Here is a 115,343-nt window from a genome sequence, read left to right on the forward strand (position 1 = left end):
AGAAACTGCTGACCATGGCTTTCACCCACATCATAAATCGACACGATATTAGGGTGCACCAATTCGCTGGTCGCCATAGCTTCACGTTGAAACCGCCGAACCGTGTCAGGATCGTTTTGTAAATCAAGTCGCAAAACCTTGACCGCAACGTCACGATCGAGGATAAGATCGTGCGCTAAATAGACGTTGGCCATGCCGCCTTCGCCTAATGTTTTGATGAGCTTATAGCGTTCATTTAAAATCGTCCCCGGCTCGATCATGACGGTTCCCTCCGATCCTGATGAATGATCAAGGCGCTAATATTATCCGGTCCACCAGCGGCATTGGCTTGAAGAATCAATTCCTGGGCCTTGCTGCCAATCGGCATATCCTCGCGTAAAACCGTCGCAATGCTTTCGTTGTCAACCATATTGGTTAGGCCGTCTGAACAAAGCAACAGGTAATCATCATACTCCATGTCATAGATCGTTACGTCAGCGTCAACATCGCTGCTGACCCCTAAAGAACGGGTGATCACATTCCGTTGCGGAAAGCGTTTGGCCTCTTCAGGCGTCAGTTCGCCATGTTTCACCAGCTCGTTGACCAAACTATGATCCTCAGTAATCTGAATCAGATGTCCGTTACGATAAAGGTACCCGCGCGAATCACCGATATTGGCCACGACAAACCGTGAGCCACTGATAATGACCGACACCACGGTTGTTCCCATGCCAGACAGATCAGTGTATTGCTTGGCTTTTTGTAAAATCATGTCATTTTCTTGTTGCAACTCAAAAATAAGCCAACGCACGATTGACTCGATTTCCGCCGTATCGGTCTTTTCAAACGCATAGCCAAGATGCGAGACCGCCATTTCACTGGCAACATCGCCGCCGCGGTGGCCACCCATCCCATCAGCCACTAAGGCAAACGTTGCGTCGGATTTGTTCTTGAAAATGCCGACATAATCCTGATTATTTGGTCGCCGCCGACCGATGTCCGTGCGATAAGCAAACTCCATACATACCCCTCATTTACGGCGAATCATACTGGCAATGAAAAAGCCGTCGGTATCATAATCGTCTGGAAATAGTTGCAGTGCCGGTGCCCCATGCGCCTTGGTTAATGGCTTGAGCGTCAAAACCGGCACCTGTTCAAATTCAGGATGAGCAGCCAAAAATTGCGTGACAACATCCTGATTCTCCTCTTTCACCATTGTACATGTACTATACGTCAGGCGGCCATCGATTTTTAATGTGGGCGCCACGCTATTAAGAATCGCCAACTGAATCTGTTGTAAATGGCGCGGATCATCAGCCTGTTTGGTGTACTTGATTTCCGGTTTACGGCGAATCAGTCCCAATCCGGAGCAAGGCGCATCAACTAAAATCTTGTCAAATGATTCAGGAGCAAAAGTTGTATCAACTTGCCGTGCATCCAACATTTGGGCAGAAACCCGATCGGCTAATCCCAAACGATTGGCATTTTGTTGAACTAGCCGAATCTTGTTGGCATGGAGGTCCAATGCCGTAACACGTCCGCCTTGATCAGGATCAAGATACTGGGCAATGTGGGTCGTTTTGCCACCAGGAGCCGCACATGCATCCAACACTGCATCACCTGGCTGAATATCCAGACTCGGCGCCACCAACATCGAACTTTCATCCTGCATGGTGTAATCCCCTGCAGCAAATTCCGGCGTGCCCGCCAAATGTCCGCCGGGAGCAATCAAGCCGATCGGCGTCAGCGGGCTTTCCCGTAGTTCAGGAAAGCTCGGCTGTAAGATTTTCAGCAAAGCATCCGGCGTTATTTTGGTGGTATTGACGCGAATTGACGCATGCGCAGGCTGATTGATGGCCGCCAGTACGCTGGCTGTTTTGGCGACACCCAACTGTCCCTGCAGTTTCTTGACAAGCCAAAGCGGCGTGCTGCTGGTGATAGCAAGTCGCTCGATGGGATCGCTAATGCTTGCAGGATCCGGGAAACCGGTACGCTGTGCTTGCCGCAGCACCCCGGTCACAAACTTGGCAATGCCTTGATGGCCCAGTTGTTTGGCGATTTCGGTGCTGTCAAAAAAGACTGCCCGCGCCGGCACTTTATCTAAATACTGTAGTTGATAGACCGCAGTTTGCAGCAAACACCGAACCCAGGGATCCAGCTGGCGATTTTTGACGAACGGCTTCAACAAGTAGTCTAAGGTTAATTGATGCTGAATCACCCCATAGACAATGTTGGTCAGCAAACCAGCATCCCGACTGTCAAGCCGATACTTAGTGATGATGTGGTCAAGGGTCAGATTGGAATAACCGCCTTTGCCCACAACGCGGGTCAACGTCTGGACTGCCAGCAATCGCGGATTATTTGGCTTCATCGGTGATCACCTGCTGTCCGACTGTCAAATCACGGCCAGGACCGTTCAAATAATCGGCAATATGTTGTTTGCCTTTACCGGCCGGCTGCAATTCGTCAATTTGAAAAGTGGTCTGATCTCCAGCCGCCACCACCAATTGATGCTTGCTGCGTTCTACGACACTGCCAGCAGGCAAATCCGTTTTTTCGGCCAATGGCGTCACTGCCCACAGTTTCGTTCGCTGGCCATTCATGTAAACATAGCCGCCCACATCAGGCCGAAGCGCACGCACCCACTGATCCAAGGCCTGCGCCGGTAAGTGAATGTTGAGATGTTCCTGTTCTTTGGTAATCGTTGGCGCAAACGTCACTTTTTCCGGATTCTGCGGGGTGCGGGTTGCTGTGTTGTCAATAATCTTCGGCAGTGTTGCCAACAACAAATCGCAGCCCAACAACGACAGCTTAGCAAAAACGGTGCCGGTATCATCTTGGCGAGTTAACGGTAACTTAGCTTGGGCAAACATGTCGCCGGCATCCATTTTCTTCACCATTTCAATAATCGTCACGCCGGTTTCGGTATCACCGTTGATAATGCTGTATTGAATCGGCGCGCCGCCGCGATATTTTGGCAACAAGGAACCGTGAACATTGACTGCTGCAATTTGAGCCGCCTGCAAAAACTTGGTCGGCAAAAATTGCCCATAAGCTGCCGTCACGATTAAATCAGGCGCCAAAGCAATGGCCTTAGCTAATTCGGGACTGCCGCTAAGTTTTTCCGGCTGTAACACGGGGATGTCATGGGCAACGGCAGTCTGCTTAACCGGACTGGCAGCCACCTTCTGCTTACGGCCGACTTTTCGATCTGGCTGGGTCATGACCGCCACAACATCATAGTTTTGGTCAATCAGACCTTCTAGAATGGGTACCGCAAAATCGGGTGTACCTAAGAAAATTACTGAAGTCATGTTTTCCTCCAAACCTTAAGTTCGTTAACAAGATACTAACGAATCGGTTGTTGTTTTTTACACAAATGAAAGTGGTTCGGGATCAATCGTCACCTGAAAGCCTTGACGACTGCTTTGTTGGGTTTCTTCAAGAATGTGTTGCAATGTTTCAGCCAACGTCGGCTCATGCTTGTATTTTAAAACGATTTGATAAATATAGCGATTTTTCAAACGGGCAATCGGTCCGGGCGTCGGGCCAAGCATGATCACTTGATCGGATAACCGATCGCGTAGCTCCTTTGCCAGCGAAAAAATGGCTTTAGCAGCTTGGGTTTCATCGACATGACTGACACCGATCTTAGTCGAAAAGAAGTACGGCGGATAATTGCCCTGATGACGAACCGCCATTTCCTGCCGAAAGAAGCCTTCGTAATCCTGACGCTTGGCATATTGAATGGCGTAATGATCCGGGTTAAAGGTCTGTACAAATACTTCGCCAGGCTTATCAGCGCGCCCGGCACGGCCACTGACCTGCGTCAACAACTGAAACGTCTTCTCACTTGCCCGAAAATCCGGCAAGCCTAGCGCCGTATCGGCATTAATCACGCCAACCAGTGTTACGTCAGGGAAATCCAATCCTTTGGCAATCATTTGGGTGCCTAACAAAATATCTGCCTGGTGGGCCCCAAAAGTATTCAAGATCCGCGCATGACCACCCTTGCGTCGCGTGGTATCCACATCCATACGCAAAATCCGGGCATCTGGCAGCAACTTTTGCAATTGTGCTTCCACTTTTTGCGTACCGGTGCCGAAGTAACGGATTTTATCCGAACCACACTGCGGGCAGCGGCACGGAATGGCCTCTTCATGGCCGCAATAATGACACTTCAACGTGTGCGTATCCATGTGTAACGTGAGGCTGATGTCACAATTTGGACATTTTGCAACATAACCGCAATCCCGACACATAACAAAACTCGAATAGCCACGGCGATTCAGCAGCAACACACTTTGCTCATGACGCTGCAGCCGTAACTTCAAAGCGTCCAACAGCGGCGCGGAAAAGTCTTCTTGCCCACCTTGCGCAAAGCTTTCACGCATATCCACAATGTGAACCGGTGGTAATGGTTGATCATTGATTCGATGCGGCAACCGTAACAGTGTATAGACGCCTTTTTCCGCTCGGGCACGTGATTCCAGTGAAGGCGTTGCGGAGCCTAAAACGACCGGTGCATGATGAATCTGCGCCCGTTTTAACAAGACGTCACGTGCATGGTAACGTGGCGTGGAGTCTTGCTTATAACTGGTTTCGTGTTCCTCATCCATGATGAAGACGCCAATATGCTTCAACGGCGCAAAAGCAGCAGAGCGGGCGCCGACGACCACTTGGGCTTCGCCGCGGGCAATTCGCCGCCATTCGTCGTACTTTTCCCCATCTGACAAGCCTGAGTGCATCACCGCCACGTGCATGCCAAACCGACCTTTGACGCGATCCACCATCTGTGGCGTGAGCGCAATTTCGGGCACCAGCATCAAGGCTGTCTGCCCAGCCGCTAGCACTTGGGCAATCACCTGAAGATAGACTTCAGTTTTACCGGAACCGGTGACGCCTTCCAACAAGAACGTCTTAGGTTCCTTAGATTTAACGGCCGCGTTAATGGTTTTGACCACTGCCTCCTGCTCGTCTGTGAGCGGCAATGGTTGCGTCAATGGCTGATGCTGAAGTTGCGGATAAGGATCACGGTAGGTTTCATGCGCTTCTAGTTTCAGCCAGCCTTTTGCCACTGCCTGATTAATAACCGATTTTGTCAGGTGATGGCGATGCTCCACTTCCGTTAACAAGGGGCGCTGATGTTCCGCCAACCAGGTTTTGATGAAGGAAAGCAGTTCCAGCTGTTTGACGGCGTTTTTGCGTACCTGATTTTTTTGCTCCTCAGCCTGCTCAGGTGACAACTGCGGCACAAGATAAAAGACCTTCTTGACGCGCGCACGATCTTTTTTGATGTAAGAAATCGCCACTTTGCCGGCCTGTGCCAACTTCATCAGGGCAATCTGTTGCTCATCACTTAATGTATTCATGGCGACGCTATCTGCTTGACCGAAATACCGCGTGCGCTCATCAGCAGACAACCCTAGTGGTTCAGCTACCTTGACGGCATCGATTTTTAGCATCGTTGGCAGCATCGTTTGCATGCAGGCAATCCAAAATGAATAGGTGGTTTCCGCTAGCCATTTGGACAATCCTAGCATTTCGTGATTAAGCACCGGCGCCGGATCGAGTACATCCAGGAGCGGCTTAAGTTCGCCATCATATTGACTTTGATTGGCAATGGCCACAACCATGCCACTGACTTTGCGATCGCCTTTGCCAAATTGCACCCAAACGCGCATGCCTGCTTGAAGTGCACCATCCAAACGTTGTGGCACCAGGTAATCAAACGGCCGATCAGTTTGCATGGTCGGAACATCCACAATCACTTTGGCAATCGTTGCCAAGCGCTCACCCCTTTTGTTTCGGTAACATCGTTGCTAGCTGTTTGACCAGCGCGGTGGCCACTTGTTGCTTGGACATCTCTGGTAATGTCACTGGCGGCTGGTTTGGCCGCAATAAAGTCACCGCATCCGTATCGGCATTGAACCCATGCGTTGCATCAACCGCATTGGCAACGATCATATCTGCTTTTTTCTTCGTTAGTTTGACTTGGGCATTCGCCAACAAGTCATTGGTTTCAGCGGCAAACCCAATCACCAACTGATGGGTTTTCTTTTGGCCTAACGTCGCCAGAATATCCGGATTCTGAACTAAGGTCAACGTTAAGCCGCTATTGGCGTCAACTTTTTTGAGTTTATGGTCACTAATGGTCGGTGCGCGGTAATCCGCCACTCCTGCCGCCATGACAACAGCATCGGCCTCTGCAAACTCATTCATAATGGCATCTGCCATCGACTGAGCGCTTGTCACCGGTTTAACCGTCACGCCAGGAACAACTGGCAATTGCTTCGTTGTGACCAGCGTGACAGTAGCCCCGGCACCAGCCGCTGCATTGGCAATAGCGGTCCCCATTTTGCCAGATGAATCATTGGTTAAAAATCGCACCGGATCCAATCGCTCCTTGGTGCCCCCGGCTGACACGATAATATGCCGGCCTTTTAGCAGCGGTTCATCAAGGCTTTCGATGTAAAGAGCAATCTGATCTGGTTCTGGCATTCGCCCAACGCCGACATAGCCTTCTGCTAACTGGCCGGTTGCCGGTGGCAGTAAAAGATACCCCTGCTGCTCGGTTAGCTTGGTTATATTGTGTTGTGTTTGAGGATTTTGCCACATTTGATCGTTCATAGCCGGCACCATGAGCTTGGGAGCGGCCATTGCTAACAAGGTTGTCGTCACAACGTTATCGGCCATGCCTGCCGCCAGTTTTGCCAGGGTATTCGCCGTGGCTGGCACAATAACGCCTAAGTCGGCCCAACGAGCCAAAGCCACGTGAGCGACATGTTCGGGATGGTCAAATTCATGTCCATCGGTTAAAACGGCGTGCTTGCTGACAATTGCAAGTGTTTCCGGCGTGACAAACTTTTCAGCACTTGTTGTCATCGCAACGCGCACATCATGGCCCGCTTTTACTAACGCCCGGACCAGCAACGGCGTTTTGTAAGCAGCAATGCCGCCAGTGACAAACAGGGCTATCTGTTGCTTCTTCATGAGGCACCCCTTTTACTTCTGTATTCTTAGGTTCATTATAGCAAACAGTGAACGGCATGCTTGCATGGTTGCGAGAACCGAGCGGCAGAGTCTGGATTACCGATTTCCAAACGCTCCTGCTCGCGCTCAATAAAAAGAGGCAGTGGACTTTTTTGCAGTCCCTGCCTCCTTTTCCTATTAGCGCAAACCCAAATGGATGAACATCATGGGTGCTTATGCTTGTTCCTTGTGATCCAGCTTTTCAGCATCGCGTTCGAGTAACTTGGACTTTGGATCGATGACCACGTCACCCGCGGCAATTTCTTCAAGTGCTTTGCCGACACTCTTGTCAGATTTATAATCAGACAACATTTTCAGATCCCCGGATTCGAGTTCATGAGCGCGTTTTGCAGCCAATACCGCTAGCGAATAGCGGGAAGGTACTTTTTCCAGTAACTTGTCAATAGAAGGATAAATAATCATAATGAAGCTCCTTTTTGTCATAATAGCTGCTCTGCCGCGGCGAGCAGTCAGCCTGTCATTATCTGGCTAAGTCGGCGCTTGCCAACATGCCTTTATAACGATCAATCACGCGTGGCACCCGTAAATGTTCGCTTTCAATGATGCGTTCAATCCGTTTTACAGCCAAATCAACCTTGTCATTGACCACTGCATAATCGTAGTTTTCCATCATCGTGATTTCCGAAGCCGCCTTGCGAATGCGTTTATCAATCGTTTCATCGTCATCGGTACCACGGCCTTTTAGCCGATGACGCAACTCACCTAAGTCTGGTGGCGTCAGGAAAATAAAAACGCCATTGGGACATTTCTTGCGCACTTGCATCGCACCATTGACTTCGATTTCAAGTAACACATCACGCCCGGAATCAAGCGTCTCATTCACATATTTCAGCGGCGTACCATAGTAGTTATCCACGTACTTCGCATATTCCAGCATACCACCTGTCGCAATTTCGTGCTCAAACTGCGCCTTGGTTCTGAAATAATAATCAACACCGTCAACCTCACCGGGCCGCATTTGGCGTGTGGTCATTGAAATTGAATATTGAAAATCCCGATAGTTGCCATTCAACATGGCCTGCCGAACTGTTCCTTTGCCGACACCACTAGGGCCAGACAAAACAATCAGCATCCCCCGTTCGTGCATGTGTGAACCTCTTTCGTTAAGTATTACCAAACATTTTGCACTTTTTCGACGCTGATTTCAACTGCTTCATTGATGTGGTAACAAAAACGTCATGCTGGGTAACGCTTTTTTGGCATCCTGACGACCCAATTCCAACATGGCAGCGATGGCACTTGGCCGAAAATCAAAGAGCTGCGGCAACCGGCGACTGGGTTTTAGATAGCAATCGCCGTGATCATGACCGATGCGGCCAATGCCTTCACCACTAATCGCCACGACAAAATCAGCACCGATATCTCTGGCAAGATCAACCGGTAAATCATTGACCACGCCACCATCCACAAAATTAACGTCTTGTCGTTTGATCGGCGTGAACACACCCGGCATGGCACTTGATGCTAATAACCATTCTCTGGCATCCACGGCATCAAGCACGTCTAACCTAGTGACATGAGCTTTAAAATCCGGCAGCGAGGTTGTCACAACCAGCACCGCTCGATCATCGCGTTTAGGCATCTTCAGCATTTGATCAAGCAGTGGAACAAAATTCCGCCGTGCAAACACCGGTCCGGTCATTTTGCGTGCCGTAAAATATTGCCACCAGCGGGCTAATTGGAATGGCGTCATGCGGGCTGTTGCCGCCGCGTTAATGGCTCCGATTGAAGAACCGATCACAAAAGTCGGTGCCAGTTGCGGACCCAAAACAGTCCACACACCTGCCTGATATGCGCCATGCGCCGCGCCACCACCGAAAACAATTGCAAGGGTCAAACTAACGCACCTCCATTTGCACATCATCTTGTGACTGAAGTGATCGTAAGTTAAAAAAGTAGTTGCAAGTTTGAACACATGTTCGTATAATGAAGTTACAAACAAACGTTCGGAGGCTTGATCATGGAAAACAAATCATCAGCATTGCAAAGCGTCACCCAGCATCTTGTGGCTTCATATCGCGAAATATTCGATCTAACAGCGCCCACTGCCCGCATGCCAATGCATCAGGTGGATCTTTTCATTGATCAGGCCATGCAGCGTCACTATAAAGTGGCACTCTTCTTTAATCACGAATCGGCACCGTTTGTTGGTCACATTATTCGGACGCTCGGCAACAACCGCTTTCTAGTCAAAGCATACCACAGCAACGTTTTTCGCGTCATGACCAGCACAAGTGTCAACTTTATCAAGCGCTTTGATTAGCAGGCCCTTTCCAATTCCAATCATGTTGAACATTAAAGCTGTGCATTAGAAGCCATCACTACGTTTCTAAGTCGCATCATTAGGCTAACATCACATGTTTGCCGCACTGAAGCCGGTGATACATTTAAATTAAAATCGCTCGCAAAGACAAAGATTATGTCTTGCGAGCGATTTTTTGCTATTCAGTTCCGTAAATGTACATCACTTAATGGCTAAGCCTGGACGCCAAACGAGATCATGTCCGACCGTGTTTGAACTCATCGGCCATTTTCAACAACTCTTCGGCGTGTTCGACCGTTAGTTTAGTGATCTTTTCACCAGCCAGCATACGGGCAATTTCATCGACCCGTGCTTTAGCCGTTAGTTTGTTAACTTGCGTGGTGGTTCGCCCGTCATGGACGTTTTTATTGATCACATACTCGTGATCCGCCATGGCAGCGACTTGCGGTAGGTGCGTGATGCAAAGAACCTGCGAAGATTTGGCAATGAGGCTGATTTTATTGGCAATTGCCTGGGCAACTCGACCGGATACCCCGGTGTCAACTTCATCAAAGATAATGGCTGTCACACCTTCGGATCGGGCAAAAATCGTTTTCATTGCCAGCATCAAGCGCGACAGTTCGCCACCTGAGGCAATTTTAGCCAGCGGTTTTGCTTCTTCACCTGGGTTTGTCTGGATATAGAAAACCGCTTCGTCCAAACCATCTGGCCGAAAATCTTTGGCCTTCGTGAAATGAACCGAGAAGACTGTTTTATCCATGTATAGCGATGCTAGCTGTTCATGAATCGCTTTGGTCAGTTGTTTGGCCGCCGCATGCCGCCGCTTGGACAAAGCTGACCCCAGCTTTTGCAACTGCGCGCGGGATTCCTTTAAGGTACTGTCCAGATCTTCGACCGAAGTTTCGGCTTGCTCCATCTGACTTAATTCTGCGGCCGCGCGCTTACCATAGGCAATCACTTCGTCAAGCGTTTCACCATATTTACGTTTGAGCTGATTAAATAAATCTAGACGCTTTTCAACTTCATCAAGCCGACCCTCATCAAATTCCTGATCATCAAGCTCGTTAGATAAGTCATTTTGGACATCCTGCAAACTGTAATAGGCACTTTGCAGATTATCGGCGATGGCCGCAAAATCAGGATCCAAATCCGCAATGCTTTGCATACTCGACATGGCCTGGCCGATTTGGTCAAGCGCATTAACCTCTTCGTCGCTTAGCAATGCATAACTCTCCTGTAACGCTGAATTAATTTTTTGAAAATTGGCCAAGCGTTCTCGCTCGGTACTTAAATCCGTATCTTCATGCGGATGCAGATCTGCACTTTGAATTTCATTAACCTGGAATTTCAGCATATCCAGCCGTTGTGCCCATTCCTGTTCGTTTGCCTGTTTTTGCTTAACGGCCTGTAAGGTGTGTTGGTAATTGTGATAAACCTCAGCATACTGTTGCCGAATTTTCAGCAAATCATCACCGGCAAAGGCATCCAACAAACCTAAGTGCGTTTCGGAATGCATTAACTGCTGATGTTCGTTTTGACCATGAATGTCGACCAGCGTCTCGCCGATAGCTTTTAACGTGGCAGTATTCACCAAATGTCCATTGACGCGGCAAACATTACGCCCACTGCGGAATAATTCCCGCTGTAATAAGACCGTGTCTTTTTGATCCGGATCCATGACCCCGTATGCCTGCAATTTGGCTTCAGTAGCCGGATTAGCTTGTGCATCAAACAAGCCCTCCAAGCTGGCTTTGGCGGTACCGGTCCGAATGAAGTCCACTGATCCGCGCCCACCGGCTAGCAGACCGACTGCATCAATAATGATTGACTTCCCGGCACCGGTTTCTCCTGTGAGCGCCGTCATCCCCGGCTGAAAGCTCAGCGCCAGGTTGTCAATGATGGCAAAATCATGAATTGCTAACTCTTGTAACATCGCTTCACCCCACCATTGCCTCAAGTTCAGACAACACTGCTGACGCATATTGCGCCGACCGACAAATAATCAAAATCGATGCATCACCACTAATCGTTGCAAAAATCCGCTGATCATCCAACTGCTCAATTAACGTTTCAACTGCCGCCGCCGTTCCCGGTAACAACGCTAAATGGACAAAGTTATCCATGGCCTCGCCCCACTTCATCGCTGTAACAAGCGTCCGCTTCAATTTGTCAGTTGCCGGAAGCTGCTTTTCAACTGGCATACTGTAGCGATAGTGGCCTTCCCCTGCCGGCACTTTAATCAACTGCATTTCTTTGATGTCGCGTGAAATGGTTGCTTGGGTTACCGGAATGTTCAGGTCGTTCAGGCGCGCCACCAAGTCTTCTTGCCGCTCAATGGGTTCATCCCGAATTAACCGCTGAATGATTGCTTGTCGTTCACGCTTGCGCATATGCTCACCTCTATCAAAAATGGCATCCCAGTAGCTCGAATGCTTTAGCTCTAGCATAGCGCATGCATTGCAGGGTTGCCACGGTTTTGCATAAATATACATTAAGGGCGTTTTAACTCGGCATAAGCAGCCTTCAATGTTGCCTCAATATCCACAGTGGGCGCGACCTTGCCCGGCGTTTGCTCGGCATTTTGTAAATGAATTAAAAATTCAATATTGCCTTCGCCGCCTTTAATCGGGCTATAGTCTAATCCCAAAACGTTGTAACCAGTCGCACTGGCAAAATCGACAATCATTTTTAAAACATCGCGATGGACCTGGGGATCACGGACAATACCGTGCTTGCCAACATGGGCTGGACCTGCTTCAAACTGCGGCTTAATTAACGCAACCGCATGGCCATTGGGGATCAGAATTGCTTTTAGTGGCGGTAAAATCAATTTCAATGAGATAAAGCTAACATCCGTCATCGCAAATTCAACCGAGCCGTCAGTAAAATCTTCTGGTTTGCTGTAGCGAAAATTCACGCGTTCCATCACTTTGACCCGCGGATCTTCGCGTAATTTCCACGCCAACTGATTATAGCCGACATCCAAGGCATAGCTCATCTTGGCACCGTTTTGTAACGCAACGTCAGTGAAACCGCCCGTTGATGCACCGATATCCAAAACCGTTTTGCCGGTTAAATCAAGGTGAAACGATTTCAAGGCTTTTGCCAGTTTAAGTCCGCCGCGGCTGACATACGGCATTTTTTTACCTTTCACGTGCAAAATCGCATCGCCTGGGATCTTAACGCCTGGCTTATCTAAGCGTTGGTTGTTCTGATCATACACTTCACCGGCCATGACTGAACGTTTGGCCTGTTCACGCGATTCGAACAGCCCTTGCTCAACCAGCAGGACATCGACCCGTTCTTTTTTGACTTTTTCCATTATTTCAACACCGCCAAAATCGATTGTAGCGTCGCCGCATCGACGGTTAAGCTCTTTAACGCTGCATCAGCTTGCTGAATTTGAGTTACCAACGCCTGCTCGGCACCTTTTAGTCCAAGTAGCTCGGGGAAGGTGTTTTTATGTTCGGCAACGTCCTTATCCGCTGTTTTGCCTAACTCGGCAGTTGTTTTGGTGACATCGTTAATATCATCCTTGATCTGAAAACCGAGACCAAAAGCAGCCGCAAAATCTGCCAAGGCCGCCTGATCAGCTTCGGGGATCGTTACGAATACGGTGCCCATCGCCACTGCGGCTTGAATCAAGGCACCGGTTTTAGCTTGGTGCATGTGCTTCAGTGTCGCCAGATCATAGTGGACCCGCTCACCATCCATATCCAGTACCTGGCCTTCAACCATCCCAGAACTACCAGCCGCTTCAGCAAGAATCTGAATCAACGCAGCGCCTTTATCCGGATAATGTTGACTCAATAAGGCAAAGGCATCGGTTAAAAGTGCGTCACCCGCCAAGATCGCCAACGCTTCGCCAAACTGCTTGTGATTCGTCGGTTTGCCGCGGCGCAGATCATCATTATCCATCGCGGGTAAATCGTCATGAATCAGTGAATAAGTATGCACAAATTCAAGCGAGGCGGCAGCAGGCAGTGCTTCAGCAACCACACCATCATACATAGCAACCACGCTCAATAACAGTAGCGGGCGCAATCGTTTCCCACCTGCATCGACGGAGTAAGCCATCGCTGCACGCAAATGCGGGTTAGGCACCTTTGCCAATGTTTCATCTAATGTATGTTCAACGGCTGTCCGCCATTGACTTAAGATCGGATTCATTGTTGGCCTTCTTTAGGTTGAAAAGGTTGGGTAGTGCCATCGTCACTCACCATTTCTGTCACCGTCTTTTCGGCTGACTTCAATGTTTTTTCGAGTTCCTGACTCAATTTCACGCCAGCTTTAAATTGATCCAAAGCTTTTTCAAGTGGTACATCGCCTTGCTCCAGTTGATTGACAATTGCTTCAAGTTGGGCAAGTTTTTCTTCAAACGTAGGTTCAGCCATGATTCTTCTCCTTTGTTGTCACATGAGCGCCAATTTGACCATCCGCAACATGAATGTGAATGTCGGCACCGACCGCATAGTCATCTGTCTTTTTGAGCATCTGCCCGGTGTCATCCGTTACATAGGCAAATCCTCGGCCCAGTATCTTCAATGGGCTCAAATGGTCCAGTCCAAGCGCCGCATTGGCCACCGCTTGACGCTTAGCCTTTACAACACTGATGACTGCCCGATCTAGACGGTGTTGATCATCGAGCAGTCGCCGTTTGAGGTTCACGACTTTTATCAGTAATTGCCGCCCATCAAGTTGCTGCGTCGCCATGGCCAGACGATGGTCATTTTCGCGCAATTGATTGACCATGCTTTGATTAAGCCGCTGCCGCAATTGATCGACGCGTTGCACGTATTGGTCGTACAAACGATCAGGCTGGGTTAAGACGACGCTTTCTGCAGAGCGCTGTAGTCGGCTGGCAGCATTTTTGAGTCGGTTGTGCATCGCATTGACCAGACGCACACGATCTTCCGAGATGCGATTAAGTGCGTCTACCAGCGTCACCGGCGTTACGATTTCCGCAGCAGCCGTTGGCGTCGCCGCCCGCCGATCGGCAATGAAATCCGTAATGGTTGTATCGGTTTCATGTCCGACCGAACTCACAATCGGGATGGGCATGTCGACTAAAGCCCGCGCCACTTTCTCTTCGTTAAACGGCCACAGGTCTTCAATCGAACCGCCGCCGCGGCCGATAATGACGGCATCAAAGTCTGACATGGCCTTAATGCGGTTCAACTGTTTGACAATCGAATCCGCCGCCTGATCCCCTTGGACAACCGCCGGAAAAAGAGTCAGCTGTAGAATCGGATAACGGCGCACCACAGTGGTCATGATATCCTGAATCACCGCACCGCTGGGACTGGTCACAACCGCCACGCGTTTAGGAAACAACGGCAACGGACGTTTATTGCGATCAAATAACCCTTCGCTAGCCAGCTTTTTCTTTAACTGCTCAAAGGCTTGGTAGAGTGCGCCAACGCCGTCCGGTTCCAACCGTTCCACAATCAGCCGGTATTCACCACTTGGTTCATACAGACTAACGCGGCCAACTGCCAGAACCTTCATGCCTTCTTCAAGATTGAATTGCAACTTGCTAAAAGCATTGCGGAACATCAACGCACCGATCTTAGCGTGATCATCCTTGAGGGAAAAATATTGATTGCCTACCCGTTTGCGATAATTAGAAATTTCACCGGTTAAATAAACCTTGGCCAGATAAGGATCGGCATCGAATTTACGTTTTAAATATTGGGTTAGTGCGGTGACACTTAAGTACTGGTCGGTATCAACCATGCAATCGCCTCTTCGCCAGTTCAACTGTTTGGGCCATGAGTGAGGCAATTGTCATCGGACCAACGCCACCCGGTACCGGTGTTAAAGCACCGGCAACAGGCTCAACCGCATCAGCATCGACATCGCCGTGCAGTTTCCCATCAGCTCCGCGCGAAATACCGACATCAATAACCGTTGCCCCGGGTTTAACCGCATCGGCGCCAATAAAATGCGGCACGCCAATCGCAACAACCAAAATATCCGCTTCACGGGTCAACGCTTTAAGGTCACGGGTTTTACTGTGGGCAATGGTCACCGTCGCATCATGGTTCACCATCAAACCAGCGAGCGGCCGACCCACAATGTTCGAGCGGCCAACAATGACCACCCGCTTACCGGTGACATCAATCTGATAGGCATCTAACAGCGCCATAATGCCATAAGGGGTCGAAGCCACAACAGTCGGTTCATTGGTCCACAAGCGGCCCACACTCACCGGGCTAAAGCCATCCACGTCTTTATCGGGATCGATCGCATTAATCACGACCCGTTCATCCAGTTGCTTGGGCAATGGCAGCTGGACCAGAATGCCATCCACATCGGGATCTTGATTCAATTCAGCTACCTTTGCCAATAAGGTTTTCTGAGAGGTTTCTTCTGGCAACTTAAACATTAAGGGACGAACCCCGATTTCCTCCGCGCGCCGTTGTTTGTTACGCACATAAACCTGGCTGGCCGGATCCGATCCCACTAAAATGACTGCAAGTGTTGGCGTCACACCTTGTTGCGCCAAACCAGTCACTGTCTGTTGAAGTTCACTAAGAATGCGTTTTGAAACTACCTTGCCATCCAATCGCGTTGCCACAAAAACCACTCCCCATTTGATTAGCATTGTCTGATATAACAACCAATGTTCGGTTCCTCGATCGCGTCAAGTACCGGTATAAAGCAAAAACCGGCCAAAGTAATTGTCTTTGACCGGTTAACTTACGCTTTCGGCGATGCTTCAATAAAATTAGCCAAAATGCCATTGACAAACTTAGCAGATTGGTCATCGCTGTAACGTTTGGCCAAATTGATGGCTTCATTAATTGCCGCAGCTTCCGGCATCGCTTCTTCATAGCGAATTTCATACAAGCCCAAGCGCAGAATCATTAAATCCGGTTTGGGCAAACGACTCAGCGTCCACCCCTTTTTAAGCTGCGGGGTTAAGGCAGCATCCAACGCCTCCTGATGCGTCAAGACGCCTTCCACCAATTCACTTAAATAAGGCGGCACTTCAGTATCTTTAGGTAAAACTTCTGCGTATACGGCGCTTTTATCTGCTTCCGGATTCGTTGCCAACGCAAAAAGCGCTCGAAAGGCAGCTTCACGGATCGCGTGTCGTGATTCCATGTTAATCGTCATCCTTGCTGCTCGTTGTCGATGGTTCATCAGTGTCGTCATCTTTAAACAGATCATCCGGATTGACTTTTTCCGTCTTTTCAGGGATGACGCCAACGACATGCACATTCACTTCGCTTAACGTCAAATCCGTCATAAAGAGTAACTGTTCACGTAGCTGTTCTTGCATGGCCAAAGCCACTTTCGGAACGGAGACACCATAATCCAGATAAACGTAGACATCAGCCGTAATCTTATCATCGGCAACTGTCACACTAACGCCTTTACCGTGGTTGGCACGGCCAAACCAGGCGTTAATTGAAGAGCCTAATGTACCGCGCATTTGATAGACACCGTCTACCTGACTCGCAGCAATGCCCAAAATGACTTCCAAAACTTCAGGAACAATTTCAATGGTCCCTTGGGCATCCGTCCGATTTGCTAATATGATATTGGTTTCTTCAGCCATCGCGAGAACCCTCCTAAGCCTTAATTATTGGCACGTGAAATGTAAGTACCATCATCCGTGTTAATCGTCAGTACATCGTCAGTGTTGATGAAAAACGGCACTTGAACGACTAGTCCGGTTTCCATGGTGGCTGGTTTTGAACCGCCGCTGCTGGTATTACCGCGAATGCTTGGCTCGGTTTCCTTAACCGTTAAGTCAACGGTTTTCGGCAACTCAATACCCAGGGTTTCATTGCCGTGCATGATAATTTTAACATTCATGTTTTCTTTTAAATAATTCAACTGGTCGCGAATCTCATCGCCAGGAAGTGTCAGTTGATCGTAAGTATCAGTGTCCATGAAGACGTAATTATCGCCATCGGCATAAAGGTACTGCATGTTTTTACTGTCGATCTGCGCTTTTTCAACCTTTTCAGTTGATCGGAACGTTTTTTCCTGTACCGCACCCGTGCGCAGGTTCTTCAAGGTTGAACGAACAAATGCCGAACCCTTGCCTGGCTTAACGTGTTGAAACTCAACGATTCGCCACAGGTCACCGTCGACCTCAATCGTCAAACCATTCTTAAAATCATTAACAGATATCATGAACTTCCTCCATACATTCAGTTGTAAGCTAAATCTATTCTAGCAAGCGGTGAAGATGCTTGCAACAGCCATGCCACGTGGACGGCCTCACAGTACCAGTAACTCAGCTGGTGCGGGTTGACTAAGACTTTGATTACCGTCTGCTGTCACGACCAAATCGTCTTCGATTCGGACACCGCCAAGATCCGGAACATAGATGCCGGGTTCATCGGTCACGACATTGCCTTTTGCGGCTGGCACATCGAGATAAGGACCCCAGGCACCAGGGCCTTCATGAATCGACAAGCCAATGCCGTGTCCGGTACCATGGCCAAAATATTGACCATAGCCAGCGTCATTAATTGCGTTATGCGCCAAGTCATTAATCGTCCGGCCCATGACACCAGGCTTCAAAGCTTGCTGGACTTTCTGATTCGTCACATAAACAATTTGGTAAATCGTCTTAAGCTTGGCATCCGGTTCCCCGACTGCAAATGTCCGCGTCAAATCGGACATGTAGCCGTGATAGATGCATCCCCAATCGAGGGTCACAATATCCCCTTTGGCAATCTTCTTTTCCGTTGCGGAACCATGTGGCATTGCCGAACGCGTACCGGAAGCTACGATTGTTTCAAACGAGACATTGCTGGCACCAAGTTGCCGCATGAAAAAGTCCAAATCATTGGCGATATCAATTTCCCGCATGCCAGGTTTGATCGTATCAAGAACATGCTGGTAACCCTTTTCGGCAATGGCAACCGCCTTTTTGATCAAGGCCAGTTCCTCATCGTCTTTGACTTCGCGTTGGGTTTCAACAAAGTCACGGGTTGGCACCAGTGTTCCTTGTGTTAAAAGATCAAAGGCTTCATAATCGGCATAATTCAGGTGAACGGCTTCAAAACCAATGCGGGTCAACTGCAATTGGTTGGCTAAATCACCTGCCGTTTTAAACAACCCATCCTGATGCAACACCAACTTGGCATTATGTACCTCTTGCTTAAACTGCTCGGTAAACCGGGAATCCGTTATAAAATAAGCTTTCTCCGGCGTCACCAGCAAGGCGCTTTCTTCACCGGTAAAACCTGTCAAATAAGTAACGTTGGTGGCATCGGTAACAAAAAAGCCATCTAATTTCTTGTCCAGAATCCGCGCCTGTAATGCTGTCATTCGATCCATCCAAACCACTCCTTATTGACGTCATTTTAAAATTTTGAAAAAAAGACGCCCCGATTACCGGGACGTCATCAATATTTATTCAGCAGCTGCTGCCGGATAAACTGAAACCTTCTTCTTGTCACGGCCGAAGCGTTCAAACTTGACAACGCCGTCAGCAGTCGCAAACAAGGTATCGTCGCCGCCGCGGCCAACGTTTTCACCAGGATGGATCTTGGTACCGCGCTGGCGATACAAGATGTTGCCTGCCTTAACGAACTGACCATCGGCGCGCTTGCTACCTAAACGCCGGCCTGCAGAATTACGGCCGTTAGATGTTGAACCGCCACCTTTATGGTGAGAGAAGAATTGCAGATTCATCTTTAACATAACGTACACCTCCGAGAATTAATTTTGTTTTAATTGTTTTGTCGTAATCAAAATGCGATCAGGATATTGATCTTGGATGCTTTGTAATTCAAGCAATAAATTTTCCAACAAAATCTGACTAATGTGCAACTGTTCGCCAGTGATTGCCGACTTGAGCGTCATTTGCAGATGGCCGCCATGGACCTCATCCGCATCAACGTCAGGCTTAAAACCCGCCAGCGCTTCAACACCATTGACGGCGCCGATACTCACAGCCGAAACAGCAGCACAGACGATATCCTTGCCGGTTTTACCGGCATCGGCATGGCCACTCAGTTCGAAACTGACGATATCGCCATGCTCATCGCGATGAAAAATTGCCTTGATCATAAACTGACCTCTTATGCGTTAATCGCGTCGATAACGACTTTCGTGTATGGCTGACGATGGCCCTTCTTTTGATGAGAGTGCTTCTTAGGCTTGTACTTGTAAGTAACAACCTTTTTCTCGCGCCCTTGTTTTTCGACCTTGCCAGTCACGGTTGCGCCGGCTACAGTTGGCGTGCCAATCTTGGCATCACCTTCACCAGCAACCATAATCACTTCGTCAAAAGTAACTTGCTTGCCTTCTTCGGCATCAAGTTTTTCAACATAGATGGCTTCACCGACTTCAGCTTTATACTGCTTGCCGCCTGTTTTGATAATTGCGTACACTGTGTGCACCTCCTGTTTTGCCTCTCGGCTTTTCCCCTGAAGACTCGCCAAGTTAGGTGCTTACGCTTAAAACCTAACGATGTGCGGTTGCATAGGAGGGGTGCCAAATACAACGGACTAATATTACCAGACAGCACACCAAGTTGCAAGCACATCGCCGATAATAGCAGCTTTTTGTTGATCGCCGACGATAACAGCTTTTTGATTGTTCCAAACCCGCAATTGTTTTTCAACTCGGCTTGACGCCAATTAAATGGTCAGATTAAGTTGCAGACTTAAGAGCGCAGCATTCTTATTGCGGCAAGTGTTGCTGGCGATACAACCAAACGCCGATGATGACCGCGGGCATATAAAGCGCATAAATCAAGGTAAAGAACGTCAACCAGCCGCCAAACGCTGCATTAATCAGCAGTAAGGCCACATATAAAATGCCATCAACAATCCAATTAATCGGTTTTCTGAGTTGGGTGGTTACCGTTATTAGCAATGCAGCGGTAACCAGTAAAATGAAGATGTTCAGCAAAATGATGATCAGTGCCACCCCCTGGATGGAATTATAGCCAAGCCAAACAGTTTCAACAAGGAAACGTTTTAATCAGCGACTTCGAGACAAAGAAAAAGGCCCAGAAAAAATCTGAGCCTGCCCCTGCCAAGGAACCTAATATAGCATAAAAAGTCTCCATGGCACTAGTCCTTTGGCAAAAAAGAAAGCCGCTGGTAGTAAGTCTACCAGCAGCAAGACATTATTTCTTCAGTTGTTGCAACGCTTTTTCAATTGTCTCGCCCTTACCAATGTGCTTAGCATTGTGCGGATCAATCGCGATAAATTCTTGCGTCTTCATGTTCAATTGGATTCGATATCCCATCAGAATCCCTCCATTCTTAAAAAAATGTGAATGGCCTTCGGTAGCGATTGAGTGTATGTTACTCACTTATTGTTAGGAAGTCAAGAGCGTGAGCAGGAGCGCTTAGAAATCGGAGTGTAAGTGGCCTCAAGCCTAAATGGCTGGGCTTTGGCCATTTAGGCTTGAGGTCCTTACACAGAGATTTCTGCGACTGCGAACGCGTTTCAAAGCCGGATTGCCCTACAACCCTTACTCCTCTATGACCTGGCTTAGGCCATTGCCCCCAAGGTTCTTACACGCAGACTTCTGCGCCAGTGATCGCGTTTCAAAGCCCGATTGCCTAACTACAAGAGCTGTAGCGTCCCTTCCACATCCTTAAAACCTTTTACACACCCTCACAAAGTTCAAGTTCCTCAACATTCCGTTGACGCCTACCCGCGCTTCTCGTATACTTAATAACGATTTGTGCCAGTAGCTCAGCTGGATAGAGCAACGGTTTTCTAAACCGTTTGTCCCGGGTTCAAATCCCGGCTGGCACACTTAAAGTAAGCAGTTTGTCCTCAAAAAGCCCGATGTTTCGGGCTTTTTGTGTTACCAAAGTTTACCTAAATCCTGTCCTTAAATAGCTTCTGTGCCAGTAGCAACTTCCCTGGAGGCCTCATTTTTTAATTGCAACCGGTGATCAACCATTTCGTAAATCTTTACGCCATATGCTTGCGCCAAGGCTTCCTGATAATGATGCGCGACTTCAATGACCGTTGCGGGTAACGTGTAGATGATGCGATGAATTTTATCAGCATTGACCTGATCAAGGCTTGAAGAAATCTCATCAAGTAAAAAGATAGGACTCTTGCGCAACAATCCACGCGCAATCGCAATGCGCTGCGCTTGCCCACCTGATAGATTACTGCCGTTATCAACAATTTTGAAATCAAGCACATGCTCACCCAATTCCTGATCAAGGCCCACCAACCGCAAAACTGCCAAAACCGCGGCATCATCGTAGGCCTGATATAACGTGATATTATCCCGCAATGTACCATTAAACAACCAGACATTTTGTGACACCAAAACAAAATCACCAGCATGCAGCGGCTGACCGGCAAAACGAATCGCACCTTGAGATGTCACTTGACCGGTGATGGCTTTTAGAAGGGTTGTCTTACCTATTCCAGAAGGACCGGTCACAATGACTTTGCTTCCCGGTTCAAGTCGGATATTGACATCACTCAAAATTAAATGCTGATCGCGCACCACGGTTAGATCGCTGATCTCAAGCTGACCTTCCAGCACTTCAGGCTTTGGCTCCCCATCATCAACCTTGGATATTTCAAATTTACCAGCCGCCGGTAACACGCGCAGCTGACTCGTGCTAACAATTTGGCTTTGCCATTTGCTCAAACTGCGAGCGCCGCCTACAACAGAATCTGCCGTCATTGTCAGTGTCAAAACGACGCTGGTCGTCACACCAAACAATCCTTTGGCCATCAAGAGGAGGCCAATAAAAAGTGGTAGCAAAAAAGCCGCAATGGCAAATAGCCAAGACACATATTGGAATAAATATTGGAAGTTATTCATTCGCTCATAGTCGCGTTCTTCTTGGCTCAGGTGCTGCTTAAATCGGGTGAAGAAGACCGGCCAGGCTTTAAAATTAAAGATTTCCATTCGGCCTTGAAAAATGTCTTTCATACTCAAGACCAAACCGGCATTGGTATTAGCCCAAATGTTCGACTTTTTTGCCAGGCTCTTTCTGCCAAAGTGACTCGGAAGCAGTGACAATGCAGAAAATAACACATAGACCAAACTTAACACGACATTGGTTTTCAGGATAAAAGCCACAGCGATGATCAAGCCAATCACTTGTTGCAGCATGTTGATAAGTCCGACAAAGTAGGCTTGTTCAATTTGTTTCGCAACGCCGGTCACATCATTGATCGTGTCAGAAACTTCCGTGACGTCAGTGCCTGCATGCGCGACTGAAGCAGTAAAATACGCGGTTTTGAGTGCCTGATTCAATACCCGGACGGCCCGCTGCTGGGCGCGAAAAAACAGATACAACGATGTATAGGTAACGAGATAGGCAGCTGCAGCTAATGACACATAACGCCCACAGCGTCAAGATTGCTGAAGTCAATATTGACCAGCTGACCGAAAACCACGCCATTTAAAATTGGCTCCAAAGTGCTTGTCAGGCTCAGTAAAAATAGCACCACTATTAAAGTCAGCGGCAACTGTCGAATAACCCAACGTAAATTAATCTGACGTTCTTGATGAACCATCCACTTCACGTCCTTTTCCCGAGACGGCGTAAACTTATGACGATGTTGTCTTCAACCGTGGACGATATTTTTTAAAGTCGGAATGGCAATGTTAGAGTACTTTTCGCCAAGTCAACCTGATAATGCGTGGTTTTTGTCGGGCGAATGGTTTGCGCCATATCGGCACCATGGATGATCAAGGCAAGCTGCCGGCCGGTCGGTGAGTGATAGTGCGTCGGTTGCAGATCCAGACTCACGTGAAAAAACTGTCCCGGTGTGATCTGCTGCACTTCGTAGGCGTTTTTAGGATTTTGCAAATTAATATGCCCTAACGTTATCAGTTTGCTTGGGGTCGTTTTAGCAGCCGGCTTGAATTCGACGATGTCAGTTGTTTTAAAGTCAAAACCTAACTGTAAATCATTGGCCGCAACGGTGGCTGCGGTTTCGCCAAAACGCTTGGCCTCACCGAGATCCACGAGCCGAACACTGAGAATGCCGGTCGGCGCATCAACTGCCAGCGTCAGCTCAAGGTGCGGAATGCCTTCCAGAATCCGATCACGGTCAAGCACTGGCTGAGTCAACCACAACCGGCTGTTAGCGTACGCACTGTTAGGGGTGATAATGGCCTTTTCGAAACTGGCGCTGGTGTCACGTTGCGCCTCAAACGTTGCCGTGGCATGATCAGTAAACTGATCGGTGGCTGCTTCAAAGTCATTCTTCAGGTTGAACTCAGTTGTCACATGCTCAGCTTCCGGGTCAGCAAAATCGGTATAGGCTGACCAGGTTTGCGGGGTCACGTTATCTTGCACAATGACATTCGGCAAAGCTCGCGCAGCATCATTGGCGACCCCTAGCAGTTCATGTGTCAGCCACAAGTTCATCATGTCCAAAAAGTCTAGCGAGCGGACGTTGTGGACATAGACATGTTGCCCTTGATGTAAAATCAGTTTCTTTTGAATCGGCAAATCTGCAATTGCCTGCCAGAAGCGAATCGCATTTTTTGGTTTGACATTCCAGTCATTAAGCCCGTGAATCAACACCACGTCGGCTTTGACGTTGGCGGCATTTTTGCGGTAATTACGCGCATCCCACCACGCCGTATACGCGCCGGTTGTCCGATCCTGATCACGGGTGATCGCAGCAAGATGCCGCTCCCAAGCCGACTTGATGCGAATCATATCGCCGCCGGATTTCTGCCGGGAAAACGTATCAACTGCCAAAACATCAGCGTCTTCACCTTGAAAGCCGCCGGGCGCCACAACCAAACCATTTTCGCGGTAATAATCATACCAGCTAGAAATGCCGGCATCGGCAATGATGGTTTTCAACCCTTCAACGCCGGTCGTCGCCGCAGCAATGGCCAGCGTAGCTAAGTAGGACTTACCGGTCATCGCAACTTTGCCGGTTGACCACCAAGCCTTAATGGCAACGCCAGCAGTACGGTTCGTGAACGCCCGGCGCTTACCGGTCAGCCATTCGATCACTGCCACAGCCCCGGCCGTTTCCTCAGGTCCACCAATGGTCCGAAAGCCGTCTGAATACCGCGTCCCGACTCCCGCTGAGTAAACCACAGCAAATCCGCGCGCAAGAAAATAATCATTGAACGCATACATACTATTTTCTTCGGCATAGGCCTCTGCTTCCGTCGCCTCACCAGTAACGACCCGTTTCGGTAAGTCTTCAGTTTGAATCGGTGTAGCCGTTACTTCCGCCTTCGAGGCCCCATGTGACTTGACTGCCAAAACCGTTTCCGGAACATGCGTCGCAGCCGTCACATCATTGGTCCCATGAAAATAAGGATTGGCGGTAAATAGAACCGGAACCTTCAATCCTTGCTCGGTGGCTTTCGGTCGATAAATGCTTGCTTCTAAAAGATCGCGCTGCCCATCGTGGTCCGAATCGACATCAGACTCGATCCATACTACCTCGCGAATGGCTTGGCGGGCATCGAAAACCTGTTGCACTTTACCATTAAACAATAAAGGTTTCGGTTGGGTTGACGACGACTGAAAATCCTTGAAAAAGCCACGATTGGCTAAATCATCGAGAAAGTTGACTAAATGTTTGGTTCGCGTCGTCAGCAATAAGTAGCTAGCCTTAAGCAGATCCCTAGTATCAAGCAGATCGTGATCAACACTTGGCAGCTCTGTAGCCGCCATAAAAGCCAACGGATCACTCAGGTCAAAGTCGGTAAAGGCTTCGAACCCCAGCAGTTGCAAAGCTACATTATAAAAGTCGCGCCGGGTCATCTGCGTGGGTCCCGATGCCAACCATTCAGCCAGATTCTGTCGCGAATTAACTGCAATCTGAGCAAATTTATCTTGTTTTGCAGCGAGCTGATATGCCTCTGGGAAAAAGGCCGCGTACAAGGCTGCCGCAGTATTGGCAAAATGGCCTTGGGAATCTGCCGGCAAGCCGATGCGAGCAAGTTCCGTTAATTGTTGGCTAAATTCAGGGGTTAATCGAGCGAATTGGTTTAATTTCATGAGCAGTGCCGTCCTTTATGAGAGAAATGTGATAAATTCAGTGTAGCCATCTCATTTAGCGTTTTCAACTATTAACCCGCATAAACGCACCTACGATGGCGGTGAGTTTTTCATAAGCACTGTTAACGCAAAAAGACTTCAGACGCCATCACGCCTGAAGTCTTTTTAAATTACTGAATGCTTGACTGTTTTTACCAGTTAGTCAAGGAAAAGGTTAACAACAGCTTTCGGGTGGCTGGAATTAATACAATTCCAGGTATTGTTGCCGTTCCCATTCGGAAACCTGCTGGCGGTATGCGGACCATTCGAGGTTCTTCGAATCCATAAAGCTTTGATACAAATGTTCACCCAGGGCAGCCTTGACCACGTCATCAGCCGCCAATGCCTTCAACGCATTGTGCAAGGTTGATGGGAGGTCTTGAATATGATTTGCTTTACGTTCGTCGTCTTGCATCCGATAAATGTTACGATCTACCGCTTCTTCCGGCTTCAACTGGTTCTTGACGCCATCAAGGCCGGCCTGAAGGATTGCTGCAATGGCTAAGTAAGGATTGGCAGTCGGATCAACCGAGCGTAACTCCAAGCGGGTTGATAATCCCCGTGACTGCGGTACCCGAATCAGTGGTGAGCGGTTTTTGCCGGACCAAGCCACATAAACCGGGGCTTCAAATCCTGGCACCAGTCGTTTGTAGGAGTTGACGGTTGGGTTGTTAACCGCGGTCAGCGCATAAGCATGGCGCAAAACGCCAGCAAGGAAATGCATCGCCGTTTCACTCAACTGATCGTCGGTATTTGGATCATAGAAAGCATTGCCTTTGTCGTAGAAAAGGCTCATGTTGATGTGCATGCCGCTACCGTTGATGCCGTGAAGTGGTTTAGGCATGAATGTCGCGTATAAGCCATGTTTGCGGGCAATGGTTTTGACCACAAGTTTGAAGGTTTGAATGTTATCGGCAGCGTCTAACGCATCGGCATATTTGAAGTCAATTTCATGCTGGCCCGGTGCCACTTCATGGTGGGAAGCTTCGACTTCAAAGCCCATCTTTTCCAACTCAAGGACAATATCACGCCGGCAATTTTCGCCCATATCAAGCGGTGCAAAATCGAAGTAAGAACCATGATCATTCAGCTTCGTTGTCGGATTGCCGTTTTCGTCAAGTTTAAACAAGAAGAATTCCGGTTCAGGGCCGATATTGAAAGCTGTGAAGCCGGCTTCTTTCATTTCATTCACGACACGGATCAGATTGTTACGCGGATCGCCGCCAAAAGGTGTGCTGTCTGGACGATGAACCGAGCAGATCAGCCGGGCAATCTTACCGTGATCATTCTCCCACGGGAACAATAGCCAAGTGTTAAGATCCGGATAGAGCAGCATATCGCTTTCTTCGATTCGAACAAAACCGTCAATCGACGAACCATCGAAGGTAATCTTATTATTAAGCACCTTTTCCAACTGGGAAATCGGCACCTCGACGTTCTTAATGATCCCGTTAATGTCGGTAAACATCAGGCGCAAGAATAAGACGTTCTCATCCTTAACTGTCTGGCGAATCTCATCAGCGGTAATTGCTTTTCTTGCCATATACGTGAACTCCTATCTTTAGTGTGATTGTCGGAAGCCGATGGTAGGACCCGGATCCGGGCTTTGATTGAGTCGACTCTGATTCAACAGTTCGTCGCGCAACACTTTGCGAACTTCGGCATCGCTATCCTCGCGATGACGTGGATGCTTCAACCGCTTGACGTCAGCCAGCGTGAAACCATCGGCCATCTGACTGCGGATTTCCAGCAGTTCATCAACGTCATTAAGCGAATAAGTTCGGTGATTGCCGGCATTGCGCTCGGGCTTGACCAATCCCTGGGCTTCATAGTAACGAATCTGGCGGGCAGTCAAGTCTGTTAACAACATAACTGTACCAATCGGCAAAACCGATCGCGTTCTCAGATCAGCGATCTCAGCCATAGGCATCCTCCTTTACAACGATGTCAGCTTATCAAACCAGATAAACGGTGTCAACGCAACATGTAAGCTTTTCTAACATTTAACGTAAAAAATGAAAAAATTTTATTTTTACGGTCAACTTGTTATAGACCAATATGTTGAGCCAATTATTCAAAAAGAAGCGCTTTCTACTAAGTCAACTTGCCACGCTTGTCAGTATTATCCAAGCAATCCGAAATCTTACCGCGCCAAATTCTCTCTAGGTATTTTCAACTATGAAACGTGTGATAACAGTAACTAGGTTTCTGAAGGGACGTTGTCGTCATGACCTTACATTTACACGTTGGGTACACCCCGACCATGAAATCTGTCAACTTACCCACCGATTGGCTGCCGTTTAATAATTACCCTTTGGCAGCTTTCAATGCAGTGGTGGTGCATGCGGCCGATCAAAATGTCTTTGACCAACTTGTTGCCAGTGAACTGCCTTTGCCGGTCTTTGTCATTGGCCACCGCCAAAATGATTCAACCGGCCAGCTGGACGTGACTGAAGCACCGCGACTTGATGCTAATTTGCTCACTCAAATCACCGCGGCAGCGACACATTACGAAAAGACCATGATTCCTGCTTTTCTAAATGATCTACTGAATTTTGCGCAGGCAAATCCCACAAGCTTTGCCACCCCCGGTCACCACAGCGGCCATTACGATCGATTAGCGCCCGCTGGTTATTTACTTTATCAAGCCTATGGCGACACTTTTTTTGCCAGTGATACCAGCGATGTCGTCACTGCGCTGGGGGACATGCTGACACATGGCGGCAGTCCGCTGGCAGCTGAACAAGCCACGGCGCGGTTATACCACGCTGATGAAACTTATTTTGTCACCAATGGCACGACTGGCTCCAACAACATTGTGGCTAGTGCGTTGTTGACGCCAGGTAATCTGGTCTTGTTTGACCGCAATAATCACAAATCATTTTATAATGCTGCGCTGGTGCAAAATGGGGCGCGCCCAGTTTACCTTGACACCCTCCGTACCCAACGCGGATTAATCGGTCCACTCGACCTTACTGATATCAGCGCTAACCGGCTACGCCAACTGGTTGCGAGCATTGATCCGCAAAAAGCCCAAGAACGCCATCCGTTTAGACTGGCCATTCTTGAACTCGAAACCTTCGATGGAATTGTTCCTAATGTTCGCCAGTTACTTGATCTTTTTGGCCCATTGACGGATTACATCGCCTTTGACGCTGCTTGGGGCGTCTATGAGCCGTTCATTCCGGCCATGAAGCCGATGGATCCTTTGCAGATGCCATTAGGTCCGGATGATCCGGGCATTATTGTCACCCAAAGCGTTCACAAGCAACAGTCCGGCTTCGGCCAAGCGTCTCAGATTCATAAAAAAGATGCGCACATCAAAGGACAGCCACGCTATGTCACCCATGAGCAATTCAACCATGCTTACCTAAAACACGTCACCACTAGCTATTCTTACCCACTTTATGCATCGTTGGTCGCTAATACTGCGATCAATCAAGGCCGCCGGGGTCAAAAGATCTGGGCCGATGCGCTTCTGGCGGCACTCGCCTTCCACCGCTCGTTAAGTGATTCTCGTTTGTTTTCGGCCTATCAAAACCCGACATTAACCGCAATTGCCCCTGAAAAGGCAACGACTTCTGCGGAAGCCTGGGCAATGGCGCCTAACGCCAAGTGGCATCAGCTTCTGCACTTAAAACCAAACCAAGCCTATCTTGATCCGGGCAAGGTCACGGTGCTGCTACCGGAAACGGCGACATTTGGCGTTAGCGGCTGGTTGGTTGATCGCTACTTGCTTGATCACGGGATTGTCCCGGAAAAAGCCGATTTGAACAGTTTGCTATTTTTAGTGACGCCGGGTTCTGCTAAAGCCGACTGGCAGCACCTGCGTCGGGTCTTGCAACAATTCGAAAAAGATTACTTTGCCAACAAAACTGTTGCCGAGACATTACCAAAATTAGTGGCTGAAACCGGTGAAGCTTATCTGCATATGACCTTACGCGAACTGGGCCAGAACATGTCCGACTTTTTCCGCGAAGCTAAGTTAGTCCAGCAGCAACAATTACTTTTTACAAACACGAACAACATACCGACTGCTATGACGCCGCAAGCAGCCGACCGTTGCTTTGTTCGTGGAGAATTTGAAACCATCCCGTTACAGGCAGCGGAAGGCCGAATCGCGGTTGCCGGGGCATTGCCATATCCTCCTGGCATTTTCGTCGTCGTGCCGGGCGAACGCTGGCGTGCGGTGGCCATTCACTATTTTGAAACCCTATTTGCCGGGATTCGGCGTTTTCCCGGATTCACGCCGGAGATTCAGGGCATCGTAACCGGTATGAACGGCGAACCTTACGTGCAGGTCGTAGCCGAACATTAACATCGATTTGAAAATTTTCCAGCAGCAAAACTAAATCAAAAAAGCGCCAACGCACTGCCTGTTTGCAGTGACGCTGACGCTTTTTGATATACAAATCGTTTATTTAGCTTGATCAAAAAAAGTCGATTGTGCCGCCCCCATGGTTGCCAGTTTGATATGTGCGTAAGTCAAACCGCCTTGCAAATAAAGCGTGTATGGCGGACGCAACGGACCATCCCCGGAAAATTCAACCGTTGATCCGGCCACAAATGTCCCGCCGGCCATGATGACCTCGTCTTCATAACCAGCCATTTTCTCCGGAATCGGGGTCACAAAGCTATCAACGGGCGAATTGGCTTGTATTGCCTTGGCAAACTTAACCATATCAGCTTGGTTGCCGAAATTAACCGTTTGAATCAGGTCTGTCCGCGGCGCATCCCAGGTTGGTGATACATCTAAGCCTAACTTTGCGAATAAGGCCGCTTCAAAGATGGCGCCTTTAATCGCATTACCGGTTGTTTGCGGTGAAATGAAGAAACCTTGATACATATCAGCCAGCGCACCGACAGTCGCCCCCTCGGCACCACCAAGACCAGGAACTGTAAAGCGATAGCTGATGCGCTCAATTAAATCCTTCTTGCCGACAATATACCCACCAGTTTTGGCCATGCCGCCCCCAGCATTTTTAAACAGCGACCCCGCCATGACATCGGCGCCTACTTCAAGTGGTTCGGTTGTTTCGGAAAATTCGCCATAAGCATTGTCGACAAAAATCCAGACATTTGGCAAAACGCTGCGAACAACTTTGATCATTGCGGCAATCTGATCAACCGTAAACGAATCGCGCGTTGCATACCCACGCGAACGCTGAATCGCAACCACTTTGGTTTTAGCGGTCAGCCGTGCCTTAACCGCGTCATTGTCGACTGCCCCATTTGGCAAAAGATCGACATAATCGACGCCAATGCCATATTCTTTAGGACTACCAATGCCGTTGCCAGCAAGTCCCAACACCTCTTGCAACGTATCATACGGCTTTCCGGTGATGTACAAAATCTCATCCCCCGGGCGGACAAGCCCAAGCAATGCAACCCCGATGGCATGGGTGCCGGAGACAAATTGCGGCCGCACAAGCGCGTCTTCACCGCCTAAAACGTCGGCATAAATGGCCTCAAGCACATCGCGGCCTTCATCGTTATGTCCATAACCGGTCGATCCGGTTAAATAGCTTTCGGCAACATGGTGTTTCTGAAAGCTCGTTAAAACTTTATCTTGGTTCTCCAAGATGCGTTCATCAATCGCAGCCAACTGTGGTGCGATTTGGGTATCGACTTCCCTGACCATTTTTAATAAGGCGGGATCAAATTTATCTGTCCAACTCATCTTTTTCTCCTTTAACCGGTTGCTTCAGCCATCGCCGCACTAACGCAACCACTGCCTGCTTTTCTTCCGGATGAGCAACCAAATCAAACCAGTGTGTCGGCATTTGGTTGCGAAAATACGTCAGCTGCCGTTTGGCAAAGTGGCGTGAATGCTGCTTGATGAGTGCCACACAGTCAGCCAAATCAGCTTGACCTTTAAAATATGGAACCAGTTCTTTATAGCCAATGGCCTGCATTGCCTGAGCATCAGGCGGAACGGTTTTTAACAAATTGGCGACTTCTGCTTCCAGTCCCTCAACCATCATGGCATCCACCCGCGCATTGATTCGCTCGTATAAAACCGCGCGGTCCGTGGTCAAGCCGATAACCAATGTTTCATAAAGCGGTTGGGGCTGAGGCTGTTCGGAAAACCGCCTGCCAGTCAATTCAATGACTTCCAGTGCGCGAATCACCCGGCGCGTATTAGCAGGTTCAATCTGCTTGGCCGCGACCGGATCACGCTGTACCAACTGCGTCCATAACCATGACGCACCATGCTCGGCTAATGCCTTTTGCCATCGCTGACGGACACTTTTTGGCGGCGCTTTACCACCCAGCGGCAGATTCAGGCGTAAACTATTCAAATAAAAACCGGTCCCGCCAACTAAAATCGGCAGATGATGCCGTTCACTGACCATCGTGATGGCATTTTCGGCGGCTTCTTTAAACTTAGCAACCGTGTAAGGCATCGTTGGCTCAACGATATCCAGTAAATGATGCGGGACGCCAGCCATCTCGTCAGGCATGACTTTGGCGGTACCGATATTCATATGACGATAAATTTGATACGCATCACCATTGATGACTTCGCCTTGAAGCTGCTGGGTCAAGTAAATGCCAAGATCACTTTTACCCACTGCTGTTGGTCCCACAATCATGACGATGCGGTTTACCGGTTTATCCATTTCATTAAGCTCCATCAATATAGTATAATAAATTCAGTATCACAGATCACCAATCAGGGGGGATTCTCATGAAACATAAATTTGCACGCGGCTTTTTCGTTGGCACGTTGATGACGCTTGGCGCCATTGCCGGCAGTGTTTTCGCCTTCAAGAAAAACTATGTCGAACCTGTTGAAACCAAGGCCGATGAAATCAATGAAAATCGGCGCAAAGCTAATCGCAAACGCTTCTCAGCCCATCAAGGCTAAGCAAATAAGCATCGCTTAACAAAAAAGCAATCGACCAGTGCGATTGCTTTTTTTGCTGCCTATGTACGGCTCAATAATTAGTCGGGCTTTTTTTGATTTTGCCTGACCAGTTATCGTAACCGCCTTTTAACCAGCTGATCTTCTCAAAGCCATTCTTGCGCAAGCGCCGTGCTGCCCGCAACGAAAGGACACCGGTTTTGTCATAGAGATAGACCGGCAAATCTTTACGCATCTCGCCTAACCGCTCACGCAGCTGCGTATACGGAAGGTCACGCGCACCAAGAATATGGCCTGCTTTGAATTCGTTGCGTTCCCGTAAGTCGATAATCTGGGCTTTGCGCATCGTGTGCTCAAATTCTTCAGGTGAAATTTCGCCACCGATGGCCTTGAATTTCGACTTTTGATAATAGCTCCACAACCAGCTGAAGCCCCAGTAAATTAAAAATAATCCAACAAAGATTAACAGATAAGTTAACACTTACACGACTCTCCTTTTTCCCTTACTTCAGCGCCAAGCTTGCGGCCCCAATGACGCCAGCTGTGTTGCCCAACGTTGCCAACCGCAATCGGGTGGTTTCACGAACATTCGGGAACGTATTTTCTTTGAAATACTTATCGACGCGTTTAAGCAAAAAGTCGCCCGCTGCCGACACACCGCCACCGATGACGATGAATTTCGGATTCAATAAATTACCAACGTTCGCTAAGGCCAAACCAAGATAGAAGCAAACCCGGTCCACAATCATCAAAGCCAGGCGATCGCCGTCTTTTGCCAAATCGAAAACGATTTTGCTAGAAATCTCGTCCCCATCGTCCAGCGTTTGCTTCAACTTTGAGTCGCCGGCAAATTCTTCTGCCATGTCACGAGCAACCCGCACCACGCCGGTCGCACTAGCTACTGTTTCGAGGCAGCCGCGCTTGCCACAGGTACATAGATACCCGTTAACCGGATCGACGGTGACATGTCCTAACTCACCGGCAGAACCGGCAACGCCATGTAACAGCTCGCCATCTGCAATAATGCCCCCACCAACGCCCGTACCAAGCGTCACGAAGGTCACATCCGGATCATTTTCACCGGCGCCTTTCCAGCGTTCGCCCAATGCCGCAACATTGGCGTCATTATCAATGTTGAAAGGAATCTTGGTGCCGGATTCGATCACTTTTTTGGCTTGCTGCAATGTTTTCCAGTTCAAATTGTATGCGCCAATAACGGTGCCAGCTTTGATATCAACAGAACCCGGAGACCCCATGCCGATCCCGGCAAAATCGGCTGGCGACATGTTGTAAAGTTTTAGGTGTTCGTTAATGGACGTCACAATATCCGGCAAAATATGGCTGCCTTCATCCAGAATGTTGGTGTCGATACTCCAACGCTGCTGAATATCGCCTGCTTGGGTTAAAATAGCAAATTTAATGGTTGTCCCGCCTAAGTCAACCCCGATTAATTTTTGATTATTCATTTTGATCATTCCTCCGTTGATCCGAATGCAAAGGTAAATCGTGATTCAAGGGATCTTGCTCTTCTTGTTCATGGGCATGCCGCAAAACAACTTTCGCATTCAGATAAACCTTATCGTCAATCAATTTTGCCTGATGCAAACGGTCTAATTCTAGTGCTGCCAGCTCAATATCCCACACCCGTTTACCGACATGGATAAGGGTGCCAAAGCTCTTTAATAATTGCAAAACATCATAATAAGTTTTCATACGATTCCGCGCTGAATTCCAAATAAAATCAAAGCAACCAGTCCAAAGATCAAGGTGACTGCCGAAGCGACGCGCCGGACAGTCCCCATACGACCAAGTGCCGGGGCTCCCAACATGCCGGCCGCTAAGAAACCGCCTAGCACACCGCCAATGTGTCCATAAATATCAACGCCGCTAGAGAAAAGGTTAAATGCCAAGTTCAAGACAACCAACAACAAAAATTGACGCGACAATTGCCGAATGACGGGGTTATCGCGGTAGGTATCCCCCAACATCAAGCAAGCTCCCAACAACCCAAAAATCGCGGTGCTGGCTCCTGCTGCCAACGTGTTGGGACTGAAAGCAAAACTTGCCACGTTGCCGGCAAAACCGGAAATGAAATATAGCAGGAAGAACCGCCAATGACCAAATAAACGTTCCGTCATTTCGCCTAAAAAGTATAACGAAAAACCATTCATCAAGATGTGCGTTAAGCCAATATGAACAAATACCGGGGTGATCAGGCGCCACCATTGTCCGTATAAAATAAGCGGATTAGCTCGGGCACCATAAGCAATCAGTACTTCAGTATTGGTGCTGCCACCGGAAAGTGTCTCTAGAATGAACACCAAAATCGTGACGGCCAGAATGCCGTTGGTCACATAGGCTGAATTTTGAAAACGTGAGCGCCAATTTGCGTAGTTCATTGAAATCCTTTCTAACTTGACTGTCCAAGCAGCAAGTGCGTGTATAACCGTCGCCAAGCGCCAATCTCGCTAAAAAAACAACAGGTGACCCTGTTGTTTTCCCATTGCCACCAGTGCCAATCAATCACTTGACGGCCATGTTCTTGTAGTAGTTTAGCATTTTTTGCACACGCTGCCAACAACGTTAACCATTGATGGACTTTTGATGGATCGAATAGCCCTTATCTTCTTTGATGTCATTCATCTTATAGAAGTCGCTAAACATTTCTTTGGCAATTTGTAACTGATATGGCGTTGTCGTTTCAGCTTTTAAGTTAGGAATAATGACCGCAATCGCAATCTTGGGATTCTTCGCTGGAGCAAAGCCAACAAAACTTTCCGTGATGGTCTCGGTCAACGCCGATCCTTTTGACTCACGGGTAAAGCCTTGCGCCGTCCCGGTTTTCCCAGCGACCCCAGGATTCAAGGAATTCAGCGACGTTGCCGTTGTCCACCCATTCGTACCATGGACAACCTGCCACATCCCCTGCTTCACCAGATCGATTTGTGCTTGGGTATTCTCAATTTTAGACGTTACAGATGGCTGAGTTGTACTTAAAATCGGTCCCTTACTGCCATCTCTCAGTGTCTGACTGATACTGTTGACCAGGTAAGGACGCATGCGGTACCCATTATTGGCAATCGCACTGATGTACTGCAGCATTTGGATCAAGGTGTAGTTATCGTAGTTCCCGTATGCCAAGTCCAACGCCGACCCAACTAGTAAGTTGCCAGAACTGTCATGGGTACTACCTTCCAACCCGGCAATTTCACCAGGCAAATCGATGCCGGTCTTGATTCCTAAGCCGAACTGGTTGAAGTAGCCGCGCATCTTGCTGAAAATGTTGTTGTCTAGTTTTAGATAATTATTCGGCGAGTAAGCGTAATGGCCTTCCTTCATCGCCAGCCACATCATGTAAATGTTACTGGACACTTCCAGCGCTGAAGCAGCATCCAGCGAGCTGAACGTACCGACAGGGTAAACGGATTTTTTAACTGGTGTACCCGGCAAATAAATCGGCGTGTCTGCCTGGGTATTGTGGTCAACCGTAATAACTCCGTCTTGAAGTGCACCGAGAACCGTTGCCCCTTTGACGGCAGACCCGACAACAAAGGCACGATTGATAACCCCAAGCGCATCGTCTTCGACTTTATGGGTCTGCGTATCCTGATGTTGCCCGGCCATGGCCAGAATCCGCCCGGTATTTGGATCCATTGCCACGGCATATGCACCATCCGATAAACTGCCGGCACCGGCCGAGCGAACCGAACTAAAGGTGTCATCCAACGCCTTTTCGACTTTCTTTTGGTATTCCGAATCAATGGTCAGATTCAGATTGGCTCCCTGCTGTCCTTTGAATTTAGAAACCGACTGGACAATTTGGTTATTATTGCCGATTTCAACCTGGGTTTGGCTCTTTGAACCTTTCAAAACGTTCTCATACGCTTTTTCCAAGTAACTGGTGCCGACGCGATCATTACGCGCATACCCATTCGCTAAGTAGGCGTTCAGTTCATCGGCAGGCAGCCCGCTTTTTTCATTGGAAACCCGGCCGATGATCGAGGTCATTGACTCGCCATTAGGGTATGAGCGTTCCCAATCAGTGCCGAGGTTAACGCCTGGCATCTGCGTCAGCCGTTCACCGACAACCGCCACCTCATGAGCAGTGACATTTTGGTTTTTCAAATAAACCGTGGACAACTGCGTGGCACCGTTCATGATTTTATAAAGTCCTGCTGCTTCTTTTTGAATGGGCGTCAACGTCGGCATATGTTTGCGAACATAGGCAACTTGATATTTATACAATTTATCGGAGTCCGCTGAAGGCAATTTTTGAATCTGCTTAGGCAGCTTTTTGGTGATTCGCTTTGACACCTTGGTCTGCGCAAGGTAGTAATCAATATAATCACGCTTGGTTAGATTCTCAGCCGGCTTATCAATCAACTCGGCCAGCTGATTGGCAATATCATACATTTGCTGGGATTTGGTTCCGACACTCTTGGTATAGGTGATGGCATTATTAGCCTTATTAGTCACAAGTGCGCGACCTTTACTGTCATAAATCAACCCACGCGGTACATTGCCGGTGACCGTTGTTTTGTTCGTCCGATCGACTTCGGCAGCCAATCGGGGACCATTTAGAATCTGCAAATAAGCCAGCTGGGCAACCAGTGCCGCTAACAAAAGAAACGCAATGAAAAACAATAAATTTAAGCGAAACGGAATGTGACTTTTATTTCGTTTCGGCTGCGGTGTACGAATGTACTTCACCCTAAATGCTCCTTTGAAATCTCTATCTTTTAAAGTGTAGCAAAGAACCCGGCAAAACGCTATGTGTCTTATGATATGCTTGAAATAGCGATGCCGGACGAAAATAAGCCGGAATTAATTTTAATTTAGAAGTTGGTGGGTACCTGTGCGACGACGATGGTTAAAAAACAATCCGCTGATCCTTAGTTTTTTACTGCCGGGACTGTTAGTCGGTTTTTACTTTGCTATTCGCGGCGTTTTCCCGTTTGGTTCCAGCAGCGTGCTCACGGTTGATCTGGGCCAACAGTATATTGACTTTTTTGCCTATCTTCGTCAAACTCTGCTCGGCCACCCGGGGCAGCTTTTTTATGCCTTTAATAAAGGATTAGGCGGCGACATGTTTGGCGTCTTTGCATATTATTTACTGAGTCCGTTTAATTTGTTGGTAATTCTTTTCCCCGCTGACATGCTGGATGTTGCTGCTTTTTTGATCATGATTCTAAAAATCAGCACGGCCGGATTAACCATGGGATGGTATGCCAAACACCACGGAATTAACGGGCTGATGATTTCCGCTTTTGGATTGGCATATGCGCTTAGCGGTTGGCTGTTGGCAAACAGTTTCAACTTGATATGGCTAGATGCAGCGATTTTGCTGCCGCTGATCGTTCAAAGTACGGAGGCGTTGTTCACCAAAGGCCGGAACATTGCCTATATCGGCTGGCTGGCAGCTGCCCTAATCATTAACTTTTACACAGGCTATATGATCGCTTTGTTTCTGGTATTATACGCCGCTTATTGGCTCGGTGCCCATGCCAAGTCTTGGCGGCACGCCTGGCGCATCGGCCTGCGCTTTATAGGCGCCAGCTTACTGGCAGCTATGTGCAGCGCCGTGGTACTCCTTCCAACCTGGTTTCAACTTGCCCAATCCAAAGCAACTTATACGGTCAAAACGTTCCAGTGGCGCTTTGAGTATGCCCCGGATCGCTTGTTAAGCAAGCTGATCCCGGGCAGTTTCAACTTTGATCAAATGCCTTCAGGGTTCCCGAATATTTACGTCGGCGCCTTAGGATTTGTTCTAGCAGTCCTTTTCTTCTTATCCAGACAGCAGTCATGGCGGCAGAAAATTGCGGCTGCCTTGGTGACTGGTTTCATGCTACTTTCCTGCATGTTCGAACCGCTGGATTTATTGTGGCATGGTTTTCAATTTCCGGTTTGGTATCCGTATCGTTTTACATTTGTCTTGTGCTTCTGGTTCCTGAGTTTAGGTATTAGCAGTTTGGCAAAGATAGAAACAGGATTATCGCTTCAAAAGCTCGTCATTTTACTCATCGTATTCGGGCTGATTTATGGTGATGTCGCACTTAATCTGAAACACTTCAGCTTTTTGACTTTCGGTAATCTCGTGTTTGGTATCGGTTCGCTGTTACTAGTGCTCGTGTGGCTCAGTCTGGACCAGCACCGACCGTTATGGTTTGGGTTTGCCATTGTTTTGGTCGACATGAGCGGCAGCATGATTCTGACACTGAATCAGCTGGCTTACCTCGACCACCGTGATTACCACGATTATACCGCGGCGCTCGTCCAAGGTGCCAACGCCGTTAAGAAAGAAGATCACGGATTCTTTCGCATTGGCAAAACTACAATTCGGACGCGTAACGATCCGATGACTGGCAACTATCGCGGGGCCGACCAATTTAACTCGCTGCTCGAGCCAGCTTTACCGAAGTTCTTGGGGCAAATTGGCCAACCCGAAGACGATGGCTCGGTGGCATACACCAATGGCACGTTAATCACGGATAGTCTGTTGGGGATGAAATACTTTTTAACGCCGACTCATGCGCAGAACTCCCTACCCGATGCCGGACAACGGCCTGATTTAAAATGGTATCGGCAAGTAAACCAAGTTGGGCCCTGGAAAATCCTGCGGTCCCCATTCGCTCAACAAATCGGTTTTGCGGCCAGCACCGATTTACTGAAACAGCAGCTTTATAGTGACACGCCTGTTGCCAATCAATCGTTTATTCTCCAGGCCGCCCTGGGAAAAGACACCGATCCTTATTTTAGCGCCTTGCCACTCCCCGAACCGACGCTTTCGGGCGTTCGCCGCACGACATCAAATGGCACGTCGACATTTACTAAGGTTGGCAAGGGCCGCCATACTGTGACCTATCGTTTTAAACCGCAAGCGGGAAAATGCTACGTTCTGACGCTTGGCAGCCATTTTGCCAATCACCTGGTGAACCTCAAACAAAATGGAAACGCTGTGACGCTCCCTGATAGCTTTAACGACACGATCACTGTAAATGTCACGCCTAAAAAGGGTCTCCAGGAGCAAACATTAACTTTTCAGCTCAATAAAAAAGAGGCGTGGTTTGACAATGTCAGCCTGTATCAAGCTGACGTCGGCACTATTCTACGCGATCTCAAACAATTACAAGCAAGCGGTTGGCGGGTTAAACGCGCTACTGACACCACCATTGCAGCTAATGTCACCATTCGTAAACCAAACCAAATGATGCAAACAACGATCCCAACGGCACCAGGCTGGCACGTCAGCGTTAACGGGAACCCAGTTTCGGTTAAAACCAGTCTCGGCATTTTCATGGCCATTCCGCTTAAGACTGGGCATTATCACATTACCATGCGCTACACGCCGCCATTATTGGGCTGGGGCAGTCTGGTAACGGTTATCGGTTTACTCCTGACGGCAGGCTGGTGGTATCGCCAAACTCGCAAATAATCGTGAAACGAGCAAAAAGAATCCTTGGGCAATAACAACTAACCCAAGGATTCTTTTTGTGCACAGGTTACTGACATGCTAAGTGTGACAGCAAACTAGTCTATTCTTCTTTAAATTCGTACTTAGGTTCATCCAGATGGGCATCGTAATCAACCGTCATTGCAAGGTTTTCAAAGAACCATGCGTCGGTCGGATTGACGAAATAAGTCACGCCGTCTTTTTCGACCGACATGATTGGATGCTCAGGGTGGTCATCCCTTGTCATGCCCACGCTAAAACCATCATGAACCTGGGTCTTCCCATAAGCTTTGCCGAAGAAACGAATGCCGGCACCTTGATCCGGTAAATTTAATTCACGGTGAAACCATTGACTTGCTTTATCAGTGATCGCGAGTTGCAACCCCATCATCTCCTTGATCATTTTTGACCAGACCATGCTTGAGCGCATAGATTGCCGCCTGGGTCCGATCCTCGACATCCAACTTGGCTAATATGTTTGAGACGTGCGTTTTAACCGTTTTCAATGTAATAAATAGCGCTGTGGCAATTTCCTGATTCGACTTGCCTTGCGCAATCAACTGCAAAACTTCGCGTTCGCGGTTGGTCAGTTCGTCATACTGCGGTTGCGGATGATTCATGCGATTCATCATCTTAGTGGTCACTTGCGGCTCAAGTACCCGTTCGCCCTTGGCAGTCTGGCGGATGGCTTTGGCAATTTCTTCCGCTGTGGCGGTTTTCAGAATATAACTCGCCGCCCCTGCCTCCATGGCTGGATACACTTTGGCATCATCGATGAAACTGGTCAAAATGATAATCCGCGCTTGCGGCCATGCTTTCAGAATCTCCTTAGTCGCCGTAATGCCGTCTTTTACCGGCATCACCAGATCCATCAAGATAATATCAGGCCGATCTTTCAACGCCATATCGACGCCTTCCTGGCCGTTCTCGGCTTGATCGACCACCTCTAAGTCAGGCTGAACGCCAATATAAGTCGCCAGTCCCAATCGAACCATTTCGTGATCATCAACGATCAATACTTTAATCATGCGCAACATCCTTTGATAACGGTACTCTGACTTCAACACTGGTTCCTTGACCGACTACGCTCACGACCTTGGCTGTTCCACCCATGGCCGCCGCGCGTTCCTTGATATTGGCAAGACCATAGTTACCGTTGCCACTAGTTTCTTTTGGATCAAACCCAACACCATCATCCACCATACGCAAAATAACCATATCTTGCAACCGCTTCAGATAAACTTCAAGGCTATCGGCTTTAGCATGGCGTAATGTATTACTAAGCAGCTCTTGAACAATCCGGAAAAGATTATCCTCAGTCGCCGCATTTAACTTAATGTCATCCAATTGCCATGTGATTTTGATTGTAATCTTGGTTTGCAATTCTTTCAACAACTGGATAATCCCCTGCTTTAGCGATTTGCCTTCAAGATTAGTCGGACGTAGATGCAATAGCAACGCCCGCATTTCCGCCTGGGCTTCATTGATCACTTTCTGAATCGTATCCAACTGCTTCTGCAAAGCTTCCTGCTTAGGGTCGCGTTCCGCGACACTCCGCAGTGCGGACAACATCATCATCGCCGCAAACAACTGCTGGGAAACGGAATCATGCAGTTCCCGAGCTAACCGATGCCGTTCACCGGTTAGAATGGCCTCACGGGTTTCGCCGGAAAAGCGGACAGGCGTATTACTGTAACGTTCAATCTCACGTTGTAAGCGTATCATTTTTTGCCGTAACGCTTCAAGCAAGTCAGCCGGCTGCTGGCCTAATGCAGCAACTGCTTGCTGAGAGCGATTAAAAATCGGCGCCTGATATTGTCCGGCATTTAATTGCGCCAGACGACTATCCAGTTGATTGCGCATCACCCGTTGGCGCCATAAAACAATCACGGTGGCGCCGGAACTGATCAGTAAGGCTCCAATAAAAAGGTAAACAAATAACGGCGCTGAAAGCACATTTGCTAACAACAGCTGCAAAAAATCATGATGGGTCACTTTTGCCAGCATAAACACCAAACAGGCCTCGACCAAAATCGTCCAGACCAGCAGGATCATAAAAAAACCGACTAACATCCGTCTTCTCATACTGCCAGCACCTCCAAGTCGCCCACCACCACATTCGTGACAATGTGGATTCGGCGCGGTGCATCGTCGTAATCCTGCGAATAAGCGGTCACACTTTGGCTATGCAGCATCGAATCGGAATCTTCAAAATGCAGTCGCCCATAAAACGTCGCATGTTCCACTGCAACGCCAACACCCACGGGAACCAAAATTCTGGTTTTCCCAAAGCCTTTGCGAATCATAATCACGCTGTCGCCTTTGGGTAAAAAAGTGTCACCCAGGTCAATGATGGTATCACCGGCTGGCACCACCATGTTGATGTCATCCCAATCGTAACTGGGTGCAATCGTTTGCCGCCCCGCCCAGGAACGAATGGTTCGCCGTCCGGCTTTTTTACCTGGAGCCTCCGTTACCGGCGCAACGTACTGTTTATGATTCCAAACCGAAAAGCCTGCTTTGGGTTTGGTCAGAACCATCATCAAAAAGATCCCGGCCACCATCAATATGAGCCAAATCGCGGGATTAATAAAAATACCCAGTATCATTAAAACACCGCCAAACGTGACACTGAAAGTCCGCAGCCGGTGCCAGTGCATCCCTAAGAAAAGAAATAGAAAGCCAATCAGGATCGTTGCCAACGCCATGGGATTCGTAATGATCTGGAATCCTAGCCAGAGTAAGAGCGCAAATTCAATCCCCAAAAACAGTTGCCAGCGGCGCATTTGCGATCCCTCCTTTTAATCAAACTCGTGAATTTATCTGGCAGTGAGGCATCACCAAATTCGTACCCGACTACCATATTCTTGATTTATTATAACGAATCAAATGCTCGCTAGCTTAGGGCGTAAGGCTGATATTCACCTGCAAATGACATTCACTCATAATAAAAGCCGGCAACCACGTTCTCTTAATCAGGATGTGACTGCCGACTAGCTTTTTATGAATCAGGACTAGCCTTCAACTTTTGTAATCGTCACGGTCATTTCGCCGCCTGGGGTGTTAATGGTAACTTTGTCGCCAACTTTACGACCAATAAGTCCTTGTGCAATGGGACTTTCATTACTGATCTTGCCATTGAAAGCATCGGCTTCCGCTGCCCCGACAATTTCGTATGTTTCCTCGTCGCCGTCTTCTTCAAAGGTCACTTTTTTACCAATGGAGACTTCGTTTTTAGCAACTGCCTTAGCGTCAATGATCTCAGCGTACCGCAACATTGTCTGAATCGTCACGATCCGATTTTCAAGTGTGGATTGTTCATCCTTGGCTGCTTCATATTCGGAGTTTTCGGACAAATCGCCGAACCCCCGGGCTACCTTGATCCGCTCAATAACTTCTGGGCGTTTCTTGGTTTTTAGTTCCTCAAGTTCGTTTTCAAGTTTCTTTTTACCTTCTGCTGTCATCGGATAGCTTTTGTCTGCCATAAAATACTTACCTCACTTCTTATTTTCCTTAGTCACTTTATTAATCCGGGAGCCATTTGTCAATGGCTACTCTTGTAAACCGCGTTCCGCTAGAATGGCTTTGATCTTGGTCACCAGTAAATCAATGGCGACCTGATTCTGACCGCCTTCCGGAACGATCAGATCCGCATAGCGTTTCGTTGGTTCAACAAATTGATGATACATCGGTTTTACGGTTTTTAAATATTGATTAATAATTGAATCTAGTGTCCGCCCGCGCGAAACCATGTCGCGCCGGATCCGACGAATGACACGAATATCGTCATCTGTATCGACAAATACCTTAATGTCCATCATGTTACGTAACGACTCATCATCAAGAATCAGAATCCCTTCAAGAATGATCACATCTTTAGGCTCAAGATGCACTGTTTTATCCGAGCGATTATGAATCGTGTAATCATAGACCGGTTGATCAACTGCATGACGATGGATCAACTCATCCAGATGATGCTTCAGTAGCGGAGTGTCAAACGCCAACGGATGATCATAATTGATTTTCTTCCGCTCCGAGAACGGTTTGTCGCTTTTCTTATAATACGCATCCTGTGCCAGTAAGAGCAAGGAATGCCCGGAAAAGTGATCGAAAATCGCCCGACTTACGCTGGTCTTGCCACTGGCAGAACCACCAGTCACACCGATCACAATGGGTTTCTTTTGCTGCATCTGCTGGCCTTCTTTCAATTTAAATCGTTGACAGAAAAAACTGCGCACAACAGCCTTGGAAAAGATGTCCAGCATTCAAGCATCATTTCCAAGGCCGTTTTTCTTTCGCGCATTTTAGAATCAAGTTAGCCACTGTCTCAAAATTTTTTGGACAATAAAAAACATCAAGAACAGATATCCTGTATCATTGAAGTTCCTACACAAACAATGGAAGAGGATATTGTCTTGATGCAGAAACAGGATAGCACACACCGCCAAAAAGGTCAGCACTTAACATCACTCGAGCGCGGAAAAGTGGCCGGATTCCGCCAAGCTGGGAAGTCCAATCGTTGGATTGCTGCTGAAATTGGCGTCTGCCCGCAGACCATTAATAATGAAATCAAGCGAGGTACAGTAGATCAGGTCAAGAAGAGTAATGGCAAGCGCGTCTACCATCGACAATACCTGCCAGAGGCTGCTCAGGCACGTTACGAGACTGCACGCTTGAGCTGCCATCGTCCTGACAAGTTCGCCAGCGTACAGGTCTTCTTAGCCTGGTACGTACAGCGAGCTAAGCAGGACAAATGGTCGCCGGATGCTTCAATCGGCTATGCCAAGCGACACAAGCTGTTTACTCCTGAAGAGCTTGTTTGTGCCTCGACTTTGTACCAGTACATTGACGACCAACGCCTAGAGATTCGAAATATCGACCTGTTGGAGAAGACTAAGCGGAAGACCTCTCACCAGCACCACACCAAGGCTAAGCGCCTGGCTGGCCGCAGTATCGAGGAACGGCCTAAGGTCGTTGAACGACGCAGGCAGTTCGGTCACTGGGAGATGGATACCATTGTCGGTAAACGCAATGGCAAGGAGAGCGTCATCTTGACTCTGATTGAGCGCAAGACCCGTTGCCAACTTCTCCGCTTGATCGAAGGACGAGATGCAGACTCTGTGAGCTATGCATTGCGTGGAATCAAGCGCGAATGGGGAGCTTGCATCAAGACCATCACAGCCGACAACGGACCCGAGTTCACCGCCTTAAATACTGCTTTTGCTGGGACGGAAACTGAGATCTTCTACGCCCATCCTTACACGTCCTGCGACCGTGGCACCAACGAGGCACATAACCGGATGATCCGCCAGGACTTCCCTAAGGGCATGTCCCTAGATGACATTAGCCCTAGTCAAGTGCAGGCCACGCAAGACCGCTTGAATCAGTTGCCTCGCAAACAACAGGGCTACTGCACACCCCAGCAAAACTTTGAGGCCGAAGCTCGGCGCGTTCGCCGCATGGCCCAGTAGTCTCTCTAGCGCCACAACTTCTATTTGATAACGGCCTGTTCTGGGATTGTCCTCAACGACTGGCTAACTTGTTCTTGCAATTTACGGCCGTTTTTCTTTAATTGAGTCACTAAACTTTCGCCATTGATTCTAACACGATAAAACTGCTCCGTCTTGCCTGTCAAGATCAACCCACAAGTAAATCATGCTACTAAAGTCGTGGATAAGGGGCGCTAGGGCCAACATGTAAATTACTTATTGACTGATGAATTATCGCTGGCAAACTTAGCCGTGTTCTCGTCGTGTTGTTCACGCGTGGTAGCATACAGCACTTCGCCGGTCTTCAGGTTGGCAACAAAGTACAGATAATGCTTGCTGCGATCATTTGGACTTAGCACCGCGGTGATACTTTGCTCACTTGGCGAATCAAATGGACCCGGCCCGTAACCGGTATGCACATACAGGTTATACGGCGAATCAACACTGGTATCCTTATTGGTCAAATGGGTTTTATGCGTGTTTAAAGCATACATAACCGAAATATCGGATTGCAATGGCATATCCGCATCAATACGGTTCAAGAAGACCCCGGCAATTGTCCGGCGATCTTCCTGGGTCACCCCTTCACGCTCAACCAGCGAAGCCAAGGTCATGACTTCCTGAACCGTATACCCTTGCTTCTTGATACTCTTATAGTAACTTTGCATGACGCTGTCGGTTTTAGCTAACATCGCTTCAACCAGATCCTCTACCGTTTCGCCTGCGCTCACACTATAGGTGGCTGGGAAAAGGTAACCTTCCAGGCGGTAGCGAACGCCTTGGGCCGAAGCAGCAGAACTCAGGAGCTGCGGGTATTTCTTGGCCATTTTATTAAAGAAGGTCTGATTTTTCATGAGCGCCATGAACTTCTTGCTTGTCAGATTCTGATTCGATTTACCCAGCTTGTTCACGGATGTCGCAATTTGCTCGATTGTCGCGCCTTCTTCAACCAGCAACTGTCCCGCCTCGGTGGCTGCTGTGCCGCCAGCCCGTAACTTTTGGATCACCTGATTCATCGAATCACGTTGCGTCAGCTGATAACTGCCGGCCTGAAAGTCGGCAATGTTGTGAAACTTGGCATAATAATTGAACACCATGGCACTTTTGATCACGTGCTTGGCTTCCAATTTGGCGGCAATTTGTTTGGTGGATGAACCTGCAGGCACCGTCACATTGACGGAAGTCTTGCCATTCGGATTCACCGGCTGAAGTGCCGAGTGGACGTACCGATACCCCATCAGGCCAACAATTACCAGCACCGCAAACAAGATGCCCAAAACCCACGCGACAATCTTGTGCGACGCCTTTTTTTCATCGGCGCGCAACCGCCGTTTGTCCTCTACATGTCGGGATCGCCTATCCAAAAAAGATGCCTCCTTTTTACGTACTATTGTTTATCGCGGATTAAACTAAATGTGCCTGTAATCCAAAATGGCAGCATACAGCCGCTTATGTAACAGAACCACCGCCGAACTATCTTCGGCAGCAGCTTAATAACCAGTGACCATCATACCTAATTGCGCGGTAAATTGCGACTGATGATTAGCGAATCTCAGCAGCCAAATCTGATGCTAACGCAGATTTAACGCGATCAAAGGCCTGCGTCACTTCGTCTTCAGTCAGCGTCTGGTCATCCCGCCGATAAGTCAGCGTGTATGCCAAGCTCTTTTGGCCTTCAGCAATGTGTTCACCTGCGTAAACATCAAAAAGTTTAACCTGCTTGAGATAGGCACCGCCGTGTTGCCGGAAAACGTCCATCACTTGTGCATTCGTGACTGTTTCGGCGACCTGAAGTGCAATATCGCGCGTAACGGCCGGGAACTTCGGCGCCGGTTGGGCAATCTTTTCCTGTTTTGGCGCAACGAACAACGCATCAAGATCCAGCTGAAAGACAAACGTCTCTGGTAAATGGTTGTCATGCTCAAATGCGGGATGCAGTCGCCCTAAGAAGCCAATGCGCGTGTCGCCGACAAAAACATCGGCAGCTTGGCCTGGATGCAGTTCGGCCACTGCCTGCGTTGCCGCAAACCGTACCGGCTCTGTCAATGAATAATCTTCAAGCAAGTGGGTGACAATCCCTTTGACGTAAAAGAAATCAACGGGACGGGCATCCTGGTTCCAGGTCTTAGTCGTCACCTGACCAGTCAATGCACCACCTAGGTACTCGATTTCAGTCGGGCGAACCTGATCGCCGGTTTTGGTGAAAATGCGGCCCTGCTCATAAATCGCCACATTGGTTTCCTTACGAGCCTGATTGTATTTAATGACATCCAGTAACCCAGTGACCATGTTCATGCGCAACACGGCATGATCGGTTGTCATCGGCGAATCAACCCGGGTTGGCTTGCCTGGTTGCAGTTTGAATTGCTCGGCTGCTTTGGCAGTGGTTAAGCCATAAGTGATCGCTTGGGTTAAGCCCAGTCCTTCAAGAAGATGCCGTGTCCGCCGAATGCGTTTCTGCTTCGGGGTATATTCCCCGATTGTCATGGTTGTCGTCGGCAAGGTGCTTGGTAAATTGTCGAAGCCATAAATACGCGCAACTTCTTCAACCAGATCCGCTTTAATGTGAATATCCCAACGGCGTGGCGGAACCGCAACCGCAAACAAGCCGTCTGCAACCGTCACGCCAAAACCTAACTGGCGAAAAATGCCGGTTACCTGGTCTTCTTGCAGATCAGTGCCTAAGACGTGATTGATGTGGTCTAGTGAGATATCGACCACCACATCCTTGGCTTCAACAGCAGTCGGACTCAATGTTCCTTTAGCCGATTGACCGCCACCCAGTTCAGCCATCCAGGCGACAGCAGCATCCAACGCATGATTAATATCAGCCAGATTGATGCCTTTTTCGAAGCGGGAAGACGCCTCTGAGCGCAGATTATATTTCAACGCGGTTTTCCGCACATTAACCGGATTAAAACTAGCCGCTTCAACGACAACGGTTGTGGTGGCTTCGGAAATTTCCGAATTCAAGCCGCCCATGACCCCGGCCAAAGCAACCGGCACCTGACCGTTCGTAATGACGATATCGCGATCATCCAGTTCATGTTCCCGACCATCCAAGGTAGTTAATGGCTCACCGTTTTTGGCCCGGCGGACTTCGATATATTGGCTGCCAAGTTTGGCATAATCAAATGCGTGTAGCGGCTGACCGTATGCCAACATAATCAGATTCGTGATATCGACAATATTATTAATTGGTCGAATTCCGGCATTCCAGAGACGCCGCTGCAACCAGAGTGGGCTTTCTTTGACCGTGACATGATCAATAACCCGCAGCTGATAGCTCGGTGCATCGTTGGCATCTTTGACTTCCGCACTTAGATAGTCGGCAATCGGCTTCGTGCCCTCGGTTAACGGTTTTTCGACAAAATGCGGCTTTTCGGCATAGGTGGCACCGACCTCCCACGCAACACCACGCATTCCTAAAGCATCCGCGCGGTTTGGCGTGATTTCAAAATCCAAAATGGCATCATGCATACCTAACGCGGCTAACGCATCACTGCCTGGCTTCAATGGTTCGTTGAAAACATAGATGCCGTTTAAATAGGACTTCGGTACCACATTTTCGTTAAAGCCGATTTCTTGAAGCGCACAAATCATCCCGAGGCTTTCTTCGCCGCGCATTTTGCCTTTTTTAATTTTGACATTGTCCGCAATCCGCGCACCTGGCAGTGCCACAATGACCGTTTGTCCTGCAGTGACATTGGGAGCACCGCAAACAATCTGCCGCGGATCCGCTTCGCCGACATCCACTTCACAAAGTTTGAGATGATCGGAATTTGGATGCGGCTTACTTGTCAGCACTTTCCCGACTACAATTTTTTTCAATCCGGCGTCAGGGTGCTTAACCCCATCGATTTCAATCCCAGTTCGGGAAACCTTGTCAGCCAGTTCTTCTGGTGAAACCGGGACATTGACGAGTTCTTTTAACCAATCATATGAAACGTTCATCTTAACCCTCCTGACTGAACTGCGTTAGGAAGCGCAAGTCGTCTGTGTAAAAGCTGCGAATATCGTCAATGCCGTATTTCAGCATGGCGAACCGATCCGGACCGAGGCCAAATGCAAAGCCACCATAGACATCGGCATCAATCTTGGCTGCCCGCAGAACATTCGGATGCACCATGCCGGCACCGAGGACTTCAATCCACCCGGTATACTTGCAAACCGGGCAGCCCTTGCCGCCGCAACGGAAGCAGGAAACATCGACTTCAACAGACGGTTCCGTGAATGGAAAATAACTCGGACGCAACCGAATTGTTCGATCAGCGCCAAAAACGTGCTGACACATGGCAAGCAGCGTTCCCTTGAGATCAGCCATGGTAATGTGCTTATCAATGACTAAGCCCTCCATTTGATGAAACTGATGGCTGTGCGTGGCATCGTCATCATCGCGACGATACACCACACCCGGGCTGATCATCTTCAGCGGTCCTTTGCTGAAATCATGCTTTTCCATGGTTCGTGCCTGCATCGGGCTCGTCTGTGACCGCATTAGCAATTCATTGTTGATATAAAAAGTTTCCTGCATATCACGCGCCGGATGGTCCTTGGGAATGTTCATCATTTCAAAGTTATAATGATCTTCCTCGACTTCCGGGCCACTCAGCACTTGATACCCCATGCCCATAAAGAAGCTTTCAAGATCGTCCATGATTTGGATAATGATGTGCGGCGTACCAGCAACAAGCGGGTCACCCGGCAATGTCACGTCAATAGTTTCCGACGCCAATTTGGCATCAATAACTGCCTGTTCCAATTGCGCTTTGCGGGCTTCAATCGCGGCACTTAACTCATCACGAATTTTGTTGGCAAATGCACCGACTTTTGGTCGTTCATCAGCCGCGAGATCCTTCATTCCGCGTAGCACGCTGGTGATCGGACCTTTTTTACCTAATAATTGCACGCGAATCTGATTCAAGTCATCCAACGAATCGACTTCTTTGATGCGCTCGTTGTTTTGTTGAAAAAGTTGTTCGAGCTTGGTTTGAAAATCCATATTTTTCCTCCTCAATTACTGACTGCAAGCGGCATTTTTTATGCGTTTGAAGGCATAAAAAAAGTCCCTCTTCAAAAGGGACGAAGCGTCGCGGTACCACCCTTGTTCATGGTCACACTGATCCATGCACTCAACAAGGTAACGGCTAGGCCGGAGCTTTCTAAGTGTTGCCACCTCAAAAGTCAACTCGGAAAGTGAAGACAAACATTTTGGTAACAGACGTCTCGCAGTCTTATGAACGTCACTCCCTGTCTTACCAGCCTGTTTGGGCTTTCGTCATGGTTTTTATGTTTTTAGATAAAACAAGCTTAGCAAATTGAGCGCTGACGTCAAGAGCTGATTTTTTAACTGGCGCCTGTTAAAAAGAAAAAACCGCGCGTTTTAAAATCAAGTTAGCCACTTTTATTACAAATTTGGGACAATAAAAAACATCAAGAACAGATATCCTGTATCATTGAAGTTCCAACACAAACAATGAAAGAGGTATTGTCCTGATGCATGAACAGGATATCACACGTCGTCAACCAGGTCATCATTTGTCTCAAATGGAACGCGGTAGAATTGCAGAACTTTACGCCACCGGCACCTCCAAACGCGAAATTGCTGCCAAAATTGGCGTCTGCCATCAAACCATCAATAATGAGATTGACCGAGGGACTGTCAAGCAGGCTAAGCGCATTAATGGCAAACTGATCTATCATACGGAATATAGTCCTGAAGCTGCTCAGACGCGCTATGAGACCGCACGTCTGAATTGTCATAGGCCGGATAAATTCGCCGCTACAAGCCACTTCCTGGCCTGGTACGTTAATCAGGCCAAGACTGAACACTGGTCGCCTGATGCAGCCGTTGGCGCCGCACGGCGAGCCAAGCTATTCACCCCTGAGGAGATGGTGTGCACAACCACTTTATATCGCTACATCGATGATCAACGCTTAGAAATTCGGAACATCGATCTCGTGGAGAAGGCAAATCGGCGGACCAAGCAACACAAGAGCACTAAGCATAAGCGCCTAGCCGGCCGCAGTATTGAGGAGCGTCCTAAGGCTGTCGAACGCCGCAAGCAGTTCGGACATTGGGAGATGGATACCGTTGTCGGGAAACGCAATGGCCGTGAGAGCGTCATCCTTAGCCTGATTGAGCGGAAGACTCGTTGCCAACTTCTCCGACTGATCGACGGCCGAGACTCGGACTCTGTGGAGTTTGCGTTACGAGAAATCAAGCTTGAGTGGGGTGACTGTCTGCGCACGATTACCGCAGACAATGGCCCGGAGTTCTCGACTCTGGATAAGGCCTTTGAGGACACAGATACAGACATCTTCTACGCGCATTCATACACCTCATGCGATCGCGGCTCCAACGAGGCCCACAATCGCATGATTAGACGTGACTACCCAAAAGGCGAGTCGCTGGATGATGTTAGTCCCAGCCAGGTGCTGGCTACCCAAGACCGTCTTAACGGGCTTCCCCGGAGAAAGCTAGACTACCGTGGCCCCCAGGAGTGTTTTGAGACCGAAGTGCGCCGGACTCGGCGTTCAGCACAACACGTAAGCTAAACAATGAACAACTCATAAGATAACAGGCTGTTCTTGGGAGTGTCTCAACACCCCGGCTAACTTGTTCTTGCAATTTGGGAAAAAGAAAAAACGCGTGAATTACGCGTTTTTCTGAGTCTCATTGGCGTGGCACTCTTCATCCGTAACCCAGGCATCGCCCCAAGCATGCGCCGCTGCCATCACTGAATTCAAAGCACGGCCTTTATCTGTCAGTGCATACTCGATTAACGCCGAATCCTTGTGCGTCAACCGATTAATCAAGCCTTCGCCCTCAAGTTCTTTCAGGCGCTCAACCAAAACCCGGTCTGAACAACGCGGAATCAGCTTCGCAATATCCTTGAACCGCGAATTGCCATTGTTTAATAGCACTTCCAGGATCAAACCGTTCCACTTCTTGCCTAGAATTTCAAACGTATGTTGAAATTTAGGACAAAGAGCGACTTGCTGACTTTGACAATCGGTTGTACTGGTTACTGTTGCATCCACTCTACTCACCTCATTATTCCCACTTACTTACATTTAGATAGTGCTAGCATACCACACTGGCAAAATATTACAACCCGATGTATAAGAAAGTCCAGACAAACCAAGTAAAACTGCTAATAAAGTCACTTAATTATTGGAGTCCCAAAACGATCAAAAAAGTCTTAGGCAATAAGTTCCATGTCGTGCCAAACTACGCAATCTCCGGCCAGCTGGGGCTGGAACGCTGTGACGGCGCTTTGAGCCAGAAAACCACTGTCTCAAAGTCGCCTAACAACATCAGCGACAAAAATCGGTCGCTGTGTTGTTTCCACTGCTGAGCCCCATCTGGCCTGCGATTGCTCCGCTTTGGCACTAATGTCTCAATAACTCTCCCGAATTACTTTGCGAAAACAAAGAGTGAACATGATCCAAGTTTATGAATGTTTGTTTTTATATTGTGAACTTGAATTATGTCAGAACCTTTCAAAACAGAAAGAACCGCAGATAAATATCCGCGGTTCTCGTGTGGACGGTGGCAACTACCACTGTCATATCACGATCCTAATTTAAAGCCTTTAAGTGGGTGTGGATCGGATGCCGGAGCTTGTGCATCCATGGTACGACGACCTCATCCATCGCAGCATAATCATCGACTAGGGAAACAACAAAACTTTCCTTGTATTTAGGCAAGCCAACTGTTGCGCCCCACATGTGCTTGATGATGATGTCTTTTTCCATCGGTGACAATTCGGTCAGCTTCTCAGCGTTCCGTAAAGCAATCCGAGGATGGATAAAGGCATGCGTCCCCAAGTCAAACTTGGTCTTGCGCCAATCATAGTAAAACAGATCGTGCAACAAGCCTGCTCGGGCGATCGCACGAACATTCAGATGCAGCCGTTTCCCGATCAGATAGCTCTGATAGGAAACACTGATCGAGTGCTCCAATCGGTTAGAATAATGATGTTGCGGGTGTTCTGCCAGTCGCTGAACCTCAGGCTTGGCCAATAAATCAGCCACATACCCAACATACTCAGCATCCGATTGCCAATCGCGTTTTTTGCTCAAGGCATCTGCTCCTTTTGTGGTTTGATGAACACACTTATAGTATAACAGCTTCCACACCTAAAAGGCACCTTCATAATAGATTCTTAATCCCCAACTAGATGAAACATCATGATCGCTGCTGCGACCGCAACATTCAACGATTCTGCCTGTCCGCGAATGGGAATATATAAATTTGTATCGGTTTGCTTTAAAAGAACAGGATCCATACCGTTACCTTCGTTGCCGACAATCAACCCGAATTGCGCACTTGGCTGAATCTTGCGATAACTCTTGGCCTTCTCATTGAGTTCCGACCCATAAACCGGAATGCCGGCCCGTTGCAGTGCTTTGATAATCGGCATCAGCTTGGCAGTGACGATGTGGACGTGGAACTGACTTCCCTGCATAGCCCGCAAGACTTTTGGGCCAAAAGCATCTGCCGTTCCCTGCCCGAAAATCACGGTCTTGATGCCGGCAGCATCTGCCGTACGTACTAAAGTTCCGACATTGCCGGGATCCTGAATCGCGTCTAACAACAAAAATTGCCCGCTCAAAGGATCAGGTAATTGTTCAGCCTGCCGCGGCATAACCGCAAAAATGCCTTGCGGTGTCTCGGTGTCACTGAGATGTTCCGCGACTGATTCCGAAATCTGGGTGATTTTGTCATAAAACGGCTTGAGCGCGCGGTCATCCAAATATTTTTCGGTTGCATAAATATCGTAAGGTGTCTGACCACTCGCCAGCGCCTCCTGAACCAAATGACGCCCTTCCAATAAGTAACGTCCGGTATCTTTTTGGTGTTTCTTAACGGTTAATTTTTTAGCGGTCTTGATTCTGTCGTTCTTAGGTGATGAAATATATTCCATAAAATTCTCCTTCTGGCGCCAATGTTCGGCGATGTTTACAGTTGCCAACAAGTTCATTTTTAAAAATCAAACTTTAGTCCATTGTCGCCGCGCTCATAAGCCTTATGCTACACTAGTATGGACTGTGGAGAAAGCGCGGATAAGGACTTTAATGCTTTTTCACAGGCAGTTTTCTCACAACATGAGTGCACCTAGAAGCCTTCTGATACTAGGAGCGCGTGATAGTAAGAAAGGAAGTGTCTTTTTGGTCAAACTCGCAAAACAAATCGTCGTCCGTGGCCGGGTGCAAGGCGTCGGTTTCCGCTGGGCCACGAAGATGATTGCGGATAATCTGAACATTAGCGGCACCATCGAAAACCGCTCTGACGGCTCTGTTTTTATTCAGGCAGCCGGCGAACCGCTTAATCTGGCAAAGTTTGTCGCCCAGGTTAAGGCAGGTCCTAATCCTTATGCTAACGTTTCGACTTATGAAGAGAAGCCCTTGGAAAACATTCCAGACTTCCATGGTTTTCGCGTCACCGGTTGAATCCGTTCAGCCCATACAGTATAGTTAAACCCGATGACATTTTGAAGGGAAATTATTCATGCACAAGTCGAAAAAAGTATTTACACTAGGAATTGTGGGCTTATTGCCCTTACTATTAGCCGCGTGTGCTCCAACCACGAAACAAGGGGCCACGCTTAAACCACCAACGGATCCATTCTTTGGCACTTTTTATAAAGTCATTGGGCTGCCACTTCAGCACTTGATGGAGTGGATTGCCGGGTTTGTCGGCACGACCAGCAGCTACGGGATTGCGATTATCGTGATCACCTTACTGGTCCGCTTGATCGTGTTACCGCTCATGTTACGGCAACAACGGACCATGACGGCTTATCAGGAAAAGCAAAAGATCCTCCAGCCACAACTGAAAATTGTCCAAGAAGCGACCAAAAAAGCCAAAACCCCGGAGCAACAACTAGCTGCCAATAACTACATGCGGAAAATTTATTCCGCCAATGGCACGAGCATGATTCCATCCATGGGCTGTTTGCCGATGCTCATTCAGTTGCCGATTTTCTCAGGTCTTTACCAAGCCATTGCGTACTCACCGGAAATCTCGCGGGCAACCTTCTTTGGTATTCAACTAGGCCACTCCAATTTCATTGTCACGATTTTAGCCACCTTGCCGTATATTGTGGTCAGCTTGATCATGTTGCAGGGCGTGCCGCCGGAACAGCGAAAAGCAATGCAGACAACGGCCTTTTTGAACCCGATCATGACGTTTATTTTTTGTATGATGTACAATGCCGGCTTGGGTCTCTATTTTGGTGCTGGCGGCATTATCCTCATCATCCAGCAAGCGATTGTGACTTACATCGTAACGCCTAACATTCGCAAGCGGCTCGATGAAGAAATGGAAGAAAATCCACCAGTCATCGTCGTTAACGAACATACCTTTGATGACTGGGGTAAAGTCACTGCGACTGCTGGTGCGACAGGCAGCAGTCACCAGCCGGCAGATCCTGATGCCATCGACCATAACAAATTACGTAAGCGCAATGCCGGTAAGCAGCAACGACCACGCAAATAAACCTGTCAATTTCTTAGTCGTCCGTTTTCGCGGGCGGCTTTTTTTGATACGAGGTGATCACGATAGCCGCTTTCATTACGTGTTAACGGAACCCAGACGTGGAAGGTGCTGTCAATCACTAGGGCACCGAAGGCCACTTAAACTTTTTGACCGTAAGACAATAAAATCGGCTGCAAAGACAAATTTTGTCTCTACAGCCGATTTTGCGTGAGAATCGTTAACAGCTTTCAGTTAACTTGGAAGTCACAAATTACTTTTAATCGTGGTATCGCTGTTTGGCGCAGCCGCTTGTTTGGCTTCTTCCTAAGCCTTAAGCGCCTTCGCTTTTGCTTCGGTAATGGTCGGCAAGTCGATTCGGAAAATAGAGCCGTGCCCGAGGGCTGAATCGACTTCAATTTGTCCATGGTAGCTTTCAATTAACTGCTGTGCGATCGACAAACCGAGCCCATTGCCGCCTTTTTCCCGACTACGAGCCTTGTCAACGCGGTAGAAGCGATTGAACACACGGCGTCGATCCTTTTCGGCAATGCCTTCGCCAAAGTCCTGCACGGCCAAAGCAACACCATTGCCACTGTTTTGCGCCATTGACACATGAATCTCTTTCCGGTTAGTCGAATATTTGACCGCATTGTCCATCAAAATAATCATGACCTGCTCCAAATGATTACGATACATGCGAACAAACGTCGTCTTCTCAAGATCATCATCCAAAGTAAATGTGAAGTCGGGATGGATCATCCGAAAATCAGCGACAACCTGCTGAACGGTTTTATGCACATCGACCACGGCATTGGGAAACTGGACATCTACCTGATCAGCACGAGTCAAATCCAACATTTCCTGAATCAGGCTCTTCATACGGGTGATTTCCTGCAACGATGCCTTCAAGGACTCATCTAAGACCTCAGGATCATCCTTGCCCCACCGGTTCAACAGCTGCAGGTGGCCTTCCAAAATAGCAACCGGCGTCCGCAGCTCATGCGAGACATCCTGCACAAATTCACTTTGCTGATCAATGTAACGCTGAATGCGATCTAACATGCCATTAAACTCAAGCACTAGATCACCAAGTTCATCATTACGTTTGAGCGCCGGTATTCGGACGGTACTCTCCGGCTCCTCATTTACGACATCAATAGCATTCGTGATTAATTTAATTGGTTTCAAGAAGCGCGTTGCCAAAATATAACCAATCAAAATCGAAATCAATACCGCCGCAAAACTTAAGCCCACGATGAGTAACGTGATTTCGTGCATCGTCGCATGGAACGCCGTTAGTTTATTCGTCACTTGTACATAACCAATTAGGTCAGACGTCGTGGCCGAATAAATTGGTGCAGTGCCTACCAGACCGTTAAAATCACCAATATGGCTCTCCTGTACCTCGGCGCCATGAACCTTGCCTAACGTGATGGGCGTATCCCGCGACTGAAAAATATTCGTGCGATCGCGCGAGAAAACCGAAACACTCACATCGGCCTGCGCCAACTTTTGAATCACCGAATCAGAAAAAATCCGCTCACGTGATTCACTCGGTGCCGGTAACGAAGGTTGATCCGACGCCGTTGTACCTTCCAACCGCGGAACAACCTGGGCAATGGTCAAATCGCCACTGACTGGGGAAAGTCGTTGGACAACGGTACTAAGCGTGTCCGTGACGGTTCGGCGCTCCTGATTCAACAGAATCTGTCGCATCGCGCCGTATAGGATCATCGAAAAAGTGACAAAAGTGACAAAAATCCCGACACCAACCGTTACGGCCCATTTGACCTTTAACGAGATGCGGGGACTTTTCTTCTTTTGCCCGGTACTTGTCTGTTTAATCGCCATTACGAACGCATGACATAGCCGGTTCCCCGAACCGTCTGAATATAACTTGGTTCACCCGGCCGATCAATTTTATTACGAATATAGCGGACGTATACATCGACAACATTCGTTTCAACATCGGAGTTGTAACCCCAGACTTTGGAAAGCAAGACATCACGAGCCAAGACCACGTTGACGTTCTCCATCAAAGTCAGAAGCAATTCATACTCACGCTTGGTCAGTTCGATAATGTCATCACCGCGGCGAACAACCCGGTTTTCCTTCTCGATCACAAGGTCGCGATATTTGATCATGGTTTGTTTAGCAGTGTTGTTTTCGCCTTCGATACTAATTCGGCGTAACAACGCGCGTAACCGCGCCAACAATTCTTCGATGGCAAACGGCTTGACAATGTAATCATCGGCGCCGTGGTCCAAGCCACTAACGCGATCAATCACAGAATCACGGGCCGTCATCATGATAATCGGCGTATTTTTGACCTGTCGTACCCGCCGGCAGACTTCAAGGCCATTCAACTCTGGCAACATCAAGTCAAGCAGGATGGCATCCCAGTCTTCAGCCAGCGCCGCCTCAAGTCCGGTGCGGCCATTGAAATGGACTTCCGTTTCGTAGCCTTCGTGTTTTAATTCCAGCTCGACAAACCGAGCAAGATTTTTTTCGTCTTCAATAATCAGTATTTTACTCATCAGGGTCTCCTTATGCTTTCTTAGTGGCATCACGCATGCAACGCAACTTTATTCGTGATTTCTCATTAAAAAACGATGCTAAGCTAGTTTAGCACAGTTTTCTCATTTTGGCTATAAGACGCGCAATGATGGGCACAATCGCTGTTGAAAAAAGTTCGTTCGGTGGGTTTCTCATTTTTCAATCCGGATAGATTCTCATAAACAGGTCCACGCTCATACTTAACCGAGTTACCCACTGGCCCAGCACTTCTCTAATTTTATTTTCATAAGTGGTCTATCGCCAATTACCATTAAGTCATCAACGTACATACTTAGCTCCGCCTTTAACCCAAAAAGAGCCAATCCGGCATGTTTACGGATTGACTCGATCAATTGGTCATTAAAATTTTAAGCTTCGTGGTACCAACTATAGTGGAAAATGCCATCGCGATCGGTTCGTTCGTAAGTGTGGGCACCGAAGTAATCACGCTGTGCCTGGGTCAGGTTAGCTGGCAGCACTGGCGAACGATAAGAGTCGTAGTAGCTGATCGCTGCGGAGAAACCAGGAACCGGCACACCGGCTTTAACGGCGAGACCAACCAGATCACGGACACTTTCCTGATAATTCTTGGCGATATTCAGGAAGTAATCGTCTAACAAGAGGTTTTGCAAATCTGGCTTTTTGTTGTAAGCATCCGTGATGTTTTGCAAGAAGCGGGCACGGATGATGCAGCCGGCACGCCAGATCTTTGCCAGTTCGCCATATTGAAGATTCCAGTCGTATTTTTCTGAGGCGAAGCGCATTTGTTCAAAGCCTTGAGCATATGACATCAGCTTGCTGAAGTACAGAGCCTTGCGAATCATTTCGATGGCTTCTTTTTTGTCGACCGAAACGTTAGCAACCGGCTTTGGCAAAACTTTGCTTGCTGCTACCCGTTCCTGCTTCATGGCACTGATGTAACGGGCATACACAGATTCAGTGATCACACTCTGAGGAACGCCTAATTCAAGCGCTGATTGAGATGACCACTTACCTGTGCCTTTGTTGCGGGCACGATCCAGAATCACGTCAACAATCGGCTTGTCGCTGCCGAGATCATCCTTGCGAGTTAAAATGTCGGCTGTAATGTCAATGAGGTAGGAATCCAGCTCACCTTTATTCCAGTCACTGAAAATGTCGGCAATTTCTTTAACATCCAAGTCAAGCAGGTTGCGCATTAAGTTATAGCTTTCGGCGATGAGCTCCATATCGCCGTATTCGATGCCGTTATGCACCATTTTGACATAATGGCCAGCACCATTTGGCCCAATGTAAGTGACACATGGTGCGCCATCGTCAGCTTTTGCGGAAATGGCTTCAAGAATTGGCGCGACCAGATCGTAGGCTTCTTTTTGACCGCCCGGCATGAGGGAAGGACCATGCAGCGCACCCAACTCGCCACCGGAAACGCCCATGCCGATGAAGTTAATGCCGGATTTGTCCAATTCGGCACTCCGGCGCATGGTATCTTCAAAGAAAGTATTCCCGCCATCAATTAAAACGTCACCTTTATCAAGCAACGGTAACAATTCTTTAATGACCGCATCGGTTCCGGCGCCAGCCTTAACCATCATGATAATGCGGCGCGGCTTTTCGAGCGAAGCAGCAAAGTCCTCGATCTTATAACTTGGTACCAACTTCTTATCTGGATGCTCGTCAACAACCGCCTTGGTTTTACTTCCGGTTCGATTGTAGATTGCAACGGTGTTGCCGCGGCTTTCAATGTTCAAGGCAAGATTCTTACCCATCACAGCCATACCGACAACGCCGATTTGTGGTTTATCCATTACGGAAACCTCCTCATTAATTTCAACATTTACTCCATTCATGTTAGCAGAAACAGCCTTGATTTAACAGTCTTCAGAAGCCTTCGCAGGCAGGTAAAATGTATTATTTTCAAGTTCGCCAAGTTCAGACTGAGTGACCAGGCAAATAAAAAAAGCAGTGCCCGACTTATGCCAGTGAGCACTGCTTAATTCATGATTAGAACCTAGTATCTGTTCATATTTTATCATGCAGGTTTGCCTGGCGCTTTTTAGCAACAAGCGTACCCATCACGATTCATCCTGATCCGGGAACATCCCCTTCAACTTTGCAAAGGGATTATCTGCCTTCTTTTTCTCTTCTGTCCGCTTCTTGTATTCATCTTCGGCGAGCACTTCCCATTCATCTCCAGCAGGCATATCACCGGTGGCTGCTTCTTCCGGTGTGAGCACCTGCATTGGGATGCTGAGCAACAGGTGATCTTCGACTGCCGGCAAAAGGTTCAGTTCGGATTCTTCGAGCGGCATCAGGATTTCGCCGTCTTCATACTGATCCGCATGGCCTTCATCGGTTAAATAGATTTCGCTGAAGGTAAAATTCTGCGGCATCGTCACCGGTTTCAGACTGCGGGTGGAAGGTACCACGAGCGTCCCGGTCAGATTGACGCTGACCAGAAAATCGCCGCGATCATACAACACATCCCCACTCACCTGGATGGGACTCACATCAAGAATCTCCGGATCGCGATCCTGCAGATCATCCTTGACATCTAACGTGGTACTGAAGTGTAACGGTTGCTCATCATGTTTCATTAATTCCTGAATGGTCCATTTCAACATGGCGATCTCCTCCTTAAAAATACATTCGAAAGCCCAGGACCTTCGGATAAAAATCGATTCATACGCCTCACATGAGTGGCGGTCGACCATAATTCTGTTCGACGCCGCCAATGGCTGTGATTAATCGATCGGCACGGTGGGTCATGGCTAAGACCCCATCCGGTGCAAGCATATCAGCACTGACACGTGTGAGCAAGGGGTAAGCTAGGTGGTGTTTGACAGTGCGCAGATATTGCCGGCCAGTCGGTGTAAAACCAAGGACATGCAGTTGTGGCAGGCGCCGGGCTTTCGCAACAGCAGCGGTTGTCATATTGAGTGTGATGGCTAAGGCGAGCCGGCGTAATCGGGCATACGTATAGCGCTTTGACTTAACCCGGTGTAAAAATTCGGTCATATCATGAGCATCATCAATCTGCTGGGTGAACCGATATTCCAACCCCTCTGCCATCGTCGCCACTTGCCGCAACTCAGCTAAATCAGCCGTTTGCAGGCGATATTTTAACCACGGGAAAAATTGCGACCAGCCATATTGCGGTTGCTCAGCATAAACCGAAATCAAATCTGCTGGCACAATATCTGTGATGGGCTCCCCTTCCCGCAAGTGTTGTCGCACCGCCGACGCACTGGCAAGATTGGCTTTGATCTTCTGGTCATCATGCCCAACACCCTGTCGGCCGAAAGGGTAAAGCTGCATCGGCACCTGTAATGCCAAAACCGCCTTGGCATAGCTCAAGCCCAACATAAAGTTTGGGTCCGTCTGCGTAATCCCCGCCACCTTCGCATAGGCAGCATTCAGCTGGGTCGCGTAAGTCTGCGTATAATCGGCAAAACCCGGGTCCGTGATATCAGTCGACGCCAATTGCCGGGCAAGATCTAAATAATCTAACTCAGGGTGTTCGGTACCAAATGCCAGTGCCGGTACATGCAATGCTGCTAAGGCTGACACACCGGCTTGCGCGAATTGATCGGCCGCTTGAACGGCACCGGTCACCGGTAATTCAAGCACGATATCGGCGCCATGAGTCAGTGCCGCCTCTGCACGTACCCACTTATCAAAAATCGCCGGTTCCCCACGTTGCACATAATTGCCTGACATGACCACCACGACGACATCTGCGTGCGTTAAATTTCGCGCTTTAGCCAATGCAAAAGCATGGCCTGAGTGAAACGGATTAAATTCCGCAATCATGCCAACAGCTTGCATACGCACCTCCAGAATCGCCTTCGTCAGTCAAATCATAATTCGTTTTTGCCTACCGCTTCTTGGCGTGAAAGAACCAGCGGGTACTCTTGGCCGAAACCGGTTGCGTCCCAAAATCAGCCGTGACTTCAACCTTTTCAAAGCCGGTCGCCTGCAGCGCCGCCAGATAATCTTCCAGCGGATAAGTGCGCTCCTTGTGGGTTTCGGTTAGCGGCTTGTAAGCATCTAAGTCCTCGTCATAAATGAAAAACGTCAGATCGTGTTCGATACTATGCGGTTTTTCACCGACAAAACTGTTCCATAAAAAAGCGAAGTCATCGCTTTGATAATTGTACATATAGCCCGGAAAAACGTGATCCATCTGGTAAAGCGAATGGGCATCAAAAAGAAAATCTCCGCCTGAAGGTAGCAATGCCGCCACCTGGGCGAAGACTTGCTTAACTGCATCAAGATCGGGCATATAGCAAATGGAATCATCAAAGCAGGTGACCACGGGGAACTTCGGCAAGTCATGTAAATCCCGCATGTTACCTTGGATCAGCGTTAAATCAACATCAGCAGCAAGTGCTTTTTCTTCGGCCAGTGTCAACATGTCGTCTGACAGATCGAGATCGGTGACTTGATAGCCTGACTGTGCCAACAACACGGCGAGAAAGCCCGAACCGCCTGCCAACTCCAACAAAGGCTGATTGACTGGCGCTACCCGCCGTTTAACGTAATCCCGCCATCGTAAATACAGTGACTGATCCATCAATTTGTCATAAACTTCGGCAAATGTGGTGTAGATCATGCCTCGACCCACTGATCCACGTTGACAAGCGGGGCGCTTTGCCACAATTTCTCAAGGTTATAGAATTGCCGCTCTTCCGGCATAAAGACATGGACAACCACGTCATTCAAGTCAATGAGCATCCATTTCGAACCTTTTTGGCCTTCGATTCGGCGAATATCGACACCGGCAGCTTCTTCTTTTTCTTCGATTTCATCCACAATCGCCTGTACCTGACGATCCGAAGTGCCGCTCATAATGACAAAATAATCCGCCAATAAGCTCACACCGCGCATATCCAAAGCGACAATATCCTCGGCCCGCTTTGAATCGCCCGCTTTAACAGCAATTTCCAACATTGTTTTTGCGTCGACCATAAACTACTCCTTTGATAAAAATGCGTTATAAGTTAACAGTGTTTTAGGAAAGACCAACTTGCGCGCGCCGATCAGGTACATCAACGTATTTTCCAGTTCGATGCGGCTGGCCTCTTCCAGATTCGTTTCAGCAGCCTTGCGCGCCTTGGCTTCGACAGGCAAAGCCCGTTGCGGCTCAATAAAATCGCCGACAAAGATACATTCATCTAATGGCGTCATTTCCGGATCCCCGGTTGTATGCCGGACAATCGCAGTCAAGACCTGCTTATCCGTAATGCCGACTTCGGTTTGGATAAAATGAACGCCGACAACCCCGTGCCAGACGCCTCGGCCATATTGCAACAAACTGGGATCAAAGCCATCTTCGACAATCACCCGTTTGTAGGTTTCGACCGGGATTTCTTTGCCATAATCGTGCAGCAAACCGGCCAAACCGGCACGATCAACATCTTGATCAAATCGCTTAGCCAGTTCAATGGCCGTTTGTTCCACGCGCAGGCAATGCTCGTAACGCGGTTCGTCCAGGCGATTGCGTAAGCGATTTAAGATTTCTTGGCGGCTTAAGCCGTGTGTCAAGCTGTCAGGGTACTGATGTTCATTCACGATATAATCCCTCTTTTTGAATATAGTCAATAACTGGATCTGGTACCAAATAACGCAGGCTGCGTCCATTTTGCACCCGTTCACGCACCGCGGTCGAACTGATATCGATTAGCGGGGCATCGACCCATAAAATCGGATAGCGACTGGCCGGTGTATAACCGCGGCGTTTAACGCCCACGAAAGTCACAAGTTTGACCAGTTCATCAATATGAGCCCACTTGGGTAAATAATCGACCATGTCAGCGCCGATGATGAAATAATAGTCAGTGTCCGGATGTAGCCGTCGCAACGCCTGCATGGTTTGATAGGTATAACTAATACCGCCTCGGCGTATTTCGATTCCTTCCAATCCAAAAAGCGGATTATCAGCAATGGCCAATTGTACCATGTTCACCCGGTGCCGTGCCGAGATAGCTGTTTTAGTATCAACATGTGGCGGCTGATTATCCGGCATAAAGTAAACTTTTTCCAAGCCGAGTTCGGTGCCCGCTGCCTCCGCCATAATTAAATGGCCGTTGTGAATTGGATTAAAGGTTCCGCCAAACAGGCCCACCTGCTTGCGGCGATGCACGCCCAGAATCTGTTCGCGCATCGCCACTGAGATGACTGGCTGAGTTAAGGTGACACTCTGCGTCTTTTCCATCGCAATCCCTACCGTGCGTTCACTTCAAGACTAATTCGGCGATGCTCGGTTTTGGCTGCTTCTTTGTAGACAATCACCGTGCGGCCGATAATCTGGGCCACTTCCAAGCCGGTAATCGCGGCCTGTAAAGTGTCAGCAACTTCCCGCGGGGTATCATCGGCGGTTGGCAACAAACTGATTTTCACCAGTTCTCGCGTTTCCAACGCATCTTTGACCCCAGCGATAAACGCATCACCAAGCCCATTTTTTCCAACTTGAATCAACGGTTTGGTCGTCATCGCCAGGCTCCGTAAATAGCGTTTCTGTTTACCAGTTAACATATTTTTAAAACAACTCCTCTGATGGCACTTTCGTCAACTTTGACTCAACTGCGGTTAGCCACATCGTTGCGATCGCAATCAAACTTAAATAAATGCTTTTCGCAATAGAACATCCACACCTTTAGGCGCATAGCCTGCGATCGTGACACCGGCCGGTACGGTAATCCAGCCAAGTCCGGCAAAAACGAGATCCGACTTTTCCTTTGGGGTGAACTCAAACCGTACCAGTGGCGGAAACTGAGCCACTTCATCGGCTTGCGGTGGCGCAAGCAGGCCGCCAACATGTCTTTGGTAAAAATCATCAGCGTTAGCTAACTTGGTGCGGTGCAACGGCAATTGATTATCCGTGTAGATTACGAACGACTGACGGCCGCCGCGAAGATAGTCGAATCGCGCCAATCCACCAAGAAAAATCGTCTGTCCTTCATTTAACTGATAGGTGGCCGGCTTGATCACCGATGTCGGGGATACCAGTTTTAAATCCTTAGGTCCCACAAAATGTGCCATCTGATGCCGATGAATAATACCTGGTGTATCAATCAGCGACTGGCCGTCATCTAGCGGAATCATAATCCGATCCAGCGTTGTGCCTGGAAAACGCGAAGTGGTAATCAGGTTCTCAACACCCGTTAATTCCTTGATAATTCGGTTGATTAAAGTCGATTTTCCGGTATTTGTCACGCCAACAACGTAGACATCGCGATGCTCTCGATATTTTTCGATTGCGTTTAATAAGTCGTCAACGCCAAACCCTTTTTTGGCACTGGCCAGCATCGTCGCAACCGGGCGTAACCCCTGTGCTTTGGCTTGCTGCTGCAACCAATTTTTTAACCTGTTCGGATTCAGCGACCTAGGCAGAACATCGGCTTTATTGCCCACCAAAATGACCGGATTATCGCCGACAAACCGGTGTAATCCGGGAATCACGCTGCCATTAAAATCAAAAATATCAATCACATTCACAATTAGCGCGTTGCTCTCACCAATTGCGTTCAACAAACGTAAAAAGTCGTCATCTGTCAATGTGACCGGTGTGATTTCATTATAATGCCGCAACCGAAAACACCGTTGACAATAAATATCGTCTTCAGTGTTAGCTTTAGCTAAAGTAGCAGCAGGCAAGTATCCGGGTTGTTTTGGATCTGTTGTCTGTAAAATAGCGCCACAGCCTATGCAGCGGCGCTCTTCATCATTTTTGATGGTGTCCATGAATATCCTCCTGATAATTCAGCTGCCGTTTTTTCGCAAGTGCTTTAAAAACGAAGCCTTCAAAAAACCGATTGATCCGCGTGTTCCACGCATCACTTTCCACCAGTGGTTGCGTTAGAATCGTGCGCACGCCGGCAAGGTTGCCAGCCCAAATATCAGTCAAGAGCTGATCCCCGACCATCACCACTTCCGAACGTTTCAAGTCTAATTCCTTACGTGCTTTGGTAATCCCCACCGGCAACGGCTTCAATGCTCGCGCCACATACGCGACTTGAAGCTTGGCCATTGCCTTGTGGATACGATTAGCGTTGTTATTTGAGACGACCACCACTTGAATGCCGCCTTTTTTCAGATCTGAAAGCCAGCGAGTCAGTTTAGCCGTACCTTCCGGATGATCCCAAGCCATCAACGTATTATCAAGATCCGTCAACACCGCTTTAATGCCTTGCTGTTTCAGACTGGCAGGCGTCAGACTGAAGATATTCGTTACCAGCCAAGTCGGCTCAAAAACTGCCACAAATCTTTTCCCCTCTCCGGTTGTTCATATCCTTATATTATAGCGGAAAAGATGCCTAAGCGCGAGGGCGTTTGCCTAATACCTACGACGCGTCCGCAATGAAAGCGCTATTTCAAAAAGACGAAATAATCGCCTTATTGTTGCAAACAGGGTACGATTAATTTGAAATCAAACGCTCGCATTCCGTTATTAAGCCTGTTATACTTATTTTTAGTAAGTGTTTCAAAATAGGAGGCAACACCATGACCCGTTTGCATCATGTCTCGCTTTTAACTGGCGACGCAACCGCAACTATTCATTTTTATACAAATGTTTTGGGCTTGCGGTTGGTAAAAAATACGGTTAATCAGGAAAATATTCACGTCCGGCATCTGTTTTTCGGTGATTATCAGGGAACGCCTGGCAGCGTCGTGACTTTTTTCGTCATTGATCGACTTGGCCACCGTTATGACGGGCGCAATCAATTAGGCGGGATCGATTTGGCGATCCCCGGCGATTCTTTGCCTTTTTGGTTTGAACGGCTGCAGCAAGCCGGCTGTGTGATTTCTGAAGCCGCGGACCGCCTGACGTTGGTTGATCCTTCTGATACGCCGGTTCGGCTGATTGCCTTCCAGAAGACTTTGCCAGATCATTTAACGGTTCCTAACGACATCCCCGGCAACCGACAGATCACCGGCCTCATCAATGTTGACATCCCCGTTGCTAACCACGAGGCTGAGGAGGATTTCTTCGAAGCGATGCTAGGCCAAACAGCCGAGCATGGACAGTTTAAGCTGGCAGCGGGCAACACTTTGACACTAAAACCGAGCCTGACTGACGATATTAAACGGTTTGGCCGTGGCAGCATGGATCATTTTGCCTTGACCGTCGATCATGAAGAAGCGTTGCCGCGGCTAGGGACCATTGCCGCACAACATGGTTATGAAGTCGAAGAGTTTGCTGATCGCGGCTGGTTTAAAAGCCTTTATGTTCGTGATCCGGCTGACAACCGCATTGAATTTGCAACCCAGTCGCCGGGCTTTACATTAGACGAGCCGCTTGAGCATTTAGGTGAGAAACTGGGCCTGCCGCCGAAGTTTGAAGCGCGGCGGGCGACCATTGAAAGTTATTTCAAAACCAAAGGAGTGGATTTCCATGATTGAACATCCGTTACTCGGCATGAACCACGTCACCGCCATGGCAAGTGATCCTCAAGCCATTTTTGATTTCATGAGCAAAACTTTAGGTCTGCACCTGATCAAGAAAACGGTGAATCAGGATGCTTTAGACACCTATCATTTCTATTTTACCGATGACCAAGGCACTGCCGGCACCGACATGACCTTCTTCACGTTTCCTAATCAGGAAAAAGGCAAAAAAGGCACGAATATGATTTCACGGGCCAGCTTCCGGGTACCAAGTGATGCTGCCTTAGATTACTGGCTCAAGCGATTTGCGGAAAAAGGGGTCGCAAACGATGGCATCAGCACCCAGTTTGATGCCAAAATCATTAATTTCCACGATCAGGATGATCAGCAATTTACGCAGCAATTTCAGCTTATCTCCGATGAACACAATCATGGAGTCGCAGATGGCACCCCTTGGAAACACAATGATGTTCCGGAAGAATTTGCCATCACCGGTCTTGGGCCGGTCACGGTTACGATTTTCAATCTCGGCCACATGCAATATGTGCTAACAGAAATTATGGGTTATACCAAGATCGCCGAAGACGGTAACTGGTCCCTATACGAAGTTGGCGAAGGCGGTCACGGAGCACAGGTCATTTTGGAACACCGCGAAGATCTGCCAATTGCCGTTGGAGGCTTTGGTAACATTCATCACGCGGCCTTTTCAACTGACACTCGCGAGACAGTAGGCATGTGGATTGATCGTATCAAGCAATATCGCCTGCCGCAATCCGGCTATGTCGACCGCTTCTACTTTAAGTCCGAGTATTTCCGGGCAGCACCGCAAATTCTTTTCGAAATCGCCACAACCGGACCAGGCTTCTTACAAGACGAAACTTATGATGAAGCCGGCATCCACCTTGAGTTGCCGCCATTCCTGGAAAGCAAACGCGATGAAATCGAAAAACAGCTCACACCAGTCAAAACCGATTGGCGCGGTCGTTAATTTATGGAGGTAGTTATGGCAGAAGAAAACGTCAATTATACTTTTGTAAAAGGTGACCCCACCGTCTCCCCTTTGTTATTGCTACACGGCCAAGGCGGCAATGAAAATGATTTGCTGCCGATTGGTAAATACCTGTCGCCTAATAGTCCCATGCTATCGATTCGCGGACGCATTCAGGAACAAGGGATGAATCGTTATTTCCGGCATTCGGAAAACGGCGGCTTTGATTTAGCCAACCTTGAGCAGGAAACCACTTGGCTTTTTTCGGTTTTAAACGAGCTTTGCCAGAAATTCAATATTGACTATAACCGGTTTGTGGTCGTTGGCTATTCAAACGGTGCCAACGTTGCTGCGCGCGCATTATTGACGCGGCGTGATACTTTTCACACCGGCATCTTTTTCCACCCGATGGCACTTTCAACGGTTGATTCCCAGCAAGATCTAAGTGATGTCAAAGTCTGGATGTCTCATGGCGATCAGGATCCAATCGTGCCGGCTCAGAACTTTAAGGTATTGACCACCTATCTCAAAGAGCAAGGGGCAGACGTGACGATTTTCCGACACGGGCAAAGCCACAATTTGAATGAAGCTGAATTGGCAGATGCCAAATCCTGGTTGGCGAATAGTGGTCGACTGCAGGATTGGCAACGGAGGTGAATCCTATGCAACGTTTTGGGTTTGAGGAATATGGCAAACCAAGTGTTTTTAAAAGTATTGAAGCACCGGTTCCGGAGCCAAAAGCCGGACAAGTGCAGTTGCAGGTTCTGGGTTTTGGCTTGAACCCTTATGACGCTTCTCTACGCCGCGGTGAGCAGGCAGCGTTTCGGAAAGTTAAGTTTCCCGTGGTACCGGGAACGGATGTGGTTGGCCGCATTACCAAGCTAGGTGAAGGCGTCACCGACTTTGCGGTAGGCGATGTCGTTTTGAATTATCGTCCAATCGGCGGTTATAGTGAATTTGTGACGGCCTCGACCTCTAAAGTTTACAAAAAGCCGACTGCGCTAAGCTTTTTGGATGCCGCGGCGTTACCGCAAGTCGGCTTGGCGGCTTTTAACATTCTTCACTATATGTTGAATCTCAAACCTGGAGAAACGCTGGGCGTTGTCGGTGCCAGTGGTGGCGTCGGTGCCAACTTGGTGCAAATTGCCAAGTTTGAAAAGTTGCACGTCATCGCCGTGGCTGGTGAGCAGCATCGTGAGTATCTGCGGCAATTAGGCGCCGATCAAATCTTCGGCTACACCGACGATTTGCCGGAAGATGCAGCCGATGCTGTGGTCAATGCCGTGTTTGGTGCTGCCGATCATGGCGCTGCATTAAAACTTGTTAAGCCAAACGGTCAGTATGTCACAACGGCTTATGCCGATGTTGATCTCAGCAGCAAACCAGACGTGACCCATTTGCAGTTAAATCCGTCGAAGGACTACTCGGTGCATGATGGCTTTGCCTATCTCACGGATGTCGCACAAAAATGGGGACTACAGGTTCGCGTCGCCCAGGCTTTTCCATTTAATGTTGACGGTATGATTGCAGGCCATGAAATGCTGGAAACGCATCACGCGTTAGGCAAGTTAGTCGTCATGCAGGGTCGGCATATCATCCACCCGATTCGCAAAGAGGTTAATCACCTGTAACACCATGGAAAATAGCTTGCGACCCGCCTTTTCTCGCCGTATGATAACAACATGCACGGAAAGGCGGAAAGATATGAAAATTGCAATCTATTGCGGTGCCAATCATGGCGTTAATGATGAATTTCTTCAGGCAGCTACACAGGTTGGTGCCTGGATTGCCGAGCGTGGTGATACTTTGGTTTATGGCGGCGGCAAACTGGGCTTAATGGGTGCGGTTGCTGGCAGTACGCTTCAACATGGCGGTCAAGTCATTGGCGTCATACCTCAGGTGTTAGCAGATCGCGGACTGGCCATGCCCGACCTGACGGATTTGGAAGTTGTCGCGGATATGGGCACCCGTAAGGCCCGAATGATCGAATTGGCCGATGTCGATATCGCCTTACCCGGCGGTCCCGGAACGTTAGAAGAAATTACGGAAGCCATTTCTTTTTCCCGGATCGGATTAAACGCCAGTCCTACTGTTTTGTTCACTCAAGACGGTTATTACGAGCCGCTGCATCAGATGTACCAAACGGCCGTAGATCAAGGGTTCTTCGACCAGGATGCATTTGACAACCTGTTGTTTTCATCTGATCTGCAGGAAATCAGCACGTTCATCGCTAATTATCAACCGTTTGGGGTGCGACAATATCATTAACCAAGCAAGCTTGTATATGACTCATATAAAAAACACGCCATTTCATTCAAAGCGAATGGAATGACGTGTCTTTTTATATGTAAGCGTAAACTGACGCAACTAGAACCTACGCCAGTCAACAGGTTACATGCTAATTAAGCCAAAGCTTTTTTAGCGGTATCCGCCAAAGCCTTGAAGCCGTCTGGGTCGCTGACAGCAAGATCAGCGAGCATCTTACGGTTCATGTCAACATTGGCGAGTTTCAGACCGTGCATCAACTTGCTGTATGAAATGTCGTTCATACGTGCAGCTGCGTTAATCCGGGCAATCCAAAGACGCCGAAAATCACGCTTCTTGGCGCGGCGATCGCGGAATGCATAGCGATACGAAACCATGACCTGGGCACTTGCTGCCTTAAACAGTAAATGCTTGGCACCACGATAACCCTTAGCGAGTTTCAGTACCTTCTTACGACGCTTACGAGTAACTGTTCCACCTTTAACACGTGGCATTAGAATTCCTCCTCAAATCAAATCCGATAGCTTATTATTTCATCTGGCTGAGCATCTGGCGGATCCGCTTCATATCTGAGTGGGATACCAATGCTGACTTACGCAATTGACGACGCTGCTTCTTCGTCTTGCCGTGGAAACGGTGTGACGTGTATGCGTGACCGCGCTTAAGGGCACCTGATGCGGTTTTCTTAAAACGCTTTGCGGAAGCGCGGTGGGTCTTGAATTTTGGCATGTCTTTTTCCTCCTCTAAACATCAATGCGCGCACGACTACTTAAAGCCGTGCACGCCTTTGTAACATTAGCCGATGACTATTTATCGGCTCGCGGTGCAAGCATTAAGAACATGCTGCGACCATCCATCTTTGGATGGGTTTCAACACTAGCAATTTCCTTAACGGCATCCGCCATTTGCTCAAGAACCTTACGACCAAGATCCTTATGCGTAATTGCTCGACCACGGAATCGAACGCTCACTTTGACCTTGTCCCCTTTTTTCAGGAACTTCGTCGCGTTCTTAAGCCGGGTATTGAAATCTGCTTCACCAATGGTCGGGCTCAAGCGGATTTCCTTAATGGTGACAGTCTTTTGTTTCTTCCGAGCATCGCGCTCTTTCTTCTGCAGCTCGAATCGGAATTTCCCGTAGTCCATGATGCGGGCAACCGGTGGCTTGGCATTAGGCGATACTAAGACAACATCTAAGTTTGCATCCTCGGCAATGGCCAAGGCGTCACGCGTACTCTTAACGCCGAGCTGTTCACCGGTCTGGGAGATCAATCGAACTTCACGTGCGCGAATACTGTCATTGACTATCAGATCTCTTGCTATGGTTGTTCACCTCCGTGTGAATTTCAGAGAAAAAACAAAAACAGCGTGGCCGCAAAGACCCCCGCTGTTCATTAAATACCGAACTAATGAGCCTAGAGGTCTAAAGACGTGGGCGAGAAGCGGGAACTTCTGCTTTTTCTCAACATCAACTACTATACAGGAGCAACCTGCCTGCGTCAAGAAGTTCGTTGTCGAGGTATGTTTGGATTGTATTGACCGCAGCTGTTTTTTGCGGCCTTTTTAAACTCTTTGCATATAAGTTATCAGTGATCAAGAACTTTGTCAGCAAGTGTCGCGATGTTAGTGCCGACACCATAAACGCTCTCCCAGTCTTTGGTAAAGTCAAGAACGGCATTACTAATAGCAGGGTTTTGTAAGGCAGAGCGCAAAATATCGACACCCATGGTTGCTGCCTGAGCACCAGCTTGGAAAGCGTCATTTACTTGTCCAACGGTGTGAAAGCTGGCAGCCAGGATCTTAGTAGGCGCATGCTGAAGCGCAATTTGATCCGCAAGATGTTTAATGACCTGTTTGGCATCAATACCCATATTGATCATCCGGTTATAATAAGGCGCCAGATAATCTGACCCGGCTTCGATCGCAAGGCGGCCTTGGAATTCACCGTAGATCGCGGTTGCAGTCACATGAATATCATTTTGCTTCAGAATCTTGATCGCAGCAAGTCCTGCCTCATTCGTCGGTACTTTGACAAAAACATCTTCATCAATGTTAGAAACGATTGCAAAGGCATCCTTAACAATCGCATCTGTGGTTTGGCCAACAGCCTGAACATGAAGAGACTGATCGCGACCAATAATGGAACGAATCTGGCGCATATGATCGAAAAAGTTGACCTTGCCTTCTTTCTTCACGATCGTTGGATTGGATGTCACCCCAGCTAAAGAAATGATCTTAGCGTATTTTTCAATATCAGCAATGTGAATCGTGTCTAAAAGAAATTCCATTTTTCTACCTCATATAGTTTCTGTTGTCTTTACGATAATCTAGCTCAAGTTTCATCAAGTGTGATCCGTTAACATAATATATGAACATCTCACACTGACCAGCGCTTGAACGTCTAAATACTGATTATTTCGTGCGTCTGTGTGCCATTCCACGAAAATTACCAACCGTTAATAGTTGCTTTTATCCCCGCTTGTTGCAAGATTTCTTGAAAGCTTTCGAGGTCGCTTGTCTGAAGCTGCTTAACATCCTTCAAGGCATACTCTCGATGCAAGTCTTCGTACTTCTTGAGACCAAATTGGTGAAACGGCAACAACTCCACTTCTGGGACATGAATACGATTGAATAGTTCGCCAAAATGCCTCGCATCATCATCACTATAATTAAAGCCGGGAATAACTGGTATGCGAACACGTACAGTCAGTTTTTGCATCTGCATCGCCGTTTGCAAATTTTTCAAAATAAGTTCATTGCGCGCATTTGTCCCTGCTCGATGCTTGTCAGAATCCCATTGCTTACAGTCGTAATACATCAAGTCAATGTACTGAGCCAGATCCGTGAACACTTTTGGATTAGCATAGCCAGTTGTTTCGCACGCAACATTAATGCTGGCATTGTGGCACGCCTTTGCTAATGCCGTGACAAAAGTAGGCTGAAAAAGAATCTCACCACCGGAAAGCGTGACACCCCCACCGGATTCTTCATAAAAATCCATATCCTGAACAATGATTTTCATCACATCATCAACGGTATACCATCGCCCGACTGTCACATTGCGTTGCTTCGATTCATCGTACATAGGTTCCGGTTTCCCCGATTGTGATTCAGGGTTTGAACACCACTTACAACGCAATGGACAACCTTTAAAGAACACGACCGTTCTAATGCCCGGACCATCATTGAGGCTAAACTTCTGAATATTGAATACTAGTCCTAGTTCATTGGACATAATCAGCACCTCCTCAATTCATACGTTAGCATATTCACTTACGAACGCAACAATTATGAATTGTGGTAAAACACGTTTGTTTAGATTTTATAGAAGTGTTTCATTGTTATTTAGCTAAGGATCGGTCTTTTTGGCTTAGCTCCGGGAAAGGCCAACAAGTTCAAAAATTTTGGCCAAGCACATTTGTGCAATCACGAGCAACATGATGCTTGCTGATTGATTTACGAATGAAGCAATGTTACATTTTGTTTGTAATCAGTTAGACGAAACCGATTATTGCCATGAAATGCTTATTTCAAGGAGGTCGAACCATTATGGATGCTGTCGTACAAAATAAAACTACGAAATTCACGCCCATCACACAAGGTGAATTCGGCAAGTTAACACCACGTATGAACAATTTACGTAACAAGATTATCAATGCAAAACCATATGTCGATCCAGAACGTGCCGTATTGGCGACAGAGGCTTACAAAGCGCACCAAAATGAACAAGTGGATGTTTTACGAGCCAAGTTACTCGCACATATTCTCGACAAGATGACGATTTTTATTGAGCCTGAAACTTTGATCGTCGGCAATCAAGCACAAAAAAATCGTTGGGCTCCAGTCTTCCCTGAATATTCGATGAATTGGGTTATTGACGAACTAGATACCTTCGAAAAACGTCCAGGTGACGTTTTCTACATCACTGAAGACAGTAAAAAGAAACTCCGCGAAATTGCGCCATACTGGCAAAACAATACGTTGGAGGATCGCGGATTAGCCGCCTTCCCTCCTAAAAGCCGTCTTTTCTACGACTTAGGGATTATCGGCGCTGACGGCAACATCACTTCCGGTGACGGTCATATCGCAGTAGACTACACCACATTAATCAACAAAGGCTTGAAGTGGTACGAGTCTCGGGTTCAGACGGCGATGGCTGACCTTGACCTGACTGACTATGACCAACAAAAGAAACTTTATTTCTATCAGGCCAGCCTGATCGTGATTAACGCAGTGCGGCGCTTTGCTCAGCGTTACGTTGACCTCGCAACAAAAATGGCCAGCAAAACGGCTGATCCAAACGAAAAAGCCAACCTCGAAAAGATCGCCACGATTTTACAAAAAGTTCCTTACGAACCGGCAACAACTTTTCGGGAAGCTGTTCAATCGGTTTGGTTAATCCACCTGATCCTCCAAATCGAATCCAATGGTCACTCTGTTTCATACGGCCGCGGCGACCAATACTTGGATCCTTTCTATGAAGCTGACATCAAAGCCGGGCGAATAACGTCAGATCAGGCGGTCGAACTGTTGACAAACCTCGCTTTGAAGACTTTGACGATCAACAAGGTTCGATCATGGGCGCACACAGAGTTTTCAGCCGGCTCACCGCTATACCAAAACATTACAATCGGTGGCCAGACCAAGACGGACAAGATGCTGTTAACCCAATGTCCTATTTGATCCTTCAAGCAATCGCTCAAGCGCATCTCCCTCAGCCAAACCTAACCGTCCGTTATCACAAGAATTTATCTGACGATTTTATGCTGGCCTGCGTGCAAGTCGTGAAGCAAGGCCTTGGAATGCCGGCTTTCAACAACGATGAAATCATTATCCCTTCCTTCATCGCCCGCGGCATTAAAAAAGAAGATGCGTATAACTATTCTGCCATTGGCTGCGTGGAAACTGCCATCCCCGGAAAATGGGGCTATCGTTGCACCGGAATGAGCTTTGTTAATTTCCCTCGGACACTTCTGATTGTCATGCATGGTGGGGTTGATCCTGAATCCGGCAAACAGCTTTTACCTGACTATGGCCACTTTTCGGAAATGACCAGTTACGATCAATTGATGGCCGCATGGGACAAGTCACTGCGAGAGATCACCAGACAGAGTGTCATTATCGAGAATACCTGCGACATGGTCTTGGAGGAGGGATATCCCGATATCTTGTGTTCGACGTTAACAGATGATTGTATTGGTCGCGGCAAAACGATCAAAGAAGGCGGAGCTGTTTACGATTTCATTTCCGGTTTACAAGTCGGAATCGCTAACTTAGCAGACTCACTGGCAGCAATTAAAAAATTAGTCTTCGAAGAAAAAAGCTTACTCCCGAACAGCTGTGGGAAGCCCTCAAAAACGACTTTGCCGGTGCTGACGGTGAACAAATTCGCCAGATGTTGCTCAATGACGCGCCAAAATATGGTAACGATAATGATTATGTCGATCAGTTGATTGCCGATGCATATCAACCTTATATCGCGCATTTTAGAATCAAGTTAGCCACTGTCTCAAAATTTTTTGGACAATAAAAAACATCAAGAACAGATATCCTGTATCATTGAAGTTCCTACCCAAACAATGGAAGAGGATATTGTCTTGATGCAGAAACAGGATAGCACACACCGCCAAAAAGGTCAGCACTTAACATCACTCGAGCGCGGAAAAGTGGCCGGATTCCGCCAAGCTGGGAAGTCCAATCGTTGGATTGCTGCTGAAATTGGCGTCTGCCCGCAGACCATTAATAATGAAATCAAGCGAGGTACAGTAGATCAGGTCAAGAAGAGTAATGGCAAGCGCGTCTACCATCGACAATACCTGCCAGAGGCTGCTCAGGCACGTTACGAGACTGCACGCTTGAGCTGCCATCGTCCTGACAAGTTCGCCAGCGTACAGGTCTTCTTAACCTGGTACGTACAGCGAGCTAAGCAGGACAAATGGTCGCCGGATGCTTCAATCGGCTATGCCAAGCGACACAAGCTGTTTACTCCTGAAGAGCTTGTTTGTGCCTCGACTTTGTACCAGTACATTGACGACCAACGCCTAGAGATTCGAAATATCGACCTGTTGGAGAAGACTAAGCGGAAGACCTCTCACCAGCACCACACCAAGGCTAAGCGCCTGGCTGGCCGCAGTATCGAGGAACGGCCTAAGGTCGTTGAACGACGCAGGCAGTTCGGTCACTGGGAGATGGATACCATTGTCGGTAAACGCAATGGCAAGGAGAGCGTCATCTTGACTCTGATTGAGCGCAAGACCCGTTGCCAACTTCTCCGCTTGATCGAAGGACGAGATGCAGACTCTGTGAGCTATGCATTGCGTGGAATCAAGCGCGAATGGGGAGCTTGCATCAAGACCATCACAGCCGACAACGGACCCGAGTTCACCGCCTTAAATACTGCTTTTGCTGGGACGGAAACTGAGATCTTCTACGCCCATCCTTACACGTCCTGCGACCGTGGCACCAACGAGGCACATAACCGGATGATCCGCCAGGACTTCCCTAAGGGCATGTCCCTAGATGACATTAGCCCTAGTCAAGTGCAGGCCACGCAAGACCGCTTGAATCAGTTGCCTCGCAAACAACAGGGCTACTGCACACCCCAGCAAAACTTTGAGGCCGAAGCTCGGCGCGTTCGCCGCATGGCCCAGTAGTCTCTCTAGCGCCACAACTTCTATTTGATAACGGCCTGTTCTGGGATTGTCCTCAACGACTGGCTAACTTGTTCTTGCAATTTACGATCAACCTTATATCGATGAAATCGCAAAATACAAAAATACGCGCTATGGTCGCGGCCCAATCGGTGGTCTCCGCTATGCTGGGACAAGTTCGATTTCAGCAAACGTTGGTCAAGGTCACAGTACCTTGGCAACCCCAGATGGCCGTCATGCCCGGACGCCGCTTTCCGAAGGTTGTTCACCTGAACACGCCATGGATACCAATGGACCGACCGCTGTTTTCAAAAGTGTCTCTAAGCTTGACACCAAAGCCATTACTGGCGGCGTACTGCTGAACCAAAAGATGTCACCGCAGATCCTGCGAACGACCGAGTCTTGCATGAAACTGGTAGCATTACTGCGCACGTTCTTCAACAGGCTGCATGGCTACCATGTTCAATACAATATTGTTGATCGTGCAACTTTGATTGATGCCCAAATACATCCTGACCAACACCGCGATCTAATCGTTCGCGTTGCCGGATACTCTGCCTTCTTCGTTGGATTGTCCAAGGAAACGCAGGATGATATCATTGCAAGAACCGAACAAAGCTTTTAAAAGCCAGCTTATTTTCAGTCTTCCCGCATTTAACCACTTCAATAAAAAATGACCGCAACATCATTTACGGTCAAACTATGCGAACATGCTTAGGTGTGTTCGCTTTTTGTTGCTCGATGTAAGTGCAAGATTGTGAAGTCCATTTAAAACAGCTTCGATAGCCCTTATTTAAAAGGAACATCGAAGCCGTTGCGTTCAGTCTTTCTAGCGTAAGCAATCCAGTTAAATCTGCGGTAGCCACAGCATTTTGTGACGAATAGAGTAAAGTTAAACTGGAATGTTGTTGAGTCTTGTGGTATTCCACAACAGGTGACTCTGTCATACAATGGTCACCTTGACATCTGCGTCTTCTAAAGCTTGTTGAGCCGCTTGTGGAATCCCTTTATCTGTGATCACTTGATTAATGTCTGCGAAATCTAACTGATGCACAAGACTAACAGAATTGAATTTACTCGAATCAGTCAGGATAGTCACAAACCGGGATTGCCGCGCCATTGCCTGAACGATTTCGGTGCGAAGGATATCATTGCCATAAAAACCTTGCTGAGCACTGAAACCGTCTGTGCCGACAAACAACTGCTGCACCTGAAAATTCGCTAACATTTGCTTTGTCAATGGACCAACAGAAACCTGCGCAGTAGCTTGATAGTTCCCGCCCAGCAAGATCACGCTTAAATTTGGATAATTGCTGACATAATCCGCAATAAAACTTGAAATCGTAATGATGGTTATTTGCTTGCCTTCTTTACCGAGGGTTTCGGCTAGTAAGGCACAAGTCGATCCAGATTCAATCATGATCGTACTATGATCCTTGACCTGCGCTGCTGCTTTAGCTGCGATTTTCTCCTTAGTTTCATAATGTTGTGCCAAGCGAAAACGTAAATTGGCTGGATCGTTTAGAATCGCGACCCCATGCTGCCTTCGTAACAGACCTTTATCCTCGAGAGTCGTTAGATCTTTTCTGATTGTAACCTGCGAAACTGCAAGTTCTTTCGCTAACTGAGAAACTTCAATCTCTCCGACTTGATTAACGCGATCAAGGATACGGTCAATGCGCTTTTCTCCCATGCTGATCCCTCCGATGTATTTAAAGTTTATCACTTAATATCGTAAATATATAGTTTCAAATGAACTCACTTTGTTTACGTTTGACATTTGTTATGCTACGTTTGGTGGGAGGTGATGGTGATGTCTGAACAACCAGATGACTTTGTTGCTTGAGTTGCTTATCTATATTACGTGAAAGATCAAACCCAATCGCAAATTGCGAAAACTATCAATATTGACCGTTCAACTGTCAGTCGCTTACTAAAACGCGCCCGCGCCAAAGGCATTGTGACAGTCCGGGTCAATCACGCCAATACCGAAATCTTTGAGCTTGAGGAAAAGTTGAGGCAGGCTTTTAAACTGCGCCAAGTAGTGATCATTCCCTCTTCAGCAAGTGATTCGGTTGAGGCTAAAAATCAACAACTCGCAACAGCAGCAGCACACTACCTTAAACGTGTGATCAAACCGCACGATCGCGTTGGTTTTGCTTGGGGAACAACGCTAGCTGGCATGATTGGCCAACTCAACCATCCCGTCCACACCAACGCCATTTTCGTTCCATTAGTTGGCGGACCAAGTCCTAAAAATACTAAATACCACGTCAACGCGATCGTTTATGACGCGACTCGTCAGTTCAATGGCAAAGCTCTGTTTATTGATGCTGCTGCAGTGCAAAAAACACAAGCGTTACACGATCAGATTGTGAATTCACAAAAATTCCAACCCGTGCGGGATGCTTGGGCACATCTGGACTTAGCCTTCGTTGGGATTGGCGGGGCGTTGAGACAAGGAACAAGTCGTTGGCGTGACCTGCTGTCAACTCAGGATTTTGACGAGCTGTCTGATCGCGAAGTCATTGGCGATTGCTGTTGTACTTTTTTCGATCGTAACGGTAAAATACTGCGCGGTGATCTATTTTCACGTACGATTGCGATCGATCCCAAGCAATTAAAAACCACGCCCAACACCGTTGCGGTTGCGCGTGGTTTATCAAAAGCGCCAGCAATCAACGCTTGCTTACGGATGGATCTAATCAACACTTTAATCACCGATCAACAAACTGCGGAACGGATCAATACGCTGAGAGACAAATAATGTCATCGCTGATAAAAAGGCGAAAACTCACCACTGACATATCTGCCTAGTTCATTGTCGGTTGGGCTGACATGAAATTGCTGGGTTTCCGGTAAATAGGCTTCCGCAAACCCAACCAGTGTGTGTAAATCGGCGTCTTTGTCAGCATCGACAACCAGTAGCAAACTCTGTGCGTCATCTGCACGCATCATGGTGACGAGATAAGCAGCGTGCACGGTTGGCATTTTTGGCAGGTATTCCTGCAACTGCTCAACAAGATCAGCGCTTTCGCGAGGTGGCTCGCTAATTCGAACCGCCTCGCCGTGCTTAGCTTGATCCGGTTTAGCCACATAAAACAAATTGGCCCGAGACAATACCATGTTTTCGTCGTATGGATTAATAACCACCCCGAAAATATCGCGATCCTCATATAGGAAATTGGCACAATCAGCAATGGTCGCAACCGCAAAATGATCGTGATCCGGACTTTTGGCAAAGTTTGCCTGATCCGTAAAAATCGGTAAATAGTCATGCCCATTGTCATCGGTGAGCATCACCACGGTGGGGTCCCCTGTGCGTGCCGTTCCGACTGGTAACATAAACTTGGCACTTTTCAAGCCAGCATAAAAAGCCGCTTGCGTGTCATCATTTTGATCCGTTCTTAAAAGCCGCATCAAATGAATCAACTGGGGATTTTGAACTTGTGGCTCATTGGTCATCGTCATCTTCTCCTTTATTTTGCTGCTGGTTGAGGTTCATTTTATTGCGAAAATTCCGTAATTTTTTAGGTAAGCCGATTAGCCATGACAATAAAACGATGCCGACACTGCCGAAAACCGCAACGCCTTGAGGTTGAAATTCAATTTTGCCGAACCACCAATTGGCAATGCCATACGCGGCCAATGCCGTTAAAAGCATCACAATCCCCATCAGCACCAGCAAGCCGCGACCGCGATGGGCAATGAGCCAGCGGCCGCGCTGACTGGGGGTCCGCCACGGCAACTTCAAGTAAACCAGTAGAACAACAAAATACAAGCTGGCTGCCAAAACTTTTGTGACGAAAAATAAAACGAGCCAAGAAGCCCATAACGCAATAACCACCTAGTCACCCTTTCTTTGCTGTCTGTCGTAAATGTGTCCAGTGTATCATACATAAGTGAAACCAGTCAGATTCTGTGATAAGTTGAAAGCAAATCTCAAATTGACCGCGTTAACTTGAAGATTGCCAATGATTGAGGGGATATCTATGACAACAATTGATCTGATAAGACATGCTGAATCTGACACGACAGTCCATGATGATTTTTCTCGACCGCTTACACAAAAGGGATATCGTCAAAGTCAGCAATTAGCTCACAATTTACGACTGATACCTTACAGCGCAATTTTTTCAAGCCCATTTAAACGTGCAGTCGATACAGTTGTCCCCATCGCGCACGATCATGGTTTGCCTGTTCAAACTAATGACAGACTTATTGAGCGAAAAATGCCTTCTTGGGTATCCGACTTTCCTGGATACGTTGCTCATCAATGGCGTGACCTGACATTCTTTGAAAGCCCTGGCGAGTCCATTCTTCAGGTTCAAAGACGTTATCTTTCTTTTCTGTTTAGTCTGCCACCCACTTCATTCGTTGCAATAGGCAGCCATGGGACAGCAATAAGCAGTGTCATTGAGTCTGCAATGCCTGGTAAGGGTGGTGATTTTTTCAAAAACTTACCCTACGCAGCCGTGACTCGGCTTGAAGTCTCCGATCATCAAATCGTCCGTCTCGCTTCTTTGTCGGAAAATTTCAGAACATTCATTTCGCTAGAATAGTTTTCGACTTCAATTCAATCTTACCCACCTAACCAATACGCTATTTGTGCAAAACAAAAGGGAGCCTCATCCAAGGGTTCCCTCTTTGTTCACTTCAACAAGCTATTTATCGCCTAAAACTTTCTTCGCCTCGGTAGGCTTGGACTTGCCATCGCGACTGTAGTTCTTGACTTCGGCGACCATCGCGTCAATGAACATGTTACCGGCTTCTTCTTCGGTATGCTCATCACCGTAACGCCGAACCGAAACGGCAGCATCGTTGAGTTCCTTATCACCAACGACAACCGTATACGGGATCTTCTTAGTCTGGGCTTCGCGGATCTTGTAGCCCATCTTTTCATTCCGATCATCGACTTTGACCCGCAAGCCAGCGGCCAACATCTGGCGCTTGATGCGGTTGACATAGTCTAAGTGCAGATCATTGTTAACCGGAATCAAAACAGCCTGTGTCGGGGCTAACCAGGTCGGGAAGGCACCCTTGTAGATTTCGGTCAGATAAGCGATGAAGCGCTCCATCGTGCCGACAATGCCACGATGAATCATGACTGGCCGATGTTCTTCACCATCTTTGCCAACATAGGTCAGGTTGAAGCGTTCTGGCAACATGAAGTCCAACTGGATGGTTGACATCGTTTCGTCATTACCCAAGGCCGTCTTGGTCTGGATATCCAGCTTTGGCCCATAAAAGGCAGCTTCACCTTCAGCTTCGTAGTAATCAAGATGCAGATCATCCATCGCGCCTTTAAGCATGCTCTGGCTGCGGGTCCACATTTCATCGTCATCAAAATACTTTTCGGTATTCTTGGGATCACGATATGAAAGCCGGAAGCTGTAATCGGTAATGTTGAAGTCTTCGTAAACGTCCATGATCAGACGCAGAATCTTTTTGAATTCTTCTTGAACCTGATCCAAGGCAACAAAGGTGTGACCGTCATTTAACGTCATTTCCCGAACACGCTGCAAGCCGGACAGTGCGCCGGACTTTTCATAGCGGTGCATCATGCCCAATTCAGCAATGCGCAGCGGTAATTCGCGATAGGAGCGAATATGATGGTTGTAGATCTGAATGTGGCTCGGGCAGTTCATCGGCCGCAATTCAAGCATTTCACCATCGCCCATGTCCATTGGCGGGAACATGTCTTCGCGGTAGTGATCCCAGTGACCGGATGTCTTGTATAAGTCAAGGTTGGCAAGTACTGGCGTATAAACGTGTTCATAGCCGTCTGCGATTTCCTTGTCGATAATATACCGTTCGATCACCCGCCGGATTGTTGCTCCATTTGGCATCCAGTAAGGTAACCCGGCACCGACTTTAGGATCGACGAAGAAAAGATCCAAGTCGCGGCCGATAACCCGGTGATCATGTTCAGCGGCTTCCTGACGGCGTTTAGCATCATCTTCGAGACCTTTTTCACTCCAATAAGCCGTCCCGTAAATCCGCTGGAGCATCGGATTGCTGCTCTTGCCTTGCCAGTAAGCGCCGGCAACTGACAGCAGTTTGAAATGCTTCAGATCCTTGAGGCTTGGTAGCAGGACCTTTTCTTCAAAATCAACAAAGTCACCGAGCTTGTAACCCTTAATCGGATCGCCAGCAGCTTCGACCAATTGCTTCTTGAAAGGATCGTTCTTGAAGCGGGCAAAAGCATCGGCACGACTGAGAACAACTGGTTCCAAAGCAGCGTTGGCCTTAATGATTTCTTCCATTTTCTTTTGAACCGTTGGCAAATCATCGACACTCACCTGGCCATCTGCCCGATCGGTATCGTAATAGAAGCCATCCTCGGTCGCCTGACCCTGACCAAAATGAATATCAGGATACAAAGCTTTGAGTGCTGCAGCCAAAACAAACGCTGCCGTTTGCCGGAGAACCGTCAGCCCCTCGGCATCATCCTTGGTCATAATCTGCAGTTTGCCAGAATGAGCAATCGGTTCGTCATAAGCGATCAACTCGCCATCCAACTTACCGGCAACCGCCTTTTTCGCCAAACTGTTACTAATGCCTTCTGTAATAGCTTTCACCGTTGTACCATCTGGAAATCGTTTAACATTGCCATCTGGAAACGTAATATCTAATGCCATAAGAAAGACTCTCCTTTGTTGTTTTTTCGAAGAAACCATCCGTTCACCGATGCAGAGACCTGTGCGTAAGGATCTTGGTCGCAATGCCTAAGGGCACAACGCTTCAGTTCCAGACACTGCGGCTTCCGCTTGCGATAACGCGTTCGCAGTCGCAGAAATCTCCGTGTAAGGACCTCAAGCCTAAATGGCCAAAGTCCAGCCATTTAGGCTTGAGGCCACTTACACTCCGGTTTCTAACCGGGCTGGCTCACGCTCACAAAAAAATCGCCCCTAACATCTCCTAAGAGACATCAGGGACGATTTGTGATCGCGGTTCCACCCAGGTTGCCGACAGTCTTGCTGCGGGCCACTTCATTAACGCGTAACCTGCGCAACTGGGCCTTTCGGCAATCTCAAGAAGTGGTTCGGATCAGATCTTGCAAGACTTTCAGCCGCGGCCTTGCTCTCTGTCGGATGATCCTTTATTGCTTCCGTCTTCGATAGCTACATTGAACCACATTGCGCGGCTGGGTGCAAGCGGTTTTCTGAAAATTGAGTTATTCTTTTTGGAGTCGCACTCAATTGGCCAGCGGATTGCGGCGATTTTCTCCGCCTACCGTCACTTCTTTAGCCAGAAAACGGATCCGTTCCATAATGCGTTGGGCTTTTAGCATTTCGGAATTACCGCGGTCAGTCCCGGCCAAAGATTCGGTTAAATCGGCCATGCTTTTGTTGGAACTGAACAGCGTCGGCATTTTTTCCTGCATGCGGTATTGCAAAATGATGCCAAGCACATCATCCCGCACCCAGGGACTGATACTTTCGGCGCCAATATCATCAAGCATCAGCACTTGCGCACGTTTGACACTATCGATTTTTTTCAACACCGTGTTGCTGCCAATGGCACTTTTCATTTCAACAACAAAGGTCGGGACATGAATCAGCGTCGTGGCAATGCCGCCTTTGCTGGCAAGATCATTGGCAATGGCACCTAGCAAATAAGTTTTACCGACGCCAAATGGACCGCTTAGATACAAGCCTTGATGAAATGTTTTGGGATCGGCGACCACTGCCAAGACAAACCGATTTGCAGCCAAAAGCGCATCCACTCGCTCATCAGTCGGATCATAACTCGTTAGACTTGCATCGTGAATATCTTTAGGCATATTAACTGAAGTCACTAGCGACGCCTGCTTGGCCTCTTCGTCAGCCGCAAGCTTTGCATCTGTCGGCTCATAAGCGACATCGATCAGCCCGTTGGCAACGACTAACGTGGGTTGATAGCCGGGTGCCAATGGTAATTCACCGCGCGCAATCTTGTTACGTTCACTGACGAATTCATAGATTTTGGCCGTGCCGCGATCAATCGCATCATCGGCTAATTCAGCTTCGTGTTGCTTAAGGAAGGTCTGGACATCAGGATGCTGCAAGGCTGCCTTGACCATTTTGAAATACCGCTCCCGCCACTGTCGAGAGTCCATTAACATTGCCAAGCGTTTGCGCATATCTTCCATTAGTTTGTCCCTCCCTTATCACCGAGTTGCCGTAACTTTTCCAGTTGAGCAGCCAACGTCTGGCGATCTGCCTCGCTGACTTTTTTCTTCTTGGGTTGATAGCCTTCCTTAGCCCAATCTGGCAGCTTTTCCTGCCGCACGCCTTTGGTTTGGGCTTGATAACGTTTCTTCCCAGTGGCTTTTTGCTCTTCAAACGTATGAATCTGCTGCAACGCTGCTTCCGGGCTCGTCACATTGGCCTTCAACCAGCTGTTGGCAATGGCATCCATCAAGGCTTGATTGATACTGTCATTCGTTCGGAGAATATAATCAATCAAAATATTAATGGTAGGGGCATCAAAAACGTTGCGTTCACTGAGGCTCTGCACCGCGCGCAATTCATTATTGGCCGGATACATCCGGTCATTCTTAGCCTGTTTGGCCGCGGTTAAAAACTGACGCGGTGGCATGCTTTTGGCCCGTTTCAGCAGCGCTTCGTCAGCACTAGCCACTTTTGGCGGTTTGGTTGCTACTGGCTGCGCCTTGGTTTGCGGCTGCTGGCGGGTATAACTTTGCTCGGCCAGCCGCCGCAACGCGTTCAAGTCGATTTTGCCAGTCATCACATCGGTCGCCCGACTGATCAGCCGCGCAAAGTCAGGTGGTTGAATCCCGTAAAACCCTGCAATTTGATACAGTGCCTCTTGGTGCTTAGCTAATTGACCCGACTGAATGTTGCTGTTGGCTAACAGCGACTGCAGAAGTTCCCAGTCATAGCCTTCGCCATTACCAAGCCGCGGTAACTGAGGCTGATTTTGAGCCATTGCCTTTTTAGCGGCAACCACCGCATCCGGTTCCCCACTTAAGTTGTGGTCAAAGCGAAACACGTCCAAAAAGTTTGCTGTGATTTCCTGCCATTCCGGGCGGCGAACTGGTTTCAGACTGAACTGAGCAACCAGTTCGTCATACCGTTTTTCACCAACTTTGTCATAAAGCAACAGGCCCATCAAATCATCTTTAAAAAAGGCATCTGGCTGCACTGGCGGGTAAAGTTCATAAGCGTAATAGCGTCCTAGGGAATCGACTTGCGTATAAGTTCGCAATAAGCCGACTGCTTCCAGTTTGACGCGAGCCACAAAGAGTTGATCGATGTCGATATCCAACAAATCCAACAGCCAGAGTTGCGGGCGCCGATCCGTCACCAAAGCGCGGTCTTTGACCTCCTGCCATAGACTTAGATAAAGCGCCATGGCAATCGGCCCCACGAGCGGTTGATAAAGCGAGATAGCGATCTTTTCATCAAAGTCGCTAAAATAACCAGCCTTGGTCAACACAAAGCCTGCTTGGGGCATAAACGTATCCGGACGCTGCATAGCAAATTCACCTCTTTTCAGACAACGGACCTGAGACAACTGCCCCAGGTCCGTTTGTTTCACGTTCACTATTTCTTGGTCTTTTCCTTCTTCATCATATCCTGAAGCTCTTGCATGAAGACGGACATATCTTTGAATTGCCGATAAACACTGGCGAAGCGAATATAAGCCACGTCGTCAACATCTGCTAGCTTGGACATGACATACTCGCCAATGGCTTGACTGGAAACTTCATTTTCACCAATCGCACGCAATTGGTTTTCAACCGAATCAACGATCCCTTGCATCTGCTCCATGGTGACCGGTCGTTTTTCTGCCGCCCGGATCAGTCCTTTCAGAATCTTCTCACGATTGAACTCTTCTCTGGTACCGTTTTTCTTAATTACCAATAACGGGGTTTGCTCGACTCGTTCAAAAGTCGTGAAGCGAAACCCGCAATTCTCGCATTCGCGCCGGCGTCGGATCGCCCGACCGCCGTCTGTGGGACGCGAATCAACGACCCGCGAACTATTATGATGGCAATGGGGACATTGCACGACTCCACCTTCTTAATCAAAGTTTGATAGCTTATTATAGCACGCGCACGCCGCTTATGATAGGTGCTGCAACTGGCGGATCAAGGCTTTTGCCTGGGCGATGGTTGCTTCCGGTCGCCCATTATTATCAATAACAAAATCAGCCATAGCCGCTTTTTTCGCCAAAGGTATCTGTGATGCTATCCGCTCCTTGGCTTCGGCTTCTGTCAGACCATCACGGGCCATCAACCGGTCCAACTGAACCTTGGGATCAACGGTTACCACGGCAACACCATCGAATGCATCGGCATAATCGGCTTCGTAAAGAAGCGGAATGTCGCCAACCACAATCGCAGCACCGCCGGCTTTTGCCTGTGCTAACGCTTGATTAATCGCCGCGCGCAGGTACGGTCGATTAATTTGATTCAGCGCCTCCAAACGCCGCGGTTGGGAAAAGACAATCTCACCGAGCTTGGCACGGTTGAGTTTACCGTCCTCGCGCAGTACTTGTGGCCCAAATGCCTGTACAATACGGGCGAGTGCAGGCCGACCGGGTTCGACAATCCGGCGCGCAATCACATCGGCATCTACGACTGGATAGCCAGCTGCTTTAAAGACTCGACTCACCGTTGATTTTCCTGACGCAATACCGCCTGTCAAACCCAATAAATAGGTCATGCCGGACGCCTCCTTTGATGCAAGGGTTGGCAATGAGGACAATAATGAGTGCCGCGTTGGCCGACTTTGATTTTAACAATGAGTGTGCCGCAGCGATCACAAGGCGTCCCTTCCCGATCGTAAACATGTAAGGCATCTTGAAAAGAGCCGCGGTTACCTTTTGCATCAACGTAGGTATGCGCACTGGTGCCACCAGCAACAATGGCCGCATCTAACTCCTTGATAATATTGTCATGTAAGGTGTGGATTTCTTTTTTTGTCAGCGTATCAGCTGGCTGCAGAGGATTCAAGCGACTCAACCATAAAACTTCGTCGGCATAAATATTGCCGATACCGGCAACAACGGTCTGATCCAGTAAAACCGATTTGATCGCTTTATGATGGCGTTTTAGTTTTTGGGCAAACGCCGCCTCGTCAAACGTCGCAGGGGTCGGCTCCGGACCTAATTTTGCCAACGCCGGCACCGATTGTTCCTGACCAGTATGAATCAAGCGCATGCGGCCAAACTTGCGTAAATCCCGGTAGCGCAGTTGGCTTCCATCCTGGAACGTAAAAGTCACATGATCGTGCTTGTCAAATGGCGTATGGTCATCGCTAACGACGTAATAGCGACCTTCCATGCGTAAATGGCTGACAATGGTTTCACCGTTGTTCAGCCGAATCAACAGGTATTTTCCCCGGCGATCGATCGTGGTGACAGCAGCGCCCACGACCTCTTTTTGAAAAGTCGGCAAGCCATTAATCAGAATTTTCGCCCAATTCGTACTAATGGCGGTGATCCGTTTGTTTTTGATAAGTGGCAACAATGAACGGCGAACCGTTTCGACTTCAGGTAACTCTGGCATTCCCGTTCTCCTTATTTCGCATCAAACCAAGTCGGGCCGTAATGGCTATCGACTTTCAACGGCACGTCCAGTTGCACGGCAGAATCCATAATCTTAGGCACAAGTTTACCAAGTTGCTCCATTTCTGCGGTAGGAGCTTCAAAAATGAGTTCATCGTGCACCTGCAACAGCATTTTGGCTTGCAGATGGGCATCGGTTAACGCTTTCTGCATGCGAATCATCGCAACTTTGATAATGTCCGCTGCACTGCCTTGGATCGGCGTGTTCATCGCGGTGCGCTCAGCAAACTTACGTAAATTAAAGTTACGTGAATGAATTTGCGGCAAATAGCGGCGCCGATGGAACAACGTCTCGACGTAACCGTCTTCGCGCGCCTTTTTAACCATATTGGCCATGTAATCATGAACCTTGGGATACTGCTCGAAATAGCCATCAATGAAAGCTTTGGCTTGCTTACGCGAAATTCCGATATTCTGTGCCAGGCCATAGTCGCTAATACCATAAACAATTCCAAAATTAGTTGCCTTGGCTTGCCGTCGCATATCCGGCGTGACTTGATCCGGTGAATCCAAGCCAAAAATCTTCATCGCTGTGTTGGCATGAATATCGACGCCATTTTTAAAGGCTTGTTGCATATTTTCGTCACCGGAAATATGTGACAACACGCGTAATTCGATTTGCGAATAGTCCGAACTAAAAATCTGCCAATCAGGATGGGACGGCACAAACGCCTTCCGAATGATTTTGCCTTCGTCTCGCGCTGGAATGTTTTGCATATTCGGATCAACGGAGCTTAAGCGGCCGGTCTGGGTTAACGTCTGCAAGTAACGGGTATGAATCTTGTGATCCGGCATTTGCGCCTTCAGTAACCCCACAACATACGTCGAATTCAACTTAGCCCACCCGCGATAATCCAGAATATCCTGAACAATCGGACTGGCAGACTTTAGCTCGTTTAAGACATCGACACTGGTAGAATAACCTGTCTTGGTCTTCTTGATGACCGGCAGATTCAGCTTTTCAAATAAGATCTCGCCCAGTTGCTTTGGCGAATTCAGATTGAACTTAACGCCAGCCTCACCATAAATCTTTTCTTCCAGCACCTTGATGCTTTGTGAAAACTCTGTACCCATATCTTTTAAGGTCTGGGCATCAAGCGTGATTCCCTGAATTTCCATCTCTGCCAACACGCGCGCCAATGGCATTTCCATGTCCGTGAAAAGATCGGTCTGTTCCTGTTTAGCCAGATCTTCGGTTAAGTCGGGACGTAACGCAAAAAGTGCCATTGACTTGCGGGCAAATTGGGCAAATAGCTTTTCATCTTCTGGTACTTGGCGCTTGGCTCCTTTGCCATAAACATCTTCATCCCGCGGCAGGTCGTGATAATCATGGTCTTCGGCGATTTTGCCTAAATCATTGCTATTTTCGTCCGGATTGATCAAGTATGAAGCCAGTAAAACGTCAAACGCGATGTCCGGTAACTCTAATCCCAAGCGATGGGCAGCCACAATGTTGCGCTTGCCATCGAACACCGTCAAATCCCGCTTCGAATCACCTAGCCATTTGGTCACTTCGGGAATCGTCAGCAAGGAAACGTCCGTGCTGACATACGTTTCGTCTTTCGTGCCAATAAAAAAACCAATCTGGTCGGCAATATGATAATTGTCGTCCAACATTTCGATTTCAAAAGTGATTGGTTCCGTGATTTTCGTCAGGGCCAAAATGGACTTATCATCCAGCACCGAAAAATGAACCGGCTGCGTAGGTTTAGCCACGTCCCCGCCGATCTTTTTCAGTAACGAGTTCATGTTCATCTTGGTATAAAATTCCCGCAGTTTGGCTAAGTCAGGTCCAGAATAAGTGACATCCGCCAAGTCGACTGTGACGGGAGCATCGCGATCAATCGTGGCGAGTTGCTTACTGAGATAGGCTTTATCCTTATCATTGATCAGGTTCTCTTTCAACTTGGATGTTTTCATCCCGTCAATATTCGCATAAAGGTTATCAATGCTGCCATACTGCTTCAGCAATTTCAACGCGGTTTTTTCGCCGACTTTGGTAACCCCAGGATAATTGTCAGATGTGTCACCCATTAAGCCTTTCAGGTCGATGATTTGTGTCGGCGTAATCCCCAGCTTTTCTTTAACATGCTCCGGCGTATACGCTTCAAGTTCATTGACGCCTTTGACAGTCACCTGCACTGTCGTCTGGTCGGTGGTCAATTGGGTCAAGTCTCGATCACCGGTCACGATCGTCGTTTGCCAGCCAGCGTCATCTGCCCGCTTCGCCATGGTTCCGATGATGTCGTCAGCTTCGTAATCTTTTAATTCATAATGCTGAATGCCCATATCGTCAAGCAATTCTTTGATGTACGGCAACTGTTCCAATAACTCGCTTGGTGTCTTGGCCCGGCCACTTTTATAATCAGCGTACTTCGCGGTGCGGAACGTGGTCTTACCGGCGTCAAATGCCACCAATGCCGCGTCCGGTTGAACAGACTTCAAAACAATTTCCAGCATGTTATTGAACGCATAGATCGCATTCGTATGCAGCCCATCCTGATTGGTGAACCGATCGAGCTGATTGTATAAGGCAAAAAAAGCGCGAAACGCAATCGAGTTGCCGTCAATCAGCAATAATTTAGTTTGACTCGTCATATATGAGCTTCCTTTTCTTCTCAGACCACCTCTGAAGATGTCATGAGTTAATTGTCACAATCATTGTACCAAATTCTAGGCCTTTTTGGCGGGTGGGTCATATTTGGCGGTTCGCCACTAGCGTTAGTTTTGGGTAGAAAAAAAAGCCGGCGTTCAGCCAGCTTTTGAATACATTTAATTATTATTGTTGCCAACGCCCAGAATCTGCAGAATGGCGGTGAATAGGTTCAGGAAATCAAGATAGAGCATCAATGCTCCGACAACAGCCAGGGAATTTTCTGAAATTGCCGCCTGACCGTCACTGCCGGTTGTCAGGTACAGGTTCTTTAAACGCTGCGTATCCCAAGCGGTCAAGACGATAAAGATGATCAGAACCGCATAGGAAATCAACATTTGAATACCACTCGAACCCATAAACATGTTAACTAACGACATCAGGATCACGCCAACCAACGCAACTATTGCAATGTTGCCAGCCTTGCTCAAATCACGCTTGCCAAAATGGCCGACCATCGACATGACCAGAAAGACCACTGCCGTTGTTGCTAATGCAACTGCAAGATTCGAGGTCCGCGCAACCATTGCCACACTCGCAAAGGTAAATCCAAAGCTTGCGGACATCAGATAAAACATCAACGTTGCGTAACCCGGACTTGCCTGTGCCCGTCGTCCTGTGACAAAGAAGGACAAAATCAACGGCAAAGCAAGCATAATCCAGAAAACAATTTGGTGGCCACTAACAAAGTTTACGTAATCAGTTTTAAAAGTGACTCCAAGTAAATAACTCACGAGCGCCGTCACAACCAGCCCGCTCCCCATCAAGGTGTAGATGCGGGAGAAGAACTGTGTCAAGCCGGCCTCGTTCACAACACGGCGTTCTTGCATATTGCGTTCATTCCTTTCAACTATCTGTATCTATTATAACTGCCATTGTAGCATTTGTCAGTCCGACCAACGACCGATCTTGTGCTGCCGGGTTTGATGACTGATAATGCTCTCAATATCTTGAGGTGCAGTGATTTTATTGTAACTTTTAATGACGCAGATAAACAGCAAAAAGCCTCCTCATTTTCTCTAAAAAGAATACAAGGAGGCCTGCCGTCATGATGACTTTAAATCTCACCCAGGCAACTGCGTGAGTGTGCGTCAGGTTACTGTTTGCGGCGTCGAATCGACTGGATTTTCTTAACCCCGGCGTAAAGACCGATGCCTAACACAACCCCGCCGCCTAAAATTAGATACCACGGTATTGATGTTACCGGCGTATCCGGCTTAGATAACTCACGTAACTTGTCGGCATCTTTCTTGGAAACGGTAAATGTCCGCGTCAGGTTCCACGTGCGCCCACCTCCTTTGGCAACCAGCTTAAGTCGATATTTTCCCGGTTCCAACGGGCCTTTACCAAGATTAAGCTTGAAATTAAAATTGGAATTCGGTGCCATGTTGATACGAGTTTTTTCGGATCGATAAAGCGCCTTACCGCCTGATTGGCGATAAAGATAACCGCTCACGTGCAAATTGCGCAGGATGGCTGCTTCAAAGTTCTGGATATTAGCAAGAATTGCCGGCTGACCGTGATCGTTATCCGCTGCCACTTGTCGCAATTTCAAATCAGGTACGACCGGCTGATCGGATTCCGACAACATTAAGCCGACCGCATAAACATAGCGATTGGTTACAGCGCCTTTTTCGTTGCCTTTATCATCAGACTTGGCCTTGAATTGCAACCCGCCAAGCACCGTTCCTGAGAAGGGCTTGGCCGACATTTTCAAATGGATCTTAACGGTTTGTTGGCTAAGAGCAGGAATCGTCACCTCAGCCGGCAACGTCACAATATCCTGTAGGTTGACCGGTAAAGTCGGATCAGCCGGTTTAGGAGACTTACCGTATTCAACGACCCCGTTATCATTGGTAAACGCTGAGTGGGCAGCCAGTAAAACTGTCAAAGGTGCTGTGTTGCGGTTCTGGATCACGACCTCTAGATTCTGCTCCTGATTCGGCGAGACCCGCAAATCAAAATATGTCTGACTTGTATCCCGCTGGTTTGCCGGTAAAACCGTTTTGACGGTAAAACCGGCATCATCAGCAGCCAACACCTGTTGCGGCCGCAAGCCAATCCCAAAAGCAATCACCCCTATAGCCAAGCTCAATAAAAGCCGCGCATTTTAGAATCAAGTTAGCCACTGTCTCAAAATTTTTTGGACAATAAAAAACATCAAGAACAGATATCCTGTATCATTGAAGTTCCTACCCAAACAATGGAAGAGGATATTGTCTTGATGCAGAAACAGGATAGCACACACCGCCAAAAAGGTCAGCACTTAACATCACTCGAGCGCGGAAAAGTGGCCGGATTCCGCCAAGCTGGGAAGTCCAATCGTTGGATTGCTGCTGAAATTGGCGTCTGCCCGCAGACCATTAATAATGAAATCAAGCGAGGTACAGTAGATCAGGTCAAGAAGAGTAATGGCAAGCGCGTCTACCATCGACAATACCTGCCAGAGGCTGCTCAGGCACGTTACGAGACTGCACGCTTGAGCTGCCATCGTCCTGACAAGTTCGCCAGCGTACAGGTCTTCTTAACCTGGTACGTACAGCGAGCTAAGCAGGACAAATGGTCGCCGGATGCTTCAATCGGCTATGCCAAGCGACACAAGCTGTTTACTCCTGAAGAGCTTGTTTGTGCCTCGACTTTGTACCAGTACATTGACGACCAACGCCTAGAGATTCGAAATATCGACCTGTTGGAGAAGACTAAGCGGAAGACCTCTCACCAGCACCACACCAAGGCTAAGCGCCTGGCTGGCCGCAGTATCGAGGAACGGCCTAAGGTCGTTGAACGACGCAGGCAGTTCGGTCACTGGGAGATGGATACCATTGTCGGTAAACGCAATGGCAAGGAGAGCGTCATCTTGACTCTGATTGAGCGCAAGACCCGTTGCCAACTTCTCCGCTTGATCGAAGGACGAGATGCAGACTCTGTGAGCTATGCATTGCGTGGAATCAAGCGCGAATGGGGAGCTTGCATCAAGACCATCACAGCCGACAACGGACCCGAGTTCACCGCCTTAAATACTGCTTTTGCTGGGACGGAAACTGAGATCTTCTACGCCCATCCTTACACGTCCTGCGACCGTGGCACCAACGAGGCACATAACCGGATGATCCGCCAGGACTTCCCTAAGGGCATGTCCCTAGATGACATTAGCCCTAGTCAAGTGCAGGCCACGCAAGACCGCTTGAATCAGTTGCCTCGCAAACAACAGGGCTACTGCACACCCCAGCAAAACTTTGAGGCCGAAGCTCGGCGCGTTCGCCGCATGGCCCAGTAGTCTCTCTAGCGCCACAACTTCTATTTGATAACGGCCTGTTCTGGGATTGTCCTCAACGACTGGCTAACTTGTTCTTGCAATTTACGATCATTTTTCGTCTTGAAACCAGCCCAAAAGTTCAGCTATCACGCCACACCAACACTCAGTTTGCCAGGCACTGATATTTGCACTGGGTCTTATCCTTTCTTTAAAGTTAATCGATCCATAACCTTTTCCCGACCATACAAAACACTCGCGATCAAGAGAATGCAACTGCCGCAAAGCACCAGACTATTTTTGATCCATTCGTTTAGTTTTGGCAGGTATCGAGCACCTCCGCTCTCAATGCTTAACGGAGACGATCCACGGTCAGGCACTTTTGGACTCTTAATCTGAATCGACTTAAAGTCCGGCAGTGGCAACGACCCGCCGCGTTGGCCGGACGGGTCGATAACGATTTGAACGCGCGCTTCGGTTTCAAAGGTAGCTGATGCGGTAACCTGCCCGGGTGGCATGCTCACCAAGAAGGCAAAGATGACGAGAGCCCCGCTGATACCTTTCTTCATCATCTTGATTAAATCGGCGCACTGGTTAGCGTCCATGTCAACTTGGTGGTGAATTCAGCTGACTTCAAGCCCTTCGTCGTGTAACTCTCAGCCGGAACGGTCAATGACACACCTTCCCCTGCCTTAGCCAGATTGAAAAGGTTAATAAAGGTTCCCTTGGCGACATCCTTGTCGTTGACCGCCAAAACGTCAGTCGCCTGGCCGTCACCCATATAAACTTTAATGGCTTTACTTAAGCCAAAATGGTTGCTGGCATCGCGAGCCTGTCCATCCACAACACTGCTTTCCAGCAACGTGATGAAAGCATTCTCCAGCTTAACTGTCTTTCCTTGGCTATCCTTTTCGTCTGACTTCAGATTGGATGCCGACAAGCTGACCTTCCAAGCGTCTGCCCCCAGCCGCTTATCCGTCACTTGGAAGCGATTGGCCACCGGAATCGTTTTGCCATCCTGGCCTGTCCACTGATCAGGCTTAGCATAAACTGTTGTCGCAACAGTCGGATCCAACTTTAATTGGCCAAAGTCAAGTTGCGACACATAGTCTAACGTTAAGCCTTCACCACCTGCATTTTTGGTATTGTCGCCATTAGCCACCGTACCCGGCGTCTTGTCTTTGGGGTTAAGTGGATTTAAAACCCGAGTCGGCGCATCTGATTGCATAATCTTGACGCTGCCGTCAGTTGTCACCGTGCGGGCATCGTCGGCATGGACAGCCGCTGAGTTCGTTGCCATCCCCACCGTCAACGCCGCAAGCGCCATGAACTTTAATTTTGTGTGTGTCTTCATTTGTCATCTTCCTCCTGAATAAATTCTTCACATCTCAGACTGGTGTGTCGCCTAACGTCCATTGCAATTTAAAATCATAAGTATCAGCCGAAAATTCAAACATATTTTCCGGAATGCGTAGCAACAACCCTGCTTGCGCATCATAGGTAAAGCTATGATCGATTTGTGCTTTGGAAACTTTCTTAATCCGTTGATTCGTACCCACTTTCAGCGGATATTCATGTGCATCTTCACGGAAAAACAATAGCGATTGCTTAACCGTTCGCTGCTTGCTGTCGGTCAATGGCGACTGTTGTTGAACATCAAGCGTCCAACTTGTCTTTCGACTCCGACCATCTCTGACTTTAATCGTCATGGTTGATTGATCGCCTACTCTAGGGACTTCAATCTTCTGCCCGTCAATCCGGACACTACCAAAATCAATCACTTTAGGCATTTGAACAAAGCTGAGACTGCCTTCAGTTACTTCAATAGGAATCTCGTACACATAGGCAATCCGCTGATTAACACTGGCAACGCTGGCTTGGCTGACCTTGAGTTGAATTTGCTTTTTCCCAACAGTCTTTAAGTCAGGCATGTCAATTGATTCAATCTTCAATGACGCCTGTTGCTTGGCAACTTCATTTTTAATGACCTGTTCGACCTTCGACGGATCCGTATGGTTTTCAAATGTTAATGCTGGGAAAACCATTTGATTCAAATCTAACAATCGATAGCCTTGATCGGTGACTTCGAACAGCCACTCCTTTTTGTTTTGACGTTTGGGCATACTTTGGGCAACACCGTTTTGCATCCAACTCACTTTGTTTTCAAGATGTTCCACAGCAAGTACATCGCCAGGTTTGGTCGCGGCAATCCGATCTTTTCCCCACTGATCCAGCAGCTGTTGCTTTCGAGTATCGCCATTTGCTGTTATTTCGGCAGCAAGCTGTTTGCGATCATGTACGGTTAACATGGTACCCGTGGTGGTATAAAGAGACGTGCTGAGATACTTCTGCTTTGGAAAGATACTGTGAACCTCGCGATTATCATCATCGAGACCGTCCGTTGCCACGATTTGCAACTGATTCTGCTCTTTAACAAGCGCCAAGACGCCGCCAGCATAGCGCGGTGTCATTTCATAACCTTTGATCGCAATCGCATTCCCATAACCAACCTTCATGGTGTTGGTGGACAAGACGCTCCCAGTGCTGGCATCAAAACGCATCGTCACATCAATGGGATTACCGATTTTGGTCAAGCGCTGGTTCTTAGGATTTAACAACTTGTCGATGGCTTGCGGCCGATTGATCGAGAGCTTCTGATCACCCCACTTGACGTCGCGGTCATCGTACTCTTTAGCTGACGCAAGCATCGCACCTAATTTCGCCATCGTGACAGTTTCACCTAAATTGAAGGTGATTGGCTGAGTCGCAAAAGTGGCTCGCTTCACAACTTGAACCGGCACGTCATAGGTGGCTTCAACTTCCTTACCACTCATTAATTTTTCGGAAACGACTACCTTTGCCGATGTCTTGCCGACTTTACCGACGTCAGGGTTACCTTCATAACGTTTGATTGCCAGCTTGGCTTTGGCCGGTAATTTAAAGAATTCACGCAACCGTAGATCCATTTCATCTTGAGTGGCATGAACAGGAATATTGACACTTTGTGTTTTTAACTGATTCACCTGTAGTGGTCGAAAACCGTTATCGGTAATTTCAAAATAAAGCTCCTTGGGACGATTAATCGCCGTCAGTTGCTGTTCTTTAGAATCCTGGGTATAACCGATTTTACCTGCTTCATTGGCCACTAAGATGACATCACCCGGTTCGACCGGCAATTCACGATTGTTGCCCCACGCATTCAGAAAGTCTTGCTTTTTAGCATCACCATTAAACCAATTGAGTGATTCTTTTGACAGATTCTTGGTGGTTGACTGTTTCATATCAACATGAGCAATCGCAGCGTATGGCTTTCCCTTAAACTGGTCATTGAGTGCGTTATTATCATTAGCCGCACCAGAAGTGGCGATGACTTTTAAGCCGTCATCATTCAACAACACATAGGCACCACCGGCATCACGCGATTGACCAGCCTCGTCACTCTGGCCGCGCATAACAATGGCGTTACCATAGGTTGCCGTTGCCGTCTGCGTGGACTGAATGTGACCCGTATTCGAATTGAAGAGGAACGGTGCAGGAAGCTTCTGGAACAGGACATCAATCCGCCTAGTCTTAGCATTCAGCTTGTCGTTGATTGCCTGCGGTAGCAAAAGTTCGATTTGATCATCCACCCACGCAACCGGGGTGCCATCAATTTGGTTGGCGCTGACAAACATGCGTTTTAAATTTTTCGCCCGCCACTGTTCACCTAGGACAAAATGACCGTCCCTAGCTTTAATGTCGCCAGCCGGAATCACATTTAATTTGACTTCATAGTCAAAATCCGCAACGCGATCTTCTTCTAACACTTCAAAAGTCCAGACAAATGCTTTGGTTTTACCGGGCTTGCTAACATCCGGTCGCGTTCTAAACCGCTTAGCAACGATATTGTATTTAATGCCGAGTGCTTTAGGGAACGTTGCATCTAATTCCGCATCAGTGGCATTTTGTGGCACATCGACAACTCTGGTTTCAAGCTGGTTCACTTTCATCGGTTTAAACCCTTGTTTAGTGATTTGAAAGAAAACCGCTTTCTTAATATTGGGATATTCAGCTTCCGACAACGTATGCACCTGTGAGTCTTTGGCATAGCTGATTTTGCCTTCAACATTTTCCACTTTAATGATGTCACCCAGCTGAACGGGTTGCACGCGATTCAAACCCCACTGATTCAGAAAATCCTGCTTCTTGGTATTCCCGGTGGCACCAGCAGTATTGTCTTGAAAAAAGCCCAAATTCAAAAATTTGTGATCCCGCATCGAAATATATTCAAACCGACCATAAAATTGGTCCCCAAAGTTTGAATTGATTTTTCCATTGTCACTACTACCGCCAGATGTGGCAATCACTTTTAAAATTCCATCCGGATCACTGTCAACCAAGGACAAAACGCCCATGGCATTGCGATTTGCTGAGGTTTCTCGGCCATTAACAATAATGGCATTACCATATTTAGCAGTTGCCGAGCCAACGCCCGTCACTTTACCTGTGCGCGAATGAAACAGCAAATCAATCTGTTGCTTGTTATACAACACGTCAATTCGCTTATTGGGTTCATTCAACCCCATTTGCCGTGTCGCGCTCTGAACCTTGTCGGGAATTGTTGGCCAAATATTCGAATTGGAATATGGGACACTGGTGCCATCAGCTTCATAAGCACCCTTCATTCACCGTGATCTTGTCTGGGTACTAAAATACTCACCCAGTGTAAAGTCCCTCAATCCTTGCTCCAGGCAGTAGCAGTCTTGCTGATAAGGCAGGGCCGGCCGTTTTGCTTAAAGGCACCATCGCTGGTTGCTTCAGCTTGCCATACTGTGTATTCCCGGCCATGCGACGATCAGTGGCCTTAACCGTATTCGCAATCCGGTCCCTAAACCGCGTTTGCACGTTGTCTTGCTTCCCAAAAGCAAAAAATGCGCAACTGATGCATACACCGGTAAACAGCGCTAATAGCACGAAACACCATCTTATGTGCTTTGACGGCACCTTTATCACTCCTTTCATAATATCCAATTGTGTAACACTGAATGTTACAAAAACTAATTTTATAGATCTTGGTGCTCTCATAAATTTCACATTTTTGGGCATTATGATTTTTGGAGATTCTGATTTTGGCTTTTATATTGTTTTATATTTATCGTGTATATTAATTTTTGCTAATTAAGATCAGTTACTTTCGTTGTAAAAACGGCTTCTTGCATCAATTCTATTTTATTTTCTAAATACCAAATATTCATCTTCCAATTAACCTAAATGCCATAAATTATTAATTGAAAGCGGATCTGATCTTCGTCCTTGCCTTTTCAAAACTGGCTGGAGATGGCAGTTTGCTCGCGAATGATGCTGACCAGCAAAGACTTGATTTGATCAATATCGTAAGTTGTTTCAATTTCATTGATTCGATAATGATGCTTAGCGGCAATAGCGGCCGATGACGTTTTGAAACTGGTAATTAGTAAATCATATGTCGCCGGTGCCTCCGCAATTTCAAGGACAACCGAGCACATGCCCGCCAAAGCCAGTTTTAAGCGCGCCATTACCGCAGATGTCGCCAACCAGTCGTCGTCCAGCAGAAGGCCGATTCGAATCGGTTTAGTGATTTGAACATGGGTCACCATTAAAAGTCGCACATAATGCTGCGTTAAAAAAAGCCGTTTAGCAGGCGCAGCGCAACATGGGTGATCCTTGGCCACGATCGCAGTCAACTCACTGGCCAATGTTTCTAAATGTTGCAACTGCTGATCATTGATTGACACCCAGTCAGATGGCTGAGCCAATAACCTAAAGTCTCCTTGGAAAAACTGAATTCGATGATGTAATTGATTTAATGTGTACTGCATGCGGATCCTGGAAGCATCTGAACACTGCGTCTCAAAGCCTGCACAGATTTGCCGCAACGCCGCCATAAAATATTGATTCCGCTGCTGCACAGTCGGTAAAGCTAGTGCCAAATATTTTTCAACGTGACGAGGATCAGTTGCTGAGAAATCAATGATGTCCATCGAACAAACAAAAATATAGATGTTATAGACTTCAAATTCATCCAAAGCCAGCGCATATTGCTTGGCAATTTCAAATAGCCAATTTCTAATCATGTGATAAAGCGGATTTACTTCCAGCTGATGAAGCGTTTCTTCCGGGATGCCGGTAAATTTTTTATCGCCGGTAAAATGACGTTTAAGTGCAATATCCAGCCAAACGCACAGCTTGATTTCACCACGAGGAGAAAATTTAACCTTTGATCGTGCTTCGAATCTCTTAATGTAACGCCGGGCCGAAAAAGTTGCCGCCAAAGCTGCAAGCTCTTCGCTGTCATAGCTATTTAAAACCAATTGGTAATATAAATATCGAATCTCAACCTCTGAGCCAACCAACGTACCATTTTTGATTTTGATCGCATGCGACTTCAGTCCGAGATTTAATTGTTTGATTTTGCGAAACACGGCGGCTTTACTCATGTACAACTGCGTGACGAATTCGTCAACCCGACATTTTCCTTTTTCCAGTAGTGTTGCCAAGATCTGATATTCCTCGTAAATTGCAAGAACAAGTTAGCCAGTCGTTGAGGACAATCCCAGAACAGGCCGTTATCAAATAGAAGTTGTGGCGCTAGAGAGACTACTGGGCCATGCGGCGAACGCGCCGAGCTTCGGCCTCAAAGTTTTGCTGGGGTGTGCAGTAGCCCTGTTGTTTGCGAGGCAACTGATTCAAGCGGTCTTGCGTGGCCTGCACTTGACTAGGGCTAATGTCATCTAAGGACATGCCCTTAGGGAAGTCCTGGCGGATCATCCGGTTATGTGCCTCGTTGGTGCCACGGTCGCAGGACGTGTAAGGATGGGCGTAGAAGATCTCAGTTTCCGTCCCAGCAAAAGCAGTATTTAAGGCGGTGAACTCGGGTCCGTTGTCGGCTGTGATGGTCTTGATGCAAGCTCCCCATTCGCGCTTGATTCCACGCAATGCATAGCTCACAGAGTCTGCATCTCGTCCTTCGATCAAGCGGAGAAGTTGGCAACGGGTCTTGCGCTCAATCAGAGTCAAGATGACGCTCTTCTTGCCATTGCGTTTACCGACAATGGTATCCATCTCCCAGTGACCGAACTGCCTGCGTCGTTCAACGACCTTAGGCCGTTCCTCGATACTGCGGCCAGCCAGGCGCTTAGCCTTGGTGTGGTGCTGGTGAGAGGTCTTCCGCTTAGTCTTCTCCAACAGGTCGATATTTCGAATCTCTAGGCGTTGGTCGTCAATGTACTGGTACAAAGTCGAGGCACAAACAAGCTCTTCAGGAGTAAACAGCTTGTGTCGCTTGGCATAGCCGATTGAAGCATCCGGCGACCATTTGTCCTGCTTAGCTCGCTGTACGTACCAGGCTAAGAAGACCTGTACGCTGGCGAACTTGTCAGGACGATGGCAGCTCAAGCGTGCAGTCTCGTAACGTGCCTGAGCAGCCTCTGGCAGGTATTGTCGATGGTAGACGCGCTTGCCATTACTCTTCTTGACCTGATCTACTGTACCTCGCTTGATTTCATTATTAATGGTCTGCGGGCAGACGCCAATTTCAGCAGCAATCCAACGATTGGACTTCCCAGCTTGGTGGAATCCGGCCACTTTTCCGCGCTCGAGTGATGTTAAGTGCTGACCTTTTTGGCGGTGTGTGCTATCCTGTTTCTGCATCAAGACAATATCCTCTTCCATTGTTTGTGTAGGAACTTCAATGATACAGGATATCTGTTCTTGATGTTTTTTATTGTCCAAAAAATTTTGAGACAGTGGCTAACTTGATTCTAAAATGCGCGATCTGATATTCCTTCGACTGTCGCAAAAGTTTCCGGTACAAGTCATCAAACAACACCGGCTTTTGCGTTTCCAAAAAGAGCCTGCGCCCTTTTCCCTCGTTGCATTGTCTAATTTGAGCTGCTTCGTCAAATGCCTGCAGCCGTTGTTGCAAAGACGCCACAGTGGCAGCAAGTGTACTTGGTGTCACTTGTAGACTTTCGAGTAATCGGGAGTAAGAACAGCCATGCGTTCCGGCTGTCAAAAGTAACTGCAACAGCTTCACATCTCTAGCTTCGTTGCTTTCAATAAAATCATACAAATCCATGCCATTCGCCTCGCGATCTTACCATTGGATTATTCTAAGTTATCGTTCATCAATGTTTCATCATGTTAACATGACATTGTTATCATGTCAGCTTGTTTTTTTAGTGTCTCTTATCCGGAAAATAGACGCTTTTATAATATGTATAATTTTAATATGACTTTTAATCCAAATAAAAACCCAATATAAGCAACTGGTCTTGGCGTAAGACACAGTGCCTATATTGGGACACATCAACAAAATAATGGATTAAAATGGTTTTGCGATGTTCTAGTCATTTAGTGAATGATTCTTCATTGAGTAACGACTCATACGCCTTTTCGTACTTTTGAATATCGCCGGCGCCCATGAAGACAACAACCGCGTGATGGAACTTGAGCAGTGGTCGCATGTCTTCCTGATGGATCACCGCAGCGCCTTTGATTTGGGCCACAACGTCCTCTGACCGAAGGTTGCCATTTTTTTCACGGGCAGAACTGAAAATCGGTGTCAGGAACGTTTGATCAGCCTGGCTCAGCACTTGAACATATTGTGGTTCGTAGGCTTTGGTTCGACTATAAGTATGGGGTTGGAAAACCGCAATGATCGCTTTATCAGGATACTTTTGGCGGGCTGCATCCAGCGTGGCCTTAATTTCATTAGGATGATGGGCATAATCGTCCACGATGATCATATCCTTGAGATCCTTTTCGGCAAAGCGCCGTTTGACCCCGCCGAAGTTTCCCAGTTCACGGGCAATTAACCCAGCATCAAGCTTCTCCATATGGGCGACTGCAACAACGGCCAACGCATTGAGGACACTGTGTTCGCCAAACAATGGAACAAAGAAGTGGCCGATTAGCTGATCGTGGAAATAGGCATCAAAACTGCTGCCTTTAGTGTCGCGATCCACGTTCCGCGCCTGAAAATCGTCCCGATCACTAGTACCGTAATAATAAACCGGCACCTTAGCCTTTAATTTGCGTAACCATGGATCATCACCCCAGGCCACGATCGCTTTTTGAACCTGATTAGCCTCAGTTTCAAAAGCATCGTAGACATCTTCAAAGCCGTGATAATAGTCAGGATGATCAAAGTCGATGTTCGTCATGATCATGTAATCGGGATGATAAGCCAAGAAATGCCGCCGATATTCGTCCGCTTCAAAAACAAAGAATTTTGAATCGCGCACGCCTTTGCCGGTACCATCACCGATCAAATAACTGGTTTTGGCAACACCACTTAACGTGTGGGCCAGCAACCCCGTTGTACTGGTTTTGCCATGGGCGCCGGCAACCCCGATGCTGGTATAACCCTTAATCAATTGGCCGAGGAACTCATGGTAGCGATAAATGGTCAGCCCCATCGCCTTGGCCTGCTTGATTTCTGGATGATCCTCGGTAAAACTGTTGCCGGCAATGACGGTGTAGCCTGGCTTCAGATTGGCAGGATCAAATGGTAGCATGGTGATTCCGGCTGCTGCCAAACTTTTTTGTGTAAATGTGTACTGGGTAATATCACTGCCCAACACCTTGTGGCCCAAATCATGTAGCACCAGTGCCAACGCACTCATTCCTGAGCCTTTGATACCAATAAAATAATAGGTTGCCTCTGTCATGACGATTGTTCCTCTTTCTTTGCTTGTGTGTAATAAACTTCACGCGGTTTGGCGCCTTTAGCTGCCGACACCAGATGCCGAGCTTCCAGTGTATCAATGAGATTTGCCGCGCGATTATACCCGATTGAAAAGATGCGCTGCAGTTTAGATGTCGAAATGTGGCGTTCACCAGCCAGGTAGTCCAAAACATCGGGCATAAGCTCATCTTCATGGGCATTGCTGGCTTCGGCTTCAGCCGACTTGACAAGTCCTGCTGGATCAAATAAGTACCGCGGTCCTTGCCGCGCCTTCACATAATCTACAATTTGATCGATTTCCCGATCGACAAACGTACCTTGCAGTCGAATCGGCTGACTGGCACCGTTGCCTAAGTACAACATGTCGCCGCGGCCTAAAAGCCGTTCTGCGCCAGCGGTATCGATAATGGTCCGCGAGTCAATTTGACTGGCGGTCATGAAGGCAATTCGCGTTGGAATATTATTCTTAATCGTACCGGTGATCACATCAACACTAGGACGTTGGGTGGCAACCAGCAAATGAATACCTGCCGCACGCGCCTTGGCGGTGATCCGCGCAATATCGTCTTGAATCTCGCTACCAGCTGCCAACATCAAATCCGCCAACTCATCAATAATAATGACCAAATACGGCAACACTTGGTTATATTCTTGATGGCGCTTAGCCTTCGCATTAAATTGTTCCAGATTACGAACGCCGGCCGCTGCGAGCTTCTTATAACGGTCATTCATCGTGGTAACAACCCACTTCAACGCCGCGCTGGCAGCTTTAGGATCGGAGATAACCGGCGACACCAGATGTGGTAAGCCATTATATCCAGCAAGCTCAACGGCCTTAGGATCGATCAAAAGCAAACGAACTTGCTGTGGTGTGGCTTTGTACAGCAACGAAACCAGCAAGCTATTGATAAAGACCGACTTACCCGATCCAGTCGCACCGGCAATCAACCCGTGCGGCATTTTGGCCAGATTTGTGACGACTGGCTGACCAAAAAGATCCACCCCAAGTGCAATGGTCAAAGGCGATTTTGCTTGTTGAAAGGCGGGAGTATCGAGCACTTCCCGCAACATGACCGGTCGCGGTTTCAAATTGGGGATTTCGATGCCAACCGTATTTTTCCCGGGAATCGGAGCTTCAATGCGGATGTCTTTGGCAGCAAGTGCCAGTTTAAGGTCATCATTCAAGTTGGTGATTTTGCTAACCTTCACCCCGCTTGCCAGACTGACCTGAAATTGCGTCACGGTGGGACCGATTGTATGAGCAACCACATGCGCGTCCACGTTAAAAGCTTGAAGCGTTTGATCAAGTCGCTGGCGCTGTTGCAGCACCCACTCATGTTGAGCTGCCTGATCAGCCACAACTGGCGGCGACAGTAAGTTTAATGGCGGAATGGTCTCTGTGGTGGCATCATCTGCACTAACCGCCGTAATAGGGTGTTCCGAGGTTGTCATTGACGCAGGCAGCCCGGCTGTTCCTGATTGCGATTGTGCTGTAGACGCCTCGCTTGCGCCTCGTGCTTCCGGTATTGACGGCGCAGACCGTGCACTTTCGGCATCCCTGCTTGCTACCGACTTCGCCTTTTGTGCTGCTAACGCCTTGCGTAGTTTTTTGGCTTCATGCTTGTGTCTTAACGCCTCGATTCGGGCAGCTTTGCGGCTATTAGGCCCATGCGGTTTCGTCTCCTGCCCGGCATTGGCGGATGGCATCTTTGGCATTGATGAAATTTCCACTGACGGTGCAGATTTAACGTCTTCTTCGGTCGTCGCTTGCACCTCTGCATCAGACGCCGGCTGCGGCTCAACTGGTTCGGCAATAGCTGCTGCAACGGCATGCGGCTTCTGCGGTTCACTTGCCTCATGAACAGCCGCGGCTTGGTCGCTTGCAACTGGTTCGGAAGCAGTTGTTGAAGTTGCCGCTGACGCCCCTTCTTCTTCGCTAACAGATTCCAATGGTGTCACCGCAATCGCTAATGAATCAGCTTCAATCTGCTTACTTGGCTTGGTGCCATGACCCACAAAAAGATAAACGTTTTGCTCATCCGGCCTTAAAGCAGTCGCGATCTTCTGATAGTCAATCCGCTCTTTTGGCAGGGTTCGAACCGTACTATTCGGTGTTGTGAGACTCGCAATTCGATCGCGATCATGACTTGGCAACGGATGGCTCATGGCCCGCAAATCTGCCTGTGCTTCTGCAACTTTTCGCGGATTCACCGGTTTTTTCGGCGCGTGCGCCAGCTGCGGTGGCAAGTGATATGGCTCATCTTGCGGCTGCTTCCATTTCGAATTCGTTAATTCGGATTCAGGTGTTGGCAAGTTATTTTGATGTAAAAATGCCGGCCCATCATAATGTGCCATGATTGAATCCCCTTTTTATCGTGTTTTAACAGTGTCTCCATTTTAGCATACGCACCGGTTCCCCGAATCCTTGATCTATAAAAATAATCTTTTCCTCATAACGCGCTCACAAAAAATCGACTCAAGCATCATTGCACTTAAGTCGATTTACAATCTACCTTGAATGTTCTATTAGGCTTGTGCAGCCACCACTTTAGCGGCTTCTTTAGCATCAAACGGAGTACCGGCAGCCAGTTCATCTGGCATCACGAGAATACCGCGTCGTTGTGGTGCCCCTGGAATAGCTAACTCTCGGGCGCTGCTGATCATGCCGTAAGAGGCAACGCCACGCAAAGAGCCGGGCCAGATGATCTTACCATCTGGCATCATCGCACCAGGCAGTGCCACCACGACCGTTTGTCCTAAAGCTGCGTTGGGCGCGCCGCAAACAATCCGCACCTGCTTCTCACCAATATCAACCTGCGCCACATGTAGATGGTCAGCATCAGGATGGTCCTTGAAATCGACAATTTTGCCAATCACAAACTTGGGCTTGTCATCTGCTTCAAGCTGGCCCGGCAACCCTGCTTCTTGAATAGCAGCATTTAGTTTCGCCACTTGTTCTTTGGTCAACTTAACCTGACCTTTGCTTGTTAAAGAACCCAGCCATTGACTGACCTTGAAAAAGTTATAGCCGATCACCTGATTTTGGTCATTTAAGATCGCCACAACGTCCCCATTTTGCTGCGTTGTCTGTGTCGTAGTATCCGGCCCTGTGATCGCAATTAACGTATCGCCGAATGCTGATTGATTATAACTGGTAATAAGCATGCGTACCTCCAAAATTAATGCAAGCCGTTGATAAAGTCCTCGACTTGTTGTTTCGTTTTACGATCTTTATTGACAAAACGGCCGACTTCCTTGCCGTCATTAAAAGCAATAAAGCTAGGAATGCCGAAGACACCCATGTCCTGGGCAACCTCTAGATTCTTATCACGATCAACCGCGACAAATTCATAGTCCGGAAAATCTTTTTCGATTTCTGGCATTGCCGGTTTGATGAAGCGGCAATCCGAGCACCAATCTGCAGAGAAGAACAGCATTTTCTTGCCTGGTTTTTTAACCTCATCCAAAATTGCTGTATTCGATCCAAGTTCTTTCATAGCCAACATCCTTTCACTTACTATTTAAAAGTAACTATAACAGGAAAATCGCATTGGTGCAATGTCACTTCATATTAGTTACATTATACTTAAGTTAGACGTTTAGCCACAAGCTGATAACTGAAAAAAGTCGTCGCATCTTTTGCGTTAAGGAGGGCTATCATGCGAGTTTCGAAATTAAGATCGTCTTTTGCTGTCTGGCTAGCAGCCGGCATCATCTCAGCTGGAACATCGGTGTTGATCCATCATCGACTTTATTACCGAACCATCCCTAATCGGCTTCTAGCCAACATTAAAGCCGGTTTCGCAAACCGCGGAACCATTGAGAACAGTTGGATTGCCATGTATCCGACAACGATTGAAACGCCTGGTCAGCACCATATCCGGGTTTATACAGGTGGCCTGACGATACGGCAACACCATACACACCAACAATTTGAATTTGCGGTACAACCCGATGGCCATTTATGGCGACTCCACCAACTTCACTTGGTTGAAAACTAAAAATGCGCGACTAACTCGTAAATCCGGCCGCCGTCAGCCCTGAACTTCTCCTCATACTCGGTTGGCACATTATCGGTAACGCGCTTGTCGTGATGAAGATCAAGCGACACGAGGTCAAAGGTCATGCCAAAGTTATTCATGCTCACCAACGAATATTCAAAAAGCCCTTGATTATCGGTCTTAAACTGCAGCAACGCGTTTGGTTTCATAATTGCTTGATATTGCCGCAAAAAGTCGCGATAAGTCAGCCGTCTTTTTTCGTGTCTGGTTTTTGGCCATGGATCGGAAAAGTTCAAAAACAAACCGCTAATTTCACCATCAGCAAAATAATCAGTTAAATCGGCGCCATCGCCTAAAACGAGCTGAAGATTAGGCAGTTTTAACGCCACCTGCTTCTTTAGAATCATGGCAATGGCCGCCTCCTGCAATTCCAAAGCGATGAAATTATATTCCGGATGGGCTTGAGCCATGGCAACAATAAACTGCCCTTTGCCAGAGCCGACTTCAAGATATAGTGGCTGCTCCTGATCAAATCGTGTCTGCCACTGACCGGGCATTTTTTCTGGCCGTACGAGGATCATCTCTGGATGAGCCTCAATCAATGGTTTGGCCCATGTTTTGTTACGTAATCGCATTGGTATCGTTTCCTTATCTTTGAGTATTGTTTAATGCGGTGATTTTTTGAGTTAACTTGCATATTTGTTTAGGGCTGGTGGCTGCCGTAACGCGTTCGCCGGCGCAGAAGCCTGCACATAAGGGCCTTAAACCTGAATGGCCAAAGACCAGCCATTCAGGTTCAAGGCCACTTATGCTCCGGCTTCTAACCGCGCCGGCTCACGCTCAACAAATCAAAAGACCCGCGACAAAGCCATTTTGCCACAGGCCTTTTGATTTGCTACTTGTTGCACCACTTCAATGTGTGGATTGCAGTACTTCGAACTGGCGCAGGGCTTTTGCCACTTCATCCGATCGCTGATGTAACGCGGCGGTCTTCATATCGCTTAATAAGTGCAGGTCACTGTACCAATAAAGCCGATGTTGCAAATGATCATCCACGTTTGCCCCGTAAGCTGCTAGGAACGCCGGCCACGTGTCGTGGTTACCATAATGCGCCATGACATCGGCAAGATCATAAGCCGGATCGCCCAGCGCCACTTGCTCCCAATCAACTAAATACAGGCGGCCGTTTGCTCGCAGCCAATTTTTGTGATTCAGGTCGCCGTGGCAGACACTTTGCACGGTCACCCGCGGCACCCAGCGTTGGATCTCCGCCAGTGCCTGCTCCACTCGCGGTTGGGCCGCGAGATTTTCGGGAAAGTTTTGTAACAACGATTGGCGTAACTGATCAGGATCCAACACCTGACCGCCAACTTGGCGAAGCATTCGCTTTAATAAACTTGAGTGGTGCACCTTTGCTAACATGCTGGCGACGACCGGCTGCATCATTTGCTCGCGGGTCAACGTTTCGCCGTCTAACCATTCTTGTGCGGTTAACACATCGCCGGTACTGACCCGGCGCGTCCATAGCAACCGCGGGGTGATGTGTTCAACTGAAAGTGCCGCAAGAAATGGTGACGCGTTACGTTTAAGGAAATATTTTTGATTCGCATAAACCCCAAGAAACGCACTTCCGGTGGAACCGCCTGCAGGCTGCAGGGACCACCCGGCATCTAATTCAAACTCCATAGGCACTACTCCTTATATCTGGCCGCAGGAATGGTTCTAGTCATCAAAAAGACACTCCCAGGCGCTCGTGCGTCCACATTTCATATTACTAAGTTGCGATTTACCCGTCAAGACTAACTGCCAATTGCAGCTGACCTGACGAAATACGCAGGCTTTTCATTTTCCACCGAACGTTTTTGATTTGACTTAGAGCTGTCAGCAAAACAGGATTAAATCATGACGTGATGCTGTTTTAACCGCATGCGCGCATACCAGCGGGTAAATGCCCAGACGAAAAGTCCCCCGCCGATGAAGATTGACCCGGCTGCCAACCATTGCAGCCGAACAAGTGTCACAAGCGTAAATGTCAGTACTTCAATCAACAGCAAAACCGTTAACAGCTGCTCAAACGCAGCCGGCTTCTGCTCAGGCGCCACGGGATACAAATGCACAAAGACAATATCATCATACTGATAATAAAACGGTAACAGTTGGAACCCGACCATGTAAAGAAACAAGATGGCAAAGCCCAGCACCAGCCACCACGGTGACAAAACGGCCACGATCACGGCACCGATGACGAGTAAACGCACATACAAACCAAGGTATTCGCCGCCGCGCAAAAAGCCACGCAAATACAGGAATAGCCATGTCGTTGCCTGCTGGGGCTTGACCAGTTTCAACAAGCCATCCAGATATCGGCGTCGATGGACACTGTTGGCTAAGCCAGGCACATCGGTAAAGAGATTGTAAAACCGATACAGCCGCCCCATTCGTGCCTCTTCCAAGCTAATTAAAGCGGAAAAATTCAATTGTCCTTGGTCAAGCACCGATTTTAACTGCCATCTAAAAACAAGATCCAAGATTAACGCCACCAAAAGCGTCATGGCAGGATGAAGGTAAAATCCGCCAAACAAGGCGATGAACGCAATGCTAAGCAGTATAAGCCGCTGGTGATGCCAGCGAATCGGCAGGTGGTACCGCTGTAAAAACTGCAACCACAAATCGAGATCTTTAAACAACCACAAGGACACGAGCAATGCCATCGTTCCGCTTGCCGGATCCTGACCAAGCTGCGCAAATAACGGCCACATCGCTAAACTCGTAAACGTCAACAAGACGCCAGGTAGGATCATGCTATAATGGCGTGCCTTCAACAAATAAGCTTTAAAGGCTTCGGCTTTTGGCAACAAGAAAATTTGATCCGGTGCTTCCGCAAGCGTGGCCAGCTGACCAAGGCTCAGAAAGCCGGTGAAAATCAGAGCCAGTCCTAAAGCAAGCCATCCAGAAGGTTGCAAGGTTTTAACAATTTGACTATATGCATAAAGCGCATCGCCAAACAAAATCAGCAAAATCAAAACGAAATGATCGTTAAACACCAACCGCAAATATTTTTGCTGTTCTTGCACATGTTGACGGAGACGGGTTCGCCACAACTTGATCATGCTTTTTCCTCCGTCATCTTCATGTAAATATCATCCAGGCTGCCGTCCTGCAAACCGAATTGTTGCTTCAGGGAGGCCATGTCGCCGGTCGCCCGCACTTTTCCGGATTTGATCAACACAAACTCATCAGCATACTGCTGGGCGGTTGCCAGGATATGCGTTGACATGAGCACCGATGCCCCTTGCTGCTTTTTAGCCGTGACGATGTCCAAAAGATCATGAATGGCCAATGGATCAAGGCCGGTAAACGGTTCGTCGATGATGAACAATTGGGCGTGCGTCATAAACGCCGCCACAATCATCACTTTTTGTTGCATGCCTTTTGAAAATTTAGCCGGAAACCAGTCCAGCTTGTTGTCAAGGCGGAACCTTTTCAGCATCGCATCGGCTTCGCGCCAGGCTGTGTCTTTATCGAGGTCGTAAGCCATGATCGTCATGTCAAGATGTTCGCGCAGCGTCAACTCGGGATAAAGCACCGGAGTTTCGGGGACATAAGCTAGGCTTGCGCGAAACCCGGTCGGATCGGTTTTGAGCGTTTTGCCATCTAAGTCAATCGTGCCGGCTTGTGGCGTCAGTAAACCGATAATATGTTTAATGGTTGTCGATTTGCCTGCTCCGTTGAGGCCGATCAACCCGACAATTTTGCCTGAAGGTACCGAGAAGCTGATGTCTTTTAGAATTGTTAAATTGCCGTAACCGCCAGTGAGTCCATCAATTGTTAAAGTCATCTTACCAGTCCCTATCTGTATAATTTCAGTTAGGGATATGATAGCATGAAATCAAGGTTTCTATTAACAAAAGCGTAAGCAGAAATGAGGCAAGGACATGATTGATTGCATTTTTTGTAAAATTGTTCGCAATGAGATTCCCAACGTTACGGTTTATGAAGACTATGTCGTGAAGGCGTTTTTGGATATCACGCAGGTTACGCCGGGCCATACGTTAATCGTACCTAAGAAACACGTTCCCGATATTTTTGCCTATGATACCGACCTGGCCGCCGCAGTTTTTGAACGGGTGCCTAAAATTGCCCGGGCGATTAAGGCAAGCAACCCGGCCATCAAAGGCATGAACATTTTGAACAATAACGGCAAAGTTGCTTATCAAAGCGTCTTTCATTCACATATCCACTTGATCCCGCGCTACAGCGATCAAGACGACTTCGGTATGCATTTCGGTGACCACAGCGCTCAGTACGATAATGCCAAGCTTGAGGCAGTCGCCGCCAAAATTCGCAACCAGCTGGAGGCACAAGCATGAAATTTCGTCACGGCTTTTTATTAGGTGCGGTTGCCGGTACGATTTATGGAATATTAACGGCAAAAAAAACCGGTCCGCAACGGCAACAGGAGATCGCGGCTTATTTTAACGGCGTTGCAAATGGCGTCACCCAAGTTCGCCAAAGCATCAACCACCTCAGTGAGACGCTAACGAACTTGTCCGCTGAAGTTGATCAAACGCTCAAGCCAGCCATGAAAGACATTACCAACAGCGTCGAAACTTTCGAATTCGAAACGGCACCGCGCACGGACGCGATCCAGGAACATCTCGACAAGATCAATGAGGCAGTCAGCGATCTTGGCACCAAAGCACCGACGTCTACAGCAAAACCTTAACTAAAACATTGAAAATGGCCTAAGTAGTTGTCGCCAAGCCGTGACGGATTATTGAAAGTTATGTGAAGATCGGCGTATGGCGATAAGTTATGGTATAGTAGACGGCAGTGTTAAACAGAAACTTTTTAGATTAGGATGTGTGATTGCATGAAAAAATGGATTCTCGGCGTTGTTGGCTTGTTTGTAGCAGTGACCTTAGCAGGCTGTTCAAGCGGCACTGTTGCAAATATGAAGGGTGCCAAGATCACCAAAGATGAGTATTATAACGCTATGAAGAAGACCACCACCGGTCAAGCGACCCTACGTAACATGATCGTTTTAAAGGCGTTAGAACAACAATACCCGAACAAGGTGTCAGACAAAAAGGTCAACAGCCAGTTCAGCAAGCTGAAGAAGCAATATGGTTCTTCATTTGATTCAACGCTTGAACAAAACGGCTACACCGAATCAAGCTTCAAAGATCAAATCCGGACAACGTTGTATTCCGAAGTTGCTTTAAAGGACATGAAGAAGCCAACCACGAAGCAAATTGAAGCCCAGTGGAAGAAGTACCAACCAAAGATTCAGGTACAGCATATCTTGGTTAAGACCGAAGATGAAGCTAAGCAAATCATTTCCGATTATCAAAAGGATCCAACCGAAAAGAACTTCGAAGCTTTGGCCAAGAAGAACTCTATCGATACAGGTACCAAGAATAAAGGTGGTAAGTTAACTGCCTTCGATAACACGGATACCAGCTTGGATTCAACCTTCAAGACAGCTGCCTTCAAGCTCAAAAAGCCTGGCGATATCACGACAACACCGGTTAAGACCCAATATGGGTACCATGTCATTCGTGCCATTTCCATCGGCAAGAAAGGTACCATGAAGGAACACAAGAAGGATCTGGAAAATCAGATTTACACTTCATGGCAGAGTGATCAGACCGTGATGAACGGTGTTATTACCAAAGTCTTGAAGAAGGCTAACGTTTCAATTAAGGATAACGACCTTAAAGACGTTCTTTCAAGCTACCTGAGCAGCAGCTCAAGCACTTCCAAGTAAAACAGTAAGTACCAAGCAAGATAGCAAAAGGCTCGCGCTGACTTGGCGCGAGCCTTTTTGTGTACCCTCTGCTTTTTTCAAAGTGCACGTTGCTAATGACATCAATGCGGATTCGGAAATGTCTGACCGTTCGTCGGCCGATAAAAGCGCCGGTTATCCATGCCAAAAAGCCGTTCGGTAAACGTCCCTGGATCAACATGCTGGTAAGCGGTGGTCATCATATTGATGGACGCATCCATTTCATCCAGCTCATGTAACACCTGCGCCTCCAGGACCTGCGGACGAACCGGTGAGCCGTATTCAAGCAATCCGTGATGGGCCAAGACAACATGCCGCAACAGCAACATATCTTCCCCATTGATGTCGATTTTAAGCTGATGCGCAGCCAGCACGATTTGTTCGTCAATCAAAACAATATGCCCGATTAAATTCCCGGGAACCGTGTAATCCGTCGAAATCGGTCCGCTTAATTCGATGGTTTTACCCAAGTCATGCAAAATGGCTCCGGCGTATAGCAGACTTTTATTCAAACTCGAATACTGAGCGGTCACACTTTTAGCCAACCGCAAGATACTTAGCGTGTGAAACGCCAGCCCGCCAGCAAAAGCGTGGTGATTCGACTTAGCAGCCGGATAGCTGAAGAACGCTTTTTTATGATCGTTAATCAATTTGCGGACAATGCGATTCCAGTTGGCGTTGGTGATCTCAAAAATAAAGCTGTTCAGCTCTTCTTCCATGGCATTAGGTGCTTCCGGTGCCCGCTCGACGAATATTTTCGGATCGTTGCCTTCTTCCTGCGTTGCGAGCCGCATTGAATAAATCTTAATTTGCGGATTACCTTGGTAAAGTTCACGTTTCCCTGATAGCTGAACCACCTCACCCGCTTTAAACTGGGCAATATCGTTAGCCGTCGCATCCCAGAACTTCCCGGAAATATGGCCAGAGTTATCCTGGAAAATCATTGCGATAAATT

111 protein-coding genes, 1 tRNA gene, 5 pseudogenes and 1 other annotated feature (2 of these 118 only partly in view) are annotated in these 115,343 nt (G+C 48.1%); of the genes and pseudogenes, 24 read left to right on the forward strand and 93 right to left on the reverse strand.

Features of this window, described 5'->3' with window-relative positions:
* The 9 genes from pknB to LBCZ_RS07740 all read right to left on the reverse strand — a co-directional run.
* Positions 1 to 260, reverse strand: the 5' end (the start) of a protein-coding gene (pknB, locus tag LBCZ_RS07700) for a Stk1 family PASTA domain-containing Ser/Thr kinase (RefSeq protein WP_025012436.1). 1,732 nt of this gene lie to the left of the window's left edge; the window shows 260 of its 1,992 coding nt (coding positions 1-260); the start codon lies at positions 258 to 260; its stop codon lies beyond the left edge, outside the window.
* Entirely contained in the window at positions 257 to 1,000 is a 744-nt protein-coding gene (locus tag LBCZ_RS07705) for a Stp1/IreP family PP2C-type Ser/Thr phosphatase (RefSeq protein WP_025012435.1), read from the reverse strand. The genes pknB and LBCZ_RS07705 overlap by 4 nt, the downstream gene beginning before the upstream one ends.
* A gap of 9 nt (positions 1,001 to 1,009) precedes the next feature.
* Entirely contained in the window at positions 1,010 to 2,350 is a 1,341-nt protein-coding gene (rsmB, locus tag LBCZ_RS07710; RefSeq protein ID WP_039639091.1) for a 16S rRNA (cytosine(967)-C(5))-methyltransferase RsmB, read from the reverse strand.
* On the reverse strand, positions 2,337 to 3,293 hold the full coding sequence (fmt, locus tag LBCZ_RS07715; protein WP_025012434.1) for a methionyl-tRNA formyltransferase: 957 nt from the start codon (positions 3,291 to 3,293) through the stop codon (positions 2,337 to 2,339). Before fmt ends, rsmB begins: the two co-directional genes overlap by 14 nt.
* A gap of 57 nt (positions 3,294 to 3,350) precedes the next feature.
* A complete protein-coding gene (gene priA, locus LBCZ_RS07720) occupies positions 3,351 to 5,768 on the reverse strand; it encodes a primosomal protein N' (protein WP_039639094.1) in 2,418 nt (805 codons plus the stop codon).
* Positions 5,769 to 5,772: 4 nt separating this feature from the next.
* Positions 5,773 to 6,972 (reverse strand): bifunctional phosphopantothenoylcysteine decarboxylase/phosphopantothenate--cysteine ligase CoaBC, encoded by a 1,200-nt coding sequence (gene coaBC, locus LBCZ_RS07725; RefSeq protein WP_025012433.1) that lies wholly within the window; start codon positions 6,970 to 6,972, stop codon positions 5,773 to 5,775.
* A 213-nt stretch (positions 6,973 to 7,185) separates the two neighbouring features.
* Positions 7,186 to 7,434 carry a DNA-directed RNA polymerase subunit omega gene (gene rpoZ / locus LBCZ_RS07730; protein WP_010488005.1) on the reverse strand — a complete coding sequence of 83 codons (249 nt, stop codon included), beginning with the start codon at positions 7,432 to 7,434 and terminating at the stop codon, positions 7,186 to 7,188.
* 58 nt (positions 7,435 to 7,492) lie between these two features.
* Positions 7,493 to 8,119, reverse strand: a complete 627-nt coding sequence (gene gmk / locus LBCZ_RS07735; protein WP_025012432.1) for a guanylate kinase — start codon at positions 8,117 to 8,119, stop codon at positions 7,493 to 7,495.
* A 66-nt stretch (positions 8,120 to 8,185) separates the two neighbouring features.
* The gene (locus tag LBCZ_RS07740) at positions 8,186 to 8,869 is read right to left on the reverse strand and encodes a patatin-like phospholipase family protein (protein ID WP_025012431.1); all 684 of its coding nucleotides are present in this window, start codon (positions 8,867 to 8,869) and stop codon (positions 8,186 to 8,188) included.
* 123 nt (positions 8,870 to 8,992) lie between these two features.
* On the opposite strand from LBCZ_RS07740, the gene LBCZ_RS07745 reads away from it, so the two are divergent.
* A complete protein-coding gene (locus tag LBCZ_RS07745) occupies positions 8,993 to 9,295 on the forward strand; it encodes a hypothetical protein (RefSeq protein ID WP_025012430.1) in 303 nt (100 codons plus the stop codon).
* A gap of 235 nt (positions 9,296 to 9,530) precedes the next feature.
* On the opposite strand, the gene recN is transcribed toward LBCZ_RS07745, so the two are convergent.
* The 16 genes from recN to LBCZ_RS16580 form a co-directional block, all read right to left on the reverse strand.
* The gene (gene recN / locus LBCZ_RS07750) at positions 9,531 to 11,228 is read right to left on the reverse strand and encodes a DNA repair protein RecN (RefSeq protein WP_025012429.1); all 1,698 of its coding nucleotides are present in this window, start codon (positions 11,226 to 11,228) and stop codon (positions 9,531 to 9,533) included.
* A 4-nt stretch (positions 11,229 to 11,232) separates the two neighbouring features.
* The gene (locus LBCZ_RS07755; protein ID WP_025012428.1) at positions 11,233 to 11,685 is read right to left on the reverse strand and encodes an arginine repressor; all 453 of its coding nucleotides are present in this window, start codon (positions 11,683 to 11,685) and stop codon (positions 11,233 to 11,235) included.
* A gap of 101 nt (positions 11,686 to 11,786) precedes the next feature.
* On the reverse strand, positions 11,787 to 12,617 hold the full coding sequence (locus LBCZ_RS07760; protein WP_039639097.1) for a TlyA family RNA methyltransferase: 831 nt from the start codon (positions 12,615 to 12,617) through the stop codon (positions 11,787 to 11,789).
* The gene (locus tag LBCZ_RS07765) at positions 12,617 to 13,465 is read right to left on the reverse strand and encodes a polyprenyl synthetase family protein (protein WP_039639099.1); all 849 of its coding nucleotides are present in this window, start codon (positions 13,463 to 13,465) and stop codon (positions 12,617 to 12,619) included. Before LBCZ_RS07765 ends, LBCZ_RS07760 begins: the two co-directional genes overlap by 1 nt.
* Positions 13,462 to 13,689 carry an exodeoxyribonuclease VII small subunit gene (locus LBCZ_RS07770; protein WP_010487989.1) on the reverse strand — a complete coding sequence of 76 codons (228 nt, stop codon included), beginning with the start codon at positions 13,687 to 13,689 and terminating at the stop codon, positions 13,462 to 13,464. Before LBCZ_RS07770 ends, LBCZ_RS07765 begins: the two co-directional genes overlap by 4 nt.
* Positions 13,682 to 15,031, reverse strand: a complete 1,350-nt coding sequence (gene xseA, locus LBCZ_RS07775; protein WP_025012427.1) for an exodeoxyribonuclease VII large subunit — start codon at positions 15,029 to 15,031, stop codon at positions 13,682 to 13,684. Before xseA ends, LBCZ_RS07770 begins: the two co-directional genes overlap by 8 nt.
* On the reverse strand, positions 15,024 to 15,875 hold the full coding sequence (gene folD, locus LBCZ_RS07780; RefSeq protein ID WP_025012426.1) for a bifunctional methylenetetrahydrofolate dehydrogenase/methenyltetrahydrofolate cyclohydrolase FolD: 852 nt from the start codon (positions 15,873 to 15,875) through the stop codon (positions 15,024 to 15,026). The genes xseA and folD overlap by 8 nt, the downstream gene beginning before the upstream one ends.
* A 122-nt stretch (positions 15,876 to 15,997) precedes the next feature.
* Positions 15,998 to 16,405 carry a transcription antitermination factor NusB gene (gene nusB, locus LBCZ_RS07785; protein WP_025012425.1) on the reverse strand — a complete coding sequence of 136 codons (408 nt, stop codon included), beginning with the start codon at positions 16,403 to 16,405 and terminating at the stop codon, positions 15,998 to 16,000.
* 1 nt (position 16,406) lies between these two features.
* Positions 16,407 to 16,862 carry an Asp23/Gls24 family envelope stress response protein gene (locus LBCZ_RS07790; RefSeq protein WP_010487980.1) on the reverse strand — a complete coding sequence of 152 codons (456 nt, stop codon included), beginning with the start codon at positions 16,860 to 16,862 and terminating at the stop codon, positions 16,407 to 16,409.
* Positions 16,863 to 16,882: 20 nt separating this feature from the next.
* Positions 16,883 to 17,446, reverse strand: coding sequence for an elongation factor P (gene efp, locus LBCZ_RS07795; protein ID WP_025012424.1), 564 nt, complete (start codon positions 17,444 to 17,446; stop codon positions 16,883 to 16,885).
* A gap of 87 nt (positions 17,447 to 17,533) precedes the next feature.
* Positions 17,534 to 18,601, reverse strand: coding sequence for a M24 family metallopeptidase (locus tag LBCZ_RS07800; RefSeq protein ID WP_025012423.1), 1,068 nt, complete (start codon positions 18,599 to 18,601; stop codon positions 17,534 to 17,536).
* A gap of 75 nt (positions 18,602 to 18,676) precedes the next feature.
* Entirely contained in the window at positions 18,677 to 18,967 is a 291-nt protein-coding gene (gene rpmA, locus LBCZ_RS07805) for a 50S ribosomal protein L27 (RefSeq protein WP_003564659.1), read from the reverse strand.
* A gap of 18 nt (positions 18,968 to 18,985) precedes the next feature.
* Complete coding sequence (locus LBCZ_RS07810) at positions 18,986 to 19,336, reverse strand: ribosomal-processing cysteine protease Prp (RefSeq protein ID WP_010487974.1); 351 nt, start codon at positions 19,334 to 19,336, stop codon at positions 18,986 to 18,988.
* 11 nt (positions 19,337 to 19,347) lie between these two features.
* Complete coding sequence (rplU, locus tag LBCZ_RS07815; protein WP_005684402.1) at positions 19,348 to 19,659, reverse strand: 50S ribosomal protein L21; 312 nt, start codon at positions 19,657 to 19,659, stop codon at positions 19,348 to 19,350.
* 30 nt (positions 19,660 to 19,689) lie between these two features.
* Positions 19,690 to 19,758, reverse strand: a sequence feature (ribosomal protein L21 leader region).
* 193 nt (positions 19,759 to 19,951) lie between these two features.
* The gene (locus LBCZ_RS07820) at positions 19,952 to 20,191 is read right to left on the reverse strand and encodes a hypothetical protein (protein WP_032958366.1); all 240 of its coding nucleotides are present in this window, start codon (positions 20,189 to 20,191) and stop codon (positions 19,952 to 19,954) included.
* Positions 20,192 to 20,402: 211 nt separating this feature from the next.
* Positions 20,403 to 20,525 (reverse strand): hypothetical protein, encoded by a 123-nt coding sequence (locus LBCZ_RS16580; protein WP_010487969.1) that lies wholly within the window; start codon positions 20,523 to 20,525, stop codon positions 20,403 to 20,405.
* 444 nt (positions 20,526 to 20,969) lie between these two features.
* Between LBCZ_RS16580 and LBCZ_RS07830 the strand changes: the two genes are divergently transcribed.
* Positions 20,970 to 21,043: transfer RNA gene (locus LBCZ_RS07830), tRNA-Arg, on the forward strand.
* A 79-nt stretch (positions 21,044 to 21,122) separates the two neighbouring features.
* Here LBCZ_RS07830 and LBCZ_RS07835 read toward each other — a convergent pair.
* The 4 genes and pseudogenes from LBCZ_RS07835 to LBCZ_RS07850 form a co-directional block, all read right to left on the reverse strand.
* Positions 21,123 to 22,783 (reverse strand): annotated as a pseudogene (locus LBCZ_RS07835) (ATP-binding cassette domain-containing protein).
* A 71-nt stretch (positions 22,784 to 22,854) separates the two neighbouring features.
* Complete coding sequence (locus LBCZ_RS07840) at positions 22,855 to 25,248, reverse strand: Xaa-Pro dipeptidyl-peptidase (RefSeq protein ID WP_025012421.1); 2,394 nt, start codon at positions 25,246 to 25,248, stop codon at positions 22,855 to 22,857.
* A gap of 241 nt (positions 25,249 to 25,489) precedes the next feature.
* On the reverse strand, positions 25,490 to 26,830 hold the full coding sequence (gene glnA / locus LBCZ_RS07845) for a type I glutamate--ammonia ligase (protein WP_039639104.1): 1,341 nt from the start codon (positions 26,828 to 26,830) through the stop codon (positions 25,490 to 25,492).
* 18 nt (positions 26,831 to 26,848) lie between these two features.
* Positions 26,849 to 27,211 (reverse strand): MerR family transcriptional regulator, encoded by a 363-nt coding sequence (locus tag LBCZ_RS07850; protein WP_010487965.1) that lies wholly within the window; start codon positions 27,209 to 27,211, stop codon positions 26,849 to 26,851.
* Positions 27,212 to 27,514: 303 nt separating this feature from the next.
* Here LBCZ_RS07850 and LBCZ_RS07855 point away from each other — a divergent pair, with 303 nt between their 5' ends.
* Positions 27,515 to 29,605, forward strand: a complete 2,091-nt coding sequence (locus tag LBCZ_RS07855) for an Orn/Lys/Arg family decarboxylase (protein WP_039639106.1) — start codon at positions 27,515 to 27,517, stop codon at positions 29,603 to 29,605.
* 99 nt (positions 29,606 to 29,704) lie between these two features.
* On the opposite strand, the gene LBCZ_RS07860 is transcribed toward LBCZ_RS07855, so the two are convergent.
* Together LBCZ_RS07860 and miaA are read right to left on the reverse strand one after the other, a co-directional pair.
* Positions 29,705 to 30,967: a methionine gamma-lyase family protein gene (locus LBCZ_RS07860; RefSeq protein ID WP_025013682.1), complete on the reverse strand. Its 1,263-nt coding sequence runs from the start codon at positions 30,965 to 30,967 to the stop codon at positions 29,705 to 29,707.
* Positions 30,951 to 31,910: a tRNA (adenosine(37)-N6)-dimethylallyltransferase MiaA gene (gene miaA, locus LBCZ_RS07865; protein ID WP_039639109.1), complete on the reverse strand. Its 960-nt coding sequence runs from the start codon at positions 31,908 to 31,910 to the stop codon at positions 30,951 to 30,953. The genes LBCZ_RS07860 and miaA overlap by 17 nt, the downstream gene beginning before the upstream one ends.
* Before the next feature lie 68 nt (positions 31,911 to 31,978).
* Here miaA and LBCZ_RS07870 point away from each other — a divergent pair, with 68 nt between their 5' ends.
* Positions 31,979 to 32,158, forward strand: coding sequence for a DUF3042 family protein (locus tag LBCZ_RS07870; RefSeq protein WP_010487958.1), 180 nt, complete (start codon positions 31,979 to 31,981; stop codon positions 32,156 to 32,158).
* 70 nt (positions 32,159 to 32,228) lie between these two features.
* Here the strand turns inward: LBCZ_RS07870 and LBCZ_RS07875 are convergent, their stop codons facing one another.
* The 5 genes from LBCZ_RS07875 to LBCZ_RS07895 all read right to left on the reverse strand — a co-directional run bounded on the left by LBCZ_RS07875 (position 32,229) and on the right by LBCZ_RS07895 (position 36,865).
* Positions 32,229 to 32,636: a rhodanese-like domain-containing protein gene (locus tag LBCZ_RS07875; protein WP_010487956.1), complete on the reverse strand. Its 408-nt coding sequence runs from the start codon at positions 32,634 to 32,636 to the stop codon at positions 32,229 to 32,231.
* Between the two features lie 22 nt (positions 32,637 to 32,658).
* Positions 32,659 to 33,621: an ROK family glucokinase gene (locus tag LBCZ_RS07880; RefSeq protein ID WP_010487954.1), complete on the reverse strand. Its 963-nt coding sequence runs from the start codon at positions 33,619 to 33,621 to the stop codon at positions 32,659 to 32,661.
* Complete coding sequence (locus LBCZ_RS07885; protein ID WP_025013683.1) at positions 33,614 to 33,868, reverse strand: YqgQ family protein; 255 nt, start codon at positions 33,866 to 33,868, stop codon at positions 33,614 to 33,616. The genes LBCZ_RS07880 and LBCZ_RS07885 overlap by 8 nt, the downstream gene beginning before the upstream one ends.
* A complete protein-coding gene (locus LBCZ_RS07890; RefSeq protein ID WP_010487950.1) occupies positions 33,865 to 34,554 on the reverse strand; it encodes a rhomboid family intramembrane serine protease in 690 nt (229 codons plus the stop codon). The genes LBCZ_RS07885 and LBCZ_RS07890 overlap by 4 nt, the downstream gene beginning before the upstream one ends.
* Positions 34,555 to 34,738: 184 nt before the next feature.
* Positions 34,739 to 36,865, reverse strand: coding sequence for a peptidoglycan D,D-transpeptidase FtsI family protein (locus LBCZ_RS07895; protein WP_025013684.1), 2,127 nt, complete (start codon positions 36,863 to 36,865; stop codon positions 34,739 to 34,741).
* A 145-nt stretch (positions 36,866 to 37,010) separates the two neighbouring features.
* On the opposite strand from LBCZ_RS07895, the gene LBCZ_RS07900 reads away from it, so the two are divergent.
* The gene (locus LBCZ_RS07900; RefSeq protein WP_039639110.1) at positions 37,011 to 39,587 is read left to right on the forward strand and encodes a YfhO family protein; all 2,577 of its coding nucleotides are present in this window, start codon (positions 37,011 to 37,013) and stop codon (positions 39,585 to 39,587) included.
* Between the two features lie 100 nt (positions 39,588 to 39,687).
* Here LBCZ_RS07900 and LBCZ_RS07905 read toward each other — a convergent pair whose 3' ends face one another.
* The 6 genes from LBCZ_RS07905 to udk all read right to left on the reverse strand — a co-directional run bounded on the left by LBCZ_RS07905 (position 39,688) and on the right by udk (position 43,795).
* On the reverse strand, positions 39,688 to 39,987 hold the full coding sequence (locus tag LBCZ_RS07905) for a HesB/YadR/YfhF family protein (protein ID WP_010487945.1): 300 nt from the start codon (positions 39,985 to 39,987) through the stop codon (positions 39,688 to 39,690).
* Positions 39,968 to 40,633 carry a response regulator gene (locus tag LBCZ_RS07910; protein WP_039639112.1) on the reverse strand — a complete coding sequence of 222 codons (666 nt, stop codon included), beginning with the start codon at positions 40,631 to 40,633 and terminating at the stop codon, positions 39,968 to 39,970. The genes LBCZ_RS07905 and LBCZ_RS07910 overlap by 20 nt, the downstream gene beginning before the upstream one ends.
* Positions 40,626 to 41,690, reverse strand: a complete 1,065-nt coding sequence (locus tag LBCZ_RS07915; RefSeq protein WP_025013685.1) for a sensor histidine kinase — start codon at positions 41,688 to 41,690, stop codon at positions 40,626 to 40,628. Before LBCZ_RS07915 ends, LBCZ_RS07910 begins: the two co-directional genes overlap by 8 nt.
* A complete protein-coding gene (gene liaF, locus LBCZ_RS07920) occupies positions 41,687 to 42,391 on the reverse strand; it encodes a cell wall-active antibiotics response protein LiaF (RefSeq protein WP_025013686.1) in 705 nt (234 codons plus the stop codon). The genes LBCZ_RS07915 and liaF overlap by 4 nt, the downstream gene beginning before the upstream one ends.
* Positions 42,392 to 42,619: 228 nt before the next feature.
* Positions 42,620 to 43,090, reverse strand: coding sequence for a transcription elongation factor GreA (gene greA / locus LBCZ_RS15610; RefSeq protein ID WP_010487938.1), 471 nt, complete (start codon positions 43,088 to 43,090; stop codon positions 42,620 to 42,622).
* A gap of 66 nt (positions 43,091 to 43,156) precedes the next feature.
* On the reverse strand, positions 43,157 to 43,795 hold the full coding sequence (udk, locus tag LBCZ_RS15615) for a uridine kinase (protein WP_010487936.1): 639 nt from the start codon (positions 43,793 to 43,795) through the stop codon (positions 43,157 to 43,159).
* 228 nt (positions 43,796 to 44,023) lie between these two features.
* Here udk and LBCZ_RS07935 point away from each other — a divergent pair, with 228 nt between their 5' ends.
* Positions 44,024 to 45,076, forward strand: a complete 1,053-nt coding sequence (locus LBCZ_RS07935; protein WP_010620018.1) for an IS30 family transposase — start codon at positions 44,024 to 44,026, stop codon at positions 45,074 to 45,076.
* 230 nt (positions 45,077 to 45,306) lie between these two features.
* Here LBCZ_RS07935 and mltG read toward each other — a convergent pair whose 3' ends face one another.
* The 3 genes from mltG to pheS form a co-directional block, all read right to left on the reverse strand.
* Positions 45,307 to 46,458 (reverse strand): endolytic transglycosylase MltG, encoded by a 1,152-nt coding sequence (gene mltG / locus LBCZ_RS07940; RefSeq protein WP_025013916.1) that lies wholly within the window; start codon positions 46,456 to 46,458, stop codon positions 45,307 to 45,309.
* A 178-nt stretch (positions 46,459 to 46,636) separates the two neighbouring features.
* Positions 46,637 to 49,048 (reverse strand): phenylalanine--tRNA ligase subunit beta, encoded by a 2,412-nt coding sequence (gene pheT / locus LBCZ_RS07945; protein ID WP_025013917.1) that lies wholly within the window; start codon positions 49,046 to 49,048, stop codon positions 46,637 to 46,639.
* Between the two features lies 1 nt (position 49,049).
* Positions 49,050 to 50,096, reverse strand: coding sequence for a phenylalanine--tRNA ligase subunit alpha (gene pheS, locus LBCZ_RS07950; protein ID WP_025013918.1), 1,047 nt, complete (start codon positions 50,094 to 50,096; stop codon positions 49,050 to 49,052).
* A gap of 494 nt (positions 50,097 to 50,590) precedes the next feature.
* Here pheS and LBCZ_RS07955 point away from each other — a divergent pair, with 494 nt between their 5' ends.
* Positions 50,591 to 51,652, forward strand: coding sequence for an IS30 family transposase (locus LBCZ_RS07955; RefSeq protein ID WP_039638870.1), 1,062 nt, complete (start codon positions 50,591 to 50,593; stop codon positions 51,650 to 51,652).
* Between the two features lie 99 nt (positions 51,653 to 51,751).
* Here LBCZ_RS07955 and LBCZ_RS07960 read toward each other — a convergent pair whose 3' ends face one another.
* From LBCZ_RS07960 to LBCZ_RS07970, 3 genes are all read right to left on the reverse strand, one after another.
* Entirely contained in the window at positions 51,752 to 52,138 is a 387-nt protein-coding gene (locus tag LBCZ_RS07960; RefSeq protein ID WP_010487928.1) for a winged helix-turn-helix transcriptional regulator, read from the reverse strand.
* A 540-nt stretch (positions 52,139 to 52,678) separates the two neighbouring features.
* A complete protein-coding gene (locus LBCZ_RS07965; RefSeq protein WP_005684434.1) occupies positions 52,679 to 53,182 on the reverse strand; it encodes an HD domain-containing protein in 504 nt (167 codons plus the stop codon).
* Between the two features lie 83 nt (positions 53,183 to 53,265).
* On the reverse strand, positions 53,266 to 54,027 hold the full coding sequence (locus tag LBCZ_RS07970) for a TrmH family RNA methyltransferase (RefSeq protein ID WP_025013375.1): 762 nt from the start codon (positions 54,025 to 54,027) through the stop codon (positions 53,266 to 53,268).
* Between the two features lie 244 nt (positions 54,028 to 54,271).
* On the opposite strand from LBCZ_RS07970, the gene LBCZ_RS07975 reads away from it, so the two are divergent.
* Both LBCZ_RS07975 and yidC read left to right on the forward strand, forming a co-directional pair.
* Positions 54,272 to 54,553, forward strand: a complete 282-nt coding sequence (locus LBCZ_RS07975) for an acylphosphatase (protein ID WP_025013374.1) — start codon at positions 54,272 to 54,274, stop codon at positions 54,551 to 54,553.
* Between the two features lie 58 nt (positions 54,554 to 54,611).
* Entirely contained in the window at positions 54,612 to 55,601 is a 990-nt protein-coding gene (yidC, locus tag LBCZ_RS07980; RefSeq protein ID WP_039639115.1) for a membrane protein insertase YidC, read from the forward strand.
* 303 nt (positions 55,602 to 55,904) lie between these two features.
* Here yidC and LBCZ_RS07985 read toward each other — a convergent pair whose 3' ends face one another.
* The 12 genes from LBCZ_RS07985 to LBCZ_RS08040 form a co-directional block, all read right to left on the reverse strand.
* Positions 55,905 to 57,431, reverse strand: coding sequence for a HAMP domain-containing sensor histidine kinase (locus LBCZ_RS07985; RefSeq protein WP_052253345.1), 1,527 nt, complete (start codon positions 57,429 to 57,431; stop codon positions 55,905 to 55,907).
* Positions 57,431 to 58,117, reverse strand: a complete 687-nt coding sequence (locus LBCZ_RS07990; protein WP_025013373.1) for a response regulator transcription factor — start codon at positions 58,115 to 58,117, stop codon at positions 57,431 to 57,433. The genes LBCZ_RS07985 and LBCZ_RS07990 overlap by 1 nt, the downstream gene beginning before the upstream one ends.
* A 387-nt stretch (positions 58,118 to 58,504) precedes the next feature.
* A complete protein-coding gene (gene gndA / locus LBCZ_RS07995; RefSeq protein WP_039639117.1) occupies positions 58,505 to 59,923 on the reverse strand; it encodes an NADP-dependent phosphogluconate dehydrogenase in 1,419 nt (472 codons plus the stop codon).
* A gap of 267 nt (positions 59,924 to 60,190) precedes the next feature.
* Complete coding sequence (locus LBCZ_RS08000) at positions 60,191 to 60,739, reverse strand: YceD family protein (protein ID WP_025013372.1); 549 nt, start codon at positions 60,737 to 60,739, stop codon at positions 60,191 to 60,193.
* Between the two features lie 67 nt (positions 60,740 to 60,806).
* Complete coding sequence (locus LBCZ_RS08005) at positions 60,807 to 61,943, reverse strand: nucleotidyltransferase (RefSeq protein ID WP_039639119.1); 1,137 nt, start codon at positions 61,941 to 61,943, stop codon at positions 60,807 to 60,809.
* A gap of 49 nt (positions 61,944 to 61,992) precedes the next feature.
* Entirely contained in the window at positions 61,993 to 62,730 is a 738-nt protein-coding gene (locus LBCZ_RS08010) for a class I SAM-dependent DNA methyltransferase (protein ID WP_039639121.1), read from the reverse strand.
* The gene (gene rsfS / locus LBCZ_RS08015; protein ID WP_010487900.1) at positions 62,727 to 63,086 is read right to left on the reverse strand and encodes a ribosome silencing factor; all 360 of its coding nucleotides are present in this window, start codon (positions 63,084 to 63,086) and stop codon (positions 62,727 to 62,729) included. The genes LBCZ_RS08010 and rsfS overlap by 4 nt, the downstream gene beginning before the upstream one ends.
* Before the next feature lie 3 nt (positions 63,087 to 63,089).
* On the reverse strand, positions 63,090 to 63,689 hold the full coding sequence (yqeK, locus tag LBCZ_RS08020) for a bis(5'-nucleosyl)-tetraphosphatase (symmetrical) YqeK (RefSeq protein ID WP_025013371.1): 600 nt from the start codon (positions 63,687 to 63,689) through the stop codon (positions 63,090 to 63,092).
* On the reverse strand, positions 63,682 to 64,332 hold the full coding sequence (locus tag LBCZ_RS08025; protein WP_025013370.1) for a nicotinate-nucleotide adenylyltransferase: 651 nt from the start codon (positions 64,330 to 64,332) through the stop codon (positions 63,682 to 63,684). Before LBCZ_RS08025 ends, yqeK begins: the two co-directional genes overlap by 8 nt.
* Positions 64,333 to 64,340: 8 nt before the next feature.
* Positions 64,341 to 64,652: a YhbY family RNA-binding protein gene (locus LBCZ_RS08030; protein WP_025013369.1), complete on the reverse strand. Its 312-nt coding sequence runs from the start codon at positions 64,650 to 64,652 to the stop codon at positions 64,341 to 64,343.
* 84 nt (positions 64,653 to 64,736) lie between these two features.
* Positions 64,737 to 65,861: a ribosome biogenesis GTPase YqeH gene (gene yqeH, locus LBCZ_RS08035; protein WP_025013368.1), complete on the reverse strand. Its 1,125-nt coding sequence runs from the start codon at positions 65,859 to 65,861 to the stop codon at positions 64,737 to 64,739.
* Positions 65,842 to 66,378, reverse strand: coding sequence for a YqeG family HAD IIIA-type phosphatase (locus LBCZ_RS08040; RefSeq protein WP_025013367.1), 537 nt, complete (start codon positions 66,376 to 66,378; stop codon positions 65,842 to 65,844). Before LBCZ_RS08040 ends, yqeH begins: the two co-directional genes overlap by 20 nt.
* A gap of 242 nt (positions 66,379 to 66,620) precedes the next feature.
* Here LBCZ_RS08040 and LBCZ_RS08045 point away from each other — a divergent pair, with 242 nt between their 5' ends.
* From LBCZ_RS08045 to LBCZ_RS08065, 5 genes are all read left to right on the forward strand, one after another.
* Positions 66,621 to 67,520 carry a VOC family protein gene (locus LBCZ_RS08045; RefSeq protein WP_025013366.1) on the forward strand — a complete coding sequence of 300 codons (900 nt, stop codon included), beginning with the start codon at positions 66,621 to 66,623 and terminating at the stop codon, positions 67,518 to 67,520.
* Complete coding sequence (locus LBCZ_RS08050) at positions 67,513 to 68,493, forward strand: ring-cleaving dioxygenase (RefSeq protein WP_032958873.1); 981 nt, start codon at positions 67,513 to 67,515, stop codon at positions 68,491 to 68,493. The genes LBCZ_RS08045 and LBCZ_RS08050 overlap by 8 nt, the downstream gene beginning before the upstream one ends.
* A 15-nt stretch (positions 68,494 to 68,508) precedes the next feature.
* Entirely contained in the window at positions 68,509 to 69,150 is a 642-nt protein-coding gene (locus tag LBCZ_RS08055) for an alpha/beta hydrolase (RefSeq protein WP_025013364.1), read from the forward strand.
* 5 nt (positions 69,151 to 69,155) lie between these two features.
* A complete protein-coding gene (locus LBCZ_RS08060; RefSeq protein WP_025013363.1) occupies positions 69,156 to 70,124 on the forward strand; it encodes an NADP-dependent oxidoreductase in 969 nt (322 codons plus the stop codon).
* A 73-nt stretch (positions 70,125 to 70,197) separates the two neighbouring features.
* Positions 70,198 to 70,761: an LOG family protein gene (locus tag LBCZ_RS08065; protein WP_025013362.1), complete on the forward strand. Its 564-nt coding sequence runs from the start codon at positions 70,198 to 70,200 to the stop codon at positions 70,759 to 70,761.
* 134 nt (positions 70,762 to 70,895) lie between these two features.
* On the opposite strand, the gene rplT is transcribed toward LBCZ_RS08065, so the two are convergent.
* The 5 genes from rplT to LBCZ_RS08090 all read right to left on the reverse strand — a co-directional run bounded on the left by rplT (position 70,896) and on the right by LBCZ_RS08090 (position 73,992).
* Positions 70,896 to 71,252 carry a 50S ribosomal protein L20 gene (gene rplT / locus LBCZ_RS08070; RefSeq protein WP_025013361.1) on the reverse strand — a complete coding sequence of 119 codons (357 nt, stop codon included), beginning with the start codon at positions 71,250 to 71,252 and terminating at the stop codon, positions 70,896 to 70,898.
* A gap of 34 nt (positions 71,253 to 71,286) precedes the next feature.
* Positions 71,287 to 71,487, reverse strand: coding sequence for a 50S ribosomal protein L35 (gene rpmI / locus LBCZ_RS08075; protein WP_003565872.1), 201 nt, complete (start codon positions 71,485 to 71,487; stop codon positions 71,287 to 71,289).
* A gap of 77 nt (positions 71,488 to 71,564) precedes the next feature.
* Positions 71,565 to 72,080 carry a translation initiation factor IF-3 gene (infC, locus tag LBCZ_RS08080; protein WP_216593547.1) on the reverse strand — a complete coding sequence of 172 codons (516 nt, stop codon included), beginning with the start codon at positions 72,078 to 72,080 and terminating at the stop codon, positions 71,565 to 71,567.
* Between the two features lie 263 nt (positions 72,081 to 72,343).
* The gene (locus LBCZ_RS08085; RefSeq protein ID WP_025013359.1) at positions 72,344 to 73,045 is read right to left on the reverse strand and encodes a fructose-6-phosphate aldolase; all 702 of its coding nucleotides are present in this window, start codon (positions 73,043 to 73,045) and stop codon (positions 72,344 to 72,346) included.
* Positions 73,046 to 73,203: 158 nt separating this feature from the next.
* Positions 73,204 to 73,992 carry a glycyl-radical enzyme activating protein gene (locus tag LBCZ_RS08090; protein ID WP_025013358.1) on the reverse strand — a complete coding sequence of 263 codons (789 nt, stop codon included), beginning with the start codon at positions 73,990 to 73,992 and terminating at the stop codon, positions 73,204 to 73,206.
* 314 nt (positions 73,993 to 74,306) lie between these two features.
* Here LBCZ_RS08090 and LBCZ_RS08095 point away from each other — a divergent pair.
* From LBCZ_RS08095 to LBCZ_RS08105, 3 genes and pseudogenes are all read left to right on the forward strand, one after another.
* Positions 74,307 to 76,236 (forward strand): annotated as a pseudogene (locus LBCZ_RS08095) (formate C-acetyltransferase/glycerol dehydratase family glycyl radical enzyme); the annotation flags it as partial.
* Between the two features lie 121 nt (positions 76,237 to 76,357).
* The gene (locus tag LBCZ_RS08100; protein WP_080769598.1) at positions 76,358 to 77,410 is read left to right on the forward strand and encodes an IS30 family transposase; all 1,053 of its coding nucleotides are present in this window, start codon (positions 76,358 to 76,360) and stop codon (positions 77,408 to 77,410) included.
* A gap of 67 nt (positions 77,411 to 77,477) precedes the next feature.
* Positions 77,478 to 78,032, forward strand: a pseudogene (locus LBCZ_RS08105) (glycine radical domain-containing protein); the annotation flags it as partial.
* 318 nt (positions 78,033 to 78,350) lie between these two features.
* Here the strand turns inward: LBCZ_RS08105 and LBCZ_RS08110 are convergent.
* Positions 78,351 to 79,100 carry a DeoR/GlpR family DNA-binding transcription regulator gene (locus LBCZ_RS08110; RefSeq protein WP_025013649.1) on the reverse strand — a complete coding sequence of 250 codons (750 nt, stop codon included), beginning with the start codon at positions 79,098 to 79,100 and terminating at the stop codon, positions 78,351 to 78,353.
* A 171-nt stretch (positions 79,101 to 79,271) separates the two neighbouring features.
* Here LBCZ_RS08110 and LBCZ_RS08115 point away from each other — a divergent pair, with 171 nt between their 5' ends.
* Positions 79,272 to 80,174 (forward strand): sugar-binding transcriptional regulator, encoded by a 903-nt coding sequence (locus LBCZ_RS08115; protein ID WP_225421703.1) that lies wholly within the window; start codon positions 79,272 to 79,274, stop codon positions 80,172 to 80,174.
* 2 nt (positions 80,175 to 80,176) lie between these two features.
* Here the strand turns inward: LBCZ_RS08115 and LBCZ_RS08120 are convergent, their stop codons facing one another.
* Together LBCZ_RS08120 and LBCZ_RS08125 are read right to left on the reverse strand one after the other, a co-directional pair.
* Positions 80,177 to 80,872 (reverse strand): enhanced serine sensitivity protein SseB C-terminal domain-containing protein, encoded by a 696-nt coding sequence (locus LBCZ_RS08120; protein WP_025013648.1) that lies wholly within the window; start codon positions 80,870 to 80,872, stop codon positions 80,177 to 80,179.
* Positions 80,862 to 81,254, reverse strand: coding sequence for a hypothetical protein (locus tag LBCZ_RS08125; protein ID WP_025013647.1), 393 nt, complete (start codon positions 81,252 to 81,254; stop codon positions 80,862 to 80,864). The genes LBCZ_RS08120 and LBCZ_RS08125 overlap by 11 nt, the downstream gene beginning before the upstream one ends.
* 145 nt (positions 81,255 to 81,399) lie before the next feature.
* Between LBCZ_RS08125 and LBCZ_RS08130 the strand changes: the two genes are divergently transcribed.
* Positions 81,400 to 81,969: a histidine phosphatase family protein gene (locus LBCZ_RS08130; RefSeq protein WP_025013646.1), complete on the forward strand. Its 570-nt coding sequence runs from the start codon at positions 81,400 to 81,402 to the stop codon at positions 81,967 to 81,969.
* Between the two features lie 102 nt (positions 81,970 to 82,071).
* On the opposite strand, the gene thrS is transcribed toward LBCZ_RS08130, so the two are convergent.
* From thrS to LBCZ_RS08175, 9 genes are all read right to left on the reverse strand, one after another.
* A complete protein-coding gene (gene thrS / locus LBCZ_RS08135) occupies positions 82,072 to 84,048 on the reverse strand; it encodes a threonine--tRNA ligase (RefSeq protein WP_025013645.1) in 1,977 nt (658 codons plus the stop codon).
* Positions 84,049 to 84,605: 557 nt separating this feature from the next.
* Complete coding sequence (dnaI, locus tag LBCZ_RS08140; RefSeq protein ID WP_025013644.1) at positions 84,606 to 85,541, reverse strand: primosomal protein DnaI; 936 nt, start codon at positions 85,539 to 85,541, stop codon at positions 84,606 to 84,608.
* A complete protein-coding gene (locus LBCZ_RS08145) occupies positions 85,541 to 86,890 on the reverse strand; it encodes a replication initiation and membrane attachment family protein (RefSeq protein ID WP_041084731.1) in 1,350 nt (449 codons plus the stop codon). The genes dnaI and LBCZ_RS08145 overlap by 1 nt, the downstream gene beginning before the upstream one ends.
* Before the next feature lie 68 nt (positions 86,891 to 86,958).
* Positions 86,959 to 87,426 (reverse strand): transcriptional regulator NrdR, encoded by a 468-nt coding sequence (gene nrdR / locus LBCZ_RS08150; RefSeq protein ID WP_005687991.1) that lies wholly within the window; start codon positions 87,424 to 87,426, stop codon positions 86,959 to 86,961.
* Positions 87,427 to 87,480: 54 nt separating this feature from the next.
* Entirely contained in the window at positions 87,481 to 88,083 is a 603-nt protein-coding gene (gene coaE, locus LBCZ_RS08155) for a dephospho-CoA kinase (protein ID WP_039639131.1), read from the reverse strand.
* Entirely contained in the window at positions 88,080 to 88,928 is an 849-nt protein-coding gene (gene mutM, locus LBCZ_RS08160) for a DNA-formamidopyrimidine glycosylase (protein ID WP_025013643.1), read from the reverse strand. The genes coaE and mutM overlap by 4 nt, the downstream gene beginning before the upstream one ends.
* Positions 88,929 to 88,939: 11 nt before the next feature.
* Positions 88,940 to 91,585, reverse strand: coding sequence for a DNA polymerase I (gene polA, locus LBCZ_RS08165; protein ID WP_025013642.1), 2,646 nt, complete (start codon positions 91,583 to 91,585; stop codon positions 88,940 to 88,942).
* Positions 91,586 to 91,759: 174 nt separating this feature from the next.
* Entirely contained in the window at positions 91,760 to 92,470 is a 711-nt protein-coding gene (locus LBCZ_RS08170) for a Bax inhibitor-1/YccA family protein (protein ID WP_010487867.1), read from the reverse strand.
* 266 nt (positions 92,471 to 92,736) lie between these two features.
* Entirely contained in the window at positions 92,737 to 93,735 is a 999-nt protein-coding gene (locus LBCZ_RS08175) for a WxLIP family cell surface protein (protein ID WP_107750383.1), read from the reverse strand.
* A gap of 129 nt (positions 93,736 to 93,864) precedes the next feature.
* On the opposite strand from LBCZ_RS08175, the gene LBCZ_RS08180 reads away from it, so the two are divergent.
* Complete coding sequence (locus tag LBCZ_RS08180) at positions 93,865 to 94,917, forward strand: IS30 family transposase (protein WP_080769598.1); 1,053 nt, start codon at positions 93,865 to 93,867, stop codon at positions 94,915 to 94,917.
* A 176-nt stretch (positions 94,918 to 95,093) separates the two neighbouring features.
* Here the strand turns inward: LBCZ_RS08180 and LBCZ_RS08185 are convergent, their stop codons facing one another.
* The 11 genes and pseudogenes from LBCZ_RS08185 to LBCZ_RS08235 form a co-directional block, all read right to left on the reverse strand.
* Positions 95,094 to 95,465, reverse strand: coding sequence for a hypothetical protein (locus LBCZ_RS08185; protein WP_129334720.1), 372 nt, complete (start codon positions 95,463 to 95,465; stop codon positions 95,094 to 95,096).
* Between the two features lie 5 nt (positions 95,466 to 95,470).
* The gene (locus tag LBCZ_RS08190; protein ID WP_025013863.1) at positions 95,471 to 96,247 is read right to left on the reverse strand and encodes a WxL domain-containing protein; all 777 of its coding nucleotides are present in this window, start codon (positions 96,245 to 96,247) and stop codon (positions 95,471 to 95,473) included.
* A 34-nt stretch (positions 96,248 to 96,281) separates the two neighbouring features.
* Positions 96,282 to 99,557 carry a hypothetical protein gene (locus LBCZ_RS08195; protein WP_052253347.1) on the reverse strand — a complete coding sequence of 1,092 codons (3,276 nt, stop codon included), beginning with the start codon at positions 99,555 to 99,557 and terminating at the stop codon, positions 96,282 to 96,284.
* A gap of 636 nt (positions 99,558 to 100,193) precedes the next feature.
* Positions 100,194 to 101,408: an AcpB/EbpR/MafR family transcriptional regulator gene (locus LBCZ_RS08205; protein ID WP_052253350.1), complete on the reverse strand. Its 1,215-nt coding sequence runs from the start codon at positions 101,406 to 101,408 to the stop codon at positions 100,194 to 100,196.
* A 100-nt stretch (positions 101,409 to 101,508) separates the two neighbouring features.
* The gene (locus tag LBCZ_RS08210) at positions 101,509 to 102,561 is read right to left on the reverse strand and encodes an IS30 family transposase (protein WP_080769602.1); all 1,053 of its coding nucleotides are present in this window, start codon (positions 102,559 to 102,561) and stop codon (positions 101,509 to 101,511) included.
* Between the two features lie 70 nt (positions 102,562 to 102,631).
* Positions 102,632 to 102,988, reverse strand: a complete 357-nt coding sequence (locus tag LBCZ_RS08215) for a hypothetical protein (protein ID WP_039639136.1) — start codon at positions 102,986 to 102,988, stop codon at positions 102,632 to 102,634.
* 271 nt (positions 102,989 to 103,259) lie between these two features.
* On the reverse strand, positions 103,260 to 104,582 hold the full coding sequence (murC, locus tag LBCZ_RS08220) for a UDP-N-acetylmuramate--L-alanine ligase (protein ID WP_025013357.1): 1,323 nt from the start codon (positions 104,580 to 104,582) through the stop codon (positions 103,260 to 103,262).
* Positions 104,579 to 106,081 (reverse strand): annotated as a pseudogene (locus tag LBCZ_RS16710) (DNA translocase FtsK); the annotation flags it as partial. The pseudogene LBCZ_RS16710 and the gene murC, both read right to left, overlap by 4 nt.
* Before the next feature lie 87 nt (positions 106,082 to 106,168).
* Positions 106,169 to 106,954: pseudogene (locus tag LBCZ_RS16715) on the reverse strand (DNA translocase FtsK); the annotation flags it as partial.
* 171 nt (positions 106,955 to 107,125) lie between these two features.
* A complete protein-coding gene (gene ytpR, locus LBCZ_RS08230) occupies positions 107,126 to 107,764 on the reverse strand; it encodes a YtpR family tRNA-binding protein (protein WP_025013356.1) in 639 nt (212 codons plus the stop codon).
* A 14-nt stretch (positions 107,765 to 107,778) separates the two neighbouring features.
* Positions 107,779 to 108,096, reverse strand: coding sequence for a thioredoxin family protein (locus LBCZ_RS08235; RefSeq protein ID WP_010487858.1), 318 nt, complete (start codon positions 108,094 to 108,096; stop codon positions 107,779 to 107,781).
* A 162-nt stretch (positions 108,097 to 108,258) separates the two neighbouring features.
* Between LBCZ_RS08235 and LBCZ_RS08240 the strand changes: the two genes are divergently transcribed.
* On the forward strand, positions 108,259 to 108,600 hold the full coding sequence (locus tag LBCZ_RS08240; protein ID WP_025013355.1) for a hypothetical protein: 342 nt from the start codon (positions 108,259 to 108,261) through the stop codon (positions 108,598 to 108,600).
* Here LBCZ_RS08240 and trmB read toward each other — a convergent pair.
* The 4 genes from trmB to LBCZ_RS08260 form a co-directional block, all read right to left on the reverse strand.
* A complete protein-coding gene (gene trmB, locus LBCZ_RS08245) occupies positions 108,597 to 109,235 on the reverse strand; it encodes a tRNA (guanosine(46)-N7)-methyltransferase TrmB (RefSeq protein ID WP_039639141.1) in 639 nt (212 codons plus the stop codon). The two genes, LBCZ_RS08240 and trmB, sit on opposite strands and share 4 nt — an antisense overlap.
* A gap of 277 nt (positions 109,236 to 109,512) precedes the next feature.
* Positions 109,513 to 110,286: a phosphotransferase family protein gene (locus LBCZ_RS08250; RefSeq protein ID WP_025013354.1), complete on the reverse strand. Its 774-nt coding sequence runs from the start codon at positions 110,284 to 110,286 to the stop codon at positions 109,513 to 109,515.
* A 209-nt stretch (positions 110,287 to 110,495) separates the two neighbouring features.
* On the reverse strand, positions 110,496 to 111,710 hold the full coding sequence (locus LBCZ_RS08255; protein ID WP_025013353.1) for an ABC transporter permease: 1,215 nt from the start codon (positions 111,708 to 111,710) through the stop codon (positions 110,496 to 110,498).
* Positions 111,707 to 112,438, reverse strand: a complete 732-nt coding sequence (locus LBCZ_RS08260) for an ABC transporter ATP-binding protein (protein ID WP_025013352.1) — start codon at positions 112,436 to 112,438, stop codon at positions 111,707 to 111,709. The genes LBCZ_RS08255 and LBCZ_RS08260 overlap by 4 nt, the downstream gene beginning before the upstream one ends.
* A gap of 97 nt (positions 112,439 to 112,535) precedes the next feature.
* On the opposite strand from LBCZ_RS08260, the gene LBCZ_RS08265 reads away from it, so the two are divergent.
* The 3 genes from LBCZ_RS08265 to LBCZ_RS08275 all read left to right on the forward strand — a co-directional run bounded on the left by LBCZ_RS08265 (position 112,536) and on the right by LBCZ_RS08275 (position 114,370).
* A complete protein-coding gene (locus LBCZ_RS08265; RefSeq protein WP_025013351.1) occupies positions 112,536 to 112,970 on the forward strand; it encodes an HIT family protein in 435 nt (144 codons plus the stop codon).
* Positions 112,967 to 113,326, forward strand: a complete 360-nt coding sequence (locus LBCZ_RS08270) for a YtxH domain-containing protein (protein WP_025013350.1) — start codon at positions 112,967 to 112,969, stop codon at positions 113,324 to 113,326. Before LBCZ_RS08265 ends, LBCZ_RS08270 begins: the two co-directional genes overlap by 4 nt.
* 147 nt (positions 113,327 to 113,473) lie before the next feature.
* Positions 113,474 to 114,370: a peptidylprolyl isomerase gene (locus LBCZ_RS08275; protein WP_025013349.1), complete on the forward strand. Its 897-nt coding sequence runs from the start codon at positions 113,474 to 113,476 to the stop codon at positions 114,368 to 114,370.
* A gap of 101 nt (positions 114,371 to 114,471) precedes the next feature.
* Here LBCZ_RS08275 and LBCZ_RS08280 read toward each other — a convergent pair whose 3' ends face one another.
* A protein-coding gene (locus tag LBCZ_RS08280; RefSeq protein WP_025013348.1) for a 3'-5' exoribonuclease YhaM family protein crosses the window boundary here: on the reverse strand, positions 114,472 to 115,343 show its 3' portion. The gene runs 97 nt beyond the window's last position; 872 of the gene's 969 nt are visible here — the last part of the coding sequence; the start codon falls outside the window, past its right edge; it ends in the stop codon at positions 114,472 to 114,474.

Source organism: Lacticaseibacillus casei DSM 20011 = JCM 1134 = ATCC 393 (genome assembly GCF_000829055.1).
Taxonomy (GTDB): Bacteria; Bacillota; Bacilli; order Lactobacillales; family Lactobacillaceae; genus Lacticaseibacillus; species Lacticaseibacillus casei.

Excerpts from the sequence above, each read along its gene's own strand:
- LBCZ_RS07705 (WP_025012435.1), bottom strand. The coding sequence starts at position 1,000 with ATGGAGTTTGCTTATCGCACGGACATCGGTCGGCGGCGACCAAATAAT.
- rsmB (WP_039639091.1), bottom strand. The coding sequence starts at position 2,350 with ATGAAGCCAAATAATCCGCGATTGCTGGCAGTCCAGACGTTGACCCGC.
- fmt (WP_025012434.1), bottom strand. The coding sequence starts at position 3,293 with ATGACTTCAGTAATTTTCTTAGGTACACCCGATTTTGCGGTACCCATT.
- coaBC (WP_025012433.1), bottom strand. The coding sequence starts at position 6,972 with ATGAAGAAGCAACAGATAGCCCTGTTTGTCACTGGCGGCATTGCTGCT.
- rpoZ (WP_010488005.1), bottom strand. The coding sequence starts at position 7,434 with ATGATTATTTATCCTTCTATTGACAAGTTACTGGAAAAAGTACCTTCC.
- gmk (WP_025012432.1), bottom strand. The coding sequence starts at position 8,119 with ATGCACGAACGGGGGATGCTGATTGTTTTGTCTGGCCCTAGTGGTGTC.
- LBCZ_RS07745 (WP_025012430.1), top strand. The coding sequence starts at position 8,993 with ATGGAAAACAAATCATCAGCATTGCAAAGCGTCACCCAGCATCTTGTG.
- recN (WP_025012429.1), bottom strand. The coding sequence starts at position 11,228 with ATGTTACAAGAGTTAGCAATTCATGATTTTGCCATCATTGACAACCTG.
- LBCZ_RS07755 (WP_025012428.1), bottom strand. The coding sequence starts at position 11,685 with ATGCGCAAGCGTGAACGACAAGCAATCATTCAGCGGTTAATTCGGGAT.
- LBCZ_RS07760 (WP_039639097.1), bottom strand. The coding sequence starts at position 12,617 with ATGGAAAAAGTCAAAAAAGAACGGGTCGATGTCCTGCTGGTTGAGCAA.
- LBCZ_RS07765 (WP_039639099.1), bottom strand. The coding sequence starts at position 13,465 with ATGAATCCGATCTTAAGTCAATGGCGGACAGCCGTTGAACATACATTA.
- LBCZ_RS07770 (WP_010487989.1), bottom strand. The coding sequence starts at position 13,689 with ATGGCTGAACCTACGTTTGAAGAAAAACTTGCCCAACTTGAAGCAATT.
- xseA (WP_025012427.1), bottom strand. The coding sequence starts at position 15,031 with ATGGTTGATACCGACCAGTACTTAAGTGTCACCGCACTAACCCAATAT.
- nusB (WP_025012425.1), bottom strand. The coding sequence starts at position 16,405 with ATGGAATCACGACACGCGATCCGTGAAGCTGCCTTTCGAGCGCTTTTT.
- LBCZ_RS07790 (WP_010487980.1), bottom strand. The coding sequence starts at position 16,862 with ATGGCTGAAGAAACCAATATCATATTAGCAAATCGGACGGATGCCCAA.
- efp (WP_025012424.1), bottom strand. The coding sequence starts at position 17,446 with ATGATATCTGTTAATGATTTTAAGAATGGTTTGACGATTGAGGTCGAC.
- LBCZ_RS07800 (WP_025012423.1), bottom strand. The coding sequence starts at position 18,601 with ATGGATCGAATGACAGCATTACAGGCGCGGATTCTGGACAAGAAATTA.
- rpmA (WP_003564659.1), bottom strand. The coding sequence starts at position 18,967 with ATGTTAAAGATGAATCTGCAATTCTTCTCTCACCATAAAGGTGGCGGT.
- LBCZ_RS07810 (WP_010487974.1), bottom strand. The coding sequence starts at position 19,336 with ATGATCAAGGCAATTTTTCATCGCGATGAGCATGGCGATATCGTCAGT.
- LBCZ_RS16580 (WP_010487969.1), bottom strand. The coding sequence starts at position 20,525 with ATGGGATATCGAATCCAATTGAACATGAAGACGCAAGAATTTATCGCG.
- LBCZ_RS07840 (WP_025012421.1), bottom strand. The coding sequence starts at position 25,248 with ATGAAATTAAACCAATTCGCTCGATTAACCCCTGAATTTAGCCAACAA.
- glnA (WP_039639104.1), bottom strand. The coding sequence starts at position 26,830 with ATGGCAAGAAAAGCAATTACCGCTGATGAGATTCGCCAGACAGTTAAG.
- LBCZ_RS07850 (WP_010487965.1), bottom strand. The coding sequence starts at position 27,211 with ATGGCTGAGATCGCTGATCTGAGAACGCGATCGGTTTTGCCGATTGGT.
- LBCZ_RS07855 (WP_039639106.1), top strand. The coding sequence starts at position 27,515 with ATGACCTTACATTTACACGTTGGGTACACCCCGACCATGAAATCTGTC.
- LBCZ_RS07860 (WP_025013682.1), bottom strand. The coding sequence starts at position 30,967 with ATGAGTTGGACAGATAAATTTGATCCCGCCTTATTAAAAATGGTCAGG.
- miaA (WP_039639109.1), bottom strand. The coding sequence starts at position 31,910 with ATGGATAAACCGGTAAACCGCATCGTCATGATTGTGGGACCAACAGCA.
- LBCZ_RS07870 (WP_010487958.1), top strand. The coding sequence starts at position 31,979 with ATGAAACATAAATTTGCACGCGGCTTTTTCGTTGGCACGTTGATGACG.
- LBCZ_RS07880 (WP_010487954.1), bottom strand. The coding sequence starts at position 33,621 with ATGAATAATCAAAAATTAATCGGGGTTGACTTAGGCGGGACAACCATT.
- LBCZ_RS07885 (WP_025013683.1), bottom strand. The coding sequence starts at position 33,868 with ATGAAAACTTATTATGATGTTTTGCAATTATTAAAGAGCTTTGGCACC.
- LBCZ_RS07890 (WP_010487950.1), bottom strand. The coding sequence starts at position 34,554 with ATGAACTACGCAAATTGGCGCTCACGTTTTCAAAATTCAGCCTATGTG.
- LBCZ_RS07910 (WP_039639112.1), bottom strand. The coding sequence starts at position 40,633 with ATGATTAAAGTATTGATCGTTGATGATCACGAAATGGTTCGATTGGGA.
- LBCZ_RS07915 (WP_025013685.1), bottom strand. The coding sequence starts at position 41,690 with ATGAGAAGACGGATGTTAGTCGGTTTTTTTATGATCCTGCTGGTCTGG.
- liaF (WP_025013686.1), bottom strand. The coding sequence starts at position 42,391 with ATGCGCCGCTGGCAACTGTTTTTGGGGATTGAATTTGCGCTCTTACTC.
- greA (WP_010487938.1), bottom strand. The coding sequence starts at position 43,090 with ATGGCAGACAAAAGCTATCCGATGACAGCAGAAGGTAAAAAGAAACTT.
- udk (WP_010487936.1), bottom strand. The coding sequence starts at position 43,795 with ATGCAGCAAAAGAAACCCATTGTGATCGGTGTGACTGGTGGTTCTGCC.
- LBCZ_RS07935 (WP_010620018.1), top strand. The coding sequence starts at position 44,024 with ATGCAGAAACAGGATAGCACACACCGCCAAAAAGGTCAGCACTTAACA.
- pheT (WP_025013917.1), bottom strand. The coding sequence starts at position 49,048 with ATGAACGTTTCATATGATTGGTTAAAAGAACTCGTCAATGTCCCGGTT.
- pheS (WP_025013918.1), bottom strand. The coding sequence starts at position 50,096 with ATGGATTTTCAAACCAAGCTCGAACAACTTTTTCAACAAAACAACGAG.
- LBCZ_RS07955 (WP_039638870.1), top strand. The coding sequence starts at position 50,591 with ATGCATGAACAGGATATCACACGTCGTCAACCAGGTCATCATTTGTCT.
- LBCZ_RS07970 (WP_025013375.1), bottom strand. The coding sequence starts at position 54,027 with ATGGAATATATTTCATCACCTAAGAACGACAGAATCAAGACCGCTAAA.
- yidC (WP_039639115.1), top strand. The coding sequence starts at position 54,612 with ATGCACAAGTCGAAAAAAGTATTTACACTAGGAATTGTGGGCTTATTG.
- LBCZ_RS07985 (WP_052253345.1), bottom strand. The coding sequence starts at position 57,431 with ATGGCGATTAAACAGACAAGTACCGGGCAAAAGAAGAAAAGTCCCCGC.
- LBCZ_RS07990 (WP_025013373.1), bottom strand. The coding sequence starts at position 58,117 with ATGAGTAAAATACTGATTATTGAAGACGAAAAAAATCTTGCTCGGTTT.
- gndA (WP_039639117.1), bottom strand. The coding sequence starts at position 59,923 with ATGGATAAACCACAAATCGGCGTTGTCGGTATGGCTGTGATGGGTAAG.
- LBCZ_RS08000 (WP_025013372.1), bottom strand. The coding sequence starts at position 60,739 with ATGTTGAAATGGACCATTCAGGAATTAATGAAACATGATGAGCAACCG.
- LBCZ_RS08005 (WP_039639119.1), bottom strand. The coding sequence starts at position 61,943 with ATGCAAGCTGTTGGCATGATTGCGGAATTTAATCCGTTTCACTCAGGC.
- LBCZ_RS08010 (WP_039639121.1), bottom strand. The coding sequence starts at position 62,730 with ATGATCTACACCACATTTGCCGAAGTTTATGACAAATTGATGGATCAG.
- rsfS (WP_010487900.1), bottom strand. The coding sequence starts at position 63,086 with ATGGTCGACGCAAAAACAATGTTGGAAATTGCTGTTAAAGCGGGCGAT.
- LBCZ_RS08025 (WP_025013370.1), bottom strand. The coding sequence starts at position 64,332 with ATGGAAAAGACGCAGAGTGTCACCTTAACTCAGCCAGTCATCTCAGTG.
- LBCZ_RS08030 (WP_025013369.1), bottom strand. The coding sequence starts at position 64,652 with ATGTTAACTGGTAAACAGAAACGCTATTTACGGAGCCTGGCGATGACG.
- yqeH (WP_025013368.1), bottom strand. The coding sequence starts at position 65,861 with ATGGACACCATCAAAAATGATGAAGAGCGCCGCTGCATAGGCTGTGGC.
- LBCZ_RS08045 (WP_025013366.1), top strand. The coding sequence starts at position 66,621 with ATGACCCGTTTGCATCATGTCTCGCTTTTAACTGGCGACGCAACCGCA.
- LBCZ_RS08050 (WP_032958873.1), top strand. The coding sequence starts at position 67,513 with ATGATTGAACATCCGTTACTCGGCATGAACCACGTCACCGCCATGGCA.
- LBCZ_RS08055 (WP_025013364.1), top strand. The coding sequence starts at position 68,509 with ATGGCAGAAGAAAACGTCAATTATACTTTTGTAAAAGGTGACCCCACC.
- LBCZ_RS08060 (WP_025013363.1), top strand. The coding sequence starts at position 69,156 with ATGCAACGTTTTGGGTTTGAGGAATATGGCAAACCAAGTGTTTTTAAA.
- LBCZ_RS08065 (WP_025013362.1), top strand. The coding sequence starts at position 70,198 with ATGAAAATTGCAATCTATTGCGGTGCCAATCATGGCGTTAATGATGAA.
- rplT (WP_025013361.1), bottom strand. The coding sequence starts at position 71,252 with ATGCCACGTGTTAAAGGTGGAACAGTTACTCGTAAGCGTCGTAAGAAG.
- rpmI (WP_003565872.1), bottom strand. The coding sequence starts at position 71,487 with ATGCCAAAATTCAAGACCCACCGCGCTTCCGCAAAGCGTTTTAAGAAA.
- LBCZ_RS08085 (WP_025013359.1), bottom strand. The coding sequence starts at position 73,045 with ATGGAATTTCTTTTAGACACGATTCACATTGCTGATATTGAAAAATAC.
- LBCZ_RS08090 (WP_025013358.1), bottom strand. The coding sequence starts at position 73,992 with ATGTCCAATGAACTAGGACTAGTATTCAATATTCAGAAGTTTAGCCTC.
- LBCZ_RS08100 (WP_080769598.1), top strand. The coding sequence starts at position 76,358 with ATGCAGAAACAGGATAGCACACACCGCCAAAAAGGTCAGCACTTAACA.
- LBCZ_RS08110 (WP_025013649.1), bottom strand. The coding sequence starts at position 79,100 with ATGGGAGAAAAGCGCATTGACCGTATCCTTGATCGCGTTAATCAAGTC.
- LBCZ_RS08120 (WP_025013648.1), bottom strand. The coding sequence starts at position 80,872 with ATGACCAATGAGCCACAAGTTCAAAATCCCCAGTTGATTCATTTGATG.
- LBCZ_RS08130 (WP_025013646.1), top strand. The coding sequence starts at position 81,400 with ATGACAACAATTGATCTGATAAGACATGCTGAATCTGACACGACAGTC.
- thrS (WP_025013645.1), bottom strand. The coding sequence starts at position 84,048 with ATGGCATTAGATATTACGTTTCCAGATGGCAATGTTAAACGATTTCCA.
- dnaI (WP_025013644.1), bottom strand. The coding sequence starts at position 85,541 with ATGGAAGATATGCGCAAACGCTTGGCAATGTTAATGGACTCTCGACAG.
- LBCZ_RS08145 (WP_041084731.1), bottom strand. The coding sequence starts at position 86,890 with ATGCAGCGTCCGGATACGTTTATGCCCCAAGCAGGCTTTGTGTTGACC.
- coaE (WP_039639131.1), bottom strand. The coding sequence starts at position 88,083 with ATGACCTATTTATTGGGTTTGACAGGCGGTATTGCGTCAGGAAAATCA.
- mutM (WP_025013643.1), bottom strand. The coding sequence starts at position 88,928 with ATGCCAGAGTTACCTGAAGTCGAAACGGTTCGCCGTTCATTGTTGCCA.
- polA (WP_025013642.1), bottom strand. The coding sequence starts at position 91,585 with ATGACGAGTCAAACTAAATTATTGCTGATTGACGGCAACTCGATTGCG.
- LBCZ_RS08170 (WP_010487867.1), bottom strand. The coding sequence starts at position 92,470 with ATGCAAGAACGCCGTGTTGTGAACGAGGCCGGCTTGACACAGTTCTTC.
- LBCZ_RS08180 (WP_080769598.1), top strand. The coding sequence starts at position 93,865 with ATGCAGAAACAGGATAGCACACACCGCCAAAAAGGTCAGCACTTAACA.
- LBCZ_RS08185 (WP_129334720.1), bottom strand. The coding sequence starts at position 95,465 with ATGATGAAGAAAGGTATCAGCGGGGCTCTCGTCATCTTTGCCTTCTTG.
- LBCZ_RS08190 (WP_025013863.1), bottom strand. The coding sequence starts at position 96,247 with ATGAAGACACACACAAAATTAAAGTTCATGGCGCTTGCGGCGTTGACG.
- LBCZ_RS08195 (WP_052253347.1), bottom strand. The coding sequence starts at position 99,557 with ATGAAGGGTGCTTATGAAGCTGATGGCACCAGTGTCCCATATTCCAAT.
- LBCZ_RS08210 (WP_080769602.1), bottom strand. The coding sequence starts at position 102,561 with ATGCAGAAACAGGATAGCACACACCGCCAAAAAGGTCAGCACTTAACA.
- LBCZ_RS08215 (WP_039639136.1), bottom strand. The coding sequence starts at position 102,988 with ATGGATTTGTATGATTTTATTGAAAGCAACGAAGCTAGAGATGTGAAG.
- murC (WP_025013357.1), bottom strand. The coding sequence starts at position 104,582 with ATGACAGAGGCAACCTATTATTTTATTGGTATCAAAGGCTCAGGAATG.
- ytpR (WP_025013356.1), bottom strand. The coding sequence starts at position 107,764 with ATGCTTATTACCAGTTATAATCAATCAGCATTCGGCGATACGTTAATT.
- LBCZ_RS08235 (WP_010487858.1), bottom strand. The coding sequence starts at position 108,096 with ATGAAAGAACTTGGATCGAATACAGCAATTTTGGATGAGGTTAAAAAA.
- LBCZ_RS08240 (WP_025013355.1), top strand. The coding sequence starts at position 108,259 with ATGCGAGTTTCGAAATTAAGATCGTCTTTTGCTGTCTGGCTAGCAGCC.
- trmB (WP_039639141.1), bottom strand. The coding sequence starts at position 109,235 with ATGCGATTACGTAACAAAACATGGGCCAAACCATTGATTGAGGCTCAT.
- LBCZ_RS08250 (WP_025013354.1), bottom strand. The coding sequence starts at position 110,286 with ATGGAGTTTGAATTAGATGCCGGGTGGTCCCTGCAGCCTGCAGGCGGT.
- LBCZ_RS08255 (WP_025013353.1), bottom strand. The coding sequence starts at position 111,710 with ATGATCAAGTTGTGGCGAACCCGTCTCCGTCAACATGTGCAAGAACAG.
- LBCZ_RS08260 (WP_025013352.1), bottom strand. The coding sequence starts at position 112,438 with ATGACTTTAACAATTGATGGACTCACTGGCGGTTACGGCAATTTAACA.
- LBCZ_RS08265 (WP_025013351.1), top strand. The coding sequence starts at position 112,536 with ATGATTGATTGCATTTTTTGTAAAATTGTTCGCAATGAGATTCCCAAC.
- LBCZ_RS08270 (WP_025013350.1), top strand. The coding sequence starts at position 112,967 with ATGAAATTTCGTCACGGCTTTTTATTAGGTGCGGTTGCCGGTACGATT.
- LBCZ_RS08275 (WP_025013349.1), top strand. The coding sequence starts at position 113,474 with ATGAAAAAATGGATTCTCGGCGTTGTTGGCTTGTTTGTAGCAGTGACC.